This is a genomic window from Chroococcidiopsis sp. [FACHB-1243], assembly GCF_014696895.1.
In the GTDB taxonomy this organism is placed as follows: domain Bacteria; phylum Cyanobacteriota; class Cyanobacteriia; order Cyanobacteriales; family Chroococcidiopsidaceae; genus Chroococcidiopsis.
On record NZ_JACJQX010000034.1, the window covers coordinates 1 to 81,991 of the forward strand.

Consider the following 81,991-nt stretch of genomic DNA (forward strand, 5'->3'; position numbering starts at 1 on the left):
GTTCATTGGATGGAGAAGATCGTGAAATGTTGACCGATTCTCTTTTCACAGAGAAGTATCAAAAATTATATGAAGATTTGTCTCAGGATTCAACATTTCTGGTATGTAAGCTGTTACACTTTTAACTAACATTCTCAGTGCGATCGCATTGCTTGCTACTATCAATTCTAGAGATTTTAACTTTTGATTTTTGATTTACTGTGTTTCCTGAAAATCTAATACTAAATCGTAGATTTGCGATAGGAAACTGAAATAATTTTTTACATCCAAAGGTGTGACGCTTTCCCGCGCCGCACTACCCAAGGAAAGTCTCAAATTTTCGTTCTGAATGAGCGATTCAATGGCAGTGGAAAGTTGTTGAATATCTCCAGGTTGGACTAATAAACCATTTTTTCCTGAGACAATCAAATCGGGAATTCCCCCTACTGGCGTTGTGATAACAGGTAATCCCCACCCCATTGCTTCTAGCAAAGCTAAGGGTAATCCTTCATTGTAAGTAGGTAAGATAAAGACATGCGCTTTAGTTAATAAAGCATCTCGTTGCTGTGAATTGAGCCAATCATATATGGTAATGCGATCGCCAATATTACTAATCTTTAAACTATAACTCGCAACTAAATCGCGGGCTTTGTCAACCTCTCCATCTCCTGCCAAGATCAAATTTGCTTGGTTTCTTATCGGCTCGGGTAACATGGCAAAAGCGCGAATCAAATCGAAAGTACCTTTACGCTGTCCGATCCGTCCTAAAAAAACAAGATTAATCTGGTTCGATCGCTCTCGTTGTGGAACGTGAGTTGGTAATTCAATCGGATTAGCTAATACTAAGACTTGTTCTGGTTTTAAACCAAATTTATTTACGTAGAAATTACGCCAGCTCTCGGAAACAGTAATGAAGCGATCGCACTGACTAAATGCCCATAGCAATCCTTGTCTAACATTCAACGATAACCCCTGATAAAATTCATGAAACTCAGGACTATTAGAATGTAAAATTACGGGTTTGCGAAACAAGAATTTAGCAATTAAAGTCACGATTGATTTGCGATAAGCACTGCCTCTTTCGGCTACATGCGCGTGAACGATATCTACTTTTTTCGTCAATAGTGCCAAGATAACCCGAACCAGGGCGATCGCGAACCCAAAAGCTTTTTGTATTGCCGAACCATCAACTGCCGTGCCAATATGTTGAATTTGCACGTTAGCAGGAGCGTGTTTCAACATATGCTTTTCTAAAGTTACAATTCCTCCCTGCTTAGATAAGCTGTCTCCCACCATGAGAATATTAATTTGTTTTTCAGCAATATTTTCCATATGCCAAGTAATTTTTGACTTTTAACTTTTGACTTTTAACTTTTGACTTTTCTACTCGGTAATTTGTAAAATCTGTCGATACTCTGCTAAAACTTTTGCTGTGGAAAATCGCTCGGCTCGACGCTGTAATTCAGTAGGCGCTGGCGGACAGTCTAGCGTCTGGGCGATCGCCTCAGCCATTCCTGTAACATCTCCTACAGCGACTAATTTTCCATACTTGCCATTTTCTAAAATTTCTGCCGGACCACTTTTGCAATTAGTCGAAACTACCGGAGTTCCAACTGCGATCGCTTCTACTAGCACGTTACCAAAACCCTCCCAAATCGATGAGAGGACAAAAACACTTGCTCTTGCCATATAAGCGTATGGATTACTCACGAATCCCGGCATGGCAACGCTGTCTATTAAACCGAGTTCTCTTATTAAAGCCTCTAATTCAGGTCGTTTTGTCCCTTCGCCCAAAATCATCAACCGCACGGGACGCTGCTGCTGTAACTTAGCCACAGCACGGATCAAACTCGGAAAATCCTTCTGATTCTCTAGCCTTCCCGCACCCATAATAACTGGGGGTTGGTCTAGTGCAAACCAAGGATGAGATATCTTTTCTCTTGCCCGAACGTGCAGTTCTGGAGTTACAACAGGGTTATAAATTGCCTTAATTTTGTCTTTTGGCAAACCAATATCTATGAGATCCTCAGCCACTCCCTGAGACACGGCGACAATTTTATCCGCCCAAGGATAGAACCAACGCACGAGATGAGGTGTCAATTGTCTTTTGAGTAGAGTAGAAGTTTGAGCATCGCGCGAGAGATGATTGTGGACGATCGCAACCATCTGAGTTGACACTTTCATCAGTTGCTTTGCCCAGAGTGCGACGATATTCGCATCCTCTTGTCCGCATAACATTGCGACAGGTTGTTCTCGCCGCAGATAATTTATCAAATCGGGAAAGCTGAGCAGTAACTTCTGCCGATTTCCTAAAGTGACTAATTCCACCTTTGAAGATACTTGCGACAGATATGGTCCCTCTGCCTTAACTAAAACTAAACTAACTTTTACACCTTGAGCGGCAAAACCATCAGCGAGGTTGAGCATAACTCTTTCGGCTCCGCCTCCATCGAGACTCGGGATAAAAACTGCTAGGCTAGAGGTCATTCATTTTTGCTCCAAGTAGTTAATAGCTAAAAATTCGGCGGAAGTTTTGAGCTTAGCTTAGCTAAACATCTATCGAGCTTTGTGAGAGAGAAAAGTATGTTGCTGTATACAACACCCAGAAAATATCATTTGACTTCAAAATTGTGCTTTCAGAAAAATTAGTTAAAAATATGAATGTCAACAAGATCAGATGCCATAACCCATAAGATGTTTTAGACCAGCGCATCCACGTTATTGCTTGCGTATAAGCTTTAATAAAACCAATTAAGTAAACTGAAACTCCAATGAATCCTAGATCGAGCCATAGATCTAACAAGCCGTTATGAGAGAAGGCTACTTTCCATCCACTGGCTAGCCGAACATAAGCAGATGCTCCTTCATTACCTCGCCAAAAAGCGCTATATCCATAACCTAACCAAGGACGTTCGCCAATTTTTTCGATCACAGCTGACCAAACCTTAGTTCGACCAGTCAAAGTTAAATCTTTTCCCAAACTATTTAATACAATATCCAAATTGCTCGTAATTAGAACAGCTAAGCTACCGCAGAATAGTGCTACGGCAATGTATAGTAACAACATCCAAGAAAAGTTCCATCGCAAAGCCCGATATAAAGGAAATAGTGCTATAACAATTGCGAGGATAATCCAAGAACTAGTAGAAAATGACAGTAACACTTGACTGACGGCAAGGCTAAAAGTAATCCAGGCTAAATATCGAGATTTTGAATTACTAAAAGCCACGATCGCTAAGACAATCGTGCTTAAAGTCATAATCCGACCGAAAACATTTTTGTGGATATATACCCCTTGCAAAACCGATCCTAAAGCTGTGCTATTTGGGTCAGGAACAATTGCGTAAGCTGGTAACGCTATGGTAAATAATATACTGGATAGAACTGCTATTCCAAAAGTCCAAGCTAAGAGATGCAATTGCTCTTTGTGGCTATATCGTGTAGCGAAATAGATCCCGAATGAAGTCGCACCTGAAACGGCTAAACTTCGTCGCAGCGTGATTGCAGGTGCATCTGACCATAAAATTGAAACGATCGCGATCGCGACTAGCAATAATAAAAACTTACCTTTCCCTAGCGCTTGAATAATTTTTTTCCATCGAAGCAATATGAGCGCAAAGGTCATGATATAAATCGAGTAGAAAGGAATTTGTAGTGCTATAACTCCCTCGGATGTCAGTACGATTAGTGATTCTCCACTAATAATTTCATACAGGCGTGGAAACCAAGCTCCCGTAAGAGTCAGTAACGATATAACTGTAAATACCTTTTCCGCACCAAGTAAAAGTTTCATTATGAAAAATTTAACTTTTTAAGTTAACTTTTTAAAAGTAGATAGCGATCGCGTTGTTAGGTAAATGAATTTCAGATACTCCTCTATATGCGATTTAAACTGATTTTTTTTGATTTGCGAGATAGAGCAACCCACAGCGGAGCCGCTCGCTGTGTTAAGTTTCTGATGATATGTAAAACCGATAGGACAATGATTTGAGGCTTGATAATAATTTTGGCGATCGCAGCGAACAGTTTTTCGCTTTTAAACACTGCTTTTAATTGGTTGTAAGCTAAACTAATACTTAAATGAGTTCCAACGATTTCATATCTTCTTGTTAAAGAACGTGTTAGAGCAAAGTTTTTTTGAACTGCATCGATTTGAAGGAAGCGATCGACATCCGCGTACATTTGCTGCTGACATGTTAGATAATCGGTAATCAGAGAGCCAGGACGAGAGCAATAAAAATAATATGGCTGAGAGTCGATAATAAACTTTGCCCCACAAATGAGAGCTTTCAAGTAAAATTGAAAGTCTTCTCCATAGCGTAGATTGTCATCGAAACTTAAATTATGATGAATGAGAAAACTACGTTTAAATATAGGTTTGACTACACCTAAATCCATTTCAATAAAGTCTATTGCATCGATTTGCGTAACTCCTTGAAACTTAGGTCGTCGCCAACCAAATCCTAGCGGAGCAGAAAATCTCGTTCCCCACGGCTGCTTGGCTCGATTGGCAATTAGATATAAGTCATCGGCTACTACATCTGCATCTTCTGCTAGAGCGACTTGTAGCAACTTTTCAATTCTTTCAGGGGCAAACCAATCATCAGAATCTAGCAAAGCTATCCATTCTCCCCTAGCTGCGGCAATACCGCGATTGCGGCTGTAGCTAGGTCCCTGGTTGCAGTCATTTACCAATAATTGAAGGCGATCGTATTTATACTGTTGTACCACTTGTACAGTAGCATCAACGGAAGCATCGTCTACAACAATAATTTCTACTTGAGATTCTGTCTGTTGTAATACAGATTTTATTGCCCTGGCAATATAGTCCTCACTATTATATGTGGGTACAATTATTGATACTTTGGGACGCATAAATTTGCCTTATGACGACTGACTTATGACTGATTTTTGTCAAGTGATGTTAACGCTCCGATTGAGCTTGCCGCAGGCTGTCGATGTAGTATTTCAACTGTCGATAGGTAGCAGGCATACAAAACAGCGCGACCAAACCTAAAGCAGACCACCAACCCAATTGGTAAATAAATAAAGCTCCTACCAAAGCTAGCCACCAAATTGTGGGTAAGCGATAGGCAGGACTTTTAATATGTTGCACGACAAAAACATGGAGAACGGCATAGCTAGCTAAAGCCGCTACCTCGCCCCAGCCGTAGCCGACGAAGCCATTAAAATGAGAGGTTGCAACCAACGCCGTGCCAGCAAACAAGATAATGTGTGCTAAGTGGAAAGCTGTCACTTCCCAGTTGCGCTGCAAGACGTAAAGCACGGAACAATGGAGATTGAACACGGCGTTGCTGAGGTAACTGAGGGCAATAAAAGGATAGATTTGAATGACTGGCAACCAGTGCTGACCGAACAACAACGGTATCAGCCAAGGATTGAGCCAACTCACGAATACTAACAGGGGACCCAGCGCTAAGATCTGAAGGCTCATACCTTCGCTCACTGCTTTACCGAGTCGCACGCGATCGCCTTGGAGACGAGCCAAAGCGGCGATCGACAATCGCCAAGTTGCAGTTTTGACAAAACTCAGGACTTCCACAATCCGAATCGCTAAGGCGACAAATCCCACTGCTTCCGCACCTGCATACCTACCAACCACTAAGGGGTTGACCAGGTTACGCAGTTGCCAAACCCAAGAGGAAGCAGAGTAGCCAACACTGTAGCTCAGCATCTGCTTGATGATGTCTGGTTGCCAATGCAAACGAGGGCGATAATCTGCCCGCCAGTAAAGCAGTCCTAAAGTAATAACTTGTTGCATCCACCATCCAATCGCAGGCGACCAGACACCAGCTCCCTGAAACGCCAGAGGAAGGGCGACTAAGTAGTAAACGAACTGACCGTTCAGTTCGATCAAAGCGACGTGTTTGTAATCCAAGTGCCGCTCTAGTCGTGCTAAAGGAACTTGACTCAGCAACACAACTGGTAGTCCCAGAAACATGACGCGAGCCACATCGCTAAATCCTTCTAAGCGTACCCACTCTTGTAGTAAGGGTATTCCTATAAGAGATATGCCAGTGCCTCCCAGCGCCAGTAAGAGCAGCAAGGTAAAGGCTTGATGGTAAAGTTTGATGTCTTCTTCATCTTTCTGCCGCACCAGATAAATCTCAATTCCTAACTGACTGAGACTTTGAACGTAGACAAAAATATTTAGCGTGGCAGAGTAAAGCCCGTATGTTTTCGGACCTAAAATGCGGGTAAGTAGTAAAACACCTCCCAAAGAGAGAATCATGCCTAATGCTTGGCGCAGAACTAAGAACGTTCCGCCTCGCATGACTTGAGTACGTAGGCTCATGCCGTTCTGCTCAGCAAACTATACAAGTTAACCTCTGTTAAACCATACATTTTGTCTTTCCTCGCTAACCGCTTGGTATGGACAAAATTCAATTCAAGGGCGAGCGCAAGCTCGATGTCGATCGAGATCGATGCTGATAAATTTGTAGTGTCGTGCGTGCAAAGCTATCCCAGCTCCACTGCTCCACTACTTGGCGGTTGCGATCGCCTATTTGTTGCAACTGAGACTTATGTTGAATTGCATCTTTCATAGCATACAACAAACTGTCCGTTTCTTCTGGATTGTAGAGAAACCCTCCTAAGTCACCGACTACTTCGCTAATACAGCCTTTACGAGGAGCGATACACGCACGACCGAAGGACATAGCTAGAATTACCGAACCCGAGGTTAAGATATCTCGGTATGGTAGTACGATCGCATCGCAAGCATTCAGATAGATTTGTAATTGCTCGTCAGCGACAAAACCCGGAATAAATTTTATTTCATGACAATCTTGCACTTGTTGCTGAATCTGTTGAGTTAATTCCTGAGAAGCTTTACCAGCAATCACTAAATAAACTTTATCTTGTTTTAGCTGCTTGAAAGCATCGATGAGTTCGGGAACGCCTTTGTAAGCCCGAATCAATCCCAGAAATAAAAAAATTAGATTGGCATCTGTTATACCTAATTTTTTTCGTGCTGTATCGCGGTCTATATTATTTTCATAGTAGTTGATGTAATGGGGATGTGAAACAACAAAAACCTTACCTTTGTTGAAAATATGAAATGATTTAATGACCGTCTGTTTTGCTTGTACGCAATGGGTAATAATAGCATCTGCAAATATAGCGAGGAAAATACTATAAATTCGCTCTGCGCGCACTTGCATGTTTTCGTGATTTTTTAAATCGTGAACTGTCCAAACAATTGTAATTCTTGCAAGTCTTAGAAATATTAGTTGAGTCAAAAACAACAAAAACTTAATCACAAAAGAGAACGGGTTCGATGATAAATAAAATGGGTATAGTGAGTGAAAGTGAACGATATCTGGTCGCCAGCGAATAACCTCTGGAGTCAGAAATAATTTCCCATTATCACTGAAAGTTTTTACATCTATACCTAATGGCTGGAGATGCGTTACTAAAAGCTGCTGATAAGGATTTCTCGACCACCAAGGCAGAAAAATTACCTTTAAATGGTGCATATTATTCTCACTTTATCAAACACAAAATTTTCTAAGTAATTAAAATAATTCATGGTTTATCTTGAGATAATTGATTATTTGTCATGCTGTTTAGAACAAAAATTTTTATCTCGAGCAACGTTTTAACTCCCATTTTCTACTATTATTTTTTGCACTAAATCCAAAGTTTCAAGACTCATTTTAGTAGTAGAGAATTCGCGAACTCGCAGTTTGGCATTTTCTGCCATACCTCGCATTAAAAGTGGATTTTGTAAAGCCCATCGCAGTTTTGCTAGAAGATCGTGACGATCGCTCTTACGAAATAATAAACCTTCCAACCGATCCGTAATTATTTCTGGCATAGGATTAGCATTTGAAGCAACAACTGGTAAACCGTAAGCCATTGCTTCTAATAAAGCAAAGGGATATCCTTCGTAACGGCTGGGAAATAAAAAAAGATCGGCGGCTTTGAGTAACTGCGGTATGTCAGTTCGATAGCCGAGAAATAGCACAGATGCTTCTATTTTTGTCGCTTTGACTTCTGCTTGTAACTGCGATCGCAGTTCTCCATCTCCTACCCAAATAAACTTGACTTCAGGAAATTCTTTAGCGATCGCGGGAATAATGGGAATCGGATCGCTGTATCCTTTCTGTTGGTTCAGCCGACCGACAGTTAAAACTAAACGGCTAGTTAACGGTAATTCTAATTCTTGCCGGAGGCGATCGCGCAGCGCTACAATCTCTTGAAGGCTTTGCTTTTTGTCCATTTCCAGTTTTGTTCCATTATAGATACATTTCACTTCACTAATTGACATCTGGAATATCTTACCAACTAACTTTTGACTATATTGGGAAACAGCTACCCATTCTTGATTTCTAACTCTCGACCAATTGTAAAGTGTTAATTGCCACTGGCTTAAGGTAATTTGACAAGGAACTAGCTGAAACACTACTACTGTAGGAACATTTAAATAAGCGCAAGCAAAAATAGTACCTAAACTGCGGTCTACCCAAGGAAGAACGATGATAACCGCATCTGGTTGAATTTGTAAAAATAAGGAAAGCGTCCGCAAGCAGTCTGGTAAATACTGCCGTAAAGTTCTGAGTTTTCGAGTATAAGTTTCAGCTATTTCTAAACAATGATAGCTAATTTTTTGCTGCTGAAAATCTTGAGCGAGAGAAGTTGTTTGAGGAGTTTTAGGAAAAGCTGCATGAACTTGCCAGCCTTGCTTCTGAGCATCACGGGCAATAGTTAGAGCGTATTCCTCTGCCCCACCCCTTTCTACAGAAGGAAAAATAATTAATAGTTTAGTCATTAGTCATTCTGAATTTTTCCCACATTTTTTTTCCGCGCCACACAATGCCAAATCGCCACTTCAACCAGAGTTGGTGTAGGTGGGGATGACGGTAAGGAAAGAGTTGCTGTTGGACAACTCGCCAAACTGCCGATCGCTGCAATCCCGATTTAGATAAATAATTTTCCAGCCAAGTGAGAAAAGTTTGTCGCGCTGCTAAAGTTTTGCCACTAATGTGAGAGTCAGTAGTACAGGCTTGGGAGTGCTGGCGATAGAGATACCAACATTGGCTCGATACAAAAGCTGGATATTTCAAGCAGAGTTTGGCATGAAAGGCTTGGTCTTCATACATCCCGCGAAAAGATGTTTCATATCCATTTACAGTTTCAATAGCTTGGCGACGTACCATCACATCGCAAAGTGAAGCCCATTCATCTTTTAAAAATAGAATCAGAATCGCAGGTGGAGAAATAATGGTATTCAAAGGTAATGCATACTTTTGGAGAAAATCTCGCGAGCGATCGCTCTCGTTTCTCGTCCAGCTGTACCACCATTTCGTTCTGCCGCAAACCAAGCCAACTTCAGAATGAGACTCTAAAATTGCGACTTGTTGGGCAATTTTATCGGGTAAATAAACGTCATCCGCATCTAAAAAGGCAATATAATCTCCTCGTGCGTGCTGAATCCCCAGATTGCGCGAGGCACTCATACCGCGATTTTCATGCCCTGGATGTTCTAAATAGCGAATTTTTTCGGGATATCGATCGCTATAGTCGCGAGCAATTTTGCTACTGCTATCCGTAGAACCATCATCAACGAGTAACAGTTCCCAAACATCGTATGACTGAGCGATTGCACTGGCGATCGCCTCTTCAATATAATCCTCAGCATTTAAGAATATAGTAATAATTGAAACAAGTGGCTGCATGAGTTGGGAGTCTTAACTGATAACTAATAACTGTTCAAACATCGAACCAACGCGATAGCCTCCTAGCAAACTCTTCTCCATTCCAGTTTTGAATTTCGACGCGGGGTAGCTCAAACAGATTGCTATGGCGTTGGACGCTAGCGTGAATCGTGGCACAGGCACAGTTAAAGCCAGCATCGCGGACAATAGCTACTGAGTCTGAGGTGTAGTTACCGAAGGGATAGGAAAAACTTGTCACCTCGTGTCCGAGAAGTTCTTCAAGTTGAGCTTTGCTCTTTGAAATTTCTTGTTCCTGTAAAGATAAAGGCAGAGAGCAGAGAAATGGATGCGCGATCGTGTGAGCGCCGACTTCAACAAGCGATCCCCGCTCTAGAGCTGCTACTTCTGCTCGGGCGAGAGAACGATGGGTCGAACGGCTACCTGCTGTCATTCCCGCCCAGGTTAGCAGTCGATCTAAAATGAGATCGCGATCGCCTTCTGGTAAAACGCGTAGCAGTTTCCAGATCTTGTAATAGACAAACTGGCGTGGAGTTGGGGGTTCTTCCCGTTCTGCTTTCCAATAACGATGCTGCTGGTATGTTGACTCGGTGTAATTGGCAAATTCTCCCAAATCCCACTGATATTGACAGCCATTGATATTTAGCTCTAGTTGCTGGGGTAGCGCCCCAGGTTGCAAAAATAGCCGCTCTAACTCATCCCACCAAAATTCTCGTTCGCGATCGATATAGCCGCTAGCAATAAAGATAGTAGCAGGCACGTCATAGCGTTCGAGTATTGGTTTGGCATTGTGAAGATTATCAGCGTAGCCATCGTCAAAGGTAATGACAACGTGACGGCGATGATGTTTGCCCTCTGCTACGCCTTGGCTCAATCGTCGCAATTGTGTTAGCTGGGTATATTGGCGCAAGACTTGCAATTGCTCGGCAAAGTGCTGGGGTGTCACGCACAATCCCCAAGGATCGCAACTCACGTCAGTGACGCGATGATAGAGCAGGATCAGCGACCCTGGCTGAAGCTGGTTGCGACAGCGACGGGCAAACCGTCGTATCCGATTGACTCCAGGTATTTTTCCAGGTATTTTCATGATTTACCTCTGGTTTAGTTGCCCTTACGCTAATTAACAATTCATAGTCAGGATCGAAGTAGTCCAGTTCTTCTTGGCGCAGTTCCTCGACGGCTAATCCTTGTAGAAATGACATTGCAGCTAATACATTGCCATGCGCTTGTACTTCGATCTGGGCTGCTGGAAAAGCTTCAGAGAATAACTTCCGAGTTGAAAGGGTCGTAAATCGCCAGTATTCTCCCCAAGTTTCCATATCACTACGGCTGACTTGGCTAATGCCAGCGAAAGTTGCTAAGATAACCCCTCCTGGCTTCAGAATTCTGTGTAGAGTTGCGATCGCCTCCCGCACGTCGTAAATAAACGGTAGGGTTTGCGGGATAATAATGCAATCGAAAGTATTTGAGGGTATGCTGTTTTCATCGCAACAGGTCAAATCAGCGACTATTGTTGCTGCGAGGTTACCCTGAGTTACGTGCAGGACATCGCTTTTGCTGACGCGATCGTTGCCAAACTTGAGCGTGTATTTGTTTTCGCTCACTTCTAATACGTGTCCGCGTATGGCATCGGCATGGCTGGCAAGAAATTTCTCAATGTAATAGCGATCGATCGGCAAACCGCGATTAAAACCAAAGTTTTGGCTGACGGGTTTGAGACGGCGGAGATTACCAAAGCGCACTCCGCCTAACTGTGACGTACCTCTAAATTTTTTTTGAAATTTCAGCCAGTATAGTAAGTCTCTGGGTAAAACCCTCCGCCCAGCTGACTTTAACACCGTTTTCGCCTGCTGTCGCCACAGTCTCAGCATTCGCCCTACTGGATACAACAATGGATACCGATAAGGTAGTAATTCTGTTTGGAGAACGCTCCACACCTGCGTTTCCTCAGCACCGCGATCGCGTAAGTAAGCCTCTACCCAACGCAAGAAAGTGCCACGAGCGGGACTGGGGTGAAAAGAGTTATACTCTCCCTCCTGAATTGCTACGCGACAACTACTTTGGGGGTGCTGTCGATATCGATCCCAGCATTTCCCTGAGACAAACACGGGTGCTTGAAGAAATACCTTGGTGTAAAAAACCATATCTTCGTACATAGTGCGAAATTCTGGCTCAAATTCACCAATCTTCTGAAATACCTCGCGGCGGATCAAGACGCTGCAAGTAGATGCGACGGTAGATTCATTTTGTAAAAAGAGTTTTAGCAGCGTGGGTGGCTGGACTAGAGTGTCAGGTTCAACACCCAATTCTGTGAAATAGTTGTATTGGCGATCGCTCTGGTTTCCCGTCCAACTGAACCAAAAGTGAGTGCGTCCGTAAAGCATGGCGGCTTCGGGCTGCGATTCTAGAATAGCAACTTGCTGTGTCAATTTTTGAGGCAACCAAATATCGTCAGCATCGAGAAAAGCAATGTACTTGCCTTGAGCGTGACGAATGCCTAAGTTTCGCGCCGCACTCATGCCGCAATTTTGATGATTTTCGTGTTCGAGATAACGGACTTTGTGAGGGTATTGTTCGGCATAGCGACGGGCGATCGCCGTACTGTTATCCGTGGAGCCATCATCAACTAATAGCAGTTCCCAGTTGTTGTAAGTCTGGGTAAAGACACTGGCGATCGCTTCCTCAATAAACCGTTCTTCATTCAGGAAGATAACAATCCCAGAAACGAGAGGTTTGTCCACGATCGTTTCACTTTTGCTGACTGTCTTCATTGCGATCGTTACTAGTAGGTTTTTGACAAACGTAGTGCAACCACTCGCTATCTCTATCTAAAGAATTAATATCAACGAACTGGGCTTGGCGATTGAGAATAGCAATGTTTTTAAAACCGATATTTACAAGCTGCTTTACCTGCTCTTGCTTTCTAATGTAATATGTCAAATGTCCGAATCCGGCTAAAGGATCGCTAAGAATTTCATATGTATCAGTGTGTATCTGATACTTTCTTACTTTTAAATAACTCATAATATTGAGAAAATTTCTGACGATCGCTCGCGGACGTTTCATGTCATACTTATTAAAAGCAATTACAATTTTGCGATCGTCTAAATTATGACTGGAAAACGCAAATATTCCATTTTTTTTTAAAACTCTATAAATTTCCTTAAGTGTTTTTATTCTCTTTTCATACGACATACAATCTATGCCGTTAAATGAAAAAATGATAAAATCAAAGCTTTCCCCATCAAACATATACATATCGCTAGCATCAACATGTAGGAAATTTAGAGAACTATGCCATTTTTGACACGCTTTCACCATTTCAATCGAATAATCAATCCCCGTATAATTTGAGGTCAGTTCGCTTAATGCGATCGCCGTTCTCCCACCACCACAGCCAACATCAAGAATCGCCTTATCTTTGATATGCTGCTCGTACTTTTCAAAAATAGTTTTTTCTTCTATCCATAATTCTTTTTGCGTGCATATATACTCTTTAACAGTACTCGATTTTTCATATAAGGTTTGATTGAGAGAATCAATTGACATGATTTATTTCCTTTGTTAAACGTTGTCAGGAGTTACGCACTTGAAGTTTCAGACCTCGGCGATCCCTCAAGCGCCTCCCTTTTTAAGGGAGGAATAAAGCCCCCTTATTAAGGGGATTGGGGGATCGACTGCGTAACTCCTGGTTGTATTTGTCAACTTTTTAAAGCCAGGAATTTTCTTTTAACTCAAATCGTTGTAATTGTTTGTTTTTTACGGGCGCAATTACCCATAACTAAAGCTTTTTTATTCTCCTGACTCCTGGCTCCTGGCTCCTGGCTCCTTCTTCTGTAAAACAGCGGGTAAATCCTCCCAATTTTGACCGTACTCGCGAATGCAAGCAGATAACCAGCGTTCTAAACCAAAAGCCACACAACCTGTATAGGCTGGTTCTCCGGTGCAGTCTTGAATGTTAAAGCGATCGCCAAAAAATTTACGGTGAAAGTTGAGTGAAGTAATTGCCAAGCGATCGCGATAAAGAAATTCGTATTTCAGCGGTTCTAATTTTTGTAAAATCAGTCCGGGGTCGCGTTTGTCAAAGAAAGGATCGGTGGCTTCGCGAAGTTGGAAAGGTAATTTAGCCCGGTCGAGTATTTCTGTAATCAATTGACGGTAGGTATTGAGAAAATTTCGGACTTTCTCTTGACGACCGATACAGACGATTTCTCTCATATTGAAAGTCCACTGTCGTTCGCCTGCTTTATAAATTGACTCTTGGCGGAAACAGGGGGAACAAACGGTAATGAAAAGGTCGTTTTGCAGTTTTTTGTTGCTCAGGTGGTTGTAAACTGCGTAGCAAGCTGCTGACGGTAAGACGTAGCGTGCTGGAGTGAGATAATTTTGGTCTACTTCGGTCAGCCTTTCGTTTCTGGTGGAATCGACAAACTGCTTCACTCCCTCATTGTTACTGTCGATTTGCGTTGTTAGGGTAGCCAAGTGTGGAAAAGAGCTGAAGTAGTCAGCCAAATCAAGGGAATAAACCGATAGTACTGGCGGAAAGGAATACTCAATTGCTCCTACGACTTCTGCCCAGCTACAAAACAAGGCATCAAGTCGCCGTCGCAGTTCTACCTGAGAACCCTGTAGGGTTAGTAGCCCTGCGTCAGAATTAAAGCAACTGTAGATATTTTCTGACTCTAGTGAAGCAAAAGTTTCCGATGACATTACTAGCTTAAACCTCCGAGCGTCAAATATTACTTTTGGGCAAGTTTAGTTTTCACAAACTCGCTTAAACTCGCGATTGATTGAAAATTTTCGGGTTGAAGGTCTTCGTCTTCTACAGTTATGTCAAATTCAGTTTCTACAAAAGTCATTAATTTGACCATACCTAAAGAGTCAACAATATCGCTGCCTAAGAAAGTTTCATTCTCGCCGAGCGATCGCTCGTTTGCCTGTGGGAATTCCTTCAGGATAAATTGGCGAATCTGCTGTCCTATATTTTGATTTTCTTTGACAATCATTTTGACTCACTTATTCCAACTAGTAAAATTTACTAATATCTCAAGAATCATTTCTTGTGCTGTGCCAATATTTGGTTTCATGCCACAAACCACGCAACTCTTGTAAGTTATTCGGAATCAAGCTGAAATTTAATAAAATAAGTTCTGAGTATAAATTATCAATCCGATCTGGATTTAAACTAGACGACTTGTAAAGTTTAGGAAAACTAAACAGTAAATCGTAACTGAATGGTAATTTGAACGACGCGATGAGCCGCGAATCTACTACAACTAAAGGAGTACGGCTGTGCCGCATTATTTCAGAACGGATTGCGCCGCTGTACTGCGAAAATATTTGAATATTACTGATGTATTGAATGTAGCAGTGTGAAAGAAATGCTTGTTTCACTATAGTATATATGACGTAGCAATAATTTTTGTCATTGTCAATTAATAAATGATTGCAGTTAGAATAACTTATATGATCTTGAAATAAGCTGAAATCTTGTTTTGAGAGTCGCTTTGCTATGTGAGATTTTTCTTGAGATAGGTGAACTATCTCGATCGCATTCTTATTTCTGCCGCTAACAGGTAGTAATACACGTAGCTTTGAATCTAATCTTTTAAACCCCAACCTTTGCAGAATTTCAATCGCTCTAGGGGCTGGACTGAGATCTGTCAGCGTACAATCTTTTAATTTCAGAAGCGGTAGGATTAACGATAGACTGCGATCCCTATATTGCGGTTTGACTATCCAACTATGAATATTACAAAAATTCTCAACGCGATTGGCGATCGCTCTACGACTAAAAATTAATCCTAAAAAACCAACAATTTCGTTGCCATCAAACAATCCGTAACCGCAATAATCTTCCGCCTGCCAATTACAATCAAAAATGTTTCTCCAATTAACTTGAGCATTTAAATTGAAAAGTAAAGGAGAAACCTCTTCATACATCGAACGATCTACTTTTTGGAGTGAAACCATATTGTTTCTCAACTGAAATCAGCCTACATTAGTAGACCATTGGTATCGCAGCAGGCAAGTCGCCCAACTGCGAGGAGGTGACTTACCCGAGCCATAAATATCGTAAGCTTCTACATCAAAACATGTGGCATATTCAATACAGTCAAGCAAAATTTCACCTCTGAGTAACTCTAGTTCAATGCGACATCGCCCAGGTGTCAGATACATTGGTTCTGTAATGCAAGTCACCGTACCTTCAGCAGGAAGAAGCTCGGGAACTCCTCCGACGACATTACTATCTAGTGAAAAGATGGCATATTCGTTGTTGCAGTCATAAATAGTGACTAAAAATCGCGGTGAGTAAATTGGTTTTTCACTATGGTAGCCGATGATGAGTTTTAGGCGGCTAATCGAACAAATGACTTTACTTCCATCGCCATCTTCAATATTAATAAAAGTTAGTTTGGCGCTGCCATCTCCAGAGCGATCCTGTCGCTGTTCCAATATAGTTGAACTGAGTTGTGTTAGCGATCGCAAGGATAATAGATATTGCTCGATGACATCACCTGAATCTCCTTGAGCCGCTATACTTCCGGCTTTGAGTAAGCAAGCTTTAGCACACAAAGCTTGAACCATTTGCATATTATGACTAACAAATAAAACCGTTCGACCTTCTTGAGTCGCAACATTTTCCATTTTACCCAAACACTTCTTTTGAAATGCTATATCTCCTACTGCTAAGACTTCATCGATAATTAAAATCTCTGGTTCTAGGTGAGCGGCAACGGCAAACGCTAATCTGACGTACATACCGGAAGAATAGCGCTTCACGGGCGTATCTAAAAATTTTTCGACTTCCGCAAAAGCAACAATTTCATCAAATTTACTTTTAATTTCAACTTTACTCATTCCCAGAATTGCGCCGTTGAGATAAATGTTTTCTCTTCCTGTCAGTTCTGGGTGAAAGCCCGTTCCTACTTCTAAAAGGCTGGCAACTCGACCTTTAATTCGTATTTTACCCTTGGTTGGTTCGGTAATGCGGCTTAAAACTTTTAATAGTGTCGATTTTCCGGCTCCGTTCCCACCAATAATCCCAACGCACTCGCCCTGCTTAACTTCAAACGAAACATCCTTGAGCGCCCAAAATTCTTCGCGAGTTGGTTTAAATTTGTGCGTGCGTTTAGGAGTTAATATTTTCTGAGTCAAAGACTTAGTTTTCTGAGTAATTTTTTCTCGCAAATTAGTATATCCACCTGCTTGCTGCGCTAGCAGATATTTTTTTCCCAACTGCTCGACACGTATAACGGTTTGTGACACGATCTATTCCTACAACTTAAATCACATCTGCGAAAGTGCGCTCCGTGCGTCGAAAATACCAAATACTGCTGGCAAGTAAGAGTAAAACTAACCCTACACTCAGAATTAGTCCTGGTAGGTAAAGTTGAGCTTTTCCCCCTAAAATTGCCCAACGAAACCCATCAATCACCCCTACCATCGGATTTAGAGAATATAGCAATCGCCACTGTTCGGGAACGATGTTGCTACTAAAACCTACAGGCGAGATGTATTGACCGACTTGAACGAGAAATGGTACGACATGGCGAAAATCTCGATATTCTACCGTTAGGGCTGCTAACCACAGACCAGCACCTATTGCCCCAGCAAAGGCGATCGCAGTAAATAAAGGTAGTGTGAGAATTCGCCAATCAGGTACGAAATTGTACCATGCCATTAAAGCTAGTAAAATCATACCAGAAATTAAAAAATCTATAAAGCAGACTACAACTGCACTTACGGGAACGATTAAGCGAGGAAAATAAATCTTAGAAATAATCTGAGAGTTCGTAATTAAGCTATTGCTACACTCGGTCAGGGCATTCGCGAAAAATTGCCAGGGTAGCATTGCTGCAAACACCATAATCGGGTAAGGCACGTTTCCTTCCGAGGGCAATTTAGCCAAAACACTAAAAACTACTGTCAGCACGATTGTAGTGAGAAACGGTCGAATCAGCGCCCAGAGAATACCGATCGCAGTTTGTTTGTAACGAACCAAAATATCTCGCCAAGCGAGGAAATATAATAATTCGCGATAGTCCCAAACATCCCGCCAATACTGACTTTCAGTTTTGCCTGCCTCTAACACAATTTCGCGCGTTTTCATATTGACGAAGGGTAGAAGTCGGAAATCGAAGGTTACAGAGCGCTAATTATGAGCTTTGTACAGACGTTACATGTAATGTCTGTACACTAACAATTACCCATTACCCATTACCCATTACCAATTCACCTACTAGAGACTACTGTGGCATCGCGATCGTCGAGACTTCGATCGCTATGGAAGGAACTGTAAGGTCGATTTTCGGACGGAACGCTATTGGCAACAACTCCTAGCACTGTCTGACAGGAACATTTGAGAGCCTCTCTTGCCGCAGCTGCATTAGTATAATCGACCACCCCTAGTCTAGCGACCAACAAAATTCCATCGGTAATTTTCCCTAGAGTCAGAGCATCTGCTGCTACTACCAAAGGCGGAGCGTCGATGATGACAAAATCGTAACGATCGCTTAAAGAACTGACCAATGCAGCCATTCGCTGTGAGTCGATTAAAGCCATTGGGTTAGGTGGCACGACTCCAGCCGTAAGAACGTGTAAGTTAGGCATAACTTGTGCCACGGCTGCCTGAAAGTCGGTTCCGCCAACGAGGACGTGGCTCAAACCCTCTACATTCGTTTGCTGCCAAATATGGTGTTGGATCGGAGAGCGGAGGTCGGCATCAATTAATAATACTCTGCGTCCTAGCTGGGCGATCGCGACGGCTAGATTAGCACAAACGGTCGATTTGCCTTCTTTGGGTACTGAACTCGTCACGACGACGGCTTTGAGCGGACGATCTAAATTCAAAAACCGCAAGTTAGCTTGTAACATGCGATAAGCTTCCGCCTCCAACGAGCGAGAGCTATTTCTCACCACTAGCTCGGGAACTGGACAATCTTGCTGTCGTCCAGGTTTCAATTTGGTGAATTTACCAAGTTGAGGAATGCTACCAATCAAGGTATAACCAAACAACTGCTTAATTTCTCTGAGTGTTTTGATTGATGCGTCGCTCAGTTCGAGTAAAGTCATTGTGGCGATCGCCAGTAGTAGTGCGGCGATTCCTCCCAAACCGAGAGTCATCACTCTTTTACCCAATAAGGGAGTTTCTGGCACTAATGCTGTTTCAATAATGCTAGCGTTACCAATATTTCTGTTTTGCTCTACCCGCAGTTCTTGCAGTTTTTTCAGCATTAATTCGTAGGTAGCTTGGGCGGCTCTGACTTGTCGCTCTAACTCCCGTTGTTGCTGCTCTAATTGCGGTAAAACTGTTGCTCTTTGCCTGTAGTTCGTTCTAGCTTGAGCTAAAAATTTTAATCTATTAGACAAACTAAGGCGTTCGACTTCCGCTCTTACCAAGTCTTCAGCCAGTTTTTGTTGCAACTCGCCTGCTTCTAAATTGCGATTCGATACCTGCTTCGAGTTGCCCAACATTTGTCCTATGCGTCCTTCTAACAACTGTTTGAGGGCATCCCGTTTTTGTTGTAATTTTTGGACTTCGGGGTAGGTATCTTCAAAACGAGTTTGGAGGACAACCAAATCGCCTTCTACCCGTTGTAATTCTGCCAGTGTCTTCTGTATTCCGGGGGACTCTTTGAGAGAATTAATTGGTACGACATCTTGGGAAGTGAGAGCAATCTCTTTTTGCAGTTTTGTCGCTCGACCTTGAGTTTGTACGAGTGCTGCTTCTGCAAGCGTGATTTGGTCTTGCAGTTCCTTCAGCACTTCTACAGCTGAGATGGCTTCGTGTTCTAAACTGACGATTTGATGCCGTTCCTTGAAACGGCGCAAACTAGCCTCAGCTGCTCGCACCGTACTTTCCGTCTGCGGCAGTTGTTTGACGATAAAATCTTCTGCGGCTGAGGCTTCGGCACGGTTACTCTGAATGTTGTAATCTACATAGGCGCTCATCAATTTATTGACGACTGCTGCTGCTTCTTGAGGATCTTTACTTTCGTATGCGACTTGCAGCACGTCAGTAGCGGGAATATTTTTCAGTGTCAACTGGCTAATTAGTGCTGTCGGTTTGAGCGGCTTACCTTCCTCATCTTTAAGGGTGAGAGCAGCGATCGTTTTCTGTGCCAGCGGGATCGAACTGACGATTTCCGACTCGGTACTCACCGGATTGCTCTCAGCGCTGAGCGGTTCCAAGCGCGGCTCATACTTTTCAGGGTTGAGACTAGAAGTCTCGCTGGGCTTTTTGAGCAAGAGCTTTCCTTCTGCTTGGTATAGCGGCGCTTGCAAAAGGGTTACGATTGTTGAGAGTCCTAAGACAAAGCCAAATACCCCTGCTGCTGCCAACCATCGTCGTTTGATGGCTAACTGCAAGTTTTGCAAGTTGATGTCTACGGCTTCTCTAGATTCCACTCTAGATTCCATAAGCTAATGGTAAGTTGCTGCTGATTGAGAGCGAACGTTTCGCGACCGGAGATATATCTGGCGCAAATGCTACTGGGAATAGGGCAGGTGGCTAGTTGAACTGTGCCGCGATCGCCACTCGAATGAGGGACTTAATTATCAACGAGAACGATACTTTCTTGGCAGTATACCACTATAAGCATAAATGCGATCGGCTTTCAGGGTAACAATTATAACTAGAATAATCACAACTAGGGTAATTCAACTTTTTGCGCTTTTAATCCCGAATCAGCGATCGCCTGTTGGCACTGTTGTCGATTTCGATAGCCTGCAAATAATTTCCGCTTGAGCCTACCGATCGTAGCGATCGCCTCTCCACTGGGCGCGCAGGGTAATATTATTGCATCTTCCCGTTCCGAAAACATCAATAGTAGCTGCCTAATCCGCTCGCCATCAATTCTTTCGCGGGGATGGAGGATCAACGCTGAGCGAGCTTTATACATTAACCAGTCATGCTGCCACTTACCACCTACCGCAATATCCAAAGCAAAAGCTGCTTCCGGTAGGCGATCGAAAAATGCTGGTGAGTTAGTATCGCCGCAAAATAATAGGTGATCGATGCCCAGCGTGTACCAATGCGACTGCTGGAAACGTGGGGTGACAATTGCTGGATTAGCTTTATCAGCAGCAGCTTTATAGGGAGGTTGTTGTATTTCTGGGACGACTGATTTAACTTCTTTATCTATATTCAGGGACGGGTCTTCTTCTGCTTGAGCTGCTGCCGATTTGAGCGAATGTTCGATGGGAGAATTGGGAATTTGCTTCAGCTTTTCTTCAGTAACGGCTTTCAAAACTTCTTTATGAGTAACTTTACTACCCGCATTAGCCTGTTGGATAAATTTGTCGCGGATTGCATCGGGAGTCGAAGGCGAAGCTAAGCGATAGAGCGCGGATGGCTCGATGATCATCTGTGCAAATTTTGCATAAGGAAATGCTTCGTATACATAAATAAAGTTGTATGCCGTGCGCCGACTCCACCCGAATTCAGCTCTCAGCCAAGCATCGAAGTAGCCATGTCCTTTTAGTTCTGCTCTCACCTCAACTAATTTTTTCCCAATTTCCCATATATCTTGAGCTGTACGCTGCAAGCGCTCCTTCAGCTCTTTAGTTCTTTGCTGAACGAGCGAACGGTTTTTCTCACTTAAAACTCTGTAATCGAAACCTGGCTCTAGCTCCATTTGTTTAGATTGTTTAGATTTGCTTGGCTTGCATTTGTCGATCCGAGTTCATGACCTTCGATTAATTTATTGACGCTTATTTGTGATATTTTTTAGAGATTCTGTTGTAGAAAATGATACAAACCTGAGTCACGTCAAAAGGAAGTTTTAAACACATAAGTTAAAAATTCAATCGAAAAAATAGACATTAAATTTATTTTAGAATTTTCAGCCGACGATGGATAGAGATCGCTAGCACAAACCGATACTAAGAATTTAACGACGACCATTTTATGCCTTAACTATGGGGGTTTAGGTTTATCGGGCAGACAACGTTACGATAAGTTAAGAATTTTTCTCAACTTAATTGCTTGCGAAATTTTACGGAAAATTAGACTAAGTTTGGGGTACTTGTCACAAATTATCCGTGAAATTACGGTTGACAATATCCGAACGACGTTGCGGTCGAAGATCTATCCTGCACCAATTTCATCGCTGTTTCCCGTTACCCGTTGTCCGTTCTCTCGAACAAATAGTTAGGCATGACATTTAGGGATAGATTACATTTAGGGCTAAATACTGGTTGCAGGTTGAGTGCGATCGCGCCTCGCGCTCAACAACAACTACATAGCACAAGTCACACCAACAGCTACAAAAACGTTTTCATGAAGCGATCGCAAGATGGATAGAAAAATGGGTTGCGTAATTCCACTTAGTTGGAGTATATTGACTCTGGCTGCATTAAAATCGCCTTTCGTATCGTAGTTGCGGCAGACTCCAATTATCTGTTGGTCTATTAACGATTACGGACTTAGGTACGGCAATCTAGACCGAGAGACGAAGAAATAAAGCAGTTCTAACAATTCCTAGAGCAGCTGAAGTCTTGAGGAGTTTTCATCTACGGTAGCTGGTAGGCTCCTGTGTAATAGAACATCAATTTTCAATCCAGAGTATTGCAAAATTGTCGGCGAGAGATTGCAGATTTTCAATCTGAAGCTTCTCGCGACAGAGGTGCAGGCATTCGAGCGAATGTCAGACAAATTTTTGACTTGCGATCGCCTGAGCATTAGCATGTGCGAGCGCTCTTGGCTGGTCAAGTATAGCTCGTGGTGTTCGCATGTATTGTCAAAAGTATCAGCAGTCATTGCAGCTCTGGAAGGCATAGTCAAGAATGCATAGAAAAAATTACGAAAAGCTTGAGAATAAGCCATGAGTGTTGCGATCGTTACTGGCTCTGCTGGTCTCATTGGTTCGGAAGCAGTACGTTTTTTTAGCGCTCTCGGTATGCATGTCGTCGGGATCGATAACGATATGCGTAGCTTTTTTTTTGGAGAGGAAGCTTCCACAAAATGGAACCTTAAGCGTTTGCAATCTCAGATCAAAGAGTACACTCACTATGATGTGGATATCCGAGATAGCGATCGCCTGGATGTCATTTTTCAGTACTACAAACAAGACATTTCCCTTGTCATTCATACCGCAGCCCAGCCATCTCACGACTGGGCTGCACGCGATCCGTTCTCCGATTTCTCGGTCAATGCCAACGGTACGTTGAACTTGTTACAAGCAACGCGCCAACATTGCCCAGAAACCCCATTTATCTTCACTTCTACTAACAAGGTTTATGGAGACTTACCCAACTTTTTACCCCTAGTTGAGTTAGACCGCCGCTGGGAGATCGATCCCGCTCATAAGTATGCTTTGGGGATCTCTGAAGATATGAGTATCGATCGCAGCAAGCACTCTCTATTCGGAGCTTCTAAGGTTGCAGCCGACGTATTAGTCCAAGAATACGGTCATTACTTTGGCATTCCTACTGTTTGCTTTCGGGGTGGCTGTTTGACCGGACCCAGCCATTCGGGAACAAAATTACACGGCTTTCTCGCTTACTTGATGAAATGTACGGTGACTGGCGATCCCTACACGATCTACGGTTATCAAGGCAAACAAGTCCGCGATAACATTCACTCCTCGGACTTGATTGCTGCATTTTACGAGTTCTATCTCAACCCTGGAATCGCTGAAGTTTACAACATCGGCGGTGGTAGAGAAAGTAATTGCTCAATGCTAGAGGCGATCGCTGATTGCGAAGAAATTGCTGGCAGAGACTTGAACTACTCTTACACCGATGAAAATCGCAGTGGCGATCACATCTGGTACATCAGCGATTTATCGAAGTTTAAAGCCAAGTATCCAAATTGGTCGATTAAATACGACGTACCGCACATTTTGCGGGAGATTTACACCCAAAACTGTGAAAGGTGGTTAAAGTACAGTGATTAATCGAGGCAAACACTCCATCTTAGGAATTAACATCCACGCTATAGATTACGAATTTGCCGTCAACAAAATTGTTGTTGCGGCTGAAAGAAAAGCTCCCTATGCGGTCAGTGCGTTAGCCGTTCATGGCGTGATGACGGGATTTTTAGACCCCATTCACGCCCGTCGATTGAACGGTATGGATCTCGTAGTTCCTGACGGACAACCCGTGCGCTGGGCGTTGTGGTGGCTGCACAAGCAAGGATTACCCGATCGCGTCTGCGGTCCCAAGCTTACGCTCAGAATCGCTCAAGCTTTTGCTGAAAAAGGGCTAAGTGTCTATCTCTATGGTAGCCAAATAGAAGTATTACAGCAATTCGCTTGTCAGTTGCAGCAACGCTTTCCCCAGCTTCAAATTGCGGGCATGGAGCCTTCTAAATTTCGCCGTCTCTCTTTAGAGGAACGAAAAGAGTTAGTGACTCGGATTAAAGCCTCTGGAGCCAGTGCCGTAATGCTCGGTCTCGGTTGTCCTCGACAAGAAGTTTGGGCTTACGAATATCGCCAAATGCTAGGTATCCCCATCTTAGCTGTGGGTGCTGCCTTCGATTTTCACGCTGGTAGGCTAGCGCCAGCACCGCAAACAATGCAAGATTTGGGATTGGAGTGGTTATTTCGTCTGCTACAAGAACCCAGACGCTTGTGGCGGCGCTATATCCTGCTCAATCCGCTTTATTTATGGTATGTTGGCTTTCAGTTACTCGGTTGGAAAAAATTTGTGCCACCTGCTCCTGACGGTAGCGAACCGATTGAATCTTACGGGTAATCTATAAACCTCGTGCAAATTTTGCACGAGGTTTAATCGTTATTGTTTGACAGTAAACGCTGCGCTAAACTCCGTGAAGACAGTTGACGGGTGTTTTATTCTCCCTCAGCTCCCGTCTCTCTTACTCTGCTCCCTGCTCCCTACTCCCTGCTCCCTGCTTCGCAGCAAGAGCGATCGCGGCGGGTAAAATTCGATATTCTTGCTGGTGAATTCGTTGGTGTAGAGTTTGGGGGGTGTCGTCAGGTAAGACGGGTACGGCTGCTTGGAGCAAAATGCGCCCGCTATCGACTTCGGGAACGACTATATGTACCGTACAACCTGCTATTTTTACACCAGCAGCGAGGGCTTGTTCTACTGCCTGAATGCCACGAAAGCTGGGCAATAAACTGGGATGGATGTTAATAATTCGTTCGACAAAAGCATTGATGAGTACTGGCGTGACGATTCGCATCCAGCCCGCCATTATAACCCACGATATGTCATATTGATGTAAAGTTTGAACAATTTGACGATCTAGATCTTCACGGCTGGGAAAATGACGATGATTGAGCAAAACGGCAGGTACGTCACGATTTGCAGCTCGAACTGCGACTTTCGCTTCTGGGTTGTTGTAAATTAAAACTTGAATTCTAGCATTAAGTCTACCTTGGGCGATCGCCTCTGCTACAGCTTCAAAGTTACTGCCATTTCCCGAAGCAAGTATACCTAGTTTAATTGGTTCTCCTGGTATCCATATATCACTGGGATCGACCGGAGAAATTAAGCTGGCAGTAGAGGCGGTAGTTGCTGGGATCGTCATACAGCATTTTATCGAGCAAGGTGTTAACTCAGTCATTATCCATCATTCGACTGGCGATCGCCTCACTCCGGCGTTAAAAATTGCTAGGAACAGTTATCAGTAAAGAAGGGGTGTAGGGTATAGGGGTGTAGCGATCGGTCACTGGTCACTGATAACTGCTCCCTTTAATTAGTAAAATAGCCCTACAAAGTTAAAATACAAAGTATGGCTTTTGAGCGTTCTCGCAAGCAACTGCTAGATAACGATGCGATCGCGGCATGGATTTTTCTAACACCAGCGCTGCTGATGCTGGGAATATTCCTAATATTTCCCATTGCTTATCTGTTTTACCTTAGCTTTACTACAGGAAGTTTTACTGCTACTGGCGTGCGCTGGGTGGGGTTTAACAATTACTTCCGACTAATTCTCAATCCTGATTTTTGGCAAGTTATTAGTAATACTTGCTATTTTACCATTGCTACAGTAATTCCCAGTTTAGTAATTCCTTTGGGCTTGGCAGCACTATTAAACCGCAATATAGCTTGGCGAGGATTATTACGCAGCGCTTATTTTCTCCCTTCAATTGTGTCTATTGTCGCCGCTGGGTTAGGATTTCGCTGGCTATTTCAAACCGATGGACCAGTCAATACATGGTTGAATGCAATTGGAATTTCTCCGATTCCCTGGCTAGGTAGTAATATTTGGGCAATGCCAGTCATCATTTTATTGAGTATTTGGAAGCAGCTAGGCTTCAATATGGTGGTATTTCTAGCTGGATTGCAAGCAATTCCTCCCAGTCGTTATGAAGCAGCAGAATTAGATGGAGCAAATGCTTGGCAGCAATTTTGGTATATTACTCTACCAGGATTAAGACCGACGTTAATCTTCGCTACGATTACAACAGCAATTTTTACTTTGCGGGGTTTCGAGCAAATTTATGTCGTGACTGGGGGAGGACCTTTAAATTCTACTAATATTTTAGTTTATTACATTTATCAAGAAGCTTTTGGGCAATTCGATTTTGGTTACGCTGCGGCTGCGGCTACAATTTTGTTATTGGTAGCGCTAGTTTTAGTTTATATTCAGTTGCAAACTTGGGACGGAGAGTAGAAGCACGCTATATATATTTTTGCTACAAATTAACGAAATACAACTAAAGAAGATGCTGTTTTTGCTTGCTGTCTCGCTTTCTCTATAGCACTCATAGTTTGTAATGAAAGAAAACCAAAACCTACCTTGGAAGCCATATCGAGGAGAGTCACAAACATTGTTTCCACGCTAATATTTAAGAAATTCAAACCTGCGGGACTAAGAAGCCAGATAATTGGGTAAAATGTCCATATTGTCAAGTGAACTTTTAGTAATTTGTGGAAAGCTGGAACAACTCTAGGGAAGGTACGTTCTACTTGTCTACGATATTGGTGAAGGAGAAGATATACAGTAGCACAGTAAGCTGCACAACTGACAATATACCAAATATAATTAACTGGATAGGGTGAAATAGTAGCAACAAAACCAGCAGCAATTGTATAAGCATTTGCCCCCAATAAACTAGCTGTAGTTGTGATGCTAGTTTTACCGAGATATGTGAGAATTAATAGCAATAAAGGTGTGGAAATAAACCAGGAAACATATCTGACCCAAAAAATGGGACGACCGTTAATAAAGTCTACTCCTTGACCGAGAGCCATAATTAAATACAGTCCAGCAGCGATCGCGCAAACGAAAAAGTTGAGCGTATACAAAATCTGCCAGCGCTGATTTTTCGCATTGTGAGCGCCAATTCCAAAAACGAGCGCACCGAACGACATACCAAATACACCAAGCCACTGCCAGAGAAATGTCATAATTTTATAACTTATAACTTGCCATGTAACTTTCCATCGGTTAAGCGATCCATTGGTTATGTAAGAATTGCCAGCAACTGCTAGCATTTGCTTAGCTTGATTCAGATGTTCGTCAACTACATTACTCCCATACTGAGCTAATTGGCTAGTGTCAATTTTTTGAACTGTTGGCATAATTTGCGAATATGGAAAAGCGATGTTACATAACACCATCATTTGAGATTAACACTGTAATTCGAGAGCTAGTATGATTAATCAATCCTTAAGCTTCAGTAAATTTCATCGTATACAATAATCATACTTGCCTCATGCAAACGCTCGGTCTCGATACTTAGCGCTCGTCCCTTGTCATTCCAAAGAAAAAGCCTAAGTCAAATTATCTTTCTGACTTAGGCTTTCTAATTTAGGCTTCTACGTGCAGACTATGAGGGAATGTAAATCCTCTTCCTCATATCTCCACCGATATCCCAACTGACCGAGCCAATTGCTGCTCTAATTGCTAAAAGCGTCCTTGATATTATCAACAGTACGCTTGACAAAATTCGTGCTGTTGTCTACTGCTTTTTCAGTCCGAGCGGCATCTTCCTCAGCTCTTTGCTCAATCCGATCCCGATCTCGCTTGGCTTTGCGCTCAACGCCACTACCCTCGTCGTCAGCTCGATCGACTTTAGCCGCATTTTTGTTGGCAGTTCGCTCAACTTTGTTTGCCGTATCTCGGATCAAATTCTTGGAGCCTTTAGCCACATCATCAGCTGCTTCTTTAGTTCGATCGCCCGCGTCTGCCGCTGCGATTGAAATCGGAGCGGGACTAGCCATTGCTACAGGGTTTGAGAACAAAGCAAAGTGCCATACGAAGCCGATCGCAGACAGAAAAAATAGCGTTGTTGCCAGAAAACGTCCCAAAGTCGAAACTTGTTGCTTCAAATATGTCAGTTTCATCGGATACAATCTCTATACGATTTAGCATTTACAGTACTCCAACTAACTCATCTGCTAGATCGTTCTGCGGATAGAGGGTTTTCAAGTTACTCAGTTGTTAACTAAATTTCCTCCTTTCGGTAGACTAGAAGTCGTTCCTTAATTTAATCCTCGCCAGTAGCAACAGTCATCCCATTTGATTTAGAGAGCTGATGGTTTGAAGATTACGGGTACTACATCCATCGATCGCCACAAGGCGATCGCAGATTTAAACGAAGAGCATCACAATGGTGGATGCATCGTTAAGACATGCTGCTTATATTTGCGTAGCGGTAGCGGATGATACCACCAGATGACGATCCAAGAGCAATGAACCAATAATGAATGCAAAAATTAAAAATCAGCCTGGAAGACCGCGTAGTGTAGAAGCCGATCGCGCTATTCATAGAGCCACCTTGGAACTCTTAGCCGAGGTAGGTTACGATCGCATGAGTATAGAGGCGATCGCTAGCCGTGCAGGGGTGGGAAAAACCACAATTTACCGTCGCTACAACTCAAAAGAAGAACTGGTGGCAGATGCGATCGAAAGCCGCAGAGAAGACGTAGAAATCCCAGATACGAAAAACTTTTGGAGCGACATTGATTTAATTATTGCCAGTGCTACCCAGATGACCTTAGATCCTCTGGGACGGCAAATTGTGGCTTTAATTATCAGTACAGCATCTAACAATCCCCAGTTTGCTCAAGTTTATTGGGCGAAATATCTCCAACCTCGTCGCCAAGCCTTTGCTGCTGTCATCGCACAAGCAAAAAGTAGACAGGAAATTGCCACAGATATAGATGCCGATCTTGTCTTCGACCTCATTAGCGGGATCATGCTTTATGGATTGGTATTTCCACCTACAAATGAGTCGTATCAAGCATACGTTCGTCGTGCTGTTGGTTTAGTTGTAAAAATGTAGTTGTCATCTAATTTTAAAAATCTAGACTTCAACCGAATGTCTACTCTACCATCGGGATGCAATCTTCGCCCCGCCAATGCTAAGGATACTTGGGCGATTCGGAAGTCGGTGCTATCGGCAAAACTCGACCCGACGCAGTTACGCTGGCAACAATTTTCAGTCGTTGAATGCAACGGACGAGTCGTTGCTTGCGGGCAGTTACGGGCTTTTGCTGGGGCGCAAGAATTGGGTAGTTTAGTGGTTGCCTCTAACTGGCGGGGTAAAGGTTTGGGAACATACTTAGTGGGATATTTAATTGAACAAGCAACTCAGCCGCTTTATTTAGAATGCTTGGGGCGTAAACTAGCAGAGTTTTATACTCGCTTTGGGTTTGTTGCAGTTACATGGAAAGAATTACCGCGATCGCTCAAATTTAAGTTTGCTTTGTCTGACTTAGCAGCGAAAATCGGTGTTCCTGTAACAATTATGCGTTATTCAAAGCTGTAGTCATCGATTTAGGTGTGTTTCCATTAGTAATTGATTGCATGAAAGCGCAACTTAGTACATTGCTGCTTAGGGGGTGCAACGCATGAGTCTATCTTTTGAGAGAAACACTGCTGTAATTCTTGCCATAAAATCGAAAAATAAGTTCGATAAAAAATGGCGATAGTGTTACTATGGCGAATTCAAAATCGGCAAAAAAATCCGCTGCTCAGATTAACAAAACTACAGATAAAGAGACAGCAAAAGTTGCCCACGCTATGTCTCCAGAGACAGTTGTAGCAGATGAGTTACCACCAAAACCCGATTATCCTCGCTATCGCGTCACTCCCAACGAACCAACTCAATTAAGTCAAATCGACCCAGATACTTGTGAAAGCTATCAGAGCAAGAAAGAGATAGAAGCAGAACTAGAGTATTATCGCGATCGCCTGAGTTTGCTACAAGAACGCCTGTACGCCGAGCAGCAGCGCAGTCTACTCATCGTATTACAAGCAATGGATACTGGTGGGAAAGACGGCACGATTAAACACGTGTTTCAGGGGATCAATCCTCAAGGTTGTCGAGTTTGGTCTTTTAAAAATCCCAGCCAAGAGGAATTGAGCCATGATTTTTTGTGGCGATACCATCAGCGGACACCGCAAAGAGGCATGATTAATATCTTTAATCGTTCTCATTATGAAGATGTATTAATCGTGCGCGTTAAACAACTCGTGCCGGAAGCAGTCTGGCAGAAAAGATATCACAGCATTAATGAATTTGAACAAATGCTAATTTTAAATAATGTTAGTATTATTAAGTTTTTTCTACATATTTCTAAAGACGAACAAAAACGTAGATTAGAAAAGCGGCTAGAAGACCCAGATAAGCGATGGAAATTTTCTATTAACGATGTCAACGAGCGAAAATTATGGGATGATTACCAACAAGCTTATGAAGATGCAATTAATTATTGCTCTACAGAGTATGCTCCTTGGTATGTCGTTCCGGCAAATAAGAAGTGGTATAGAAACTTAGTTATTGCTCGGGCGATCGCCGATACTTTAGAAGCAATGAATCCACAATATCCAGCAGCAGCACAAAATTTAGAAAATATAATTATTCCTGATTGAGAGTTATCAGTTGTCAGTCATTAGTGAACGGGGTGTAGGGAATTTTTGAATTTTTGAATTTTGAATTTTGTTGATGATTATTCCGCGCGTAAAGCTTTGACCGGATCGAGTTGGCTGGCACGGAGAGCAGGAATAAAACCAGCACCCATGCCGACTAGTAAAGATGAAGCTAGTGCCAGACTTGCGGTGCTGGGTTCAAATTGGTAAGGTAAGGTAAATGTATTGGCGACTGCAACAGCAATTCCATGTACTGTCCCTATGGCGATCGTCCCACCGATTAAACTTAAAAGTGCAACTTCTAAAATAAATTGCGCCATAATATCTTGCTGAGTTGCTCCCAAAGCCCGACGCAAACCGATTTCTGGTGTGCGCTCTATCACTGAAGCGATCGTAATATTGGCAATACCCACACCTCCTACCAGCAGGGAAATTGCACCCACTACAGTTAGCGCTTGGGAGGCTAGCTGCATGATTTTTTGTTGTTGAATGATATCTTCTACATTGTTCCAAGCCCAATAACTTCGCCCAGGAAAACGTTGTGCCAAGAGTTGCTGGACTCGGTTGCTAAAAACTTCAAGGTCTTCAATCCGGCGAGGACGCAACTGAATTGTATCGACAGCACGGCTACCTGTAAGAGAACTATAAATTGGAAGCGGCACGAACAATTGACCTTCAGGTGGTGCGTTTTCCTGCATTTTAGTTGGTACGACTCCCACCACTACGTAGGGTCGGTCGTTAGCATAGAGGCGTTGTCCAACTGCTTGACCATCTTTGAATAGCTTATCCGCAAGAAAGCGATCGATCGCGACCACAGGTCGGTAGTTGGCGAAATCAGCAGCAGTAAAAAACCGTCCTGCTTCCAACGGTCTACCTAAGGTGAGTAAAAAATCTGGGGTCACTGCCATCATCTGAGGACTAGCTTCTTCAGTTTGAAATATAGTTTCTGCCGAACCCACCCAAGCTGCGCCACTACTCGCCCGTAAGCCAGAGAGTCGTTGGCGGAAAAATTCCAAATCTGCTAGGCTCATTTGAGCGCTCAAGTCGCTGCCTGCTTGCCAATTTAGCCCTACCATAATCTGAGGTGCGTCTCTTTCTGCTAATCGTTGGGCAATAATAATCCGGCTGATACTACCAACTTGAAGCGTAGCACTGACCGCTGCCACACCCATAAATACTCCTAACGCCGTCAAAGCAGAACGTAGGGGATTGCTACGCAAAGAGTCAAAGGTGAGGATTAGCAGTTCGACTGGTGAAAGGCTCATTGGATAGTTGGTAATTAGTAGTTGGTAGTTTTTCTCTCTCAGCTCCCTCAGCCACCTTGCGCTCCCTCAGCTCTTTTCACTCCCTCAGCCCCCTCAGCTCTCTTCCCCCTGCTCCCTGCTCCCTGATAACTGGTCACTGCTGACCGATCACTGGCGTTCCTGGGGTCAGGGTGGCTTCGGCGGGGGGTAAAATGACTTTTTCGCCAAAGTTCAGTCCAGCAGCAACTTCAGCGGTGAGCAATCCTTCTAAACCCAATTTAAGATATCGTTTCTGAGCTTTGTTTTGACTATCTTTTACCCAAACAAAAGGACGTTGTTCGGTGCGTTGAATAATGTCTGAATTCAAGACTAAAACGTTGCGCCGCTGCTCTAGTACGATCTCAACGTTTACGCCGCTGCCAGGAATGAGCGATCGCGTTGGGGTGTCGAGCTTGACTGTTGCAGGTACTCTAGGTTGATTCGATTGATTGTTACTACTACCACCACTGCGACCGCTTTGTTTTTGACTTTCTTCGGGAGTCACTGCCTGGGGATATACACTTTGGATTTTACCTGTAAACGTTTTGGCGTTAGGCGCGATCGCGCTGACACGAGCCACTTGATTGACTCTGACTTGAGCGGCGTTTAAGGGAGAGAGCAAAAGCTTGATTTTCACTTGTGCCGGATCGCCTACCGTCAATAGATCGGTACGCAACTCAACTCCATCACCATTTTTGACGCTGACTCCCAAAACTGTTCCATCTAAAGGCGATCGCACTAATGTATCTTGGAGTTTTTGCTGAATGCTTTGACGTTGAAGCTGCTCGATTTGAAGTTGGATTGTCGCATTCTGAGCCTCTAACTGAGCGTTGCGGATGTCAGCTTCATTCTGCCGCACTTTATCCTCTAGCTCTTGGACTTGTTGTTGCGCCACGGCTCCTTCCTGTGCCAAGGCATCTAGTTTTTTACGAATTTTTTCATCGGCAATTAACTGTTCCTGAGCCTCTAAGATTTTTTGACGGTTGCGTACTAGAGTCGCTTGCGCCTCTAGTATTTTTAATTGCTGGTTAGCTAAAGCAGTTTGGCGCTCGGGATAGCGGAGAATGACGAGTACTTGATCGGCTTTCACTTGATTTCCCGGCTGGACTAAGACGCGATCGACAGCGCCTTCAGTGGGCGACTTGATCGTTCGTTGTCCCTGAAGTTCCACAGTACCGCTTTCATCAATTGTATTTTCTACGGTTCCTGTTTCTACGACTACCGTTTGTACCGTCACTGGTTGGGCAGTGGAATTGAAAACCAGAAAGTAACCCAGCCCGCTAGCTAAGCAAATTCCGGCTAGAGTCGCCGACCAAGCTAGCCATTGCATACCAGAACGAAATTTGTGCTTTCCCTGTTTTCTACTCACGATTGACCAGGTGTCAGTTATCAGTTATCAGTTATCAGTTATCAGTTATCAGTTGTCAGGGTATGGGTAGTTGGTAATGGGTAATGGGTAATGGGTAATGGGTAATGGGTAATGGGTAATGGGTTGTTGGTTGACAGTTTTTGCTTCCTCTGCTTCCTCTGCCCCTCTGCTCTTATTTCATGGCGGCTTCAAGTAAAGGTGGCAGGACGTGACAGGCATCGAAATATTCGTGGGCGATCGCTCTTGCTGCTTGGCAGTGGAATTCGTAGCGGCTATTAATTGCTTCAATCCCCGCGATCGCCTCCTCTAAGTTACTAAATGCGATCGCGCCTGCACCAGTAGGCAACCAATTGGAAAAACCCGTGTCTTGAATCACTACGGGACGACCGCTAGCGAGATAGCAAGCGCTGCGTTCGCTAAACACACCACTGTAAGTCACGGCAAAAGCATCTTTAGTTATACTAAACTCTGCCTTCGATTGTTGAATGTATTCTTGGTAAGTCCAGGGTGTTTGCGTGGGCGGCTCTCGTACTCTCCAGCCTTTAGTTGCTAGTAGCTCAGTAGGTGTATTACCTCCACTTACTGCTAGCTCCAAGATCGATCCTACCCACTTTGGCAAATCTATGTAAGGGGGAAAAGCATCTGCCTTTAAGCCATAGCGAATGCCTTTGTATTCTCGTGGTGGATAACTTTCCCATTGCATGACTGTCGTAAATTTGGCTGCGGCATCAGTTAAAGGTTTTACCGACCAGGCAGCGAGAACGATCGGTTGGCGCGTGGGTTGCCAGGGAAAACCATCATCGGGGACAGTACATTTGCTCTGACCGATATTTTCCGCACAAGAAAAGAAAGTTGTATGCTGTCGCGCTTGTTCGTAAGCATAAGCATCGGTGAGGTGGCGAATTTGGGTAAAGGCTGAATCTCCTTCAACTAATGCGCGGGCGGGAATTTGCAGCAGCCAAGGGCGCAGCGGGTTGACTCCATCTAAATTGAGTAACAGCTCGGCAGTCGCGCAAATTTCCTCAATCCGGTCAGCACAACCTCCCAACCATGAACTTGTATGGGCATCGTAATACGCCCAGCGATCGCCTAAACCAACTTGCTCAAAGATACTCGCGGCATATTTCAAGCCATAAGTAGGATTGATATCCATATAACCGCGCGTCGGGTCGTAGCAAGAGGGATAATCATCGCTATCTTCGATGAAATAAACATCGTGACCCAAGTTTGCCAAACCCATCAGGTATTGCAAAGGATGCCAAGACATTCCACCCAAAGGACCGCGCACGATGTAGCCGAGGACAACGATTCGCAGGCAACTGGCGCGATCGGGAATCGGAGAGTGGGAGTCGGTAGGGACGGGTTTGGAAACCCGCCCGTACAGGAGTCGGGAGTCGGGAGTTGTAGGGGCGAGTTTAGCAAATAGCTCCCCGATTGAGACAGTAAATCTTCGGTCAAAACCCGCCCGTATAGGAGTCGGGAGTCGAGAAATTTTGAATTTTGACTTTTGAATTTTGAATTTTGACTTTTGCATCATGGTTGAAGCCCGTACACAACAAGGCGGGTATTTTTCAACACGCAGCGGCAATGCGATCGCAGATAACGTTCCAGTCCAGAATAGTAATCGAGCCACCAAAACGCCGACCAACCGAAAACAATAAACTGCACTCCTTTACTTTGCCAACGTTCCAGTGCTTGAATTGCAGTCAGATCGTCTGGTGGTGCGCCCCAGTACTGCCCATCTTTTTCCAGAAAAGGAATTGCTGGTGCAGAGGCGATCGCTTCCCCTTGCCACTGACCGTCATCAACGAGAATGTAGGCTTCTTCTGGGGGGATTAACCGAGCAATTTCCTGGCTGGCTAATTGCAATCGTTCTTCCCAAGTTTGTTGCATGTGGGGTAAAGCCATTTGCGTGTATTCGCTTTGGCGTGCGTGTAGGGCAAGAAAGCGCTCGGCAAGCCATTGGCGATAGTTCTCATCCCTAGCGCGATCGCTTTGCAACAGATAAGCGACAGCATCGGTAATTTCAGCAATGACACCAATTGGTCCGTTGCGATCGAAACGCCAGTCTGTTTCGGTAATCTGTCCTGAGTGCAGGCGGACTTGAGCGAGTTCTCGGGCTAAAAAGAAAATGTCGAACTTGGTAGCCAGCCGATAGATCGTCGTCAAGTCAAATGTATGCTTAGAATGGGGACTATCAAACTGTCCCACGACTGCCAATGCTGAAGCGCGAAAAAACAGACTAGAAGTATAAACCGGACAACCCTGCCAGGAAATCGTCTGTTCGAGGAAATCAAGACCCTTGACTAAACCACCAGAAATATTTCCCGTGTGTTGTAAATCTAGAGAATTACCAGCAGCATCGATCAGCCTCACCATTGCAAATGAAAACCCGACTTGCGGATGCTCGTCTAAAGCTCGGACAGATTCGCTTATCAACTCTGGCAGCATCAAATCGTCATCGCTCAAAATTGTTAAATAAGGACTAGTATTTAATTCAATAGCGAGATTCCAATTACCTAAACCACCAATATTAGTTTCGTTACGAATGTAAGTGACGCGATCGTCGCCTTCGGCAAGCGATCGCACGACTATTTCAGTATCGTCAGTCGAAGCATTATCGAGTACCATCACCCGAAAGTCTGGATAGTCTTGAGCTAAAACACTTGCCAAACTAAGCTTGAGTAATGGCGATCGATTATACGTAGTTAGAGCTACAGTAACTTTAGTCATTATTAATTGTTAATTGCTAATTATTAATTGCTAATTGCTCCCGTGTCCCCCTTGTCCCCCTTGTCTTCCCGACTCCCGGCTCCCTGCTTTTTCAATCAAATTCGTCAGCACCTTATCCGAGTCAAAATACTCTTGAGCGATTTCTCTGGCAGCTTTGGCGTGTCGCTGCGGGTTGGTTTTTAATTTCTCAATTGCCTCTGCTGCTTGAGCTGTTGTCGTAAATGTCAATAGCCCTTCCCCAGTAGGAATAGTTTTGCTAAATCCTGTATCTTGTAAAATGACTGGTACGCCAAGGGCGAGGTAGCTGGCTGTGCGACAAGAAAACCAACCGCTTTGACTAGCAACGTAAGCGTTCTTAGCAATACTCCATTCGCCAAAGGAATGAGCGAGATAATCTCGGTAAATCCAAGGGTTGTGGGAAACTTCGTAGCCATCGCGCACAATCCAACCGCATTCTTGCAGCCTCTCGACTGGAGCGGAACCACTTAAAGCTAATTCGAGTGGTAGCGGACTGTGAGATGGTAAATCCATGTAGCGCTCGAATTCGCTACTTTTTCCGGTATAAGCAACGCCATTTACTATTGGACCCTTTTCTTTTGGTTCCCACGATGCCACGGTTGTTAGTACGGGTCGCCGCTCTGTGACTGGTACGGCTGCTCGGTCGAAGCAGTCTAATACTATTGGTTGGCGTGTGGGTATCCAGTCAAAAGATTCGCAGGGAACTTTACAATCAGTAGCGCCTATATTTTCTCCAAAGCTGAAGAAAACGTCGTGATGTTCCTGCCACCAAGCAACGCGGGCTGCGACTTCCGCAGGGGAACCAGTCAGCAGTCCGGCTTGGGTGTATAAAGGATCGGTATCGATTAATATGACTTTGGCATTGGTAAAGTTTTCCTCGCGCATCCAATGCCCAGCAGAAATGTGGAGTAACAGGTCGGCACTGCGGCAGAACTCGACGACATCGTGCCAAGGACGACCGTAGGTTTTGCCAGTTACATCGCGAAAAAACCAGCGATCGCTCAAACTCTCGTCTAAAATGGCTAGTTCTCGCGCTAAAAAGGCAGCGTTTTTCGACCCGTCTTCAACAAATGTTTTCGCAATCGGGTCGTAACACCATTTACCCGTATCTTCTATATATAGGACATCGTGACCGAGCCGTTGCAATCCGAGTAAGTATTGTAAGTAGTGCCAAAACATGCCCCCGAAGGGATACGTCCCAGCCAAACCAGCGATCGCAATCCGCAGCGACATATTTATTTCTCCCCCTGTAAACTGAACTGGGTACGGTAGAGCGCCGCAAATGCACTCCGCTGACTCATCAATTCGGCAAATGTACCTTGTTCGACAATCTGTCCGGCTCGTAACACGACAATTGAATCAGCTTGACGCACGGTTGAGAGTCGGTGGGCAATAATTAAGGTTGTCCGTCCGACTGTAAGTCGGTCTAACCCTTCCATAATCAGTGCTTCAGTTTCGGCATCCACTGAGGAGGTGGGTTCGTCCAAGATTAAAATCGGTGCGTCTAGTAAAATTGCTCGGGCGATCGTCAAGCGTTGTCTTTCTCCTTCTGAAAGAGTCGCTCCCCTCTCCCCTACTACCGTGTCGTATCCTTGGGACGTACTGACAATTAAATCGTGAATTCGAGCAAGACGCGCAGCAGTCACGACCTCTGACAGGGCTGCATCGGGGCGACCGTAGGCGATGTTCTCCCGAAAGCTGAGGGGAAAGACGATCGGCGGCTGAAGCACCATACCAATCTGACGGCGCAAGGATTTCAGTTGAAATTCTCGCACGTCAACTCCATCAATCGTGACTCGACCGACTTGCGGATCGTAAAAGCGTGGTAGCAGGCTAACTAAAGTCGATTTTCCCGCTCCCGTGGAACCGACAATTGCCACTTTCTTTCCTACCTGCACGCGCAAATTAATTTGTTTCAACGTCGGCTGGTCGGGTAAATAATCGAAACTGACATTATCCCAGACAATTTCTCCTTTAGCTCCAACTGTAGGAAATGTTTTAGTCCCCTCTGGCAGATCTCGCTCGATATCCAAAATTTCAAACACTCGCATCACGCCCACCTGCGCCCACTGAGTCATTCCGTAGGTTTGACTAATACTATTAATTGGGTCGTAAAGCGAGGCAAGATAAGAGGTAAATAACACTAACTCGCCCACCGTCAATTCACCAGCCAATACTTGATTAGCAGCAACCCACACGACTAAGGCAGTACCCACGGCGCTAACTAAACTTACTACCCCAGAGTAAAGACTTTGTAGATTGTAAAGTCGCAACCGCGCTGCTAAGCTCTCCCGACTCGCCGCCATGAACTTGCTGTGTTCTTCATCTTCTTTGGTAAAAGCCTGAATGATTCGCATGGCAGAAATATTTCGCTGCACCAGCGAATAAACCACGCTCTCTTGTTGGTGAGATTGAGTTGCTGCTTTGTTAATCGGGCGATTTAGCAGCGACAGCGCGATCGACAAAGCCGGACAAACGCTCAGTGCTAAGAAAGTCAGTAACGGATCGAGCTGCACCATGATAATAAACATTCCCACCAAAAATACCACTGCTGAGAGGATGGGAATTACGGTGTTCATCGTCAGGCTTTGAATTGCGTAGGTATCGGTAGCAATGCGGTAAAGTAAGTCTCCTACCTGCTGGCGATTGTGAAATGCTAGAGAAAGGCGCTGCAAGTGGCTGTAGAGGTCGCCGCGCAAATCGTTGACCATGCGCTGACCAATGCTAATAGTGGTGTAGTTATGTAATAGTGACAGACCACCCCAAAGTAGGTAAATTAGCACCAGTCCGATACAGATCGCCAAAAGTAGCTGCTCGCGGGACAAGCCTTTTAAAAATTCCCACGGGAGCGGCTGACCGCCGACTTGTACGTTGTCGATAATCAGCTTGAGGGGCCAAGGTTTGAGTAATTCTAAAGCATTCAGCAAAATCACCTGCGCGATCGCCACTAAAAATAGAAAGCGATAGGGCAGAAGGTAGCGTAAGGTTTTACGAGCGAGGACTATTATCATTAAAAACCGGGAGTCGGGAACCGAGGACAAAATCCAAAATTCAAAATTCACGCATTGGGACAAGGGGGACAAGGGAGCAATTACAAGTCACAACTCACAATTCACAATGAATTTGGAATTCGGAATTCGGAATTCCGAATTCTCCTCACGCACCACCTTTATTGTCAGTCGGTAACAAATAAAGCCTTTGTGCCACGTTTTCCATGACGTGGTAGAGAATGCGACCGAGGTGGGAGTGTTGATAGAGAATTGTCGTAGCGGTAATCGTACTCAATATAATTGCGATCGCGCCTAGTTCTGACCTGCCAAGGGCGATCGCGGCAACTGCCATTAAGCTACAGCCGATCGCTGTCATTTTAGCGAACTGCGTTAGCTTGAGTCCGCACCGTACTCGCAGCAACCGTTTACCGCTACCGTGATTTTCCGTGCAAACTTTGATTTGAGCTTTCGACCAGATGCCTCGGTAAACTTCCAAATCCCAACTGCTCCAACCGCGATCGGGGATGATAAAGTACTTGCGAGATAAAAGCAGTTCCATTGCCCCTAACAGCAAACTTTCTTTCTCCATTCCGGCTTCTGTCCAATACGACAAGTAAAAAGCTGACTTGTGCCACACAACTTCGGGTTTTTGCGTGACGCGATCGCACTCGATCGCATCCATCTGAGTCAGTCCTTTAAACCGCCAGCGATACCGCTCTAGACTGCGAACTAGTGGACCTAAGTAAATTAACGTTGCTACTAACAAACGCGCTTTTATGCCCTGAAAACGGGAGTTAATTGGTGCTTGTACGGCAGTAGCCACAGACCAACCCCAGGAAATTAACAGCATGACGATGGCAACCCAAGGGAAGTGACCGGATAACAGCGATAAAGTGCCAAACAGGGCGATTGCTAGGTTCCACTCTAAGGTCAGAGGGAGATAGCCAAATAGAGAGGCTGGCGGTTGATACAGCATCTGAAAGAAGCCGCGACCGAACACTCCAGAGTAAATTGTCGGTTGACCGATGAGGAAAGTGGAGTAAAGTCCGCCGTAAATTCTGCCAAACCAACGGGGTTGTCCCAATAAATTAAAGCGATAGGGGTGCTTGAAGTAGACTAGAGCTTCTGCCTTGCCATAGCCTCGTTGCTGTTTTAAATAAGCGGCTACGGTATTGCGGCGAAAGTGCCAGACGATCGCAGCGGGACTAAAGCCGATCGTATAGCCTTGGTCTTGTAAGCGCCAGCACAGATCGACATCATCACCAGCAGCGTGAAATAACGGGTCGAAACCGCCAATTTTCGCTAGCGCTTCTCGGCGAAAAGCCATATTACAACCAGCAATATGCTCCGCTACCTCATCGTTTAGTAAGACATGGGTAGGACCACCAGGAGATACTGCCACGCAAGCAGGAATCAAAGCATCTTCTGGTGGGGGTAAGTTGGGACCACCAACGGCTGAAAGTCCCGAACTGAGAAATTTATCTACCAGGTAAATTAACCAGTCTGGGTCGGCAACGCAATCAGAATCAGTATAGGCAATAATTTCGCCTTCAGCAGCAGCGATACCGACGTTACGAGCGACACTCAATCCCTTGTTTTCTTGGTTAATTAAGCGAATATATTCATATTTTCGCGCAATTTCTAAGCTACCGTCTGTCGAGCCATCATTGACCACAATTACCTCATAGTTAGGGTAATTGAGCCGCTCTAGCGAGGCAAGGCAACTGTCTAGAGTTCGTTCGGCATTGTAAGTACAGACAACCACTGAGACTTTGGGGTATTCAGGTAGTTGTGGTGGCAGCAGCGATTTGTAATACTGCTGCACGCTATAGAACGCAGGCTTTTTATGCCGATCGCGATCGACTAAACCGAACGCCCAGTCTTGAATTGCAAACCCACCAGTAAACCACTCGTCTGTCCAAGAAAAGACAATTGTGCCTGCTGCTCCAGTTTTGAAACTCGATGCCAGCTTGCGATCGAGGATCTGAGCTTGTCCCTCTGTACCCTCGCGGATAGAATCGATGCCGAACTCGCTCAGTACTAGCGGTTTATCTTCTGCTAGATTGTGCAGCCGCGCTAGGTAACTGCGAAAATCTTTTTCCTTGTGTAGATAGACGTTGAAGGATAAAAAATCAGTGAAGTCAATATCTAAATACTCAGTACAGGGGTAGTTAGCATAACTGACAAGTGCGGTTGGATCTCCGTCTTTGGCAACCGAAACCAAATCTCTCAGGAAAGCTCGAACTTGCTTAGCTCCATGCCAGCGAACAACATCTGGAGGGATCTCGTTGCCGACTAGATAAGCAAATGTAGCGGGGCTGTCGCGACAGGCTCGCACGCCATCAGCGATCGCGCCCCGAATCTCTGCTCGGACAGCAGAGGAACTCAAAAAACAGATATGCTCAGCCCAAGGAATACCGACCATTATTCTCAGACCGTAAGCTGCTGCCAAATTCAACAGCCATACAGGGGGAACAGTATACGTGCGGATACAGTTCGCTCCTAGTTCTACCATCAAGGCAAAGTCTTTTTCAACAACCTGTTTTTCGGGAAAGGGAGTGCCGTGTGTTACTTGAGAAAAAGGACCGTAACTAACCCCTTTGAGAAAAAACTTTCGATCGTTAACGTATAAAAACTTACCCTGAGCTGTGACTGCTTCCCTGGTTGCCAGCGGTGCATAACTGAAGCTAGAACACGGCAGACTCATGCAGGATTCCGCTCCTCGTAGTTCAAATTTCTAAATTTTTAAATCTCGATACTTAATTCTTGCCGCTTGTGTTGAGATACAGCACAGAAGTACTGCCCCTCACCCATGTGGCAGAGCGCGAAAGACCGCGATCGCGATCGCTAATCATTGCAAAAATTGGTCTCTATCAAAGCCTCGTCATAAGTTACACTCTTACCAAAGTTAATTACAAGTGTCAACTATAAAATCGAGCTTTTTGGGAACTTGTAACACAATGCCATATTGTCAACTCAGGATAATTGGTCGATATTTTCTCTCTATTAGTTGTTGTCTCTTGCTTGTAGCTAATTTAGCCTGTCAACAAGAGTGGGAAAATTGTGGTGAATATTAACTGTCAAGATTTTTGCAAAATAGTACTTCAATCGCATGTCTGGAGTCCGAACCTGTTTTTGCAAGTATCCTCAAGTTTGTGCAAATTTTGCACAAATATCTCGAACTCGGTATTTGCAAATATGGGGTTGACAGGCTCAAATTAAGTGTGTAGTATCCAGTTTAGAGGGAAAGTGAGTATTCAAAACCAAGTCTTAAATCGCAATTAAGTTTTAAGTTGCATTAGCGACTAGTGCCAGCTAGTTGTGAACGATCGGACATAGTAAGTTTTAGGCATAGCCAAATATAGCCAAAATATAACAATGAATAGCTCGTGCTGTCGTTTCTGTGGCTCCTTGCTGAAACATAGCTTTGTAGATCTAGGAATGTCACCATTGTGCGAGAGTTACATAACACCTGCTCAGCTCAACCAGATGGAGCCGTTTTACCCGCTGCATGTGTACGTATGCGATCGCTGTTTCTTAGTTCAACTTCTAGAGTATGTCAGTCCGAGTGACATCTTCAGTCACTATGCATACTTTTCGTCCTATTCTGACACCTGGCTGCAACACGTTCGAGATTACACTGAAAAAATGGTAGGGCGTTGGGGATTGCACGAACGGAGTCAAGTTGTCGAAATTGCTAGTAATGATGGTTATTTGTTGCAATACTTTGTGGCTCAAGGGATACCTGTTTTAGGCATCGAGCCAGCAGCAAATGTAGCCAAAGTAGCGCGGGAAAAAGGTATTCCTACACTTGTCAAGTTTTTTGGGGAGCAGATAGCGCGAGAGTTAGTAGCACAAGGAAAGCAAGCCGATTTGTTGTTGGGTAACAACGTGTTAGCTCACGTACCCAATTTGAATGATTTTGTGGCTGGAATGAAAATTTTACTCAAGCCGCAGGGAGTTATCACGATGGAGTTCCCCCATTTGATGCGGTTGATGGAGGGAAATCAGTTTGATACTATTTACCACGAACATTTTTCTTATCTTTCATTCCTCACGGTTGAGAAAGTTTTTGCCACCCACGGACTAACTATTTTTGATGTTGAACAGTTATCAACTCACGGGGGTTCCCTCAGAATTTATGTCAGTCATGCTGAAGACACTTCAAAATCAATTAGTCAACAGGTGAAAGCGTTAAGATCTGAAGAGAAAGCGGCTGGATTTACAACTCTAGAGCATTATTTCTCTTTTGCTCAAAAGGTTAAAGAAACCAAATTTAAGTTATTGGATTTTTTAATTACAGCGAACAGGCAAGGCAAATCTGTTGTCGGTTATGGCGCTCCGGGTAAAGGCAACACGCTCTTGAATTTTTGCGGAATCCGCACGGATTTTATCGATTATACAGTCGATCGCAGTTATTTTAAACAAGGTAAGTTATTACCAGGAACTCGCATTCCTATCTTTAACCCCAACAAAATTTTGGAGACAAAGCCAGACTATCTTCTAATTTTACCTTGGAATCTTCAGGATGAAATTATGGAGCAAATGGCATATATTCGTGATTGGGGTGGTAAATTTGTTGTCCCCATACCTGAAGTAATTGTTTATTCTTAGGTAGTTGGTAATGGGTAATTGGTAATGGGTAATTGGTAGTTGGGATTTACACTATTTGCTACCTTATGGCTCAGTTTAAATCTACTCCGACAGAAATAAAGAGAGTATATTATGAAAGTTGTTTTATTTTGCGGTGGTTTAGGAACGCGATTGAGAGAAGCTGCTACAAATTTACCTAAACCAATGGTTCATATTGGCTACCGACCAATTTTATGGCATATTATGAAGTATTATGCCTACTACGGGCATAAAGATTTTATACTGTGCCTTGGCTATAAAGCTGATGCTATAAAGGACTATTTTTTACATTACAATGAATGTTTATCTAACGACTTTACATTGTTGAATGGTGGAAAAACTATTCAACTATCCAATAGCGATATTGAAGATTGGAAAATAACTTTTGTCGATACAGGTTTGCATTCTAGTATTGGGCAAAGGTTTAAAGCGGTAGAAAAGTATCTGGAAGGTGAAGAGGTATTTTTAGCAAATTATAGCGATGGGTTGACCGATCTGAATCTACCAAGATTCATTGATGATTTTTATCAAAAAGATAGGTTAGCTTGTTTTTTATGTGTCAAGCCTTCTCATAGCTTTCACCTTGTTTCTACTACAGAAGATGGTTTAGTCAACGATATTAAAGATGTGAAAGAAGCAGGAATTCGGATTAACGGAGGATATTTTCTGTTTAAACGAGAGATTTATCAATACATTAATGAAGGTGAGGAGTTAGTTTGCGAGCCATTTCAAAGATTAATGAAGTTGAATCAGCTAACGGCATATAAATACGATGGTTTTTGGGCGTGCATGGATACCTTCAAAGAACAGCAGCAGTTAGACGATTTGTATTGCCAAGGGAAAGCACCTTGGCAGGTATGGAAATCTACTCAGTCAGAATATTGCTGGGGAACAAATGAATCGAAAACATTCAGTCTAGCATATCAGATTGGGAGATAGACTGGATGCTTAAATTCAACTTTGAGGAGAAAAGCGATTCACCTTATAATATCCTGTGTTTGGGAGCGCACTGCGATGATATTGAAATTGGTTGTGGAGGTACGATTTTAAAACTGATAGAAAAATATCAGAACCTTGTATTTTATTGGGTGATATTTAGCTCGAATTCGCAAAGGGAAAAAGAGGCTTATGAGAGTGCTAAAAAGTTTTTGAAAGGTGCGGAAGTAAAAAAGATTGCGATCGCAAATTTTCGAGATGGATTTTTGCCTTTTATGGCGATTGAAGTTAAGGAACTTTTTGAGATCTTAAAACAAGAATTCCAGCCCGATCTTATTTTGACTCATTACCGTAACGACATACATCAAGATCATCGATTAATTTCCGATTTAACTTGGAATACCTTCAGAGATCATCTAATTTTAGAATATGAAATTCCCAAGTACGATGGCGATTTAGGTATACCTAATTTTTTCGTTCATTTAGATTCAATAATTTGCCAGCATAAAACCCACTTAATTCTCAGTAGTTTTCAGTCTCAAATAGAAAAGCAGTGGTTTACCGAAGAAACCTTTTTATCAATTTTAAGAATCCGAGGAATTGAATCGAATGCACCAGAAAAATACGCAGAGGCTTTTTACTGTCGTAAACTCGTTTTTTAATTTACCAATTACCAAAGTAGTAGGGTGCGTTTTGAAAACGCACCCTACTACTAGCCTTACAATTTTGTAAAGTTTTTTTGATTGAAAAGAGTCATAGAGGTGTACGGTTGTTTGGTAGGGGCGCACAGCTGTGCGCCCCTACTACGAATTAGATTGCCCTATTTTCCAAAGATAGCTAGAAATTAAATTTGTAAATGTATGCGCCACAATTGGAACTAATAAATTGTGCGTGACTACAGCACTGAATCCTAGCAATACACCTACTATAGTTGCCCAAACAACATAAGACCATTGCTGAGAACCACTCAGATGTAAAGCACCAAAGCATAGACTTGATATGGCAATGCCAGTAGCATTTAAACCGAGTGCTGGTAGCATGACACCTCGAAATAACAATTCTTCACTCAGCCCTGGTAATAATCCTACCCAGATAATGTCTGGTAGTAACAATGGCTTGAGAACAAATTCTAGATAGAAATCCGAACTACGACGATATGCGGGCCACAATCGATAAACTACAAAGCTAGCAGAAGTAATAGTGAGTCCTAGACCAATGCCTGTAAGTATAGATCCGGCATCCCAACTAACACTTAAGAGGGACACGGAACCAAATCTTAACCAGAGTTTTGAGATTATTAAAAATACTACAGCAGTCACACCCATCAACATTAAAATTTGGAGGCGCGACAAAGGTTGAAGACTCGGATCTTGCTGCTGACTCACGGAAATGGCAGGGCGGTTAGGGGTTAGTGATAGTATAGGGCTACGGCTAGTCATCTGTGGTAGATAAGCAATGTAAATTTGCGATCGCCCCACAAAGGACAGTTGGATTCACACCTGCTTTGTGGGCAGCGATGACACCAATAGCCTCTAAATACGAGTTTACTGCGATCGCTTTGATTCCCAGTGGTGCGGGTGGCACTTGCATTGTGGTTTGATTTTCTGCCACAGTAATAATTTGCGCCTGGAATTGGCTTAAACTGAGGACGGCGCTACTACCGCAAGCCGTGGCGGGGATGATGACAGCATCGACTTCCTTTGCCCAAATATCTTCATGTAGAGACGTTACATGTAACGTCTCTACACGGTGTGGATTAGCGACAAATTGAGGGGCGCGACTTAACCCAACTAAAACGCTAGGCAAAAATGTATATCCCAATTCTTCCGCCGCCGAACGAGGAGACAAATCGGGATCGAGAGGTAAAGGTGATAATGCGGGAGAATGGGCGCAGGGAATTTGAAAAGTTTTGACAATTAAATGGCTGATAATTGCTTCCGCACCCGCTAGCGGATCGACTCCTTGTCCGTGACGATAGTTTTGCAATGCTTCGCTACCAATATCATCGGGGAAACGGGCAACAACTGCGATCGCTTCTGCCCCAGCTTTACTTATCAATACTTCCGCCGCCCGTAACAAACTATCGGGATTGCCAATTGTTCCCCAACTCGCCCCAGAAGCAGCAGTCCGCAATTCCACATTCAAAGGTGCATCAGTAATAACATAGTCTGTCAAATTCAATCCCAAAGTTGCCCTAGCTGCATCCGCTGCTTGGAGATGTCGCAGTCGCAGATCCGATTCCATTCCTTTGTCAAGAATTAAACCTATGCGATTTTGATGTATTGGACGTAAACCCCAGCATCCCGCTGCGAATTTGTCAAGTCCGTAGCCTTCAACATAGAAAGCATTAGGTAAAGACCAGTATAATTGTGCGCCATTGAGAACATTAGGGTGAGTGATGAGGCGATCGCATACCGAAGCAAGTGTTCTAGCAACGGGCATCGCATCACCAGCATAACCACCAATAGCTGCCCCAATTCCAGTAGGGACGATTAAGAGGGCTGTGTAGGGACGATTCATATAAAGTCAAAAGTCAAAAGTTAAAAGTCAAAAATTCGTAAGGGCGGGTTTAGCTAAAATCCTTACCAATTCACCAAGATGGCGCTCCAAAACCCGCTCGTACAACCGTGAAAAATTCGTAGGGGCTGTTTTTGAGAAGATCCCTGTAACAGAACAAACAATTAAAAGTGAGGAGTCAAAATTGAGTAGCACCTAGTGCAGAATCTTAAATTTAATTATCTCTCTGATAATTGTCAACTGATAACAACTGCTTCGACAATTGCTTTTTGGCGAGGGATATCTACGCTAGTAATTGCCCAGCGTAACGGTTCTCCAGACAAGCGTAATTGTGTCTCAATTGCTTGCAGTAATTGGGCTGGCGTTTGCTGAAGATTAATTTCTAGAGTGATAAATTGAGTAGTCATGTAATGGCGGGAGTCGGGAGTCGAGCAAGGGTACAGGGTTTAATTGTAAATTGTGAATTGCAAATTCTCTCCCTTGTCTTCCTTGTCTTCCTTGTCTTCCTTGTCTCCCTTGTCCTTCACTTCTGGGGTTGTCCAAATTGCAAATCGTATAGTTCGTCTTCTTTCTCCGTTTCAATTTTCAAATCGGAACGGGGACGGGCAACACATAGCAAGACATAGCCTTGTTGTTGAAGTTCGGGACTCACACCCATTCCATCACTTTGATCGACAGTTCCCTCTAGAATTTTGCCAGCGCAGGTGGTACACACGCCTGCATTACAAGAACTCGGCAAATCCAGCCCAGCAGCAGTAGCAGCCCGTAAAATGATTTTGTCTTCTGGGACTTGAATCGTGTGAGTTTCGCCTTGGTGGTGAATTTGAACAGTGTAAGTTTGAGACATATGTATAAGGTGGGGCGATCGCCTATCAAACGCAGGATCGGTCATTGTAAATTGCACACCAGTTATTCTATCTCGACGATCGGGTTTTCAGACGAGCGACAAAACTGTGAAAAACCTTTCATGAACCATTCACATAGCGTTCATGTCGGCATCCGAAATTAGAAAGCATGAGGGAAACGAACCCTTGCAGCAAAGCAAATTTACTAAATCATTTGGAGGCTCGATCGTGAAGGGTATTTTACTAGCTGGCTTGTCCGTTCTGATGATGTCCGTATCGGTTCCTGCTGCTTTTGCCGAGACTCATACCGCGCAAAAAAGTACGATCGCGCAATCAACCGTTAATTCCCAATCCGTTAGACAACTTTCTCCCAAAGAGCTAGTGACTATGGCAGAGCGAGGAGCATTTCGCGATCGCGGCATTCCCAGTCATGGCAGATTGGCGGATGCTGCTGCAACTAGGCGGATAACCGCAATGGATCTTGTCAAGGCGGCGATCGCGGCTGAAGAACTTTCGCCTGAAACGGTGAACAATACCAGGTATTTGAATGCAGTTGCTAATTTCTTAGCCAGCCTCAATCGGGGTTAAAGGTTTTGAGATGGTTGATTGTTAATTGCTATTTACCATCAACAATCAACCATTAACAACCCTGATGAATTTTCATAACTGGAATAGACGCGCTATGGAACCTTGAATTTTGGAGAAGACATATGAAAACACATCGTCGCTCGATCGCGTTACTTAGTTTAGGTCTTGGTAGTTTAGCCGCTGTTTTGGGTTTAACCACCTTCAGTGGAAATTCGCTCCCTACAGCGCAGCTATTACCAGCAGTTGCCTCAGCACCAGAGCCGAACCCATTAGCTCAACAGTTGCAAGGAAAACCTACTGTCGTCAAAATTTATGCTGATTGGTGTCCGGCTTGCCAAAGGCTGCAACCGATTACAAATTCACTACAACAGGAGTTTAACGGTAAAGCAAACTTTGTCGTGTTCGATGTCACCGATCGCGCCACATCTCAAGCAGCAACAGAAAAAGCTAGGCAACTGGGGTTGAGCGACTTCTTGGCAGCGCACCGCGCTCAAACTTCAACGGTTTCTATTATCAATCCTAGCAACGGTCAAGTGTTGACGCAGTTTCGTTATAACTTCGACCGACAAGATTATGTCGATGGGATCGAGCGAGCCGTCGAACGCCTCACCGCTAGTAAGTAACTGTTAGCAACGTGCAGCATTCAAGAAATTATTAAATGGAGGTAGCGATCGTGTCTCAGTCACTCAATAACATATTTCACACGGGACAGTCTGCTTTTGAGTTGCTACAACAATCCGATAAACCTATTTTGGTGAAATTTGTAGCGCCTCACTGTAGTAGCTGTATCACCCTAAAACCCGTACTGGAAAAACTCGTTCGCGAGCAGTCTGGCAGCTTGCATTTGGTAGAAATTGACATGACTGAAGCAACGGAAATGGCAATGAATTTAGAAGTCAGAAGTGCGCCCACAGTAGTGATGTTTAAACATCAGCAAGAATTAGGAAGACTGGTCGGCTTGAAGCCCAAAAAGCAATACGCGGATATGGTGCAGCAAGCTCTTTAGCACGTACGTGTAGTTCCAGCATTTGGATAGCACCTCGAATTACGAATAACAAATACTCGTCCAAATGCTTTACTCCTTTCTTTCGATCGCAAGCTATCAGCTATAACTTGGAGAACTAAGTCATGAAATCCAGACGCATGAACTCAGAAAAGAGGGCAATCGTTCCAGTTATCCCCGATCGCCCTTCCATCCCCCAATCTTCTTGGAAAGCTATTCTAAGTTCCAAAAAGTTATTTTACGGTTTGCTATTTTTAGCAGCACTTGTGTTAGCGATCGCTGCCCCCCATTTCTCAGGTTGGTATGTCCGGCTAACTGAAATTGTCTCCCAAATTCAAACACCTTACCAGCAATGGTTAGAAAAACAGAATACAGCAAATCCTCTAGTGCTAATACCCCTATCATTTGTTGGTGGATTACTTGCCAGTATTTCGCCCTGTATTTTATCCCTCTTGCCCGTCAATCTCAGCTACATTGGTACGCTCAAAATTACCTCTCGTCGGGCAGCTTTGGCTAAAGCGGGAATGTTCGTGCTGGGTGTAGTCACGGTATTTAGTTTGTTTGGATTGTTTGCAGCTCTAGCTTCGGCTGTCTACGTCGAATATCGCGGCTATTTCAGTGTTGTAGTCGGTGCGATGATTTTAGTCATGGGCTTAAGTTATGGCGGGATAATTCACTTACCCTTGCCACAAATCAATACTTCGGTGTCAGCAGCAGGACCCTATGGTGTGGGAGTGACTTTTGCTTTGATTGGTTCTCCCTGTGCTAGTCCGGTGTTATTTGCTGTCATTGCTGCCGCTGCTGCTACTGGTTCGCAAATTACTAGCGTCGCTGCATTAGTTAGTTATGGTTTGGGATACACGGCGATAATTTTTCTTGCCAGTCTCTACACGGGATTGGTTAAACAAAGTCGCATCCTTTTAGGTCAATCGGATTGGGTGATTCGTTTCGGCAGTGGGGCGCTGATCCTAGCGGGTGGTTTTTACCTAATTACTGGGATTGACTGGTTTGTTTAACCGAGCGTAATTACATCCCCTTGAATCCGATCCTGTCTTCAATTTCCCGTGCAGTCTGAGTAGACCGCACTTTTATTTCTGACAGTCCTTTGCGCCAACTCCCAATCTGACTCAAGCAGATTCCAAGCAAAACAATACTACCTCCAATATACTGAGCCAAAGTCGGAATTTCTCCTAAAATTAAATAGGCAGATAGAATACCCGCGATCGGGGTAAACGAGCTAGCTAGCGAAACTTCGGGAACGGTAGATGTCCTCAATCCTTGAATCCAAAAGGCTTGACCCAGCACAACAATGACTGTACCGTATACCAACATCCACTGCCATAAAAACGGAGAGAATGCATCGATAAAATGATGCTTGCCGTAAAGCAGGAGAGCAAAAACAAAGAAAACGACTGTACCTAAAGCTGTCCGAATCGTGCTGTAGAGTCCCAGAGGCAATTGAGAAAGCCAGGATTTACTCACAATTGTGGAAACGGCTAAAGCGATCGCCCCCAAAGCTGTTAAAATCTCACCTGCTCCCACCCTAAAACCTGCCATAATCATTCCAGGTTGAGGAGGTTGCAGGACGATTGACAAGACAACGCCCGTAAATGAGACGATCGCGCCTATTATCTCCCAACTGTTGACGCGCTCATGCAGCAACCAAATAGACAGTGCCAGAACGAGCGGTGGTTCTAACCGTCCCACGAGTACGACATTATTCACGGTAGTCAATGAAAGTGCTGCAAAGATGAAACTAGGGGCGATCGCGCCTGCTAGAATTGCTACAGCGATCGCTCCTACCCATTCCCGCCTAGAAAGCTGTTGCAGCCGAGTTAGAGTCAACTGCTGACGATAAACAATTGCCAATACCAGCAAGGCGCAAAGATTGCCGACAAATAAAACATTGCAGAGCGAAATCGGATTGCGCCCATCAACTAGATGCATTGAGCCAAGTTGAGTAAGCCTGCGCGTAACTGAACTGGAAGCACCGAAGATCGATATTGCCAGCCAAAGATAAAGCTGTCTTGGCATGTTACGACTCTCACTTGCGATCGCTTTAGACAAACGCGAATAATAAACATGAAAGCTTTTTCATGAATATTTCATCGACCGTTCACGGCAGTTACCGAAACTAGCAGGTGCAATGCAAATTTACCTTACATTATGAGGCTTTTACAAATGAAATTCTCTCGTTTGGCGATCGCTTCTAGTCTTGGTGTCATTACAATTCTCATTTTTGGCTTTGCTAAAGCAGCCACCACGCATCAATTTTTCCACTCTGCTGCTACCACGCAGGTTACAGAAACAGCTCAAGCGACTAAGCCAACTGTACTCAGTTCTGGCTCCTTTGTTGACGGAGAGCATCCAACTAGCGGTACTGTCCGTATTATCAATCGAGATGGTAAGCGGTTTTTGGAACTGGATCGGACATTTAAAACTTCGACTTTAGGACCCGATTTGGTGGTAATTTTGCATCGTTCTGGCGATGTAATTGGCTCCACAAAACCACCTGCCTATCCGATTAAGCAGGGCGATTACGTAATTCTCGCTCCCTTACAAGAATTCAGCGGCGCTCAAAGCTACGCAATTCCAGACAAGATTAACCTCGATGACTTCAAATCTGCGGCGATCTGGTGTCGTCGCTTCAATGCAACTTTCGGCGCTGCTATGCTAAAGCCATAACAAGGACTATGAGAAATAGAGCAACCAATCGTCAAGCTAGAAGGACAAGGGTAAATCGACTGCGAGAATGGTGGTTGGCGTTTTCTGGACTTCGATCGCGCCTACTGATTTGGTACTTTCTCCTAACTATTTGCATCACGCTCGTTTCTGTTTTGGCTACCTTTAAGATTTTCTGCGATCTGGAAGAACAGCAGGCAGGCGATCGGTTGCAACGCGATATCGATCTCCTGCAACAACTGGTAAGCCAACAAAAGCCAACTAATCCAACTGCCGATACTTGGGTAAATTTGCTAGATCGGTTTGTGGCAAAACAAGTCCAAGATCCATACGAGTATTTATTTCTCGTTGTCAACGGTCAGTTATATCGCTCTCGGCAGACTGTTTTGCCCGAATTCTTACGACAAGACCCAAATCTAATTGCACGTTGGGCGCAGCCTATTCCATCCAAGCGTCCAGTGGTGCGAGAAGGCTATATTATTCGTGTCGTTCAACCAATTCAAATCGACGGACAGAACGCAGTCGTATTAGGCATTTATGATGCTACCTTACGCTATCAAATGGGCGAGAAAGCATTAATCATAGTTGTCCAAGTGACTTTGGTAGCTCTAGTTTTATTTTCGGCGATCGCTTGGTTGACTGCTGGACGACTGCTATCGCCCCTACATCAGCTGAGGGAAACGGCGCGTGCTATCACTGAAACGGACTTATCTAGACGGCTAACTGTCCGAGGTACGGATGAGATTGCCGAACTCGCCCTTACCTTTAATAATATGCTCGATCGCCTCCAAGCAGCTTTTACCAGCCAACAGGATTTTATCAAAGATGTGAGTCACGAACTCCGCACTCCTATCACAATTATTCGCGGACACTTAGAATTACTCGGCAGCGATCCGCAGGAACAGCAGGAAACAATTGCCTTGGTGCGGGACGAACTCAAACGCATGAGCCGCTTTGTTAACGATCTGCTGCTACTGATGCGGGCAGAAAGACCCAATTTTTTACGCTGGCAAAGCATCGACTTGGAGACATTCACCGAGGAATTATTTGCCAAAGCTAGGGGACTTGCCACCCGCAACTGGCAACTGGAAGCAAAGGCAGAGGGAGAAATGTTTAGCGATCGCCAAAGAATCTCGCAAGTTATCCTGAATTTAGCCCAAAATGCAACACAGTACACGCAGGAAGGAGATACAATTGCGCTCGGCACTGCGATCGCAAATAATGAGGTTAGATTTTGGGTGCGGGATACGGGAGAAGGTATCGATCCAGAAGACCAAGAGCGGATTTTCGATCGCTTTGCTCGTGGTTCCAATAGCGAAAGGCGTTCTGAAGGTTCTGGGCTAGGTTTGTCGATCGTCTACGCACTTGTCAAAGCACACAACGGTCATGTGGAATTATTCAGCCGCTTAGGGGAAGGTGCTAGATTTACAGTTGTTCTACCTAGGCGACAACCGGAAATAAATGCATCGCTTCAGGGTCGAGGACGACTGAATAATTCTAATTTTTACCAGCAAGCTGTTGCGATTCAACATCCACTACCACGGGAGGGGCGATCGTGAACCGGATTTTAATTGCGGAAGACGAAACTCGCATTGCCGCATTTCTAGAGAAGGGATTGGGCGCTGACGGTTTTAGCATCACACTGGCGAAAAACGGACACGAAGCCGTAGCTATGGCTCGTAGCGACAATTTCGATCTCCTGATTCTGGATTTGGGACTTCCTGGCAAAGATGGCTGGCAGGTGCTTGAAGAAGTTCGAGGGCGCGGAGAGAAGCTAAGAATCATCGTTCTGACTGCCCAAGATGAGGTGGAAGATACGGTTGCTGCCTTAGAAGCAGGAGCAAATGATTACGTAACTAAACCATTTGAATTTGTCGAACTTTTGGCACGGGTGCGGGTGCAGCTACGGGATAGTATCATTCATCCGCATGGCAAGGGTAGCAGGAAAAACACGCTTCAAGTCGGTCAGGTGGTGCTTGACTTGCTAACGCGACAAGTTCGCAAGGGTAATGAATTAATTGAAATGTCTGCCAAAGAATTTACTTTAGCTGAGGTCTTCTTTCGCCATCCAATGCAGGTGATGAGCCGCGAACAACTGCTGAATCGTGTCTGGGGCTACGATTACGATCCCTGCTCGAATATCGTCGATGCCTACGTCAAGCTGCTGCGGAAAAAACTCGGTAGCGAATTAATTGAAACAGTCAGAGGTGTCGGCTATCGGCTGCGGGCGTAGTCTTTCCGTATAAAATATCAGATCTGGATTTTCCATAATTTAGATATTGCCCAGCGAAACATACCCAGGTAAAACTAAGCACTGTTAACCCTGATATGGCAATACTAAGCTGGAGATAGGAAGTCAAAATACTGCAAGATTCTGAGAAAGAGGTAGAGAATGCTGGAACAATATCGGCAGCAAGTGGCAGAACGCGGGGCATTAGGTATTCCGCCGTTACCCTTGGATGCGGTACAAACATCGGATTTGTGTGAATTGCTGAAACACCCGCCTGCTGGGGAAGAGGAGACATTGCTGCACCTGTTGCGCGATCGCATTCCTCCTGGTGTCGATCCGGCGGCTTATGTCAAGGCTGGGTTTTTAACGGCTGTGGCTAAGGGTGAGGTGACGAGTCCCTTGGTTTCTCCTACTGATGCGATCGCCTTATTGGGGACAATGGTAGGTGGATATAACGTGCGATCGCTAATCGATCTACTCAGTGCTGAGGCGACTTTGGCTGCTGCTGCTGCTAAGGCTTTGAGTAAGATCGCTCTAGTTTATGAGTCATACCACGATGTTCTAGATTTGTCAAGTGAAGGCAATCCTTACGCTAAGCAGGTAGTTGATTCTTGGGCAAATGCCGAGTGGTTCACTTCTCGCCCGACTTTACCTGAAGCCATCACCGTAACAGTATTTAAAGTGCCTGGGGAGACGAACACGGACGATTTATCTCCTGCACCCCATGCTACTACACGTCCTGATATTCCCTTACATGCCTTGGTGATGCTGGAATCGCGGCAACCTGGTAGCTTAGAAACCATTGCTCAATTAAAGCAAAAAGGACATCCTGTAGCTTATGTTGGCGATGTTGTCGGTACAGGTTCTTCGCGCAAGTCGGCAATTAACTCGGTGTTGTGGCACATCGGACATGATATTCCCTGCATTCCCAACAAGCGGGCAGGAGGGTATATTTTAGGAAGTGCGATCGCGCCGATTTTCTTCAATACTGCCGAGGATGCAGGTGCATTGCCAATTCAGTGCGATGTCACTCAGATGGAAACGGGTATGGTAATTACCATCCATCCATATAAAGGGGAAATTACCAACGAAGCAGGCGAAGTTATCTCTACCTTTACCCTCAAACCCGATACGATTTTAGATGAAGTGCGTGCAGGCGGACGTATCCCGTTATTAATCGGACGTACCCTGACAGATAAAACTCGTACGGCATTGGGATTAGAACCGAGTTCTATCTTTACTCGTCCCAAGCAACCAGTTGATACGGGTAAAGGTTACACTCTAGCGCAAAAGATGGTGGGTAAAGCCTGCGGTTTACCTGGTGTTCGTCCTGGGACTTATTGTGAACCGATCATGACTACCGTTGGTTCCCAGGATACCACGGGACCCATGACCCGCGATGAGTTGAAAGAACTTGCATGTTTGGGTTTCAGTGCTGACTTGGTAATGCAAAGTTTCTGTCACACCGCAGCTTATCCCAAACCTGTAGATGTCAAAGTTCACCACGAACTCCCCGATTTCATGTCTTCTCGCGCTGGTGTTGCCTTGCGTCCTGGGGATGGTATTATCCACTCTTGGCTAAACCGGATGTTATTACCCGATACTGTCGGGACTGGTGGTGATTCTCACACCCGCTTTCCCTTAGGAATTTCTTTTCCTGCTGGTTCTGGGTTGGTAGCGTTTGCGGCGGCTTTGGGTGTAATGCCTTTGGATATGCCAGAATCCGTGTTAGTAAGATTCAAAGGTGAGTTACAACCTGGGGTAACGCTGCGGGATATTGTCAATGCAATTCCTTACGTTGCGATTCAAAAAGGATTGCTGACGGTAGCCAAGCAGAATAAGAAAAACATCTTTTCTGGACGGATTATGGAAATAGAAGGCTTGCCAGATTTAAAAGTCGAACAAGCTTTTGAACTTACCGATGCGACAGCAGAAAGATCTTGTGCGGGTTGTACCATCAAATTGAGTATCGAAACTGTTTCCGAATATTTGCGTTCCAACGTCGCGCTGATGAAAAATATGGTAGCGCGGGGTTATCAGGATGCTAAAACCATCATGCGGCGCGTTGCCAAGATGGAAGAATGGTTAGCAAATCCTGTATTGATGGAAGGCGATGCTGATGCGGAGTATGCCGAAATCATTGAAATTGATTTGAACGAAATCAAGGAACCAATTGTTGCTGCACCTAACGATCCTGATAACGTGAAGTTGTTATCGGAAGTAGAAAACGATCCGGTACAAGAAGTATTTGTTGGTTCCTGTATGACTAATATCGGTCATTATCGGGCAACCGCGAAAGTATTAGAAGGTGCTGGCGCTGTTAAAACTCGTTTGTGGATTTGTCCCCCTACTCGCATGGATGAAAAACAACTCAAAGAAGAGGGGGTTTACGGTGTATTTGGTGCGGCTGGTGCGAGAACAGAAATGCCTGGTTGCAGTTTATGTATGGGTAATCAGGCGCGGGTTGAAGATGGCGTGACGGTGTTTTCTACTTCTACGCGAAACTTCAATAATCGCATGGGTAAAGATGCCCAAGTTTATCTTGGTTCGGCGGAATTAGCTGCTGTTTGTGCGTTACTCGGTCGTCTGCCTTCCGTACAGGAATACATGGATATTGTTGCACACAAAATTCATCCTTTTGCAGGCGATTTGTATCGCTATTTGAACTTCGATCAAATTGCAGGTTTTGCAGATGAAGGACGGGTGATTCCTTTGGAAGAGATGCCTCGGATTGAGGATATTTTGGGAATGCCTACAGCTGCTAGTAAGTCATAATTGTAGGGTGGGCAATGCCCACCTTGTTTTTCTCAGGTATATGCAAATGGATTTTTACACAGTTGTGCTGCGACAAAGCGCAGGTTATTGGGTAGCTTTGTGCTTGGAAAATGGCATAGTAGGACAGGGAAATTCTCAAGAAGATGCTGTAAATAAGCTTAAAGAAGCGATTGATTCGTTTCAAGCTGTATATGAGACTGAGACTAATATTTATACTGCTCCACTTTCTATAGAAGAACTACATGAATTTTTAACTGTAGAAGATCGAGAACCGACTTCTGAAATTTATGAATTAAGAAAATTGTATGCCTAAAAATATATCAGCTCTCAAACCAAGAGAGTTAATTAAAATTTTGGAAAAAGGAGGCTGTAGATTTTATCGGGAAGGGAAAGGCGACCATTGCTTATATATTCGTGAATTTCAGGAGCAAAAGAGAATCGTACCTATAGATATGGGTGCAGGCGAAATGTCTCCTGGGTATGTACTGCGTATTTTTAGGCAATTCGGCTTTACTAATGAGGAAATCGAAAGCCTTTTAAGGTGAATAATTATTTATTAAGGAGTAGGCGATCGCACCCTCTTCACCACAAACGCGATCGCACTTTCTTCTCAAATGTTCCTAATCAGCTTTTTCTAATTTTCGGAAGAAGCTGTTGATTTTTAATTATAGGAGAAAAAATTGTTAAAAGTGGAGGAAGTCGTCAGTTTTCCAGTTCAAATCAATGAATATGGAACGAAGATAATCCAAGTAACTATAGCTATCATAAGTTTGTATACTACAATTACTGTACAGACAGAATCGTCGCATTATTTGCACTGGGATTGAGTCCCACTCCGGTGCGCTCTAGCATAGCTTGGGCGGCTTTGAAGGCTTCCCTTTTTCCTCAATCTGCAATAGCGACACTGCACCCGTATGAGCTAACTGTCGCTCAACATTAAACCAATTGCTTGAGGTTTGCTTTCGGTGCGATCGCGCCACTTTGCATTGAATCGGTGTTCTCGGCGCGATCGAGACTTCTTGCGTCTATATATACTAGTTTACTTTTTGAGTAAGACAGAAAGATCCCCCCAATTCCCCTTTTTAAGGGGGGCAAGAGATCCTCGTCCATAACATAGTTTGAGTGGAATAGTATTAGAAATTAGCGGAAATTAACCACCCCAAAAACCTGCAAGTTTGTAGTATTCCTCTAGTGATATAGGCTTGGTTGAAGCTGCGGTAATTATTTTCCATCCTCCACGAAAAGCTGATGCCGTTTCATCGCTCAATTCTTCCACGATGCAGTCTTGCCAATTGGAAGCGATCGCCTTCTGGTCCATAGCTTCAGTCGTTTGAGCATTGTTGGTCGATTTCATGGGATTTCTCCTGTGTTGTTAGGTTGATGTTGAGGAAGGGAGCAATCGCCTCAGTGATTGAGGAGAGGAAGCGATCGCAGTTCAGCTTTGCGCTTTCTTTAGCCCATCATAAGAGCAGAATATTGCTGCACGATTTTTGCCACTCTGCCTCATCGGTCACGTAGCGTATTGCCCCACTACTGACATCTGCTTGAGGGTCATTGCTGAGGTCTTCGACGCAGTTCTGCCAGTTGGTCGCCGTATCCGCTTGCACGGTGGGTTGAGTGGTTTTGGAATTGGATTTGCAGTTCATTGCAGTTCCTCCAATGGGATTGTTGAAATCGATCGTTCAGGAGATGAAAGGGCGATCGCTTCGACTCGCAAGGGATGGAAGCGATCGTGTCTAAGCCCTTTTAGTTCTGGGCAGCGTCCAACAAAGTCCCCAACACAAGACCGTACTGGCAATACAAGCGATCGCGATCGCCAACAGAACATTGTTAAAATCAAGCATCATTGTCGTCACCTCGGGTTAAACTTGATTAGCTTTAGTACAGGTTTTGCTCGCCTCAGATCTTGCACAGCAAAACCCGCAAGAAAAGGGTTAAAACCTAAATCTTCCGTCAGTCCGCGCCAGTGGACTTTGTTTTTATCGGCGCGAATTTTATTCGCTCAGGCTTGGTGCAATCTCTGAATCGCTGTATTTAATTACCAGCCTACCTGTACTGTAGTGACAAACTGGTGACAAAAAACCAACAAAAGCTCAGAAAATCTAAAGATTCAGAAAAATACCAAGTCGCTGAACCACAACTTCAAGAACTCGGAATGAACTGACTAGATGAATTGTGGATGGAAGTACGATCGCAACCCTATCCCTACAAATGCGATCGCTATTCTAAACTAGAAATATTTTCCTATCTTTAGTTGATTTATGAAGTTGCTACAAAACTACACTATTATTATTCGTCATAATGATAATGGTACATTTGTGGCTTATGTACCAGCAATTTCTGGCTGTCATGCTTGGGGACAAACACCAGATGAAGCGCGTACTGAACTTGCATTTGTGTTTGAAATGATTCAAGAAGAAGCTGTTCTCTGAGATTCTTAAGCAACTGGATATTGCTAAAGAAGAGTTTGATGAATTAAGATAAATAAGGCGATCGCAACCTCACTTCACAACCACAAGTATCACTTTTCTAACCGCACGGCATACCACTGCAAAAACTGCCCTGGTTCTAAATCTAGATCGCAACTTGTATCAATCAAATGCTTGGCTTGAGCTTCAATAGAGTTGAACTTTTGCAACTCTGGAGGCAAATTCTGTTGCCTCTGACTCAACACATCTTTAAGTTTTTCCAACAATTCGGCAGCTGTAAGAAACTGTTCTGGCTGGTTGGGTTCTAGAACAACAAAGTGATCCTCTTGATACATTAAAGGGTCTGTCATAAATTAATTGTAACTTAGGATATAGTGACAAAATGCGTGTTTCAGCTGCTAGTTTAAAAGAAAACGCAACTATCTGAGTGCCGAATCGGAAGATTTTATGACCCGAAAGACAGCTTGCTTAGTATTCAACCCTGTGGCTGGTCAAAGTAACCCCAAACAAGATCTAGCGCAAATTAGAGAGTTACTAGAACCGGAGTTTGACTTAGATATTCGGATGACTTCGGCAGAAAAGGACGCGGATGAAATCGCCAGAGAAGCGATCGCAGATGGGGCAAAAGTTATTATCGCATCTGGCGGCGACGGTACTCTCTCAGCGGCGGCTGATGCTGTAGTGGGAACAGATATTCCCTTGGGTGTTATTTCTCGCGGTACGGCTAACGCTTTTGCCGCAGCTTTAGAACTACCAGACACAATCGAAGCTGCTTGTCAGATGATTTTAGGAGGAGTAACGCGCAAAGTTGATGCGGCTTTGTGCAACGATCGCCCAATGGTATTGCTAGCTGGCATCGGGTTTGAGGCAGAAACGGTAGAAAAAGCAGATCGTCAGGCGAAAAAGCGATTTGGAATGCTAGCTTACGTCATGGCTGGACTGCAACAGTTGCGCGAATTGGAAAGCTTTACAGCAGAAATTGAGACAGAAGACAGAATTATCAACGTCACGGCTGCTGCAATTACCGTAGCCAACGCCGCACCACCTACCTCGGTCTTAGCTCAAGGTCCAGACGGGGTAGTATTTGATGACGGACTATTAGATGTTACCGTAGTTTCTTCTACAACTCGCGCCGGAGCGATCGCGGCTTCTTTTCACTTACTCTCTACAGCTTTAAATGAGAATGCAGCCGAACGAGATGACGTAGGATATTTACGCGCCGAACGAGTCAAGATCAGCACCGATCCGCCGCAAAAAGTTGTTTTAGATGGCGAAATCATTGGTGAGACACCAATTGATGTCAAATGCATTCCAGATGGACTGACGATTTTTGTCCCAAAGGAAGCAGCACCACCCTCAGCCGCCGAAAAACTGGAAGGACTGCCAGATTTGATTGTGGAAAATAAAGTGGTTGTGGGGTTTGCGGATTAAAAACTTACACTTCCAATACGACTTTCCCGACTGCTTGACCTGATTCGGCGTAGCGATGGGCTTCTGCGACCTCAGAGAAACGAAAGGATTTAGGATCGAGTAAGGGGCGGATTGTACCTTGGTCTACGAGTTTGGCGACGTTGAAGAGGATTTTGCCATGTTCGGCTCGTTCCGTGCCGTATAACATACGTAGGAGCATGAAAACGACGTGTAAGGTTAGTCCTTTGGCATGGAGGGGGCTGAGGTCGTGGGTAGAACGGGTAGAGATGGAAACTACTGTACCGTGCATTGCTGCCGCAGCGAAAGAGCGATCGAGGTTGTCTTTACCAACTGTATCGAAAACTACATCAAAGCCTTTGCCTGAAGTGTATGCTGCGACGTATTCTTCTACGGTTTGCTGACGATAATTGATGACTGTATTGACTCCTAAGTGGTGGGCGATCGCCTTTTTTTCTTCATTAGAAACTGTAGTATAAACTTTTGCCCCCGCCCATTTTGCCAATTGAATGCCAATATGACCGACTCCTCCAGTTGCAGCATGAACTAGTACTTTTTGTCCTGGCTGGATTTTGGCGCGATAAATTAGACTTTCCCAGGCTGTAATTGCGACTAATGGTAAAGCAGCAGCTTCTTTCATTGAAAGCGATTTGGGCTTTAATGCAAGTAAATCGGCATCGGCTAGCATATATTCTGCTAAAGCGCCACCCATACCTTTAAATCCGCCTGCACAGCCGTAGACTTCATCCCCAGGTTTAAAAGTGGTAACTCCTTCCCCCACTGCTTCTACTACTCCCGCAACATCTCCATGCAACACGGCAGGGAATTCAGGCGCGATCGCGGGCATTGCCCCTCGTCGCAGTTTAAAATCAACTGGATTAACGCTGGTAGCTGCAACTCGAATCAAAACGTGACCAGGAATAACTTCTGGTTTAGGTAATTCTATAGTTTGGAAGACACTTGGTTCGCCAAAAGAGACGATCGCTTGGGCTTTCATGGTAGTTGGTAATTGGTAGTTGGTAATAGGTAATGGTTTTGACTTTTAACTTTTGACTTTTGACTTCCTACCTAATGCCACTGTCATCACTACTATAGTTGCAGCAACTAGGGTTAGAGGTGTAATTGTCTCACCAAGTAAGAGTGCTGAGGCGAAAATTGTCAAAAATGGTTGTAAAAGTTGAACTTGTCCGACTCTGGCGACACCACCTAAAGCTAGTCCGCGATACCAAGGAAAAAAGGCAAGCAACTGACTGATAATACTGACGTAGGCAAACCCCATCCAAGCAGCAGGGGAGGCAGTTAATTCATGCTGGTAAACTGCGATCGCGGTTGGTGTGACTAATATTGGGGCTGTAAACACTAATGCCCAACAAATCACTTGCCAGCTGCCTAAATCTTTCGCCAACCGTCCCCCTTCGGCATAACCTACAGCCGCAGCTAAACCCGCGCCAAGTAAAACCAAATCTGCCCAGTGCATTTGTCCTGCACCCGAAATGATGGCGAATAGGACGACGGTGCTACTACCTGCAACGCTGGCAATCCAGAAGCCTAAACTAGGGCGTTCTCCTAATCGCCATGCGCCTGCTAATGCTGTTGCTAAAGGCATCAGTCCTAGAACGACTCCGCCGTGGGCAGCTGGTAGCTGTTGCATTGCCCAAGCCGAGAGTAAGGGAAATCCTAAAACCACCCCCGCAGCGACAATCGCTAAACTTTTCCAGTGGCGGCGGTTAGGTAAGGGTTGACGAGTCGTTCTTAAAACCAACATTGCCAAAAATGCTGCGACAATCGCCCTTCCTAAACCAACAAAATTGGGGTCAAAATCGGTAACGGCAGCCCGGGTTGCTGGTAGTGTTAAGCTAAAGCCAAATACCCCCACAAAGCCATAGATCGATCCCAATAATTCAGGATCGATGCCGCGAATTTTTTGATTTTGTCTCACCCTTGCAACTTCCTCTTTCCTGGCGCACCGTAGGGAATACTTTCAGGTTTAGCTAATAATTTGGCGATCGCGGAAGGTACGGATTTAGGAATTTTATTCTAGTACAGTGAAATTTTACGTTTTTCTACTAGGTAAGACGATCGATTCTATCTGAAATAGCAAAATAAATTATATAATAATTTTTCATAACTCTTCAAAATATGCCGTTTAAAATTTTTAGCTTTATATTTTTTCTATTTGGGTTTTTTCTAATTTGGCAAGGTTTTATTGTACTTCAGATTTTTGGCTGGTTACTTATTTTGTTAGTCGCATACTATAGCAGTTGTTGGATTAGTCCATTATTTGTAACTAAAGGAAGGCAGCTAGTAAAAATATTTCAGATAGACCAACTAGAAGGAATTATTTGTAGTTCAATCCGCTTTCCCTACTGGTTAGATCTAGCTAATAGCCTGTTATTTATCCCAGAAGAGATACGTTAAAACAAAATCGCGATCGCACGCAAATCTACCATCCTAACGTGCGGTCGCAAATCAAAAGCCCCCCAATTTATCGGGGGGTTGGGGGGATCTACTTCTTCGGAGAGATCAACATCATCATATTGCGCCCTTCTTTTTTCGGCGCTTGTTGTAGCTCTCCCACCTCTTGCAGATCCGTCGCCATCCGCTTGAGTAGGGTTTCTGCCAAATCGCTGTGTTGAATTTCCCGACCTCGGAACATCACAGTTGCTTTCACCTTATCGCCATCTTTCAAGAAGCGTTCGGCTTGATTGACGCGCACTCGATAGTCATGTTCCTCAATCTTGTAGCGCATCTTCACTTCTTTCACGTCAGCCGTATGCTGCTTCTTCCGAGCTTCCCGCGCCTTCTTCTCCTGCTCGAATTTATACTTGCCGTAGTCCATAATTCGGCACACAGGCGGATCGGCTTTATCGCTGAGCAGAACGAGGTCTAACTCTTTTTCCTCAGCAATTTGCAGTGCTTCGTAGGGGGTTAAAATTCCCATCTGACTGCCATCAGTATCGATGACTCGAATCTTAGGGAAGCGAATGCGTTCGTTAATTTGGGGTAAATCTTTTGTGGGTCTTCTTTTTTCAATCACAGGCATATAGGATTATTAGCAACTGTTTGTTAGATAACTGGGATGAATCCAGCTTGAGCAACTATTAGACTAAGACAACTATGTATACCTTCACACCAAACAATCGGCTTTCGGAAACGTAACTAGTAGAGTCTACAATCCATAGCAAACAGCAGGCTTTCTTAGTACTTGCAATTCACGATAGCACTTTTTTCTGCTAGTTAGGGGTAGGGAAATTCCTCTATTTGCGAACTCCGATCGCCATCCATTTGTTAAGATCGCCTTAACTTATCAGGATAGATGCGATCGCCTCCCATCAAAACAGCTCAATTGTTAAAATAATTTAGAGATTTTATAACTTTATTCAACTTGACCAAAACAAGCGTGGATACCTTATTACACTGGCAGCAACGGGTAGGCAGTCAAAGAGACTGGATTTGGCGTGGCTGGCAGACTCGCTACACTTTTATTCGCCCAGAACAACCCCAGCCTCAGACAACACCAATAATTTTACTGCATGGCTTTGGCACGTCAATCGGTCATTGGCGACAAAACTTAGCCGTGCTAGGTGAACAGCACACAGTTTACGCGCTGGATATGTTGGGGTTTGGCGCGTCGGAAAAAGCTCCAGTAAGCTACAAGGTAGAACTGTGGGTAGAACAAGTTTACGATTTCTGGCGCACGTTTATTCAGCATCCAGTCGTCTTAGTTGGTAATTCTATCGGTTCGCTAGTGTCGCTGAGAGCGGCAGCTATGCATCCTGATATGGTGCAGGGTATTGTAATGCTCAGTCTTCCCGATCTATCTATCCGACAGGAAGCCATACCTAAGATTTTACGTCCCGCGATCGCCGCGATCGAAAATCTCTTCACCTCACCCCTATTAATTAAAACCATTTTTCGCATTGTCCGCCGCCCCCAAGTGGTAAAGCGTTGGGCAGGCATTGCATATGCTAATTCTGAAGCCGTAACTGATGAATTAGTAGATATTTTGTTAGGACCAGCTCAAGACCGAGGTTCGGCACAAGCTTTCTATGCCACGCTAAAAGCGATGTTGGATTCTCAATTCGATCCTTCAGTCAAGAGCATCTTGCCAAATCTAAACATTCCCATCCTACTGATTTGGGGACAGCAAGACCGCATGATTCCACCCGCTTTCGCTCCCAAGTTTGCTGCTTACAATCCTAACGTGCAGCTTCTAATTTTAGAAAATGCAGGACATTTCGCTCATGATGAGTGTCCTGAAGAAGTCAACCAAGCAGTCTTGAACTGGATCGACTCTTTCCTTGCCCGTCCCGATCTTGCTCTATACAAAGTTAATAATTAGTTGTTAATGGTTAATTGTTTGTATCGCCATTAACCATTAACAATCAGCCATCAGTTTTTATCCGATACTGACTTGATCGGTAGTTACGTCAGTTGCGCCTTGAACGTTTCTGGCAACAGAAACCATTTTTTGCAAAATATCTTGGCTGGGAACCTTGCCTTTTAAAACCACGGTACTGCCCGTTTGAGCTACGTAGAGAGTATCAACGTCAGTTAAGCTTTGGTCTTCATCAAATGCCAAAGCAACACGCTTAGCTAAACCACTCTGATCGTATTCTCCATTCAATCCTAGACGCTCGGGAGGAACTGATTCAGTGGCAGCAGCAGCCTGTGGCGTAGGATTAACTTGAGCGTTTTGCGGTTTTTCCATGCCAAACAGTCTTTGTAACCAACCCATAAATTTTTTCTCCTTGAGTAATTAGCTGCTCTCAGTGTAAGTTTGCGTAGCGATCGCCACACCTACCCGAAAGAAGATATAGTCACAAGTCGATCATCTTAAGAGTAAATCTACGAATTGAAGTTTAATTAAGTTAAATTTAATTTTTTTAGCTACTTTTTAACCTACAATTGCGCTGCAAGTCTCATTATCTACTTAGCGATCGCCCAACTCCCTTTTTGAGGAAGGCTAGGGGGAGCGAGTCTAGCTTCAAGCGCGTAACTCCTGCAACGACACGCGCCTTTTTTTCAGCTAGAAAACATTTGTTGAGAGCGAAAGACGAGATAGATCGAGATAGAATATAAGGCTGAACAGATTGATTTTAGCGATCGGACAGAAAGTAGAGAGCAGTGAGTAGCAACTATCAACCATCAACCATCTTCACGCATTGTAGCGCCAGCGTTTACCATCAACCATCAACCATCAACCATTAAAAATGAAACACACCCTTTCAGTTCTAGTGGAAGATGAAGCGGGGGTACTAACCCGCATTGCGGGTTTATTTGCCCGTCGTGGCTTTAACATTGAAAGCCTTGCTGTCGGTCAAGCGGAGCAAAACGGAGTCTCTCGAATTACAATGGTAGTCCCTGGGGACGATCGCGTCATCGAACAGCTGACCAAGCAGTTATATAAGCTCGTCCACGTCCTCAAAGTCCAAGACATCACTGAAGTTCCTTGTGTCGAGCGGGAATTGATGTTGATTAAAGTGAGTGCTACCAGCTCTAATCGCTCGGAAGTGATTGAAATCGCTCAGATCTTTCGCGCTAGAGTGGTCGATGTGGCTGAAGACTCCCTCACCTTAGAAGTTGTCGGCGACCCTGGTAAAATTGTCGCGATCGTGCAGTTATTACAAAAGTTTGGACTGCGAGAGGTCGCCCGTACAGGTAAAATTGCCCTCGTGCGAGAGTCGGGAGTCAATACGGAATATCTCAAGTCTCAAGTCGAGGCAAAAGTGTCATGAGTTAGGCTAAAGTCGTCAATCCGGCAAAATAGTCCTGTAATTGTTGGCTGTGGTCGTGGGCAAGTTGACCGGGAGGTAAAGCGCCAGGAGGAAATGCACGAACTTCCATCACTTCTAATGGATCGCGGACTTTCATCCTGCCTGTGACATCTGCCTCAACTACAATACAAATCGAATGAATGCGCGGATCGCGATCGGGTGCGGAATAAACTCCTACCAGTCGCCGAATTTTGACTAAATCCAGCCCCGTTTCCTCGGCTAATTCTCGTTTGACTGCCGTAGCCACATCTTCACCCCAATCTACCATCCCTCCTGGTAGCGACCACAGCCCATTATCACGACGGCGAATCAAAACGATCCGACCATCAGGCAAGATGGGAATGATACTCGTGCCTGGGACGGGATGACGAAATATGATGCCGATGACAGTTTGAATAAATCGCCACCAGCGGCGTAGGGGTTGGGCGATCGTCTTAAAACTAGAAAAAATCACTATTTAACCGTTAGTTAAAATTTATAAATTTTCATATGCTGAAAAAATTTGGTGAAACCCCAGACAGATAGTCTATCCCAGCTTTTGATAATGTCTTAATATAGTTTAAATTCATCTTATCATTTATCGATCTACAACTCAAAACTATGCCCAGAGCTGTATTTAGCTATAGCTTTTTCCCGAGATTAACTATTGAGATTCATTAATGTTTCTTAATGCAAATGGTGGCGATCGCGCGTGCTAAGTTGGAATTAGCTGACTACTACAGTCCGATTGGTTTATACTTATGACATTAATCCGCTAAGCTGGGAAAATACCGCTGATGTCGGTGAGTCCAATCGCCTCTAGGAACTCTAGGGGTGGTGTTTTGTTGTCTACAAATAATGAGGTGAACATGGCTAAGCGCCGTAACCAAAAAAAAGAAAAGGCGCTACGGAATCAGGCATATGCCCGTAAGTTTCGTAAACGTGCAACTACGGGTCGGATGCAGAATCGTAGAAATCAACCTCAACCACAGGCTGAGGAAGATGAGGATACAGCAGCTAGTAACTAAGACCAGTTAACAGTTATCAGTTATCAGCCACAACCAAGCTTTCTGTAAAGAACAAAGACCCTGGTTCTTATTCACAATCTCGGTTGCTGACACAGTGTAAAAATGTTGCATGTAACATCTTTACACTGGTCACTGGTCACTGGTCACCGATCGCTGTTAACCAAAGCTAGTCATGCTTTTGACTAAAAAGCCAATAAAAATCCCGATTAGCAAAGCCCATACTTGCCCTGTTTGAATAAAGTGATCGAAAGCTTTCTGCCATTGACCTAACAGATCTGGATCTTTGATACTTTGAGCTAGCGTACTATGCCAAGGCAAGTGCCAAAGTATTTGAGACATAGAACTCAAAACTTGAGTGTAGTGGGAAAACCAAGTAGTGAGTGGAAGAACTGAACCGACAACCATAACGAGTCAATCTCCTAGCTGAGTATTTGCCTTCTAAAGGCAGCATAAGTTCATGACTGTCGTAACACATAGAATTGGTAGTGACCAGTGTTCAGTTATCAGGGAGCAGGGAGCAGTTATCAGTTATCAGGGAGCAGGGAGCAGGGAGCAGTTATCAGCAGGGAGCAGGGAGCAGGGAGCAGGGAGCAGGGAGCAGTTATCAGGGAACAGGGAGCAGGGAGCAGGGAGCAGGTGGGCTTTGTGTGCAGGTGAGCTTCAGGTGCAACTACCAACTACCAATTACCAACTACCAATTACCAACTACCAACTACCAACTACTAGTTGATTCGCATCACTACCAAAGTCATATCGTCTTTATTTTGGTTAGTTGCGCCACTGATGAATTTGTGAACTTGAGCGAAAAGATATTCGAGAATTGCTTGGGGGTCTTGACAGTGACGACAAGCAAATTTAAATTCGCCTTCTAGCCTTTCTTCGTCAAAGCGATCGCCTCTTTGATTAGCAGCATCAGTAAACCCGTCTGTATAGTAAATAATTGTGTCTCCTGGTTCTAACTGAACTTGAGCATCTTCGTAATTGCTATGAGCTTCAAGCCCGATCAACATGCCCTCTAAAGTATCTAGGCGCTTCACTGTTTTTGTAGCTGCTTGCCATAATAAGGGCGGATGATGGGCTGCATTACTGTAAGTCAGCCTGCGCGTCTGTGGGTTGTATTCTGAATAGAATAAAGTGACAAAACGATGGGAATTTTCTAAATCGGTATACATGACCCGATTCAAATGCTGCAAGATTCGAGCTGGAGAATGTTCGTTTAATGCCTCAGCACGCAACATTCCCCGCGTCATAGTCATGATGAGTCCGGCTGGAACCCCTTTGCCCATCACATCACCAATTACTAAGCCCCAGCAACTATCAGGGTTGCTACTTTTACCGTCCGCTTGATTCAAGTCGCGCTCGATCGGGATGAAGTCGTAGTAATCTCCGCCAACGCGGTTTGCTGGCTGACATCTCGCCGCTAGAGATACCCCAGGGACGTTAGGACATTGGCGAGGTAAAAGTCGTAATTGAATTTCTGCTCCAATTTCTAACTCGCGGTCTAGACGCTCTTTTTTGCGTAGTTCTACTTTTAGTTCGTCATTTTCAATTGCTACTGCTGTTTGGTCGGCAACAAGTCGGACTAACTTCTGTCTGGTTTCCGTCCAAGTATATTCGGGATCGCTGCTAAAGACGTATAGTCTTCCTCGTTCTGCCTGCTTGACCAAAATTGTCGTACCAAATAACTGTATTTGCGATCCTAAGTGATGACTGACTTGAGCATCTAAAGTTGCCGTAGCAGGAACGATTTGGGCTGTTGTAAGTGCAGTGGTGACGGCACTCGTGGCGGTTTCTAAAGCTTTACGGATTTGTTTGCGTTGGTGAATATCTTGGCAGTGTAGCTTTTCCAAGCTCACCTGACCGTTGGATTTGTAGAGGAATAATACCCCGCCGTCCGCATCCGTTACCCGTGTTGCTATTAACGGAATCAGTTCGAGAAACTGATTCAAATTATTGAAGCTCCTGAGGGCAAATCCCAAGGAACTCAGCAAATCTTGTACCTTATTCTGTTCCCGATACAGGCGCGCCACTAGTTCTTTGAGCGCTACAACTGGGTTAACATCAGTAGCGGCGCTGCTAGTTCGATCGGTGGGTTGGAAGGGCGGTTGAGGCACAGACACGGGTTTAGTTTTATTATGTTAGAGAGTAGTCGTGAGCCATCAAGTTAGGCAGTAAGAGTTCTAGAACCAATAGCTAAGTAGTTTAGCAATGTCTTTTGAAGGATATACCTACAGCTACACTAAAAAAAGTGTGTTTTACCCCCTTTTGCTCCTGTTAGTATAGATTCTTTGACAGCAAAGTTACCGAAAAATTTTAATTTTAATTTTGGATTTTACTAAAACTAAGTTAGTTGCTGCATTTTATTGACTTTTACACATAGGCAAGATCGATAGGTTAAGTTGAGATATCTTAACTTAAAATTCAATACAATTGCTGTCGAAGTATTACTGAATTTAGAGGGAGTAGGGAGCAGGGAGTAGGGAATGAACAGGTGAATTCTTCCTTGTCCCCCTTGTCTTCCTTGTCCCTTAGTTTTCTCTTTCTTCCCCTAGCCCTAGTCAGGTTCCGATCAGTGCTTCTACAAATTCGTAGCTAGAAAAAGGACGCAGATCTTCGATGCCTTCTCCAGCGCCGATGAAGCGAATTGGGAGATTGAGTTGCTGCACGACTGCTAGAGCCACGCCACCCTTAGCCGTGCCATCAAGTTTAGTTAAGACTACACCACTGAGTTGAGCTGCTTGGGCAAACACTTCTGCCTGTCGCAAGCCGTTTTGTCCCAGGGTAGCATCGAGGACGAGTAAAGATTCTACACGGGCATCGGAGGCTTTTTTATCAACAATGCGGCGAATTTTACTGAGTTCGTCCATCAAGTTTTTCTTGTTTTGCAATCTTCCAGCTGTATCGACGAGTAGTAATTCTGTGTTGCGTGCTTGTGCGGCAGCGATCGCATCAAATACCACTGCAGCTGGATCGGTATTTTTACCAGGGTTGGCAATCACTTCGACATTGCTCCTTGCGCCCCATACCTTCACTTGTTCTACGGCAGCGGCGCGGAAGGTATCTGCTGCCCCAATTAAGCAGTTGTAGCCGGATTTGTGAGCAATATGTGCGAGTTTGCCGATAGTTGTGGTTTTACCTGCCCCATTGACTCCGGTAATTAACCAAATATTGAGTTTATCTTTTTCTGGAACAAAAACAGGGCTGCAATTTTGCAGGGGGCGATCGAGCATATCTCGGAGAATCTTTTTCAGATAAGCGATCGCGGCATCTGGGGGTAAAGCTGCTTGCTTGATCTGATTTTGCAAGGCTTCAATAATATAGTCCGTCGCTTCCACTCCAACATCCGCTTGCAGCAGCAGAGCTTCAATTTCCATCACCGCTGCTTGGTTCAGCGGTCCTTGACCGACAATTGATTTTAACTGGTTGACAATGTTACGGCGCGTTTTGCCTAAACCCTGCCGCAGCTTTTTCAACCAAGTAATTTCTTCGAGCGAAATATCTTCTGGTCGCCGTCCTTGCGCCGCCAGAACCTCCGCCGACCACAAAAATCCTTCATCAAAAGCAAAGTCAGGAGCCAAGTCAGTATCGGCTGTAGTTGCAGTAACTTCTGTTGCCGTCACTGGCTGTAAAACTTCTGATTCTGGTTCCTCGATCGCAGTTGCCTTTAGCCTCTCCAACCTTGCCTGACGCTCTGTTTCTGCTCTTGCCCAAAAAGGTACGCTCGCTGTTTCCTCTGGTATTGTTTCCTCTGCCGCAATTTCCTCTACTGCAATTTCCTCTGGTACAGTTGCTTCTATTGGTGTTTCTGCTGTAGTAGTTTCCTCTGCGATCGCCGATGCTTCTGTTCCAGCTATTTCCTCAGTCGAGATCGGTTCTGCTAGCGTGGCTGTTTCTGCCGTAACTGGCTCTTCCGTCTTGACAAGTCGCTCTACTTGTGTGTCTAAAGCTTCTGCTTCGGATGCCGCTAACTCAGCAGCTTCCTCAGCTCCCTCAGCTTCCTCAGCTCTCTTTTCTGGAGCTTGCTGCTGCCTTTCTTGAATACTTTTATAGGCTGCTTTAGCAAAGCTGAGATAATCTACTGCTGCATCTTGAGCCGGTTGTTCCTGGGATACGTCTGCTGGTTGCTCCGGTGCTGGAGTAGCAGGTTGCTCCTCTTGTGGAGTAGAAGATTCATCGTGTTTGCGGCGGAACCAGTTAAAAGGCATTGTCAGTTATCAGGGAACAGGGAACAGGGAACGGGGAACAGGGAACAGGGAGCAGGGAGCAGGGAGCGCACGAGCAGTCACTGTTGACTCTTGACTTCCGACTTCCGACTTCCGACTTCTTTTTGTTTTAAGCGATCGGTGACGCGGCGCAAAACGCCGTTGATAAATTTGTATCCTTCGTCTCCACTGTACCGCTTTGCGAGTTCTACTGCTTCATCGATCGCGACACTAACCCGATCTTGAAAACCTAAAAATTCAATTTCGGCTACTGCAATCCGTAGGATATCGCGATCGATCCGCGCTAGTCGATTTAATTGCCAGTCTACTAAAGCCTGTTCTAAAATTTCATCAATTTCAGCTCGGTTTTGATTGACTGTATTCACAAGTGTTAGAGCGTAACGACGGACATCAAAATTTGGTTCTGCTGCCGTGGCTGATTGAATCATTTCTGGTAGTTGCATGGCTGTAGCAAGGCGATTAATTGCACTTTGAGTCAATTGAATCCCATCCTGCAACATAGCTCTGGCTGTTTGGACATCGTTAGCACGGGTTTCGCTCGTCAAGAGGCGATCGTTTGCCCGCTGAACTTCTCCAGAAGCCGTCTCTAGAGCATCTTCTACTTCCGTTGTCAAAGTTCTGACGGCTGCAACTAACAAATTAGATAGTTGTTGCGCTTCCAATTTTTCTGAGGAATTAGGCAGTTGGCTCAAACTAAGCAGAGCCAATTCGCGAGCAATACTTCGTGCTTTCATAAGGGAGTGGTGCGTGGTGCGTGATGAATAGGTTGTAGAGTGTGAGGTGTGGGGTGTGGGGTTGTTGCCCCTCTGCTCCCTGCTCCCTGCTCCCTGCTCCCTTTATTCACTGATTAATCGCTTGTCCTTGGCGATCTAGCAAAAGTGGGGGTAAGGGCGCATTGGGGGAAACAATACCACCAGAGATAATGACTTTAAAGGCATCTTCAACGGACATGGATAGGTCGATCGCTTCGTCTGCTGGAACAATGGCATACCATCCGGTGGTTGGGTTGGGGGTTGTGGGAATAAATACGCTCAGCATGGGGCGATTCATGTGAGATTGAATTTCATGACTCATAATCCCAGTGACAAAGGCGATCGCCCATATACCCCGCCGAGGATACTCTATTAGAATAACGCGCCGAAACTTCCCATTAGAATCTTTGAGCAGGGTTTCGAGCAATTGTTTTAAGGTTTTGTAAACTGCTCCAGCTAAGGGAATGGCTTGTAATAATTGTTCTCCGAAATCGAGCAGCCAGCGTCCGGCGATATTGCGTGCCATTAAGCCGATTGCTAAAATGCACAGCAGCGGTACTGTTAGACCTACTGCTAAGTTGATGAGATTCACCAGGAAGGGATTCATTTCATCTAACGGATTCAGTTGTTTGGGAATCCGCGTCAGAAATTCGATCGTCCAACTAGCAACGGCGATCGTTAGCCAGATTGTCGTAGCTAAGGGAATGACGACCAATAATCCTGCAATCAGGTCATTTTTTAGATCCTGTTTCAACCTTTCAAGCACAAGCTGCTGACTCTCCTTTGTCTGGCTATTGACTTTAGCAAGCCTCTTTTCCTGTTTTTCCCTAATTGGGGGGAAGCAATTTTATAAATAGGCATATCTCTATAATATTTTGTTGACTCTGTAAATAAATATTGCATGTGGTAGTTGGTAGTTGGTAGTTGGTAATGGGTAATGGGTAATAGGTAATGGGTGGTTGTTGCACCTGAAGCCCACCTGCTCCCCTTGTCCCCCTTGTCCCCCTTGTCCCTCCACTCCACGCATCACTCCTACAAATACTTCTGTAACAAGCCGATCGCGATTTCTGGGGTTTCTAAATGTGGTAAAACACCAGCATGGGCGATCGCCTCAAATGCAATAATCGATCGGGGATTCAGCTTTGCTAAGCGTCTTCCTGAGCCTATTTTGGTAAATTGTGCTTGCTCTCCCCACAAAATCGCTGTGGGGACGGTTAGCTGCGGTACGTACAAAGCCAAGTCAAAATAAAGATTAGCCTTGAGAAAAGCAAGGGCAGCGTATTCGGCGTTGGGTTTTTGAGCAGAAGTGAGATAGGCTGCTACCATTTCTGGCGTGACTCGTTCTGGTTTGGCAAAGAGAAATTGTTGGAGAAAGTTACGCACAGAGACTTCGTTTTCTGCACCTATGGCATAAATTAGGCGATCGAGTAAGGGCGTACTAATTAACTGTAGCGGTAGTCTGCGTCCCGCACCTTCGCCGAAGTCGTCAAACCCAGAGGGACAGATGAGCAAGAGAGATTGAAATAATTCGGGACGCTGAACGGCAAGGCGAATTACTAATGCTGCTGTTAAAGAAGAGGCAACTACCCTGATGGGAGGATGGCAAGCTTGAATAAATTCAGCGATTGTAGTGAGATAGTCGGCAATTTGATATTCTCGCACGGGATGCGCTGATTCGCCCCAACCAATTAAGTCGGCTGCAAGAATCTGGTATTCGCTGGCAAATGCAGGGTAAACTTTAGACCATTCGTAAGCTGATGCACCGCCACCAAAGCAGTGTAGAAAGACTAGGCGAGGTAATTCATGACTGGATGAGGATAGCCAAGGTGCGGCTACTTGGGTGTAGTAAGTCATCGATCCTAAAGAGGTGGCGATCGCCTGTTTTCCAAAGCCAGGAGGTTGAAATTGATTCATGTCAGTTTGAATTTGAACGCGCTTAATTTCAGTACTTTGACTTTTGACTTTTGACTTTTGACTTTTTAGAGAGATTGAATGCAAACTGTGAAGGTAGCAATTATAGGCTGTGGTTATGTCGGTAAGGCGATCGCGCGTCACTGGCAGCAGGATGGTAAGTATCAGATTACCGCAACCACGACAACTCAGGCACGAATGAGCGAGTTAGAACAATTTGCTCAGCAAGTTGTCATAGCTAAAGGAGATGATGTAGCTACTCTTTTGTCAGCCATCCAAGATCGAGATATTGTCATTGTGAGCATTGCACCTAAATTTTTTGCAGCTGATAGCTACGAATCTACTTACCTACAAACTGCCAAGAATTTAATTCAAGTTTTGCCACAAGCTGCTGTTAAACAAATTATTTATACGGGGAGTTATTCTGTTTACGGCGATAAAAATGGGGCATGGGTAGACGAAGAATCACCTTTAACGCCAGCAAATCAAAACGGACAAGTTTTGGCAGAGACAGAAGAAGTATTGCTCTGCGCTGCGAGTGACAAATTGAAAGTCTGTATCTTACGCTTGGGAGGAATTTACGGTGAAGGGCGTGAATTGACAAAAATCTTCAGTCGTGCATTTGGTACAACTCGTCCAGGGAACGGGCAAACCTATACGAATTGGATTCACCTTGATGATATTGTCGGCGCGATCGCCTTTGCCGCAGAAAGGCAATTAGAGGGAATTTATAATTTGGTAGGCGATGAACCCCCATTATCTCGCGATTTGTTGCAAAATTTATGCGATCGCTATAACCTTTCTGAAGTAACGTGGAATCCTGAATTGTCAGAAACCCGTCCTTACAATGCCAGGGTATCGAATCGGAAACTCAAAACCGCAGGATACAGTTTTATTCACCCAGAAGTTTTGATTTAGGACTAGACATGGGTAAATTCTGCAAAGTTTAAGCTTTGAAATGCTCCGATTTCGTCATAGTGAATTGTAATCTGTTGCAGATAACTTGAATTAACCAACCAAGTAGTAGCGATTACAATTGGTTTTCCCACCTCAACTTGTCTGGGACAACTTAAAGAAATCTCGTCGGGAAAAAAGAACGATTCATTCCCTTCTATCTGCCAATTTAAGTTAGCTGGAACCGCAGGTGAAACTTTTAAATCGGGTGTCATCGTAACTGAAGTTCCCGTCCAATTTTCACTCAGACTTCTTTCCGATACTAAATCAAGATTGGTAGACCAATGTTGACTGGGAAAGCCTGTAGAGTCTTCGCGAATACTCAATATTTTAGTTAAGTTAGTACCATCAGTATAAGCCGCGATCGCGCTATGCCGTAAGTTTTTGTGAATGAAAAAGAATTCTACTGCAAAAAAAGAGTCAGCTACTAGTTTCTCAGCATGAAAAGCCCCAGCACCTTGAGGAAAAAAAATCGATCTAAGAAATGGCTTTTGTAACTGCCAAGTTTTTTCCTCGATTTTCCCATCTGCATAAATATATCGATTTGTATGTGTAATTTGAGTTTTTTCTAAGTTGGCACGAAAACTTCTCAAACTTTGAAACGAATCTTTGACCTCTCCTTGAGCAGAATAACTCGTCCAAATTCCATGCCAATCATGTAAATGGTGAGCGCAAAAGTTATTCCAATTTTGTTCTTGAATGTCTATAGGCATAATTAAACTCTTAAATCTTTATCCTCATATAAATACCGCGATCGCCCTACTCCATTCAAGATTTGTACCAAAGGCTTAATCATCTCGGCGCGATTTGTTACCAAAATAGAGATAGCTGCTCGCGATCTGACTAGGAACAAGCTATGACAGAAAAAAATCGTACTGGCTGGGATGCAGGTAGATTCATCCGCACTTTAGCCTATTTCGAGGCGATTCCTGGCTGGAGTTGGTTAAAACAGATACTCCCAGGTATGGCTGACAAACCCGAAAATTATTTATCTGGAGGTAAGCAAGTGGGAGTTATCCTAGTCGCTGGCGCAACGGGTGGCGTAGGTAAGCGAGTCGTACAACGGCTGTTAGAAAGAGGATATCAGGTGCGATCGCTCGTTCGAGATAAAGATAAAGCAAGTTCGATTTTGGGCAACAATGTAGAAACCTATGTCGGCGACATTACCAAATCGGAAACTCTAACACCAGAGATGATGGCAAACGTCCGTGCTGTCATTTGCTGTACGGCAGTGCGAGTACAACCAGTTGGCGGCGATACCCCAGACAGAGAAAAATATAATCAAGGCGTTAAATTCTACCAACCCGAAATCGTCGGCGATACTCCAGAACGGGTGGAATATTTAGGGGTAAAAAATTTAGTCCAAGCGGCAGCTCAATATTGGAGTCAAAACCCCAGTGGTGAAAAAATCGTCTTTGATTTTACTCAGCCAACTCCCCAACTACAACAGATTTGGGGTGCTGTGGATGATGTCGTCATGGGTGGTGTCAGTCAAAGCGAGATTCGGTTTGTGGAAGGGACGGCTTTATTTACAGGTAATGTTTCTACAGCTAACTCCGGCGGCTTTGCTTCTGTTAGAACGAAAAATTTTACTTCGCCACTAGATTTATCTGGCTACGAAGGCGTAACGCTGCGAGTCAGGGGAGACGGTAAGCGCTACAAATTTTTCCTGCGCACGGAATCGAGTTGGGATGGAATGGCTTATTCGTATTCTTTTGATACTGTAGCCAATGAGTGGATAACGGTACGAATTCCATTTAACCAATTAACAGCAGTATTTCGGGCAAAAACAATATCAGATGCTCCAGCGATTGATACTACCAAAATTCGCTCGTTGCAATTAATGTTGAGCAAATTTGAATACAATGGCGAACTCAATCCGCAGTTTTCTCCTGGTGGTTTCGCGTTGCAAGTCGAGTCAATTGGCGCGTATGGTAGTGCAAAACCCCAATTTATTCTAGTCAGTTCCGCTGGTGTCACTCGTCCCAATCGTCCAGGAATTAATTTAGAGGAAGAACCGCCAGCCGTACGTTTAAATGACCAATTGGGAGGAATTTTAACTTGGAAATGGCGTGGTGAGGAAGCTGTGAGAGAAAGTGGCGTTCCTTATACAATTATCAGACCGTGCGCCCTGACAGAAGAACCTGAAATACAGCCTTTGGTTTTCGACCAAGGGGATAATATTAAAGGTAAAGTCAGCCGCGATTCAATTGCTGAACTCTGCGTTCGAGTCGTGGAGCAACCCCAGGATGGTAACTTGACTTTTGAAGTCAAAGCCGATCCCAACTACGGTGCTTTTGCTGCTAATTGGCAGAATTTGTTGGCTCGTTTAAAACGCGATTGAGAGTTACGCGCTGGAAGTTTGAGATCTCGATCCCCCCTAACCCCCCTTAAAAAGGGGGGAATTTTATACTTTCTATGAGATTATCTCTATTTATTGAGAAAATTTCTTGCTGATTTTTATTGCTTGAGTAGTATTATTGAAAATTAGTTTCAGTAAATTTACTAGCAAAAAAGCAAGTATTTACTTCAGAATAACGCAAAATCGAATCTTGCATCTCTCGAAAGAAGTAAATTAGCAAGTCACATGATGATTTGTGAGTGAGGAGTTATTGTGTCAAATTTGCAATTACTATCTGTACTAAGCTTAGTAGGCGCGATCGCCACGTTCGTTCCCGCGATCGCTCAAGCGCAACTTACATCAGTATCCACTTATACTCAAAATGTACCCCAAGAGCAGCGTAGCGGTGCAGAGAAGGCAATTGAGGTAACGGGTGTACGACTGAATTCGACTCCTCAAGGGCTAGAACTTATCCTAGAAACGGCAGGCGGGCAACAATTGCCAGTGGCTACACCTACGGTTGACGATAATAATTGGATCGCCGATCTCCCTCAAGCAAGGCTGGCGTTACCAGAGGGAGATTATCGGGCAGAAAACCCAGCCCAGGGAATCAGTCTCGTTACAGTGACTCAGATTGATGCTAATCGTGTCAGAGTTCAACTCGTGGGAGAGACGGCAGCACCCACAGCAGAAGTTGTACCAAGTCAAAACGGCTTGGTTGTCACCGTTGCGCCTGCAATCGCCGCACCAACAGCGCCAACCCCAACAGAAACAGAGACGATTACAGAAGGCGAGCCAGCACAGGAAATTACTGTGACGGCAACGCGGACGGCAGAAGAACCGCAGGACGTACCGCGATCGGTGACGATAATTAACCGCGAACAAATTGAACAACAAACAAGACTGTCCCAAAATGTAGGAGAAATTCTCGGTAAGTTGGTTCCTGGCTTAGCAGTTCCAACTCAAAGCAGCAGTAACTTTGGGCAAACTCTACGGGGACGCAACGTGCAAGTTTTAATTGATGGCATTCCGCAATCGACTTCGCGAAATGCGCAGCGCGATTTGCGCACGATCGATCCTTCGGCGATCGAACGAATTGAAGTGGTAAGGGGTCCTTCGGCGATTTATGGTGATGGTGGAACGGGTGGTGTCATCAATATCATCACGCGCACGCCAAGCGAGGAGAGGTTAGCTTCTCAGACTCAAATTGGCATAAGTGGAGCTTTGGGAGATTTATCAGGCGATAGTTTAGGTTATAACCTGCAACATGCGATTTCTGGCACTGAGGATAATCTCGATTTTGCCATAAGTGGTTCGCTGACGACTACAGGCGGTTTTTTGGATGCCGAGGGCGATCGCATTCCTCCCGATCCGAATGCTCAAGGTGGTTTTTCTGATGCGGAAACACTCAACTTTTTTGGTAAGTTGGGCGTAAATTTAGACGAACAACAGCGTCTCCAGTTGACGTTCAACCACTTTGATGATACTCAAGATACGGACTTTACTACCGATCCCAGTGTCAACTTGTTACCAGGCAGACAAAAAGCTCGCACTCTAGAAGGATTGAACTTAGACGAGCTTCCAGGTACTCGGAACACGCTGCTGAATTTGCAGTACAGCCACGAAAACCTGTTGGGTAGCAACGTGCAGGCTCAACTGTACTACCGAGATTATTTAACTGAGTTTTTTCCCTTTGATGGCAGAAATTTTAGGAACTTGGGCAATCAGATTTATCAGTCGCGGGTGGAATCGGAAAGGTTTGGCGGACGCTTGCAAATTGAAACGCCTTTATTTAACAAAGGGGCAGCAAGGCTGTTGTGGGGTGTAGACTACTTTAACGAAGATACCGTGCAACCAGTGACAACCTTCGATCGCGCCGCTTTTGAAGCCAGTGGAGGTCTAGATTTTCTCCCTACAGGCGAACGGACTTGGACACCGCCGCTAGAACTCAATAGTTTGGGTTTATTTGCCCAGTTAACCTGGGATGTGAGCGATAGCTTTATCGTCAATGGCGGTGTGCGCTACGAAAATGCCGATGTCAGCGTGGATGACTTCACGACTTTAGCCAATCCCGATACGGTAATTCCTGGGGGCGATCTCAATTTTGACGCGACGCTGTTCAACATTGGTACAGTATTTTTCCTGACAGAAGAGATAAACGTATTTGCGAATTTCGCCCAAGGTTTCTCGCTAGCAGATATCGGCTTAGTTTTAAGAAATGCTCAACCAGGATTTGATGTCGAGTCGCTTAATCCAGAACCACAGCAAGTTGATAGTTACGAAATTGGTTTGCGCGGACAATGGGAGACGATCCAAGGGTCTTTATCTGCTTTCTACAATGAGTCGGAATTAGGTACGACTTTTACCGCACCAGGAACCGTACTGCGCGCCCCAGAACGGATTTATGGTGTAGAAGCTGCTGTAGACGTGCAACCAAGCGATCGCTGGCAACTTGGCGGTTCTGTCACTTTACAAGGGGGTGAAATCGATCTGGCTGATGATGGAGAGTATACAGCTTTGGATGGTTTTCGGATTCCGCCTTTAAAAGTTGTAGCTTATGTCGAGAATGAAACTTCCCCAGGTTGGCGCAATCGGTTTCAAGCATTATTTTCTGGCGATCGCGATGTGTTTGGTGACAGCGTTGCTTTTGGCAGAAGGGAAGTAGAAAGTTACTTGACTGTAGACTACATCAGCAGCATTCAACTGGGAGATGCTGGAACTTTACAAATTGGAGTGGAAAACTTGTTCGATAATCAATATTTCCCGATTGTTTCCCAAATTCAAGCTAACGATTCGGCTTATTCTGCTGCTAGAGGTAGAACTGTTAGCATTAAATATTCGATTGATTGGTAAAAACTCAGGACGTACTAATCTACGCTTCTAGACCCACTTGAGCGATCTAATTTTAAATTTGGGATTTTTGATGCAAGAAAACATCGTAAATCCCAATTTCTAATAAATATTTTTAGCTTTTCTATATCACTAAAAATTTTGAACTGCTAAGTCAATAGCAATTCAAAAAAATAAATATCTGTGTTAGCAATACAAAACAATCTGTACTGTTCCAGTATTGTTACTTGCTTCTTCCTAACGGCTTATAACTAAATTAACTACTTTTTGGCGCTTCTTCCTCTAACCAGAGAGAGGGAAATTTTAAGTTAAAGCGTGATGAAATACACTAGTATTTTTGCTTATAGCCCTAGCGAAACTTGTCATTCTTGCTGTACTTAGGGAAACCGCACATAAATCATTTTTTAAAAATAATTGCTTTCTTTTGTATTCAAATAAACACAGCAAATTTACATCAAAGTCTCTCATAAGTATTAGTGAGATCGTCTATAAGACTGAAATTAACTGGTCAACAACTTGTGGCGATCGCGGCTATGATAGAGTACCTATGTACTTCGATCGAGCGAGAAAATTATGTTCGACGTAGGAGAGTATGTAGTTCATCAGAATACGGGACAGATAGGTAGGGTAATTGGTTACGGACACCAGATACTCAATGGCGTTTATGTAACAACGCTTAAAGTATTAGTGCATGATGCTGAAATTATTGGTAAGCGAGGAGTCATAGAAGAAGACTTGTATTCAGCATGGACTGAGTGTCAAGTTTCTAACAATCCTCTTTTTTAAAGTTAGTGAGTGAGTAGGGTGGGCATTGCCCACCTTAAGACAAGCATTTGTTATTCGTGAAAAAGGGAATATTTCTATAGACAGTTGATAAATATTATTTGAGATTAAATTGCCATAAACAGATATTACTAAAGATTCAAGTTCTATTTTTGACTCGGTAATTATTGTTTTAATGGATACAAGTATTTTATAGTGCTTTTCACTCTTGAGCTAGTTGCTAGTCAAAGCGATCTTGCTCTATTATTCACTTAGCAACCTATGCAAGCAGAACCATGACAAATATTAAACAATTTTTCATGTCTCACTTAAGTAGTTTGCAAGGACAAGTCAAAAATGAAAACGATCTATTAGCATCTTGGGCAGAAGTGTTGAATGTTAAGAAATCGCCATAAAAAAGCAGCCCAAAATGTGATAACTTTTGAGCTGAATAGAAATAATAAATGTTAACGATTGATGATACC

Annotated in this window: 80 protein-coding genes and 1 pseudogene; 31 read left to right on the forward strand and 50 right to left on the reverse strand. The window is 44.3% G+C overall.

Annotation, left to right across the window (positions count from 1 at the left end; translation table 11 throughout):
• Nucleotides 1-195 precede the first annotated feature (195 nt).
• The 18 genes from H6G17_RS22880 to H6G17_RS22965 form a co-directional block, all read right to left on the reverse strand.
• Nucleotides 196-1,311, reverse strand: a complete 1,116-nt coding sequence (locus tag H6G17_RS22880; RefSeq protein WP_192160917.1) for a glycosyltransferase family 4 protein — start codon at nt 1,309-1,311, stop codon at nt 196-198.
• Between the two features lie 51 nt (nt 1,312-1,362).
• Nucleotides 1,363-2,466, reverse strand: a complete 1,104-nt coding sequence (locus tag H6G17_RS22885; protein ID WP_192160918.1) for a glycosyltransferase — start codon at nt 2,464-2,466, stop codon at nt 1,363-1,365.
• Nucleotides 2,467-2,527: 61 nt separating this feature from the next.
• Nucleotides 2,528-3,772 carry an O-antigen ligase family protein gene (locus H6G17_RS22890; RefSeq protein ID WP_192160919.1) on the reverse strand — a complete coding sequence of 415 codons (1,245 nt, stop codon included), beginning with the start codon at nt 3,770-3,772 and terminating at the stop codon, nt 2,528-2,530.
• 83 nt (nt 3,773-3,855) lie between these two features.
• Entirely contained in the window at nt 3,856-4,854 is a 999-nt protein-coding gene (locus H6G17_RS22895) for a glycosyltransferase family 2 protein (protein WP_192160920.1), read from the reverse strand.
• 49 nt (nt 4,855-4,903) lie between these two features.
• A complete protein-coding gene (locus H6G17_RS22900) occupies nt 4,904-6,295 on the reverse strand; it encodes an oligosaccharide flippase family protein (RefSeq protein ID WP_192160921.1) in 1,392 nt (463 codons plus the stop codon).
• 88 nt (nt 6,296-6,383) lie between these two features.
• Entirely contained in the window at nt 6,384-7,478 is a 1,095-nt protein-coding gene (locus tag H6G17_RS22905; protein ID WP_192160922.1) for a glycosyltransferase family 4 protein, read from the reverse strand.
• A gap of 122 nt (nt 7,479-7,600) precedes the next feature.
• Nucleotides 7,601-8,773, reverse strand: a complete 1,173-nt coding sequence (locus tag H6G17_RS22910; RefSeq protein ID WP_192160923.1) for a glycosyltransferase family 4 protein — start codon at nt 8,771-8,773, stop codon at nt 7,601-7,603.
• Entirely contained in the window at nt 8,766-9,680 is a 915-nt protein-coding gene (locus H6G17_RS22915) for a glycosyltransferase family 2 protein (protein WP_192160924.1), read from the reverse strand. Before H6G17_RS22915 ends, H6G17_RS22910 begins: the two co-directional genes overlap by 8 nt.
• 34 nt (nt 9,681-9,714) lie before the next feature.
• Nucleotides 9,715-10,764 carry a polysaccharide deacetylase family protein gene (locus H6G17_RS22920; protein WP_242038546.1) on the reverse strand — a complete coding sequence of 350 codons (1,050 nt, stop codon included), beginning with the start codon at nt 10,762-10,764 and terminating at the stop codon, nt 9,715-9,717.
• Nucleotides 10,652-12,448, reverse strand: coding sequence for a glycosyltransferase (locus H6G17_RS22925; RefSeq protein ID WP_192160925.1), 1,797 nt, complete (start codon nt 12,446-12,448; stop codon nt 10,652-10,654). The genes H6G17_RS22920 and H6G17_RS22925 overlap by 113 nt, the downstream gene beginning before the upstream one ends.
• Complete coding sequence (locus tag H6G17_RS22930) at nt 12,426-13,226, reverse strand: class I SAM-dependent methyltransferase (protein WP_192160926.1); 801 nt, start codon at nt 13,224-13,226, stop codon at nt 12,426-12,428. Before H6G17_RS22930 ends, H6G17_RS22925 begins: the two co-directional genes overlap by 23 nt.
• A gap of 243 nt (nt 13,227-13,469) precedes the next feature.
• On the reverse strand, nt 13,470-14,387 hold the full coding sequence (locus H6G17_RS22935) for a hypothetical protein (protein WP_192160927.1): 918 nt from the start codon (nt 14,385-14,387) through the stop codon (nt 13,470-13,472).
• 29 nt (nt 14,388-14,416) lie between these two features.
• A complete protein-coding gene (locus H6G17_RS22940) occupies nt 14,417-14,683 on the reverse strand; it encodes an acyl carrier protein (RefSeq protein ID WP_192160928.1) in 267 nt (88 codons plus the stop codon).
• 40 nt (nt 14,684-14,723) lie between these two features.
• Nucleotides 14,724-15,650 carry a hypothetical protein gene (locus H6G17_RS22945; protein WP_192160929.1) on the reverse strand — a complete coding sequence of 309 codons (927 nt, stop codon included), beginning with the start codon at nt 15,648-15,650 and terminating at the stop codon, nt 14,724-14,726.
• 18 nt (nt 15,651-15,668) lie between these two features.
• Nucleotides 15,669-16,946 carry an ATP-binding cassette domain-containing protein gene (locus H6G17_RS22950; RefSeq protein WP_192160930.1) on the reverse strand — a complete coding sequence of 426 codons (1,278 nt, stop codon included), beginning with the start codon at nt 16,944-16,946 and terminating at the stop codon, nt 15,669-15,671.
• A gap of 16 nt (nt 16,947-16,962) precedes the next feature.
• Nucleotides 16,963-17,790, reverse strand: coding sequence for an ABC transporter permease (locus H6G17_RS22955; RefSeq protein WP_192160931.1), 828 nt, complete (start codon nt 17,788-17,790; stop codon nt 16,963-16,965).
• 122 nt (nt 17,791-17,912) lie between these two features.
• On the reverse strand, nt 17,913-20,099 hold the full coding sequence (locus tag H6G17_RS22960; protein ID WP_192160932.1) for a polysaccharide biosynthesis tyrosine autokinase: 2,187 nt from the start codon (nt 20,097-20,099) through the stop codon (nt 17,913-17,915).
• Nucleotides 20,100-20,329: 230 nt separating this feature from the next.
• The gene (locus H6G17_RS22965; RefSeq protein ID WP_192160933.1) at nt 20,330-21,316 is read right to left on the reverse strand and encodes a DUF3102 domain-containing protein; all 987 of its coding nucleotides are present in this window, start codon (nt 21,314-21,316) and stop codon (nt 20,330-20,332) included.
• A gap of 521 nt (nt 21,317-21,837) precedes the next feature.
• On the opposite strand from H6G17_RS22965, the gene H6G17_RS22970 reads away from it, so the two are divergent.
• From H6G17_RS22970 to H6G17_RS22980, 3 genes are all read left to right on the forward strand, one after another.
• Nucleotides 21,838-21,984 carry a hypothetical protein gene (locus H6G17_RS22970; protein WP_192160934.1) on the forward strand — a complete coding sequence of 49 codons (147 nt, stop codon included), beginning with the start codon at nt 21,838-21,840 and terminating at the stop codon, nt 21,982-21,984.
• A 520-nt stretch (nt 21,985-22,504) separates the two neighbouring features.
• Nucleotides 22,505-23,578 carry an NAD-dependent epimerase/dehydratase family protein gene (locus tag H6G17_RS22975; protein ID WP_192160935.1) on the forward strand — a complete coding sequence of 358 codons (1,074 nt, stop codon included), beginning with the start codon at nt 22,505-22,507 and terminating at the stop codon, nt 23,576-23,578.
• Nucleotides 23,571-24,377 carry a WecB/TagA/CpsF family glycosyltransferase gene (locus H6G17_RS22980; RefSeq protein ID WP_192160936.1) on the forward strand — a complete coding sequence of 269 codons (807 nt, stop codon included), beginning with the start codon at nt 23,571-23,573 and terminating at the stop codon, nt 24,375-24,377. The genes H6G17_RS22975 and H6G17_RS22980 overlap by 8 nt, the downstream gene beginning before the upstream one ends.
• Before the next feature lie 121 nt (nt 24,378-24,498).
• Here the strand turns inward: H6G17_RS22980 and purN are convergent, their stop codons facing one another.
• Nucleotides 24,499-25,176 (reverse strand): phosphoribosylglycinamide formyltransferase, encoded by a 678-nt coding sequence (gene purN / locus H6G17_RS22985; RefSeq protein WP_192160937.1) that lies wholly within the window; start codon nt 25,174-25,176, stop codon nt 24,499-24,501.
• Nucleotides 25,177-25,380: 204 nt separating this feature from the next.
• Between purN and H6G17_RS22990 the strand changes: the two genes are divergently transcribed.
• The gene (locus H6G17_RS22990) at nt 25,381-26,265 is read left to right on the forward strand and encodes a sugar ABC transporter permease (protein WP_192160938.1); all 885 of its coding nucleotides are present in this window, start codon (nt 25,381-25,383) and stop codon (nt 26,263-26,265) included.
• 29 nt (nt 26,266-26,294) lie between these two features.
• Here the strand turns inward: H6G17_RS22990 and H6G17_RS22995 are convergent, their stop codons facing one another.
• Together H6G17_RS22995 and H6G17_RS23000 are read right to left on the reverse strand one after the other, a co-directional pair.
• Complete coding sequence (locus tag H6G17_RS22995) at nt 26,295-27,176, reverse strand: microbial rhodopsin family protein (protein WP_242038547.1); 882 nt, start codon at nt 27,174-27,176, stop codon at nt 26,295-26,297.
• Between the two features lie 318 nt (nt 27,177-27,494).
• Nucleotides 27,495-27,941, reverse strand: a complete 447-nt coding sequence (locus tag H6G17_RS23000) for a hypothetical protein (RefSeq protein ID WP_192160939.1) — start codon at nt 27,939-27,941, stop codon at nt 27,495-27,497.
• A 196-nt stretch (nt 27,942-28,137) separates the two neighbouring features.
• On the opposite strand from H6G17_RS23000, the gene H6G17_RS34225 reads away from it, so the two are divergent.
• The 4 genes from H6G17_RS34225 to H6G17_RS23015 all read left to right on the forward strand — a co-directional run bounded on the left by H6G17_RS34225 (nt 28,138) and on the right by H6G17_RS23015 (nt 30,474).
• Complete coding sequence (locus H6G17_RS34225; protein WP_256498779.1) at nt 28,138-28,263, forward strand: hypothetical protein; 126 nt, start codon at nt 28,138-28,140, stop codon at nt 28,261-28,263.
• A 37-nt stretch (nt 28,264-28,300) separates the two neighbouring features.
• A complete protein-coding gene (locus tag H6G17_RS23005; RefSeq protein ID WP_192160940.1) occupies nt 28,301-28,882 on the forward strand; it encodes a TetR/AcrR family transcriptional regulator in 582 nt (193 codons plus the stop codon).
• Between the two features lie 36 nt (nt 28,883-28,918).
• Nucleotides 28,919-29,368 (forward strand): GNAT family N-acetyltransferase, encoded by a 450-nt coding sequence (locus tag H6G17_RS23010; protein ID WP_192160941.1) that lies wholly within the window; start codon nt 28,919-28,921, stop codon nt 29,366-29,368.
• Between the two features lie 170 nt (nt 29,369-29,538).
• Nucleotides 29,539-30,474, forward strand: coding sequence for a polyphosphate kinase 2 family protein (locus H6G17_RS23015; protein ID WP_192160942.1), 936 nt, complete (start codon nt 29,539-29,541; stop codon nt 30,472-30,474).
• Nucleotides 30,475-30,551: 77 nt separating this feature from the next.
• Here the strand turns inward: H6G17_RS23015 and H6G17_RS23020 are convergent, their stop codons facing one another.
• The 7 genes from H6G17_RS23020 to H6G17_RS23050 form a co-directional block, all read right to left on the reverse strand.
• Complete coding sequence (locus tag H6G17_RS23020; RefSeq protein ID WP_192160943.1) at nt 30,552-31,736, reverse strand: ABC transporter permease; 1,185 nt, start codon at nt 31,734-31,736, stop codon at nt 30,552-30,554.
• Nucleotides 31,737-31,869: 133 nt separating this feature from the next.
• On the reverse strand, nt 31,870-33,123 hold the full coding sequence (locus H6G17_RS23025; protein ID WP_192160944.1) for an efflux RND transporter periplasmic adaptor subunit: 1,254 nt from the start codon (nt 33,121-33,123) through the stop codon (nt 31,870-31,872).
• A gap of 172 nt (nt 33,124-33,295) precedes the next feature.
• Nucleotides 33,296-34,660, reverse strand: a complete 1,365-nt coding sequence (locus H6G17_RS23030) for a hypothetical protein (RefSeq protein ID WP_192160945.1) — start codon at nt 34,658-34,660, stop codon at nt 33,296-33,298.
• Complete coding sequence (locus H6G17_RS23035) at nt 34,657-35,856, reverse strand: glycosyltransferase family A protein (RefSeq protein WP_192160946.1); 1,200 nt, start codon at nt 35,854-35,856, stop codon at nt 34,657-34,659. The genes H6G17_RS23030 and H6G17_RS23035 overlap by 4 nt, the downstream gene beginning before the upstream one ends.
• A gap of 30 nt (nt 35,857-35,886) precedes the next feature.
• Nucleotides 35,887-37,107 carry a glycosyltransferase gene (locus H6G17_RS23040; RefSeq protein ID WP_192160947.1) on the reverse strand — a complete coding sequence of 407 codons (1,221 nt, stop codon included), beginning with the start codon at nt 37,105-37,107 and terminating at the stop codon, nt 35,887-35,889.
• Between the two features lie 2 nt (nt 37,108-37,109).
• A complete protein-coding gene (locus H6G17_RS23045; RefSeq protein ID WP_192160948.1) occupies nt 37,110-38,885 on the reverse strand; it encodes an ABC transporter ATP-binding protein in 1,776 nt (591 codons plus the stop codon).
• A gap of 145 nt (nt 38,886-39,030) precedes the next feature.
• Nucleotides 39,031-41,571 (reverse strand): glycosyltransferase, encoded by a 2,541-nt coding sequence (locus H6G17_RS23050; RefSeq protein ID WP_192160949.1) that lies wholly within the window; start codon nt 41,569-41,571, stop codon nt 39,031-39,033.
• A gap of 671 nt (nt 41,572-42,242) precedes the next feature.
• Here H6G17_RS23050 and H6G17_RS23055 point away from each other — a divergent pair.
• From H6G17_RS23055 to H6G17_RS23065, 3 genes are all read left to right on the forward strand, one after another.
• Nucleotides 42,243-43,478 carry a class I SAM-dependent methyltransferase gene (locus H6G17_RS23055; RefSeq protein WP_192160950.1) on the forward strand — a complete coding sequence of 412 codons (1,236 nt, stop codon included), beginning with the start codon at nt 42,243-42,245 and terminating at the stop codon, nt 43,476-43,478.
• A 111-nt stretch (nt 43,479-43,589) separates the two neighbouring features.
• Nucleotides 43,590-44,435, forward strand: a complete 846-nt coding sequence (locus tag H6G17_RS23060; RefSeq protein ID WP_192160951.1) for a sugar phosphate nucleotidyltransferase — start codon at nt 43,590-43,592, stop codon at nt 44,433-44,435.
• Nucleotides 44,436-44,440: 5 nt separating this feature from the next.
• Nucleotides 44,441-45,094, forward strand: a complete 654-nt coding sequence (locus H6G17_RS23065; protein WP_192160952.1) for a PIG-L deacetylase family protein — start codon at nt 44,441-44,443, stop codon at nt 45,092-45,094.
• A 141-nt stretch (nt 45,095-45,235) separates the two neighbouring features.
• Here H6G17_RS23065 and H6G17_RS23070 read toward each other — a convergent pair whose 3' ends face one another.
• From H6G17_RS23070 to H6G17_RS23085, 4 genes are all read right to left on the reverse strand, one after another.
• Nucleotides 45,236-45,871: a CPBP family intramembrane glutamic endopeptidase gene (locus H6G17_RS23070; protein ID WP_199316940.1), complete on the reverse strand. Its 636-nt coding sequence runs from the start codon at nt 45,869-45,871 to the stop codon at nt 45,236-45,238.
• Nucleotides 45,864-46,952, reverse strand: coding sequence for a DUF3326 domain-containing protein (locus H6G17_RS23075; RefSeq protein WP_192160953.1), 1,089 nt, complete (start codon nt 46,950-46,952; stop codon nt 45,864-45,866). The genes H6G17_RS23070 and H6G17_RS23075 overlap by 8 nt, the downstream gene beginning before the upstream one ends.
• A gap of 233 nt (nt 46,953-47,185) precedes the next feature.
• Nucleotides 47,186-47,356 (reverse strand): hypothetical protein, encoded by a 171-nt coding sequence (locus H6G17_RS23080; RefSeq protein ID WP_192160954.1) that lies wholly within the window; start codon nt 47,354-47,356, stop codon nt 47,186-47,188.
• A 116-nt stretch (nt 47,357-47,472) separates the two neighbouring features.
• Entirely contained in the window at nt 47,473-47,796 is a 324-nt protein-coding gene (locus tag H6G17_RS23085; protein WP_015154381.1) for a 2Fe-2S iron-sulfur cluster-binding protein, read from the reverse strand.
• Nucleotides 47,797-47,938: 142 nt separating this feature from the next.
• Here H6G17_RS23085 and H6G17_RS23090 point away from each other — a divergent pair, with 142 nt between their 5' ends.
• From H6G17_RS23090 to H6G17_RS23105, 4 genes are all read left to right on the forward strand, one after another.
• Entirely contained in the window at nt 47,939-48,382 is a 444-nt protein-coding gene (locus tag H6G17_RS23090; protein ID WP_192160955.1) for a hypothetical protein, read from the forward strand.
• A gap of 122 nt (nt 48,383-48,504) precedes the next feature.
• Nucleotides 48,505-49,005 carry a thioredoxin family protein gene (locus tag H6G17_RS23095; RefSeq protein WP_192160956.1) on the forward strand — a complete coding sequence of 167 codons (501 nt, stop codon included), beginning with the start codon at nt 48,505-48,507 and terminating at the stop codon, nt 49,003-49,005.
• Between the two features lie 50 nt (nt 49,006-49,055).
• Nucleotides 49,056-49,388 carry a thioredoxin domain-containing protein gene (locus tag H6G17_RS23100; RefSeq protein WP_199316941.1) on the forward strand — a complete coding sequence of 111 codons (333 nt, stop codon included), beginning with the start codon at nt 49,056-49,058 and terminating at the stop codon, nt 49,386-49,388.
• A gap of 122 nt (nt 49,389-49,510) precedes the next feature.
• A complete protein-coding gene (locus tag H6G17_RS23105; RefSeq protein WP_199316942.1) occupies nt 49,511-50,401 on the forward strand; it encodes a cytochrome c biogenesis protein CcdA in 891 nt (296 codons plus the stop codon).
• A 10-nt stretch (nt 50,402-50,411) separates the two neighbouring features.
• Here the strand turns inward: H6G17_RS23105 and H6G17_RS23110 are convergent, their stop codons facing one another.
• A complete protein-coding gene (locus H6G17_RS23110; RefSeq protein WP_192160958.1) occupies nt 50,412-51,419 on the reverse strand; it encodes a DMT family transporter in 1,008 nt (335 codons plus the stop codon).
• A 147-nt stretch (nt 51,420-51,566) separates the two neighbouring features.
• Here H6G17_RS23110 and H6G17_RS23115 point away from each other — a divergent pair, with 147 nt between their 5' ends.
• The 6 genes from H6G17_RS23115 (at nt 51,567) to H6G17_RS23140 (ending at nt 57,617) form a co-directional block, all read left to right on the forward strand.
• Nucleotides 51,567-52,070: a DM13 domain-containing protein gene (locus tag H6G17_RS23115; protein WP_192160959.1), complete on the forward strand. Its 504-nt coding sequence runs from the start codon at nt 51,567-51,569 to the stop codon at nt 52,068-52,070.
• An 8-nt stretch (nt 52,071-52,078) separates the two neighbouring features.
• Nucleotides 52,079-53,626 (forward strand): HAMP domain-containing sensor histidine kinase, encoded by a 1,548-nt coding sequence (locus H6G17_RS23120; protein ID WP_192160960.1) that lies wholly within the window; start codon nt 52,079-52,081, stop codon nt 53,624-53,626.
• Nucleotides 53,623-54,300: a response regulator gene (locus H6G17_RS34780; protein WP_192160961.1), complete on the forward strand. Its 678-nt coding sequence runs from the start codon at nt 53,623-53,625 to the stop codon at nt 54,298-54,300. The genes H6G17_RS23120 and H6G17_RS34780 overlap by 4 nt, the downstream gene beginning before the upstream one ends.
• 159 nt (nt 54,301-54,459) lie before the next feature.
• A complete protein-coding gene (gene acnB, locus H6G17_RS23130) occupies nt 54,460-57,072 on the forward strand; it encodes a bifunctional aconitate hydratase 2/2-methylisocitrate dehydratase (protein ID WP_192160962.1) in 2,613 nt (870 codons plus the stop codon).
• Nucleotides 57,073-57,118: 46 nt separating this feature from the next.
• Entirely contained in the window at nt 57,119-57,385 is a 267-nt protein-coding gene (locus tag H6G17_RS23135) for a type II toxin-antitoxin system HicB family antitoxin (protein WP_192160963.1), read from the forward strand.
• Nucleotides 57,378-57,617 carry a type II toxin-antitoxin system HicA family toxin gene (locus H6G17_RS23140; protein ID WP_192160964.1) on the forward strand — a complete coding sequence of 80 codons (240 nt, stop codon included), beginning with the start codon at nt 57,378-57,380 and terminating at the stop codon, nt 57,615-57,617. Before H6G17_RS23135 ends, H6G17_RS23140 begins: the two co-directional genes overlap by 8 nt.
• Nucleotides 57,618-58,222: 605 nt before the next feature.
• On the opposite strand, the gene H6G17_RS23145 is transcribed toward H6G17_RS23140, so the two are convergent.
• From H6G17_RS23145 to H6G17_RS23155, 3 genes are all read right to left on the reverse strand, one after another.
• Nucleotides 58,223-58,426 (reverse strand): hypothetical protein, encoded by a 204-nt coding sequence (locus H6G17_RS23145; protein WP_192160965.1) that lies wholly within the window; start codon nt 58,424-58,426, stop codon nt 58,223-58,225.
• A 106-nt stretch (nt 58,427-58,532) separates the two neighbouring features.
• Nucleotides 58,533-58,718, reverse strand: a complete 186-nt coding sequence (locus H6G17_RS23150; protein ID WP_192160966.1) for a hypothetical protein — start codon at nt 58,716-58,718, stop codon at nt 58,533-58,535.
• Nucleotides 58,715-58,912, reverse strand: coding sequence for a hypothetical protein (locus H6G17_RS23155; RefSeq protein WP_192160967.1), 198 nt, complete (start codon nt 58,910-58,912; stop codon nt 58,715-58,717). Before H6G17_RS23155 ends, H6G17_RS23150 begins: the two co-directional genes overlap by 4 nt.
• A gap of 421 nt (nt 58,913-59,333) precedes the next feature.
• On the opposite strand from H6G17_RS23155, the pseudogene H6G17_RS23160 reads away from it, so the two are divergent.
• Nucleotides 59,334-59,492, forward strand: a pseudogene (locus tag H6G17_RS23160) (type II toxin-antitoxin system HicB family antitoxin); the annotation flags it as partial.
• 101 nt (nt 59,493-59,593) lie between these two features.
• On the opposite strand, the gene H6G17_RS23165 reads toward H6G17_RS23160, so the two are convergent.
• The gene (locus H6G17_RS23165) at nt 59,594-59,851 is read right to left on the reverse strand and encodes a chlororespiratory reduction protein 7 (RefSeq protein WP_192160969.1); all 258 of its coding nucleotides are present in this window, start codon (nt 59,849-59,851) and stop codon (nt 59,594-59,596) included.
• Between the two features lie 97 nt (nt 59,852-59,948).
• Here H6G17_RS23165 and H6G17_RS23170 point away from each other — a divergent pair, with 97 nt between their 5' ends.
• Nucleotides 59,949-60,932 carry a YegS/Rv2252/BmrU family lipid kinase gene (locus H6G17_RS23170; protein WP_192160970.1) on the forward strand — a complete coding sequence of 328 codons (984 nt, stop codon included), beginning with the start codon at nt 59,949-59,951 and terminating at the stop codon, nt 60,930-60,932.
• A 4-nt stretch (nt 60,933-60,936) separates the two neighbouring features.
• Here H6G17_RS23170 and H6G17_RS23175 read toward each other — a convergent pair whose 3' ends face one another.
• The 3 genes from H6G17_RS23175 to infC all read right to left on the reverse strand — a co-directional run bounded on the left by H6G17_RS23175 (nt 60,937) and on the right by infC (nt 63,972).
• Nucleotides 60,937-61,926 carry a zinc-dependent alcohol dehydrogenase family protein gene (locus H6G17_RS23175; protein WP_192160971.1) on the reverse strand — a complete coding sequence of 330 codons (990 nt, stop codon included), beginning with the start codon at nt 61,924-61,926 and terminating at the stop codon, nt 60,937-60,939.
• Nucleotides 61,927-61,971: 45 nt separating this feature from the next.
• Complete coding sequence (locus H6G17_RS23180) at nt 61,972-62,868, reverse strand: EamA family transporter (protein WP_192160972.1); 897 nt, start codon at nt 62,866-62,868, stop codon at nt 61,972-61,974.
• Between the two features lie 567 nt (nt 62,869-63,435).
• A complete protein-coding gene (infC, locus tag H6G17_RS23185) occupies nt 63,436-63,972 on the reverse strand; it encodes a translation initiation factor IF-3 (RefSeq protein ID WP_015154368.1) in 537 nt (178 codons plus the stop codon).
• Nucleotides 63,973-64,329: 357 nt separating this feature from the next.
• Between infC and H6G17_RS23190 the strand changes: the two genes are divergently transcribed.
• A complete protein-coding gene (locus H6G17_RS23190) occupies nt 64,330-65,271 on the forward strand; it encodes an alpha/beta fold hydrolase (RefSeq protein ID WP_015154367.1) in 942 nt (313 codons plus the stop codon).
• A gap of 57 nt (nt 65,272-65,328) precedes the next feature.
• Here the strand turns inward: H6G17_RS23190 and H6G17_RS23195 are convergent, their stop codons facing one another.
• Nucleotides 65,329-65,667: a phospholipid-binding protein gene (locus H6G17_RS23195; protein ID WP_039716656.1), complete on the reverse strand. Its 339-nt coding sequence runs from the start codon at nt 65,665-65,667 to the stop codon at nt 65,329-65,331.
• Between the two features lie 475 nt (nt 65,668-66,142).
• Here H6G17_RS23195 and ilvN point away from each other — a divergent pair, with 475 nt between their 5' ends.
• Complete coding sequence (gene ilvN / locus H6G17_RS23200) at nt 66,143-66,667, forward strand: acetolactate synthase small subunit (protein WP_039716657.1); 525 nt, start codon at nt 66,143-66,145, stop codon at nt 66,665-66,667.
• Nucleotide 66,668: 1 nt separating this feature from the next.
• Here the strand turns inward: ilvN and H6G17_RS23205 are convergent, their stop codons facing one another.
• Nucleotides 66,669-67,160, reverse strand: coding sequence for an NUDIX domain-containing protein (locus tag H6G17_RS23205; protein ID WP_192160973.1), 492 nt, complete (start codon nt 67,158-67,160; stop codon nt 66,669-66,671).
• 394 nt (nt 67,161-67,554) lie between these two features.
• Here H6G17_RS23205 and H6G17_RS23210 point away from each other — a divergent pair, with 394 nt between their 5' ends.
• Nucleotides 67,555-67,713 (forward strand): hypothetical protein, encoded by a 159-nt coding sequence (locus H6G17_RS23210; RefSeq protein ID WP_165587649.1) that lies wholly within the window; start codon nt 67,555-67,557, stop codon nt 67,711-67,713.
• A 156-nt stretch (nt 67,714-67,869) separates the two neighbouring features.
• Here the strand turns inward: H6G17_RS23210 and H6G17_RS23215 are convergent, their stop codons facing one another.
• Entirely contained in the window at nt 67,870-68,052 is a 183-nt protein-coding gene (locus H6G17_RS23215) for a hypothetical protein (RefSeq protein WP_041463045.1), read from the reverse strand.
• 118 nt (nt 68,053-68,170) lie between these two features.
• Here H6G17_RS23215 and H6G17_RS23220 point away from each other — a divergent pair, with 118 nt between their 5' ends.
• A complete protein-coding gene (locus H6G17_RS23220; protein WP_192160974.1) occupies nt 68,171-68,443 on the forward strand; it encodes a hypothetical protein in 273 nt (90 codons plus the stop codon).
• Here the strand turns inward: H6G17_RS23220 and H6G17_RS34785 are convergent.
• The 6 genes from H6G17_RS34785 to H6G17_RS23250 all read right to left on the reverse strand — a co-directional run bounded on the left by H6G17_RS34785 (nt 68,436) and on the right by H6G17_RS23250 (nt 74,602).
• A complete protein-coding gene (locus H6G17_RS34785; RefSeq protein ID WP_041462442.1) occupies nt 68,436-69,833 on the reverse strand; it encodes a PP2C family protein-serine/threonine phosphatase in 1,398 nt (465 codons plus the stop codon). The two genes, H6G17_RS23220 and H6G17_RS34785, sit on opposite strands and share 8 nt — an antisense overlap.
• A 438-nt stretch (nt 69,834-70,271) precedes the next feature.
• The gene (ftsY, locus tag H6G17_RS23230; RefSeq protein ID WP_192160975.1) at nt 70,272-71,918 is read right to left on the reverse strand and encodes a signal recognition particle-docking protein FtsY; all 1,647 of its coding nucleotides are present in this window, start codon (nt 71,916-71,918) and stop codon (nt 70,272-70,274) included.
• Between the two features lie 77 nt (nt 71,919-71,995).
• On the reverse strand, nt 71,996-72,670 hold the full coding sequence (nusB, locus tag H6G17_RS23235; RefSeq protein WP_192160976.1) for a transcription antitermination factor NusB: 675 nt from the start codon (nt 72,668-72,670) through the stop codon (nt 71,996-71,998).
• A 106-nt stretch (nt 72,671-72,776) separates the two neighbouring features.
• On the reverse strand, nt 72,777-73,442 hold the full coding sequence (locus H6G17_RS23240) for a DUF502 domain-containing protein (protein ID WP_199197699.1): 666 nt from the start codon (nt 73,440-73,442) through the stop codon (nt 72,777-72,779).
• A 111-nt stretch (nt 73,443-73,553) separates the two neighbouring features.
• The gene (locus H6G17_RS23245; RefSeq protein ID WP_192160977.1) at nt 73,554-73,715 is read right to left on the reverse strand and encodes a hypothetical protein; all 162 of its coding nucleotides are present in this window, start codon (nt 73,713-73,715) and stop codon (nt 73,554-73,556) included.
• A 5-nt stretch (nt 73,716-73,720) separates the two neighbouring features.
• Nucleotides 73,721-74,602 (reverse strand): alpha/beta hydrolase, encoded by an 882-nt coding sequence (locus tag H6G17_RS23250; RefSeq protein WP_192160978.1) that lies wholly within the window; start codon nt 74,600-74,602, stop codon nt 73,721-73,723.
• An 87-nt stretch (nt 74,603-74,689) separates the two neighbouring features.
• On the opposite strand from H6G17_RS23250, the gene H6G17_RS23255 reads away from it, so the two are divergent.
• A complete protein-coding gene (locus H6G17_RS23255) occupies nt 74,690-75,517 on the forward strand; it encodes an NAD-dependent epimerase/dehydratase family protein (protein WP_192160987.1) in 828 nt (275 codons plus the stop codon).
• A 2-nt stretch (nt 75,518-75,519) separates the two neighbouring features.
• On the opposite strand, the gene H6G17_RS23260 is transcribed toward H6G17_RS23255, so the two are convergent.
• On the reverse strand, nt 75,520-76,266 hold the full coding sequence (locus H6G17_RS23260) for a DUF3598 family protein (protein ID WP_192160979.1): 747 nt from the start codon (nt 76,264-76,266) through the stop codon (nt 75,520-75,522).
• Between the two features lie 143 nt (nt 76,267-76,409).
• Between H6G17_RS23260 and H6G17_RS23265 the strand changes: the two genes are divergently transcribed.
• From H6G17_RS23265 to H6G17_RS23275, 3 genes are all read left to right on the forward strand, one after another.
• Nucleotides 76,410-77,897 carry a CIA30 family protein gene (locus H6G17_RS23265; RefSeq protein ID WP_192160980.1) on the forward strand — a complete coding sequence of 496 codons (1,488 nt, stop codon included), beginning with the start codon at nt 76,410-76,412 and terminating at the stop codon, nt 77,895-77,897.
• 270 nt (nt 77,898-78,167) lie between these two features.
• Nucleotides 78,168-80,747 (forward strand): TonB-dependent receptor, encoded by a 2,580-nt coding sequence (locus H6G17_RS23270; RefSeq protein ID WP_192160981.1) that lies wholly within the window; start codon nt 78,168-78,170, stop codon nt 80,745-80,747.
• Between the two features lie 570 nt (nt 80,748-81,317).
• Nucleotides 81,318-81,530, forward strand: coding sequence for a hypothetical protein (locus tag H6G17_RS23275; RefSeq protein WP_192160982.1), 213 nt, complete (start codon nt 81,318-81,320; stop codon nt 81,528-81,530).
• The last annotated feature ends 461 nt before the right edge of the window (nt 81,531-81,991 follow it).

Coding starts and splice junctions, on each gene's coding strand:
- H6G17_RS22995 (WP_242038547.1), bottom strand. CDS start 27,176: ATGCCAACAGTTCAAAAAATTGACACTAGCCAATTAGCTCAGTATGGG.
- H6G17_RS22920 (WP_242038546.1), bottom strand. CDS start 10,764: ATGAAAATACCTGGAAAAATACCTGGAGTCAATCGGATACGACGGTTT.
- H6G17_RS23140 (WP_192160964.1), top strand. CDS start 57,378: ATGCCTAAAAATATATCAGCTCTCAAACCAAGAGAGTTAATTAAAATT.
- H6G17_RS22960 (WP_192160932.1), bottom strand. CDS start 20,099: ATGGAATCTAGAGTGGAATCTAGAGAAGCCGTAGACATCAACTTGCAA.
- H6G17_RS23015 (WP_192160942.1), top strand. CDS start 29,539: ATGGCGAATTCAAAATCGGCAAAAAAATCCGCTGCTCAGATTAACAAA.
- H6G17_RS23135 (WP_192160963.1), top strand. CDS start 57,119: ATGGATTTTTACACAGTTGTGCTGCGACAAAGCGCAGGTTATTGGGTA.
- H6G17_RS23150 (WP_192160966.1), bottom strand. CDS start 58,718: ATGAACTGCAAATCCAATTCCAAAACCACTCAACCCACCGTGCAAGCG.
- H6G17_RS23275 (WP_192160982.1), top strand. CDS start 81,318: ATGTTCGACGTAGGAGAGTATGTAGTTCATCAGAATACGGGACAGATA.
- H6G17_RS23040 (WP_192160947.1), bottom strand. CDS start 37,107: ATGTCGCTGCGGATTGCGATCGCTGGTTTGGCTGGGACGTATCCCTTC.
- H6G17_RS23175 (WP_192160971.1), bottom strand. CDS start 61,926: ATGAAAGCCCAAGCGATCGTCTCTTTTGGCGAACCAAGTGTCTTCCAA.
- H6G17_RS23065 (WP_192160952.1), top strand. CDS start 44,441: ATGCTTAAATTCAACTTTGAGGAGAAAAGCGATTCACCTTATAATATC.
- H6G17_RS23020 (WP_192160943.1), bottom strand. CDS start 31,736: ATGAGCCTTTCACCAGTCGAACTGCTAATCCTCACCTTTGACTCTTTG.
- H6G17_RS23070 (WP_199316940.1), bottom strand. CDS start 45,871: ATGACTAGCCGTAGCCCTATACTATCACTAACCCCTAACCGCCCTGCC.
- H6G17_RS23245 (WP_192160977.1), bottom strand. CDS start 73,715: ATGCGTGGAGTGGAGGGACAAGGGGGACAAGGGGGACAAGGGGAGCAG.
- H6G17_RS23085 (WP_015154381.1), bottom strand. CDS start 47,796: ATGTCTCAAACTTACACTGTTCAAATTCACCACCAAGGCGAAACTCAC.
- ilvN (WP_039716657.1), top strand. CDS start 66,143: ATGAAACACACCCTTTCAGTTCTAGTGGAAGATGAAGCGGGGGTACTA.
- H6G17_RS23215 (WP_041463045.1), bottom strand. CDS start 68,052: ATGTCTCAAATACTTTGGCACTTGCCTTGGCATAGTACGCTAGCTCAA.
- H6G17_RS23220 (WP_192160974.1), top strand. CDS start 68,171: ATGACTGTCGTAACACATAGAATTGGTAGTGACCAGTGTTCAGTTATC.
- H6G17_RS23210 (WP_165587649.1), top strand. CDS start 67,555: ATGGCTAAGCGCCGTAACCAAAAAAAAGAAAAGGCGCTACGGAATCAG.
- H6G17_RS23115 (WP_192160959.1), top strand. CDS start 51,567: ATGAAATTCTCTCGTTTGGCGATCGCTTCTAGTCTTGGTGTCATTACA.
- H6G17_RS23030 (WP_192160945.1), bottom strand. CDS start 34,660: ATGATGCAAAAGTCAAAATTCAAAATTCAAAAGTCAAAATTCAAAATT.
- H6G17_RS23260 (WP_192160979.1), bottom strand. CDS start 76,266: ATGCCTATAGACATTCAAGAACAAAATTGGAATAACTTTTGCGCTCAC.
- purN (WP_192160937.1), bottom strand. CDS start 25,176: ATGACGATCCCAGCAACTACCGCCTCTACTGCCAGCTTAATTTCTCCG.
- H6G17_RS23145 (WP_192160965.1), bottom strand. CDS start 58,426: ATGAAATCGACCAACAATGCTCAAACGACTGAAGCTATGGACCAGAAG.
- H6G17_RS23045 (WP_192160948.1), bottom strand. CDS start 38,885: ATGATAATAGTCCTCGCTCGTAAAACCTTACGCTACCTTCTGCCCTAT.
- H6G17_RS22975 (WP_192160935.1), top strand. CDS start 22,505: ATGAGTGTTGCGATCGTTACTGGCTCTGCTGGTCTCATTGGTTCGGAA.
- H6G17_RS23000 (WP_192160939.1), bottom strand. CDS start 27,941: ATGAAACTGACATATTTGAAGCAACAAGTTTCGACTTTGGGACGTTTT.
- H6G17_RS23120 (WP_192160960.1), top strand. CDS start 52,079: ATGAGAAATAGAGCAACCAATCGTCAAGCTAGAAGGACAAGGGTAAAT.
- H6G17_RS22915 (WP_192160924.1), bottom strand. CDS start 9,680: ATGCAGCCACTTGTTTCAATTATTACTATATTCTTAAATGCTGAGGAT.
- H6G17_RS23170 (WP_192160970.1), top strand. CDS start 59,949: ATGACCCGAAAGACAGCTTGCTTAGTATTCAACCCTGTGGCTGGTCAA.
- H6G17_RS23110 (WP_192160958.1), bottom strand. CDS start 51,419: ATGCCAAGACAGCTTTATCTTTGGCTGGCAATATCGATCTTCGGTGCT.
- H6G17_RS23035 (WP_192160946.1), bottom strand. CDS start 35,856: ATGACTAAAGTTACTGTAGCTCTAACTACGTATAATCGATCGCCATTA.
- nusB (WP_192160976.1), bottom strand. CDS start 72,670: ATGAAAGCACGAAGTATTGCTCGCGAATTGGCTCTGCTTAGTTTGAGC.
- H6G17_RS23055 (WP_192160950.1), top strand. CDS start 42,243: ATGAATAGCTCGTGCTGTCGTTTCTGTGGCTCCTTGCTGAAACATAGC.
- H6G17_RS22970 (WP_192160934.1), top strand. CDS start 21,838: ATGACATTTAGGGATAGATTACATTTAGGGCTAAATACTGGTTGCAGG.
- H6G17_RS22900 (WP_192160921.1), bottom strand. CDS start 6,295: ATGAGCCTACGTACTCAAGTCATGCGAGGCGGAACGTTCTTAGTTCTG.
- H6G17_RS22955 (WP_192160931.1), bottom strand. CDS start 17,790: ATGAAAACGCGCGAAATTGTGTTAGAGGCAGGCAAAACTGAAAGTCAG.
- H6G17_RS23195 (WP_039716656.1), bottom strand. CDS start 65,667: ATGGGTTGGTTACAAAGACTGTTTGGCATGGAAAAACCGCAAAACGCT.
- H6G17_RS22885 (WP_192160918.1), bottom strand. CDS start 2,466: ATGACCTCTAGCCTAGCAGTTTTTATCCCGAGTCTCGATGGAGGCGGA.
- H6G17_RS23090 (WP_192160955.1), top strand. CDS start 47,939: ATGTCGGCATCCGAAATTAGAAAGCATGAGGGAAACGAACCCTTGCAG.
- H6G17_RS23105 (WP_199316942.1), top strand. CDS start 49,511: ATGAAATCCAGACGCATGAACTCAGAAAAGAGGGCAATCGTTCCAGTT.
- ftsY (WP_192160975.1), bottom strand. CDS start 71,918: ATGCCTTTTAACTGGTTCCGCCGCAAACACGATGAATCTTCTACTCCA.
- H6G17_RS23060 (WP_192160951.1), top strand. CDS start 43,590: ATGAAAGTTGTTTTATTTTGCGGTGGTTTAGGAACGCGATTGAGAGAA.
- H6G17_RS23165 (WP_192160969.1), bottom strand. CDS start 59,851: ATGACAGACCCTTTAATGTATCAAGAGGATCACTTTGTTGTTCTAGAA.
- H6G17_RS22965 (WP_192160933.1), bottom strand. CDS start 21,316: ATGGAGCTAGAGCCAGGTTTCGATTACAGAGTTTTAAGTGAGAAAAAC.
- H6G17_RS23005 (WP_192160940.1), top strand. CDS start 28,301: ATGAATGCAAAAATTAAAAATCAGCCTGGAAGACCGCGTAGTGTAGAA.
- H6G17_RS23250 (WP_192160978.1), bottom strand. CDS start 74,602: ATGAATCAATTTCAACCTCCTGGCTTTGGAAAACAGGCGATCGCCACC.
- H6G17_RS23010 (WP_192160941.1), top strand. CDS start 28,919: ATGTCTACTCTACCATCGGGATGCAATCTTCGCCCCGCCAATGCTAAG.
- H6G17_RS22890 (WP_192160919.1), bottom strand. CDS start 3,772: ATGAAACTTTTACTTGGTGCGGAAAAGGTATTTACAGTTATATCGTTA.
- H6G17_RS23050 (WP_192160949.1), bottom strand. CDS start 41,571: ATGAGTCTGCCGTGTTCTAGCTTCAGTTATGCACCGCTGGCAACCAGG.
- H6G17_RS22930 (WP_192160926.1), bottom strand. CDS start 13,226: ATGTCAATTGATTCTCTCAATCAAACCTTATATGAAAAATCGAGTACT.
- H6G17_RS22895 (WP_192160920.1), bottom strand. CDS start 4,854: ATGCGTCCCAAAGTATCAATAATTGTACCCACATATAATAGTGAGGAC.
- H6G17_RS23075 (WP_192160953.1), bottom strand. CDS start 46,952: ATGAATCGTCCCTACACAGCCCTCTTAATCGTCCCTACTGGAATTGGG.
- acnB (WP_192160962.1), top strand. CDS start 54,460: ATGCTGGAACAATATCGGCAGCAAGTGGCAGAACGCGGGGCATTAGGT.
- infC (WP_015154368.1), bottom strand. CDS start 63,972: ATGCCTGTGATTGAAAAAAGAAGACCCACAAAAGATTTACCCCAAATT.
- H6G17_RS22945 (WP_192160929.1), bottom strand. CDS start 15,650: ATGGTTTCACTCCAAAAAGTAGATCGTTCGATGTATGAAGAGGTTTCT.
- H6G17_RS23095 (WP_192160956.1), top strand. CDS start 48,505: ATGAAAACACATCGTCGCTCGATCGCGTTACTTAGTTTAGGTCTTGGT.
- H6G17_RS22910 (WP_192160923.1), bottom strand. CDS start 8,773: ATGACTAAACTATTAATTATTTTTCCTTCTGTAGAAAGGGGTGGGGCA.
- H6G17_RS22905 (WP_192160922.1), bottom strand. CDS start 7,478: ATGCACCATTTAAAGGTAATTTTTCTGCCTTGGTGGTCGAGAAATCCT.
- H6G17_RS22880 (WP_192160917.1), bottom strand. CDS start 1,311: ATGGAAAATATTGCTGAAAAACAAATTAATATTCTCATGGTGGGAGAC.
- H6G17_RS22925 (WP_192160925.1), bottom strand. CDS start 12,448: ATGAAGACAGTCAGCAAAAGTGAAACGATCGTGGACAAACCTCTCGTT.
- H6G17_RS23265 (WP_192160980.1), top strand. CDS start 76,410: ATGACAGAAAAAAATCGTACTGGCTGGGATGCAGGTAGATTCATCCGC.
- H6G17_RS22935 (WP_192160927.1), bottom strand. CDS start 14,387: ATGTCATCGGAAACTTTTGCTTCACTAGAGTCAGAAAATATCTACAGT.
- H6G17_RS22990 (WP_192160938.1), top strand. CDS start 25,381: ATGGCTTTTGAGCGTTCTCGCAAGCAACTGCTAGATAACGATGCGATC.
- H6G17_RS22940 (WP_192160928.1), bottom strand. CDS start 14,683: ATGATTGTCAAAGAAAATCAAAATATAGGACAGCAGATTCGCCAATTT.
- H6G17_RS23080 (WP_192160954.1), bottom strand. CDS start 47,356: ATGACTACTCAATTTATCACTCTAGAAATTAATCTTCAGCAAACGCCA.